Raw genomic sequence first — 96,306 nt, 5'->3', positions numbered from 1 at the left:
AGACCTGCCGGCCCAAACTTCCGGTAGCGTTCAAGCCATTTGTAGCCAGTCTTGCGAGAGATACCGAACGTCGCACACAGCTGCGTCATCGTCTCCTCGCCGGTCAGGCATCCCACCACAAACCGAAGCCGCTCATCCATGATGCCAGTCTCTCGCCAAACCATCGCCGGTCCTCCCGGCGAGGGAGAAAACTGTCACCCATCTAATCGGTCCATTCTGTTACCCATCTATCCGGTTCGGACAGCAGCGCCACCTCTCCCCCCTCCGGAGGGAGAGGAAGGGCGCCAAACTTGGAAAGCCTCACATCGCGGTGAAGCCATTATCCACAAACAGATGCGCGCCGTTGACGAAGCTGGACTCGTCGCTCGCCAGATACAGCGCTGCCTTGGCAACTTCTTCCGGCTCACCAATCCGCCCCTGTTGAGCTGCCAGTGCGGCATCCGAAACGTCGACGCCGAGTTTGCCGAGATCGGCCACCTCGCGCAGGCCGTGCGGTGTCCTGATAAAGCCGGGGCAGACGGCGTTGCAGCGGATGTTGCGGTCGCGGAACTCGACCGCAATGGCGCGCGCAAACATATGGCAGGCGCCTTTGGTGGTGTCGTAGAGCACCTCCATCGGTGTGGCCGCCACCGCCGAGATCGACGAGGTGCAGACGATCGAGCCGCCGCCGGCGGCGATCATGCCGGGCAGCACGGCGCGGGTCATCAGGAACATGGAGCGGACATTGACGGCATGCAGCCAGTCCCATTCCTGCACCGTCGTCTCCAGGAACGGCTTTATCACGATGGTTCCGGCATGGTTGAACAGCACGGTCGCGGGGCCAAGCTTTCCGGTCGCGCCTCTCACCGCCGCCTCGACCTGCGCCTCGTCCGAGACGTCGGCGACGAAATGCTCGGCTATATGCCCGCGCGCCCGTATCGCCGCGGCGGTTTTCGCCGCCTCTTCGCCATTGCGGTCGATGATCGCCACATGAGCGCCTTCGGCGGCGAACAATTCCGACGCCGCTCCGCCCATGCCCGTCGCGCCGCCCGAGATGATGGCGACCTTGCCGGCCAATCTTGAACCCATATCTTCTGCTCCCCATACCCGGTTGAAATCGCCTGCCTTTACGCGGGAATGGCGATGCTATCCCCGATGTGAAGGCCGGCCAAGCTGGCTGGTGGCTTGCCGCGAATGGCGGCCTCCCAGCAATCTCAGACCAATTCACATCGAAGATTGAGAAAATTGTTCTGCGAATTCCCAAAAAATAGCAATCGACAAAGTCTACTGATTTTATAGATTAACCGGCGAGACGGAGGTTGATATGTCCTATATCCAGAACGCCGAGACGGATCGCAGCAGCCAGAGGCTGGCCAATGCCCAGGCTTTCCGCCCGGCCTACGCAGGCGCCTTCGCCTATCTCGTCTTTGCCCTTGCGTTCGCGTTCACCGGGGCAGTCGTGCTCGGCCTGATTCCCTGATCCGTTCAGGCCGAAAGGGTGGCGACCTAGCGCTTTCAGTGAGTGATCGGAGTTGATGAACCGAACGCGGACGCGCTTTTGCGTGGTGCGCTTTGTTTTATGCATGTCGTTGTCCCAAAACCGGGACCACTTTTGGGCGACATGCATCCAACGTGATGGAGGAGATGGCAATGCCGATCGAGTTCACGCATGTTCCCGGGAAAACACAGGCCGCCAACGCCGGTTCGGCCGTGCCTTTCTTCTATGATTTCGTCGAGACGGCGACAAAGCTGTCGCTGATCGAGGATTCCGGCTTCCAGAAGATCGTCGTCGACGACCAGGCCGGGCTGCTGACCAATATGGACATTGCCACCCAGGCGCTCGACCGCACCTCGTCGCTGGAAGTGGTTCTGACGCATTGGGCCGGCGTGATCGCGCCCGCGGTTGCTGCGCGGCAACTGGCGGCGCTCGACGCCAGGAGCGGTGGCCGGTTGTCGCTGAGAATGCTGAGCGAGCCGCTGGACGACGACGATGCCGAGACGCGTCCGGTCGGCCACACGGTGGTCTGGCAGCGCATCGACGAATATCTGGTGCTGTTGAAGCGGCTGTGGTCGAACGACAGGCCCTTCGACCATGAAGGCGCCTTCTATAGCATCAAGGGCGGCTACGTGCCGCGCAAGGGACCGCACGGCGCCGACATCACCATCCGCATGGGTGGCCAGTCCGGCACCGCGGTCCGGGTCGCCGGACGGCATGCCGACGTCTTCGAACTGGCTGCGGGTTCGCTCGACGAGATCCGCCAGCTGATGGAACGGGCGCGCAGCGCCGCTGCCGAACATGGCCGTGCCGGCAAGCTGCGTTTTGCACTTCCGATACGGATTCGTTCGGAAGGCGGTGCATCCGTCGCCGGCCACAAGGCGGTCGAGCTTTCCGGACCGCCGGCGCAGATCGCTTTGTCGCTACTGCCCTATGCAGCACTCGGCATCAGCGAATTCATGATCGTCGGCGTCGACAGGCCGCGCGAGATCGCGAGCATCGCCCGCGAGACGATCGCGCTCACGCGCAACTCGCTGGCGCGCCGCGAGGCCGAAGTGCCGCAGCCGGGTGCGTTTGCATCGCGGGGCGGGTCGGACATTCACGCAGGGTAGTTACGTGCCAAAACTGGCGCCTGCTGCGGATCGCGATCTGGAAACGCCGGCGGGACAGCACCCCCTCTGGGGTGCTGTCCCTCCAGCGTCTAACCATCACTCAGCCGCGCCAGCGCCTCCAGCACAGCGCCTGACTCCGCCAGCGCGCCGAAAACGCCGTCCTCCACCGTCACCATATGCAGCGCCGCGTCATGCGCGTACTGGTCACCGCTGGCGCAGGCGTCGGCGATGGTCAGGCACTGGAAATTGCGATCGCAGGCCTCGCGCAGCGTGGTGTGGACGCAGACATCGGTCGTGCAGCCGGAAAACATCAAATGGGTGATGCCGCGTGCGCGCAGCACTAACTCAAGATCAGTATAGGTGAAGGCACTGTTGCAGGTCTTGTCGACGATGATGTCGTCGGCCGCGACCTCTATGTCGGCGACAATCTGAAAGCCAGAACCCGAGCGCAGCAGCACGTCGGTGCCTTCGAGGCCCGCCCGCTTGCGGCGCCATTGCTCATAAGGCGTCATGTCGGCCATGTCGCCGCGATAGCCTTGTCTGGTGTGGATGACGGTGAGGCCGGCCGCGCGTGCCGTTGATATCAGCCGGTTGACCGTCGGCAGGATGGCGCGCAGCGGGGCGGGGTCATAGCCCTTCCTGGCAAAATAACCTGTCGGCGACAAGAAATCTTCCTGCAGGTCGATGACCAGCAGCGCGGTGTTTGCCGGCACCAGCCGGCCGTCATAGGGGAAATCGAACGGTGTCGCCTTGATCATCGCCGCATGCCTCCCGCTTGCCTCTCGTCATCGTGGCTCAGGACCGGCGCCGCCGTCCATCCCTTAGTGCGAAGACGCCAAGTGCTGAGATCGTGAAGGCGGCGATAGACGTAGCCGGCGCGATGGTGAGGCTGGCAAGGATGCTGCCTCCATCTTCCGGCTTTTCGATGCGACGCCAACACGCCTCGACAAATTGTTGTCTCAAAAAGTCATCTTATTTGTTGACTAGCAAAGTCATGTTTCATAGTCAAACGGACACGGCTTGCCGGAACCGGTCTCAAGAAGGGCTCGCCGCGCCTGAGAAAGGCCAAGATCCGTGGCTGGACTTCACCGGCTCGGGCAACTCGACGCTGATCAAGCTGCTGGCGCGCCGTCGGCCGGCGGCCAGCCGATCGGCTACGTGTGCAATGATGAAGCGAGGACGAAGCGTGTCCAGAAATGGTTTGTTGGCGGCGCTGGCCGCGGTCATGCTGTCGGCCGGTAGCGTTGCGGCGCAGGAGCAGCCGGCCACTCAACCTCGGGTGACGACGGAACCGGCAGCAACCGGCCAGCCGGCGGCAGTCGCGCCGACCGCACCGCAGCCTGCAGGCCAGCCCGGTGCAACCGCGCGGACCGAGCCTTCGGCGATATCGCTGGCCCTGCCGCACGATCTGTCGCCCTGGGGCATGTTCATGGCCGCCGACATCATCGTCAAGGCGGTGATGATCGGGCTCGCCTTCGCCTCCCTCGTCACCTGGACGGTGTGGCTGGCCAAGTCGCTTGAAATACTCTTCGGCAAGCTCAGTGCCCGCCGCGCCGCGCGCGCCATCGGCAATGCCGCCACGCTGCGGCAGGCCGGGCGCGCGCTTGGCAACAGCGGCGGCCCCGCTGCGCTGCTGGTTCAGGCAGCCGAAGAAGAGGCAGCGCTTTCGGCCGGCGCGCTCGACCACGTCACCGGTGACGGGTTGAAGGAACGCGTGACGTCGCGCCTGTCGCGGATCGAAGCGGCGGCGGCGCGGCGCATGTCGCGCGGCACCGGCGTGCTGGCGACGATCGGCTCGACGGCGCCCTTCGTCGGCCTGTTCGGCACCGTCTGGGGCATCATGAACGCTTTCATCGGCATTTCGCAGGCGCAGACCACCAATCTCGCCGTCGTCGCGCCCGGCATCGCCGAGGCGCTGCTGGCCACCGCGATGGGCCTGGTCGCGGCCATTCCCGCCGTCGTCATCTACAACGTCTTTGCGCGCTCCATATCCGGCTACAGGCAGATCCTTGCCGATGCGTCGGCCGGCGTCGAACGGCTGGTCAGCCGAGATCTCGATTTCCGCACGGTGCCGCAGGCGCCCGCGCTGGCGGCGGAGTGATGGAGCGGGAGCATGGCGTCTAGGATTCGCGAAAACATCGACGGCGATATCGAGGAAAACCACGAGATCAACGTGACGCCGTTCATCGATGTCATCCTGGTGCTGCTGATCATCTTCATGGTCGCTGCACCCTTGGCGACGGTCGACGTCAATGTCGACCTTCCGGGCTCGACGGCAACGCCGGCGCCCCGGCCGGAAACGCCGCTGTTCCTGACGCTGAAGGACGATCTGACGCTGGCGATCGGCAATGACAGCGTGCCGCGTGCGGCTTTCGCCGCCGTGCTTGACGGCAAGACCAAGGGCGACAAGCAGACCCGCATCTTCCTGCGTGCCGACAAGGCGGTCGGCTATGGCGAGCTGATGGAGGTGATGAACCTGCTGCGCGGTGCCGGCTACCTGAAGATCGCGCTGGTCGGGCTGGAGACGGCGCCGACGGATCCGGCGGCGCCATCACCGCAACCAGGCGCCGCCCCATGACGCATCTGGCTGCCGCCGTTCCCATGGCCGATCCGCCGCGCACTGGCGCGCGCGAGATCGGTTTGTGGGTGGCTGCGGCCATTCTCATTGTCGGCGCGCATGTCGTGATCGCCTATGCCGTGCAGAGCTTCAGCCTGGCCAACGAGATGGATGGCGGCCCGCCGCCGGCGGTGGCGATCGAGCTGTCGCCTATGATGGTCGCACCGGCAGTGCCGGAGGACGCGATAGCCGATGTGGTGACGCCGGAGCCGACGAACCAGGTCGAGGAGACGGTCGCCGACGCAGAACCTGTCGTGGAGCCGGACGTCGAAAAGCCGGAGCCGGTCACCGAGGAGGCTGAAGAGGTCCAGCTCGACGAGCCCGCACCAGTCGAGACGGCCGCGGCCGAACAACCCGACCAGCCGCCGCTCGACGAGGTCGTACCCGACATTGTCCCGGCCATTGCGCCGGACGTGGTCATTCCGCTGCCGCAGGCCAAGCCAGTGGAGGACAAGCCGGTCGAAAAGGCGAAGCAAGCGGTCGAAAAACCCAAGCCGAAACCAAAGAAAGAGAAGAAGGAAAAGGCTGTGCCGGCGAAAGCGGTCGTAACCGCCAGCGTCGATGCGAAGGCGGCTGCCAAAGCAGCCACGCCGAAGGCGTCGCAGTCGAGTGGGTCATCCGTCAGCCCGGCCAAGTGGAATTCGCAGTTGATTGGATGGATCAACCGGCACAAGCGTTACCCTTCCGCGGCGAGGTCCAGAAAGGCTGAGGGCACCGCCAATGTGACCTTCGTCGTCAGCAGCTCGGGCAAGGTGACCTCCGCCCGACTGACGCGATCTTCGGGTGACGCGGACCTCGACCGTGCAGCACTCAGCGTCCTGCAGGGCGCCACGGTGCCGGCGCCACCGCCCGAGAAGGCCGGTACGTCTGTCGTTGCCCCTTTCGCGTTCACCCTGCGCTAATCATCCGCGAGCCGATTCTGAGCTTGGCTGGTGGAACGGTCAAAGGATGCGGGCCTTGCAGCCCGCATCCCGGTTTTTGATCAGCGCCCCTGCTGCAGGCGCGCTTCCCGCTTCTTGCGCCACGGCGCGTTGGCCTCCCAGTCGCCGGCCATGATGCAGCCATAGGGCAGCACCTCGTCGACGATCTCCGCCAGGCCGAAATGTTCGATCTGGCGGCGCATCGAGGCCGCGTTCTTGTAGGCGCTCGGCAGCTCCGAAATATCGGTCACGCCGGAGAAGAAACGGGCGTCGATGCCCTTCGTCTCCTGCGCAAAGATATCGGCGTCGCTGCGCCCCGCCTGCATGCGCCGGTGCTGGGTGCGCGAGAAATTGCGCCCGGCGCCGTGCGGCGAGAAGCCAAACCCGTTCTCGGCGTTCTTGCCGCGCACGATCAGCACCGGCTCCGCCATGTTGAGCGGGATCAGCGTCAGATCGGTCGCGTCATCGGCCCAGTTGTCGAAGGCCGGCGTGGCCCCCTTGCCGTGGTAGAACAGCCCGTCCGAACGGCGGAAGACGAAGTTGTGCTCGTTCCAGAACCGGTCCGACACCTTTGTCGCCAGCTTCTCAGCCGTCAGGTCGTGGATGAGCATATGGTTGCCCTTGGTCCATTCGCGGATCGTCTGCAGGGCGTCCCAATAGTCATCGCCTTCCCGTGTGTCGGCCGGAATCCAGGCGTTCTGCGGCAAGGTTTCCGGCGACAGCGTCTTGCGCACAGCCTCAGCGATCTTCATCCCCTTGCTGTAGAGCCGAGCGCCCGGCGAGCGCGAGCCATGATGGGTGACCAGCGCCGTCTCGCCGCTCGACTTCAAAGTGCCGACATAAGCGAAATGGTTGCCGTCGCCCTGGGTACCGAAATGCTCGATCGCCGCACTCGTGATATCCCGCAGCAAAGGGTTGGCCTCGAAACGCTCGAAGACCTCCTTGGCCGGCCGGATCTGCTGGCCGCGCGGACGCCCGCCCGGCCCGAAATGAGTGACCGCGTGGACGGCATCGAGCAGGGCTGCAGGCGCCACGCCTGGAAATACCGAGATCGCCATCGAGCAGCAGATGTCGGCCGAATGCATGCCGGGGTGGATTGCCTCGGACACCGCGACGCCGCCAACCGGGATCGTGCCCGACGGACCGGTCGGGCAGGCATCCGGCATGATGGCGCCGGCACGGATCACCGGCGTGCGCATCAACTCGACCATGCTGCGCGTGACCGCTTCGACGTTGGCAGCCTCATCGGGCGTCTCGGCCTCGATGTTGAGATGCAGCGGCATGGAAGCGACCGCATGCAGCGGCAGCGCCGGCGGCGGCGCGAAAGCACGCGCGGCGTCCAGCGCATCGCTCGGCGATCCACCGCTTTCCAGCACCGCATTGGCCGCGGCAAGCGCCTTGCCGAACCATTTGCCCTGCGGCATGCCGGCGTCGATCAAATCCTGTCCACTCAAAATCTCGGTCATGTCTTTCACTTTCGGTCCGTATCAAGCACTGCGTATTGCGGGCGGACGACAAGGGAATGCGAGACATCTTTCCGCCACTTCGCGAAGATGCGAGGAGGGACACGAACCCTCACGCCTTTCGGCACCCGCCGTAACGGGCTGCGTCTACCTGTAGTCTTGCAGGCATTCGTCCTGCTCATTCGGTCTGGCGACAAGGGTCGGCAGGACAATTACTGAGCTACTTTCCATCCGGAGATGGGAGGGATGGTTTGAACATCCGACCTTCCGCGACTTTCGCCGCGGACGCTCTATCCCTGTAGTCCTGCCTGCATTCGCCATTCAGTTACGTCGCCGCGGCGACAAGGGATGATGAAACACCGGGAGTCCCCGCTCGTGCCAGAGAGCGCCGCCAAGGTGAGGAGTCGAACCTCACGGAGCATCCCATTCTTTGGAGCTGTAGTTCCATCCGGCATTTGCCGCGGTTTTGTCGAGGTGTGTGACGACAAGTATGTTGTGAAAACTGCCTTTCTGCTCTGAGCTACGGAGTCGATTGGCAACTCCGGCGGGACTCGAACCCGCGACCCGAAAGTTAGGATGTAGTTCCACAGGCATTCGTCACGCCGTTTGTTCAGTTCCTTTCTGTCCAATTGCGGCCGAAACCGCGTAAAGCCGTCAGGCATGACGACAAGGTTTGACGAAACGTCCCGCTCTATCCGCTGAGCTACGGGTCCATAGTGGCGGACCCGGCGGGACTCGAACCCGCGACCTGGAGGTGAATAGCCTGTAGTTCCATCGGCATTCGTCATGCCCAGATTCTTGGCCCTGATTTCTGGCCCTGAATTTGTTCCGGTGGTCCCGGCGGACGCGCCGCCGGGACCATTGTCTAGAGTTCCACTGCCTCGATCGTGCGCACCCAATGATCCGGGTCGCCGCTCGAAGACAGCATGGCGCCAACCACATCGAAGACGCGGTCGGAGAAGCCGCCGACATTCAGGATGTCGCCTTCAGGCTTCGCCTGCGTCGTCGCGTAGGGCTGGATGTCGACGCAGACCAGCTTGGCCTCCGGGTTCAATCCCTTGAGCTTCTGCCATTCCTGCATCGTCGCCGTGCCCTGATGCGCATGCGCTGATGCATCCACCCAGGACTGGTTGTCCGACACGAACACCACCAGGTCGACTTTTGCCTTCTCGCGTACCAGCCGCGCCAGCGGAGCCGAACAGTTGGTTCCGCCGCCACCGATGGCCGCCAGCTTGGCGGCGTTGGTCATCACCGTGTCGCGAGCGTTGAGGCTGACATCAACCACATCGTTCTCGAACGGCAACACCCTCGCCGTGGGGTTGCGCCGCAGCATCGCGGCGGCCACCAGGGCAGCCACATCGATGCAACGCACGGCCGAGGTCGCGCCCTTGCGGTAACCGGTCGCCGGCGATGCCATAGAGCCCGAAACATCCGGGCATACGACGACGTTGCCATTGAACCGCGGCACGTTGCCGAGCGCGATTTCCATCGCGTCCTGCAGCGCATCCCTGACCACGCCGGGCACATCAGCACCTGCCATGGTGAACGCCACCATGAGCTGGTACGGGAACACCCGGGCGCGCCGGACCGCTTCCGGATCGCGCAGACGCGCCGCCAGCTTCTCGGCGAACCCTTCCACTTCGAACACGCCGTTGCGGGCGAAAGTGTTCAGGTTCTGCCGCAGCATCTGCCAGCCGGCCGCTTCGGCGATCTGCACCCAATGCTCGCGCGACAGCGGCATCGAGGTCAGCATCTGGAACGGCACTTCCGGCACAGGCAGCGACGGATCGCGCTTGAACGCCTCGAAGGCCTTCACCGCGTCCGGCAGTGCCGACAAATCATGCGGCTTGCCGATCAGGTAGCCATAAAGCGCCTCACGCGAGGCCGATTTCGGCTTCGGGTGAACCATCTTGATGACGTCGGCCAACGACGGATCATTGCCGACCGCAGCCCGCATGATCTCGAAGTCGGCCGCCTGTTCGAGCCAGGCCTGGACGAGACGCTTCGGCCGCGTGCCGAGCGACTTGCGCCCGGTGGCGCCGGAGCGCATGACCTGCACGAAGTTGCGCAGCATCTTGCCGTTCCTGACGATCCGTCCGAAAGCACGGTCGAACTCGTCGCCCTGCATCGAGGACAGAACCGCCAGCAGCAAGGCCGGCATATCCTTCATGTAGCCCTGCTCGAAGGCGTGGACAGCGGTGCGCGCCAGGAAACCCGGCTCGACCTGCCAGGCGAGCTTCAACACCTCGTCCAGCTGCTCGCGCGGCTCGGCATAGAAGGTCGCGTTGAACGTGCCCGTTGCCGCCAGCTGCGCCAGGGCCTGATGGGGCGACAGGCGATAAGCCCGGGCTCCTTCATTGTTCCTGGCGCCAGCCGACGGGAGCAGCTTTCCTGCATACGTCGCAAACACGGATTTGTTCGCCATTGTTCCGATCCTTCATTTCACACCAGCAACATTGCAGAAGGCGTGCCAGTTTGAAGGATGTGCAGGCGGCGGCTCTTGATTTTTCTCATAAATTATTGATTTTATTACAAAATAAAAATCACCATCAAAACTTGTCGGCACTGGCTCTTCGCGAGGGAGTGCCTGTATAGTAATCCAAAAATCTCTGTTGTTATAACACAGGATAAAATGAAAAGACGCGTCGCGATAGGCATTCTGGGGACGACGCTCGATGCGGGGCGCACCGATGACCGCTGGAGGAAATGGCGGCCGACGGTTGCGTTGTGCCAACAGCAAGGGCTGTTCATCGACCGACTGGAACTCATTCACGGGTCTCAGTCCCGGCAGCTCGCCACGCAGGTCATCGCCGACATAGAACAGGTTTCGCCGGCGACCGAGGTCAGGACGCATCTGATCAGCATGCGCGACCCCTGGGATTTCTCCGAGGTCTATACCGGGCTGCGCGACTTCGCCCGCGCCTACACATTCGATCCCGAGAGGGAAGATTATCTCGTCAACATCACCACCGGCACGCATGTCGCGCAGATCTGCTGGTTCCTGCTCACCGAAGCCCACTTCATCCCGGCCCGGCTGCTGCAGCTTTCGCCGCGCAAGCAGGGCAGCGACGACGATGTTTCCGGCAGCCATTCGATCATCGATCTCGACCTGTCCCGCTACGACGCCATCGCCACCCGCTTCACGGCGGAGCGCGATGAGGCGACATCGTTCCTGAAATCAGGCATCGCCACCCGTAACCCTGCCTTCAACCAGATGATCGACCAGATCGAAAAGGTGACGATCCGCTCGCGGGCGCCGGTGCTGTTGACCGGCCCGACAGGCGCCGGCAAGTCGCAACTGGCCAGGCGCATCTATGAACTCAAGAAGGCGCAGCGCCAGGTCTCCGGCGCCTTCATCGAGGTCAATTGCGCGACGCTGCGCGGCGACCAGGCGATGTCGACGCTGTTCGGCCACGTCAAGGGCGCCTTCACCGGCGCTCAGAACGAGCGCGCCGGGCTGATGAAATCGGCCAACAAGGGTGTGCTGTTCCTCGACGAGATCGGCGAGCTTGGCCCCGACGAGCAGGCCATGTGCCTGAGGGCCATCGAGGAAAAGCGCTTCCTGCCGGTCGGCGCCGACCAGGATGTCATGTCGGACTTCCAGCTTCTTGCCGGCACCAATCGCGATCTGGCGATCGGCGTCAAGGAAGGCAAATTCCGCGAGGATCTGTTCGCGCGGCTGAACCTGTGGACCTTCCAGTTGCCGGCGTTGCGCGATCGTAAGGAAGACATCGAGCCGAACCTCGACTTCGAGCTGCGCCGCTTCAGCGAGCGCGAGGGCCAGAACGTTACCTTCAACAAGGAGGCGCGCGACCTCTATCTGAAATTCGCCATGGCGCCGGAGGCGATGTGGCGCGCGAACTTCCGCGATCTCTCGGCTTCGGTCACCCGCATGGCGACGCTGGCGCCGCTCGGACGTATCGACGAGGAGACCGTGCGCGACGAGATGGAGCGGCTCGGCGCCTTGTGGCGAAGCGGCGAGGTAGGTGACCGCGAGGCCATCTTGCTGGAAATCCTTGGTTCTGAGCTGCGGGACCAGATCGACATATTCGACCGGGCGCAGCTGGCCACCGTGCTCGAGGTTTGCCGCGACAGCAATTCGATCAGCGCCGCCGGCCGCAAACTCTTTGCCGTCTCCCGGCTGCAAAAGACCAGCGGCAACGACGCCGACCGGCTGCGCAAATATCTCATGCGCTTCGACCTCAGCTTCGAGGACATCGGCCGCAAATGATGGGCTTCGTGCGCGGTGCGATCGCTGTGGCACCCACTTTCCCGCTTGACTGACCAGCCGGAGCGAATACGCTAGCGCAAAATACCGGCTTTGGTCGCCGGGCGGCAAATATGCCTCGTATGCCTCGCCCTTGCGGCGCTGGCTGCGGGGCATTGTCATTTCTGGGGTTCTGTTTGAAACGGCGTATCGAGATCGGCATCCTCTATTCGCGCTCGGGCAGCTACCAGCTGGTCTCCGATGCGTGCCGGATGGGCGCCATGCGCGCCATTGCCGACATCAACGCGGACCGAGGCTCAGGCATCGAGCTGGTGCCGGTCGAGCGCGATCCGCAAAGCAATGCGGACCGCTACGCGACGCTGTGCGAGGACATTTTCAGGACCAGCAGCGCCCGTCACGTCGTCGGCTGCGTCACCTCGTGGAGCCGCAAGGAAACGATACCGGTGCTGGAGAAGGCAGGCGGCATGCTCTGGTACGCCTGCCCTTATGAAGGTTTTGAGGCCAACGAGCATGTCGTCTACATGCACGCCTGCCCCAACCAGCATCTGGTGCCGCTGATGGCGCATGTCGTGCCGCGCTTCGGCGCCAACGGCTTCCTGCTCGGATCGAACTATATCTGGGGCTGGGAGATGAACCGCGTGGCGCGCGACCTGATCGCGGATGCCGGCGGCAAGGTGCTGGGCGAGCGCTATCTGCGCATCGGCGAGACCGATGTGTCGCGCCTGATCGCGGAGATCCGGGCGACGCGGCCGAGCTTTATCCTCAACAATCTGATCGGGACTTCGTCCTACGCCTTCCTGGCGGCGTATCGCGATCTGGGAGACGAGGACCCGGCCTTCCGGCCGGAAAACTGCCCCGTTATTTCCTGTAATCTCACCGAGGGCGAACTGCCGGCGATCGGCGAGACAGGGAAGGGGCATTTGTCGGTCGGGCCGTATTTCGCGCCGCGTCCGGCCGCCTTCGCCTCGTCCTTCGAGGCCTCCGCCTATGCCTCGGTGCAGGTGATGGCCGACGTGCTGTCGCACGACGCAGACGCCGGCCCGGCGGAATTCTCCAAAGCCTTCGCCGAGCGGCGCTTTTCGACCCGGCTCGGGCCGATCGCCATCGACGCCCACTCCCAGCACGCGACGCTGCCGGTGATCATCGGACGGATCGCCGACGGTTTCTTCGAGGTCGTCAGCCGCGAGGACGAGGTCGCGCCGGATCCCTATCTGTCGCGCTACGACCCTGCCAAAACGTTCGGCCGTCCGCGTCTGAGGGTGGTGTCGTGACCAGGACACGCATCCCCAATCTCGGTGGCGCCAGGGCCTTCATCCTGCATCGCCCGCACCCGACGGTGCAGGCGATCACAAGGCAATTGTCGGCCATCGGCCTGATCACGGTCGACTGCTGGCCGGAACTGTCGCCGGAAGTGCTCGCTGCCGATTTCGTATTCTTCGACGCCGATCTCGGCTTTGACGAGCAATTTCCGTGGAAGGCCGGCGAAGCGCCGATGCCGCTTGTGGCGCTGATTGGCTCGGAGGCACCGGGCCGTATCGAATGGGCACTGTCGCACAAGGCCGATGCGCAGCTTTTGAAGCCGGTCGGCAATGCCGGCGTCTACAGCGCACTGCTGATCGCCAGGCAGAGTTTCGAGGCGCGAAAACATTTAGCCGGCGAGATCGCCTCGCTGCGCCAGCGCGTCGCCGAGCGCCAGACCATCGTGCGGGCGGTGGCAGCGCTGTCGAAAGGCTCGGATGACGAGCGCGCCTATGCGCAGCTGCGCTCGTTGGCGATGAGCTGGCAGATCAGCGTCGAGGATGCGGCGCGCCGGATCGTGGCAATGACGGATGAGGAAACAACGGGTGAGGAAGGCGGCGATGACCAGTCCCATCGCGCCTGATTTCCCTGTGCGCATGCCGGCCAAGCCACGCGCCGGCGTCTGGCGCCGGCTGGTCAAGCGCCGCCTGGCGCTGCTCGGCCTGGTCATCGTCGCCATCGTCGTCGCCGGCGCCATCCTGGCGCCATGGCTGACCGGCTACGATCCCAACGAGCAGATGTTCGACGGCCTGACCATAGAGGGCTCGCCGCTGCCGCCGAGCGCCCAGTATTGGCTCGGCACCGACCTGCTCGGCCGCGACCTGTTGACCCGCATCCTGTACGGCGCGCGCACCTCGCTGATCATCGGCATCGTCGCCAATGGCGTGGCGCTTCTGATCGGCACGCTGGTCGGCGTCACTGCCGGTTATTTCCGCGGCTGGGTCGGCAGCGCGCTGATGCGCTTCACCGATCTGATGATGGCCTTCCCGGCGCTACTGCTCGCCATCTGCCTGGCAGCAGTGTTCCAGCCGAGCCTGTGGATCGTCGCGATGGTCATCGCGCTGGTCAACTGGGTGCAGACCGCGCGCGTCATCTACACCGAGACCTCTTCGCTGGCCGAGCGCGAGTTCATCGATGCCGAACGCACCATCGGCGCCGGCGCGCCGCGCATCCTGTTTCGCCACATCCTGCCGCATCTGCTGCCGACCATCATCGTCTGGGGCACGCTCGGCATCTCCACCACGGTGCTGCTCGAGGCGACGTTGTCGTTTCTCGGCATTGGCGTGCAACCGCCGACGGCGTCGTGGGGTAACATCATCTTCGAGAACCAGACGTACTTCCAGGCCGCACCCTGGCTGGTGTTCTTCCCTGGAGCCGCGATCCTGGCGCTGGCGCTGGCCTTCAACCTGATCGGCGATGCGCTGCGCGACATCCTCGATCCGACGCAAAGGGGCCGGGCATGATCGCCTATCTCGGCCGCCGGCTGATCCAGTCGCTGCTCATCCTGCTCGGCGTCTCGCTGATCACCTTCGCGTTGCTCTATCTGCTGCCCGCTGATCCAGTGCGGCAGATCGCCGGCCGCAGCGCCACGCCGCAGACGGTGGAAAACATCCGCCAGCAACTCGGCCTCGACCAGCCTTTCGTCGTCCAGTACTGGCACTATCTGACGAAGCTCGTCAGCGGCGATCTCGGCCGCTCCTACATCCAGCGCTCGGAGGTCACGGAGCTTATCGTCTCGCGGCTGCCGGCCAGCCTGCTCCTTATGGTCGGCGCGATCTTGTGCGAGCTTCTGATCGGGCTCTCCATGGGCCTGATCGCCGCCGTCAAGCGCGGCACCGCCACCGAACAGACGCTGATGGTCGCCTCCTTCGTCGGCGTATCGGCGCCGCAATTCGTCGTCGGGCTTTTGCTGCTCTACGTCTTTGCGGTGCGGCTGAGCTGGTTTCCGATCGGCGGTTATGGCACCTGGCGCCATCTGGTGCTGCCATCGCTGACCATGGGCATACTCGGTGCTGGCTGGTATGCGCGCATGATGCGCTCGTCGATGATCGACGTGCTGCGCCAGGATTATGTCCGCACCGCGCGCGCCAAGGGGCTAGCGCGCAGCGCCATCATTTTCCGCCACGCTTTGCCCAACGCCATTTTGCCGGTCATCGCCATGATCGGCATCGACATCGGCATCTTCATGGGCGGCATTGTCGTCGTCGAAAGCGTGTTCGGCTGGCCCGGCATCGGCCAACTGGCCTGGCAGGCGATCCAGCGCGTCGACATTCCGATCATCATGGGCGTCACGCTGGTGTCGGCCTTCGCCATCGTGCTCGGCAATCTCCTCGCCGACATCATCGCGCCGTTCATCGACCCCCGTATCAAGCTCAGATGAAAATGAAAAACAAACAGAGAAAGGGAACATAACAATGAAAAAGTTTCTCACCTCAACAGTCGCGGCATCGGCATTGGCGCTGATGCTCGGCATGGCAAGCGCCCGCGCCGAGGACGCCGTCGACCCAAACGCCAAGCAGGGCGGCGAGATTGTCGCCACATACAAGGATGACGTCACGACGCTCGACCCGGCGATCGGCTATGATTGGCAGAACTGGTCGATGATCAAGAGCCTGTTCGACGGGCTGATGGATTACGAGCCGGGCACGACCAACCTCAAGCCCGACCTCGCGGAAAGCTACGAGATTTCGCCAGACGGGCAGACCTTCACCTTCAAGCTGCGCCATGGCGTGAAGTTCCACAATGGCCGCGAGATGACGGCCGACGATGTGAAATATTCGCTCGACCGCGTCACCAATCCGAAGACGCAGAGCCCGGGCGCCGGCTTCTTCGGCTCGATCAAGGGCTATGACGATGTCGCCGCCGGCAAGGCCGAAGGCCTGTCGGGCGTCACTGTCGTCGACCCCTTCACCGTCAAGTTCGAGCTGACTCGTCCCGACGCCACCTTCCTGCATGTCATGGCCATCAACTTCGCCCATGTCGTGCCGAAGGAGGAGGTCGAGAAATATGGCGCCGATTTCGGCAAGCATCCGGTGGGTACCGGCGCCTTCAAGCTGGCGGAATGGACGCTCGGACAGCGCATCGTCTTCGAGCGCAACCCGGATTACTGGCACAAGGGCCTGCCACATCTCGACAAGATCACTTTCGAGGTTGGCCAGGAGCCGATCGTGGCGCTGCTGCGCCTGCAGAAGGGCGAGATCGACCTGGCTCTCGACGGCATTCCGCCGGCCAAGTTCCAGGAGGTGATGTCCGATCCAGAGCAAAAGTCGCACGTCATCGAGGGCGGCCAGTTGCACACCGGCTACATCACCATGAACACCACAATGGCGCCGTTCGACAATGTGAAGGTGCGCCAGGCCGTCAACATGGCGATCAACAAGGCGCGCATCGTCCAGATTATCAACAATCGGGCGGTGCCGGCCAACCAGCCGCTGCCGCCGTCGATGCCCGGCTACGACAAGGAATTCAAGGGCTATCCCTATGACGTCGCCAAAGCCAAGGCGCTGCTGGCCGAGGCCGGCCATCCCGATGGCTTCGACACGCAATTGTTCGCCATGAACACCGATCCCAATCCGCGCATTGCCCAGGCGATCCAGCAGGATCTGGCGGCGATCGGAATCAAGGCTAGTATCCAGGCGCTGGCACAGGCCAATGTCATTGCCGCTGGCGGTGACAAGGCCGGCGCGCCGATGATCTGGTCCGGCGGCATGGGTTGGATCGCCGACTTCCCCGACCCGTCGAATTTCTACGGACCTATCCTAGGCTGTGCCGGTGCTGTGCCCGGCGGCTGGAACTGGTCGTGGTACTGCAACAAGGATCTCGACGCCAAGGCGGCGGAAGCCGACTCGATGACCGATCCGGCGAAGTCTGCAGAGCGCAACAAGATGTGGAGCGGGATCTACGACAAGATCATGGAGGACGCACCTTGGGCGCCGGTGTTCAATGAGCAGCGCTTCACCATTAGATCCGCGCGCATGGGCGGCGCCGACAATCTCTATGTCGATCCGGTCCATGTCTTCATCAACTACGACAATGTGTACGTAAAAGATGTGCAATAGCTGCGACTACACCATCCACGGGCGCCATCACCATTTCGGCTGGGACAATTCCTTTGCCCCGGCCGAGCGGGTGGCGCCCGGCTCGACCATCGAGTTCCAGTGCCTCGATGCCGCCGGCGGCCAGTTGAACGCCGACAGCACGGTTGCCGACGTCGCCAAGCTCGACTTCGAAAGGGTCAACCCGGTGACCGGGCCGATCTTCGTCGAGGGTGCGGAGCCTGGTGACGCGCTGAAGGTGACGATCGAAATGTTCAAACCGTCCGGCTTCGGCTGGACGGCGAACATTCCCGGTTTCGGCCTGCTTGCCGACGATTTTACAGAGCCGGCGCTGAACATCTGGAAATACGATGCCGCCACGCTCGACCCGGCGCTGTTCGGCAAAAATGCGCGCGTGCCGCTGAAGCCTTTCGCCGGCACCATCGGCAACGCCCCGGCCGAGATGGGGCTTCACTCGGTGGTGCCGCCACGGCGTGTCGGCGGCAATCTCGACATACGCGATCTCGCCGCCGGCACGACGCTCTATCTGCCGGTGGAAGTGGCCGGTGCGCTGTTTTCGGTTGGTGATACGCACGCCGCTCAAGGTGACGGCGAGGTCTGCGGCACGGCGATCGAAAGCCCGATGGACGTCGTGCTCAAGCTCGACCTGGTCAAGGACGCCAGGCTGAAGATGCCACGCTTCACCACATCGGGTCCGGTGACGCGCCATCTCGACGCCAAGGGCTATGAGGTGACGACCGGCATCGGACCGGATTTGATGACCGGGGCCAAGGAGGCGGTGGCGCAGATGGTCGATCTGTTGGCCGGGCGCTACAAGATCGACCCGGTCGAGGCGTATATGCTGGCTTCGGTGTGCGGCGACCTGCGCATCAGCGAGATCGTCGACATGCCGAACTGGGTGGTGTCGTTCTACTTCCCGCGTTGCGTGTTTGAATGAGGTTGGGTCAGCGCCAAGACACCCCCCTCTGCCCTGCCGGGCATCTCCCCCTCAAGGGGGGAGATTGGCAGTTTGGTCGTCCCGCCTTTTTTCAAACGGTGGCGATTGGCGAAGGCCGGGGTGAAATCCAATCTCCCCACTTGAGGGGGAGATGGCCGGCAGGCCAGAGGGGGGTGCGACGGAATAAATCCCTCGCAGGATCGCGCCTGCGATGACCAGCGAAACAAAACCCGTCCTCGACATCGCCAACCTCTCCGTCAGCGTGCGCGGCGATGAGGGTGAGCGCGAGGTCGTCTCCAACCTGTCGCTGGCGCTGGCGCGCGGCGAGACGCTGTGCATTGCCGGAGAATCCGGTTCCGGCAAATCGATGACCGCGCTGGCGATCATGCAACTCTTACCGCAGCCGGCCGCGCGCATATCCTCAGGCGCAATCCGTCTTGGTGACACCGACCTGGCGACACTCGACGAACGCCAGATGCGTCGCATCCGCGGCGACCGCATCGCCATGATCTTTCAGGAGCCGATGACCTCGCTCAATCCGGTCTTGTCGATCGGCCGTCAGCTCACCGAATCTATCGAGGCGCACACCAGCCTTTCGCAGGCCGAAGCCCGCCAGCGCGCGATCGAGGCGCTGAAGGCGGTGCGTATCTCAGAAGCCGAAAGCCGGCTAAGGCAGTTTCCGCACGAGCTCTCCGGCGGCATGCGCCAACGGGTGATGATCGCCATGGCGCTGGCGCTCGAGCCCGACGTGCTGATCGCCGACGAGCCGACGACGGCGCTCGACGTGACCGTGCAAGGCGAGGTGCTGGAGCTGTTGCGCGACCTGCAGCGCGAGCATGGCACCAGCGTCATCCTGATTACCCACGACATGGGCGTGGTCGCCGAAATGGCCGACCGCGTCATCATCATGCGGCATGGCCGCATGGTCGAGGAGGGAAAGACCGCCGATATCTTTGCCCGGCCGGAGGCCGATTATACGCGCGAACTGCTGGCCGCCGTGCCGCGCATCGGCAGCGGGGTCGGGCGCCAGAAATCAAGGGATACGGCCGAGCTTTCGAAGCCGGCCAACGTCGCCGAGGTAAACGACCTGCATGTCCGCTTCGATCTGCGCGGCGGTGTCTTTGGCCAGGTCACCCGCCGCGTTCATGCCGTCGAGGGCGTCAGCTTCTCGATCTCGCCCAACGAGACGCTGGCGCTGGTCGGCGAGTCCGGTTGCGGCAAGTCGACCACGGCAAAGGCGCTGGCAGGGCTGGTGCCGTACAGCGGCGACATCGTCATCGGTGGGCGCAATCTGTCGGGGCTCGGCCGAGACGAGCGCAAGGCGGTGCGCCGCGACGTGCAGATGATTTTTCAGGATCCGTTCGCCTCGCTCGATCCGCGCATGCGCGTCGGCGATCTCGTTGCCGAGCCGCTGGTGATCCATGGCATCGCCTCGAAGGACGAGCGCCGCGACCGCGTCGCGGTGCTGTTCGAGCGCGTTGGCCTGTCGGCCGACCAGATGGAGCTCTATCCGCACGAATTCTCCGGCGGCCAGCGCCAGCGCGTCTGCATTGCGCGGGCTCTCGCCTTGCGGCCAAAACTGATCATTGCCGATGAAAGCGTGTCGGCGCTCGATGTCTCGGTGCAGGCGCGCGTGCTCGACCTTTTGAAGGAATTGCAGCGCGAATTCGGCGTCGCCTATCTCTTCATCTCGCACGACATGGCAGTGGTCGAAAACATCTCCGACCGCGTCGCTGTCATGTATCTCGGCCAGATCGTCGAGATGGGCACGCGCGACCAGGTGTTCTCCAGCCCGCGGCATCCCTACACCAGGCGGCTGATCGACGCCGTGCCGGTGCCCGATCCGGCGCAGCGCAGGAGCCGGTTTGCTAGGCTCGACCAGGAGATACCGAGCGCCACGCGCAGGATCGGCGAGGCGCCGCTGAAGCTCGCCTTGAACGATGTCGGCGGCGGGCATCTCGTTGCTGCCGAGGGCTGAGGCCGGTTCGGCGGCTCAGCCGTGTTCGACGACCCTATGCCAGGGCGATGCGGCAGAATTTTCCGCTCCACCGGTTGTACCCGTTTGGTGGCGACTTCGCGTTTCATCAGCGCCGTGGGGGTCGACTGTTCGCCAGCAACATTGATCAGAAATCGGCCGACTGACCGGCAGCAAACGCGGGTGCCAAGCGCCGCAGTTCTTGCAGCGGCCGAAAGTATGCCGCCATCGGAATGCCGGCATTGCAGCTATTCTTTTACCTTGTTCAGATCAACCAGGCGTTGTCGTCTTCGGGTTTACCGCACCTTAGGCCGATGACGGCCATGGTACGCTAGGCGTTAGGGCCCAAGGGGACAATAAATCTTGCTCAAGGCGGTTCTGCAGCTGCTGCCGGGTCGGTTCATGGATGTGCGCATGCGCGTGTCCGACGGCTACGAGACGCGCGTCGTGGAGCGGCCCGGGCGCTGGATGAAGGCGGCCGAACTGGAGCAGCTGAGCAGCGATCTGCGGCTGGTGGCGTCGAAGACGCTGAAGGCCGGCAGCCTGACCTATGGCGTGTTTTCCGGCGATCGAAGCCGGCTGGAACATTCCATCATCACCATTGTCTACCGCCGCAGCGACGGGCGGCCGATCGCCTTCAACGCGCTGGCGCTGATGGACATCTCGCTGGCCGGCAAGCCCTATGAGGTATTGCATCTCGGGCTGGTCATGATCGATCCGGACGAGCGCAGCCGGGGTCTCAGCTGGGTCCTCTACGGCCTGACCTGCTTCCTGATGTTCCTGCGCAATCAGCTCAGGCCGATCTGGATCTCCAACGTCACCCAGGTTCCCGCCGTCGTCGGCATGGTCGCCGAAGCCTTCACCAATGTGTTTCCGGGACCGCATGCCGGCGCGCGGCGCTCGCTGACTCACGTGCTGCTTGCGCGACAGATCATGGCACGCCATCGCCATGTCTTCGGCGTCGGCCCCGAAGCCGGTTTCGACGAAGAGCGCTTCGTCATCACCAATGCCTATACGGGCGGCTCGGACGATCTGAAGAAAACGTTCGACGAGGCGGCCAAGCACCGCGACGAGGCCTTTAACGAGTTCTGTCAGAAAGAGCTCGATTACGGGCGCGGCGATGACGTGCTGCAGATCGGCCAGATGAGTTTCCAGGCGGCTCGCACCTATCTTGCCGACGCGGTGCCGCGCGGTTCGCTTGCCGCCCTTGCCGTGGCGGGCGCCGCCGCCACGCTGCAGCGGCTCATCCTGCCGGTGGTTCACTGGGCGGACTCCAGCCGCCAATGGAATGTGCTGAGACCATGGACACGCTGATGCCGCCGTTCACCTATGAGGAGTTCACGACCCGCAACATCGGGTTCGTGACGCAAGCCCAGCAGGCCAGGCTGCGGGACGCGACGGTGTTTGTCTGCGGCACCGGCGGCATGGGCGGCGCCTGCATCATGGCGCTGGCGCGCGCCGGCGTCGGCCGGCTGATCATCGCCGATCTCGACACGTTCGCCATCTCCAATCTCAACCGCCAGGTCTTCGCCTTCACGGGCACGGTCGGCCGTGAGAAGGCGGAGGCGACGCGCGACCTCTGCCTGACCATCAACCCGCAAATGCAGATCGAGGTGCACGGCAAGGATTGGCCTGAACATGCCACGTCAGCGATCCGCGACAGCGCCGTCGTCGTCAACGGCACCGACGATCTCGGGGCGTCGCTGCTGCTGTACCGAACAGCGCGGGAGCTCGGCCGCACTGTTATTGACGCCTATGCCTCACCGCTGCCCTCGGTCTATGTGACCAAGGCCGGTGATCCGATGCCGGAGGAGCGCCTGGGTTACCCCACGCCCGGCACGGCCTGGAATGCGATCACGCCGGAGCAGCGCGCCACCGCCTTCCTGCGCGAGGCCGAATATGTCGTGCTCAACTCCTCGTCGCGCCACCATGTCGACCTCGCCATGGCCGGCGAGGTGGCGGCAGGCAAGCGCAGCCGCATGTCGTTTGCGCCGATGGTCGTCACAACCGGCATGCTGATGGCCTATGAGGTCGTTGCCGGCATCCTCGGCAACCCGCACGGGGCCGACTGCCGTGGCTGGTTCTTCAATCCTTACAAGGGCCGAGTCGAGCGGCCGCGCAACGCGCTGGTCGCGGCCCTCCTGCGCCCGCTGGTGCGTCGTTTCATGCTCAAGCTGATGGCAGCGGAGCCATGAGTTTCGACGACACGCTCGTCGCCGACACCATCACCTCGCTGGCGGCGCTGGCCGGGCTGCTGATCGTGATCTCGATCGTCGGCGGCCGCGACACTGGCGATCCGCTGTCGCGGCGCTTCCTGTTTGGGCTGCGGGTCTTGGCGGTGCTGCTCGCCTGCCGCATCCTCGACTGGATCACCAGTCTCGCCCTCTTCCGCTTCGTCACCATCGCCGCGGCGGGCCTGCTGCCGCTGGCAGCACTTCTGCTGACCGAAGGCCTGCTGCGCCGGCATGCGCCGTTTGCGCTCAAATTCTTCGCCGCCGGCGGTGCCGTGCTGTTCGTCCTGCTGGCGCTGATCCCGGAACGCTTTGCCGAGCCATGGCGGATGGCGATCCTTCTGGCCTTCCAGTTCGGTGGTTTTCTCGCCATCGGCTGGCTGGTGATGACGCGCGACCGTGACAGCCTGTCGGCGGCCGAAAACCGCACGGTCGAGCGCATGGCGCTGTCGCTGCTGCTGATCCTTCCGTTCATGGTCACCGACTACCGGCCCGGCCTGTTCGAAGTGCCGGTGCGGCTCGGCGGCATCGCCATCCTGTTCCTGTGCTGGCTGACGATCGGGCTTGGGCGCGCCAGCCTCGGCCATCGCGATACGATCGGCGCCTTCGCCGTTGTCGCGCTGAGCTCGGTGTTTGCCGGGCTGGCGCTGGGCGGCATCGACGATCTCGGCTGGCGCGGCAGCGTACAGGGCGTGGTGATCGTGCTTTCGGCGACGCTGCTCGCCGTCATTTACAATGACAGCGTCAGCCTGACCGCAGAGAAGCGCCGCGACTCGTTGCTGAAGCATATGGCGGAGGGCGATCTGACCGATTCGGCGCGTTTTTTGCGCGGCCTGCAGCACCATATCCTAGTCGACGGCGCCCTGATCCTGCCGGCGGCCGACCTCGGCGATTTCGACCTCAAGGTGCTGGCGCGGGCCCTGGAACAGGAGCCGGTGCGCTCGGTCGCCGATGTGAAGCTGGATGCGCCGGTCGACCAGGACATACGCGAGCAACTGGCCTGGCTGTTCGAGAAATACGAGGCGACGCACGTGCTTCTGGCGACGCTCGAGCCCCTGACGGTGGTGGCGCTCAACATGCCGGCGCTGGCTTCGTCGCCGGGACTGGAGATGGAGCTGCGCGCCGTCCAGCGGATGGCGATGCTGATCTCGCAGCGGGAGGCGAAGCTGTAGGATGGACAATGCCTTGCTTTCCCGCATCGTCGCCACCGCCAATCTGGCGCCCTCGGTGCACAACACGCAGCCGGCGCGTTGGCATGCGGCGAGCGACGGTTCCGTTCTCGTCATGGCGGAACTGGCGCGGCATCTGTCAGCCGGCGATCCTTCCCGCCGCGATATGGGCGTCTCCTGCGGCGCTGCCGTCGAAGGCACGGTGATGGCGCTCAATGACGCCGGCATCGGTGTGGCGACGGTCGAGGATCTCTGGGCGGTGAACGACACGGTGGCCTTTCCCGGCTTCCGGCTGGCCGCGCGGATCGTTCCCGGCAAAGCGGCGCAATCGTCGCCGCTGAACAGCCACGCCAGCAATCGCTTCACCTGGCGGTCGCATTTCAAGCCGGCAGCTGCGGACGCCAGCCAGGCGCTGCAAGCCTGGGCTAAGGAGGCCGAGGATGTGACGCTGGCGCATGCGCCTCAAGACATCGCCATGCTGGCGGCGTTGGCCGACGATGCCGGCATGGTCTTCCTGCGCGACCGCGCCTTTCGCCGCGAGCTGGTCGGCTGGATGCGGCTGGCGCGTTCGCATCCGCGCTATGACACGGACGGCCTCAATCTCGATGCGCTGCGCATGAGTGCGCTGGAAGGGTTCGGCGCAAAGGTCGTTCTCGGCACCGGCCTGTTCGAGGCCATCGACACGCTGGGGCTGGGCAAGGCGCTGACCGGCGAAAAGGCTAAAACGCTGTCGTCGACGGCCATCGCCCTGTTCCACCGGCCGCGCGAGGAGTCGCCGGTCGAGTCAGGCCGCGCCTTCTATCGGTTTTGGCTGAACCTGACCCGGCTCGGTTTCGCGGCCTGGCCGATAGCGGCGGTGGCCGACCATGCGGACAGCGCCGAGATGTGCGGCCGGCATTTCGCCATTCCGCCGGAGCGGCGGCTGATCAACGTGCTGCGCGCCGGCGTTGCTGCAGCAGTTCCGAAACGGGCGCGGCTGCCGGTGAAACTGGTCATCGCTTAAATACAAAGACGTAATCAAAAAAGGCCGGCGTCGAGCGCCGGCCTTTTTGCGTCTATCGAGATGCCGATCAGGCGGCCTTGGTCTTCAAGGCTTCTTCGTCTCGGACCATCTTGGTGACGGCGGCGAAGTCGAGCTTGCCGGAGCCGAGCACCGGCACTTTTGAGACGACCCGCACCTCGGCCGGCACCATCAAATCCATGGCGCCATTGGCCTTGGCGAAAGCCAGGAAATCCGCGCGGGTCGCGCCGGGTGCCTCGGTGATGAGGATCAGCTTTTCGCCCTTGCGCGCGTCCGGCACGGTGGCGACCGCCGACAGCGCGCCTTTCCACAATTCGCCGGCCAGCGCTTCGACAGCGGCCAGCGAGATCATCTCACCGCCGATCTTGGCAAAGCGCTTGGCGCGGCCGCGAATGGTGATGAAGCCGCCCTCGTCGATGGCGACGACGTCGCCCGTATCATGCCAGCCGTCTTCGAGCGGCTCGAGCACGCCGGGCTTCTCGGCCCGGAGATAGCCGGCCATGACGTTCGGTCCGCGCACGAACAGCCGTCCGCCATCGTCGACGCCGGGCACGGGATCGAGGCGGTATTCCATGCCGGGCATGATCTTGCCGACGGTTCCGGAGCGGTTGTACATCGGCGTGTTTATGGAGATCACCGGCGCTGTTTCGGTGACGCCGTAGCCCTCAAGTATGCGCACGCCGAACTTCTCCATATAGGTCATGCGCGTCGCGGCCTTGACCGGTTCTGCGCCGGCAAAACAATAGCGGATCGAGCGGAAGTCGTAGGGGTGCGCGGTGCGCGCATAGCCTGAGAGGAACGTATCGGTGCCGAAGATGATCGTCGCGTTCGAGCCGTAGATCAGTTCGGGCACGAGGCGGTAGTGCAGCGGTGAGGGGTAGAAATAGACCGGCACGCCCGAGATCAGCGGCAGTACGGTGCCCGCCGTCATGCCGAAGGAATGGAAGATCGGCAGCACGTTGAAGACCTTGTCGCCCGAGTGGAAGTCGATGCGCGACGCCGCCTGGGCGGCATTGGCCAGGATGTTGCGGTGGGTCAGCACCACGCCCTTGGGCGTGCCTTCCGAACCCGAGGTGAACAGGATCACCGCAGGATCGTCGGGCTTGCGCTTGGCGCGCGGCGTCGACTTGCGCAGCAGGCCGAGCAGCTTTTCCCTAAGGCTGATGGTCTTCCTGAGATCGTCAAGCCAGACGATGTTGACCGAACGGCCGAGTTCCTCGACGACAGTGCCGAGCTTAGCCTGTTCGACGAAGGCGCGGGACGTGAGCACGGTCCGAACTTCGGCCGCCTTGCAGGCCGACAGGATGTTGGCCGCACCCGCGGTGAAGTTCATCATCGCCGGCACCTTGCCGGCCGACATGACGCCGAGCAGGGCGGCGCAGGCGCCGTTGGCGTTGGGCAGCATGACGCCCAGCGTCTGCTGGTCGGCATAGGTGTTCTGGAACTTCTCGCCGAGCACGGCGGCCGCCGTCAAAAGCTTGCCGTAGCTGAGCGAGCCGGTGACCGGATCCTCGACGGCGAGCTGTTTCATGCCGCGTTCGTTGGCTGTCTGGATGATCTTTTCCAGCACGGTCTTGTCGATGTCCTGGGTGCGGAAGACGAGATCCGACATCACCTGGTAGAGGGCAGACCCCGCCGCAGCGCGGCGTTTGCGGCCCTTCAGCTCCTGCGGCACTTCGAGCTTGACCGGCTCCAGAATGGTCACCTTGACCTTCGGGAACAGGCGGCGGCGCACATGCTGCGAGCTCAGCCGCGAAAAATAGGTCTTCTCCAGCCCGTCGATGCGCACCGGCACCACCATCGAGCCGGTCTTGTCGGCGACCATGGCGGCGCCGTCATAGACCTTCATCAGGCCGCCGGTGACAGTGATGCGGCCCTCGGGGAAGATGACCAGCGGGTCGCCACCCTGCACGACCTTGATCAGCGTGCGGGTGGACATCGGCTTGGCCGGATTGAGCGGCAAAGCGCGGGCAAGCTTCATGAACGGCTTCATCCACCAGGCCTGGGCGATAAAATAGTCGATGGCGAAGACCGGCTCTTCGTCGGTCAGCGTCAGCGCCAGCGGACCGTCGAGGAAGCTGACATGGTTGAGCGCGAGGATCGGCGCCTTGCCGGCGGCCTTGAGGTTGTCCATGCCCTCGACCTCCAGGCGCAGGAAGGCGCGAAACAGGATGGAGACGAAATCGCGGAAGGGATTGGTCGGCAGGGATTTCAGCATCAGCCAGGCGGCAATGGCGTTGGCCGCGGCGAGGCCGAACAGAATGCCGCCGGTGGAGACTTTCGTCTGGATCACGGCGACAACAACACCGCCGACCGTCATGAAGCCGGCATTGACGATGCTGACGGCGGCGACGACGCGGGCGCGGCGCGCCTCGGGCGACCAGGCCTGCACGGCGGCGAAGGTCGGCACCACCAGGAAGGCGGCTGCAATGGCCATGCCGGCAAGGTCGATGGCGACGCGGATCGTGTTCGGGCCGGCGAAGAATGCGCCAAGGGTTTCGGCCGCCGGCGAAGGCGTCATACTGGAGATGGTCCAGGCGAGATGCAGGCCGAACAGCGCCAGCAGCGCCGTGCCGACCGGCGCCGGCAGAAGCACGATGCGGCCCTGCGACATCCAGGCGGCGATGGCCGAACCGATGGCGATCGAGACGGCGAAGACGGCGAGATAGACGGTGACAGCCATCTCGTTGCCGCCGAGCGAATCCTTGATCAGCGTCGGCAGGATCGACAGCACGATGGCGCCGATCAGCCAGAACCACGAGGTCATCAGGCCGGCGCGCCAGATGCGCATGTCGGTGCGCAACTCGGCGACCTGGCGCCAGGTCGAGCGGAAGATGTTCTTGTCGATGACGAGGTCGGGCGCCGCCGAACCGGTGGATGGGATGTAGCGGCTGACGAGCCAGCAGCCGACGGCAAGCGCCATCATGATTGGTCCGAACACCGTGACACCGATGCCGTCGGCAGAAACGACGCCGCCGGCAATGGTGCCGCCGAGGATGGCGGCAAAGGTGGCGGATTCGATCCAGGCGTTGGCCTTGGGCAGTTCCTTGCGCTCGAGGTGATCGGGCAGGATGCCGTATTTGATCGGCCCGAACAGCGCCGAGATGATGCCGAACATCAACAGCGCCACCATCAGAACGGGAATGGACGACAGCGCGATGCCGACGACGGAGACGCCCGCGGCGGCGATCTCGGCGAATTTCAGTCGCTTGGCGATGAGGGCCTTGTCGAAGCGGTCGGCGATCTCGCCGCCAAGCGCGGACAGAAGCAGGAAGGGGGCCATGAAGACGGCGCCGGCGAGCGTGACCAGAGACGCCGCCTGGTCCGCCGCCAGCGTGAACAGAATAAGGAACACCAGGGTGTTCTTCAGGAAATTGTCGTTGAAGGCGGACAGAAACTGCGTCCAGAACAAAGGCGCAAAGCGCCGGGACGTCATCAGATGAGCTGTGGGACGATTGATCGGAGCGATTTCCATAGCGGCGACTTCCATTGGGCAAGACCGTTGAAAATCCTGGCTGGATTGATCAGCGGTCTTGCGCGGTTTGATCCTTGTTTAGCGGGAACCCGATTACACTTCGTTACTGCGGCTGACTTCCATCAGCAACTTCTCGGTCTTGGCGTCTTCCAGCCGGTTGATGAAGCGGCTTGCTTCTTCCGAGTCGCGCAGCGTCTTGGTGATGGTGATCGAGGTGTGCACGAGCATGATGGCGGCCATGGCATAAAACCCCTTGGCGGCGAAGCTCGCCTCCATGAAGTAGATGCCGCCGGCCATCATCGTGGCGGCAACGGCGAAACTGGCCATGGTGAAGGTCTTCCAGGCGCTTGAATCCTTGGGCGAATAGGTGTTCGGGGTCATCGGTATAATCCTTCCGTTTCAGGGTTAGGTTGGTTGGGCGGGGGTCTGTTTCAGGCTGGATACAATCAGGCCGGCTTGGTCATGGTCTTCGTAAGCCGTTCGAGCACGGCGTCGGCGCTGGTTCTGAGCGGCGCACCGCAGCCTGCGGCCGCAAGCTTTTCTGAGACCGCGGCCGGATCGCCCGACTGCTCCATCTCGGCCATGGCGGCTGCCGTGGCGTCGATCTGCTTTTGCCGTGTGCGCAGGCGCAGCAGCGTCTCCTCGGCGTCCTTGAGCGCCGACAGGCTGGAGCCCGGGGCGCTTTCGCGCAGGCGCTGGGTCGAGTCGACGGCGGCTACGATGCGCTGGCCGCGCTGCAATTCACGCAGGCGCATTTCAGAGACGCGAATAATCCGCTTCAGCCGCTCGATCTCGGTGCCGAAGCTTTTCTGCGCCTCGCTGGAGGCGTCGCGTTCGGCTTCCAGCATGGCGATGGTTTCGGCGGCTTCGCGGGCCAGTTCATTCTGGCCCTGCTCGATCGCAGCGATGGTGCGCTTCTCCAGGTCGTCGATGCGGACGACCAGCTTCTTGAACTGCACGACTTCCTGTTCGTTCTGGGCGATGGCAATGGCGACAGCCCGGCGGGCGGCGGCGATGGCATCGGCACAATCGCGGATTTGCTGGCGCAGGATCACCAGCGCGTTGCGGTCGACGACCGTCTCGGCGGCTTCGTAGCAGCGGCCACGGACGAGAGCAAAAAACTGTTTCAACATTCCCGTTTCTCCTCTATGAACGTTGTTCACGAATGCAACGTAACACATCGTGAACAGCGTTCAAGAGAAAAATGAACGGCGTTCATAAATTTCGGATAAGGAAGGTTAATGTCGGCAAAACGGGACGCCAAACGCGAGGATCTCAGGAGCAGGCTGATCGAGGCCGCGCAGGCGCGCATTCAATCCTCGGGGCTCGCCGGCCTGCGCGCACGCGACATCACGGCCGATGCCGGCTGCGCGCTGGGTGCGCTCTATACCGCCTTCGCCGACCTCGACGAGCTCATCCTGCACGTCAATTCGATCACGCTGGCGCGGCTGGGGGCGGCCCTGGAACAGGAGGAGACGGGCGCCGCCGAGCCGAGAGCCAGGCTGAAGGCGCTGGCCAAAGCCTATCTCGGCTTCGCGCGCGACAACCGCATGGCGTGGAAGGCGCTGTTCGAGCACCGCATGGCGCCTGGCGTGCCGGTGCCCGAATGGCATCTGGCCGAACATGCGGTGCTGATCCAGCATCTGGTCGAACCGCTTGCCCAGTTGCTGCCAACGTCGGGATCGCACGATCTGCTGGCCCGCGCACGCACCCTGTTCTCCGCTGTCCACGGCATCGTCGCCATCTCGCTCGAGGACCGGTTCATCGGCCTCGCGCCCACCGACCTCGAAAGCGAGCTGCTGGGTTTCGTCGACACGCTGGTGAGCGGGCTGAAGGCACAAAGAGAATGAGCTGCTGCGATCGGCTCTTGCCTCACTGCTCTCTGCCCTTATGAAGATCTCGGGCGGAACGGCCTGTTGATTCAGGCCGGCTGAAACGTGTTGGGGATATCAGGTGACAATCGATCAGCAACGTCGGCTTCGGCCCGAGATACAAGGGCTGCGCGGACTGGCCGTCACGCTGGTCGTCATCTATCATCTGTGGCCGGATGTGCTGCCTGGCGGATATGTCGGCGTCGACGTCTTTTTCGTCATCTCGGGTTATCTGATCACAGGCTTGCTGGCGCAGATGGCGCTGCGCGACGGTCGGATTTCACTGATCGAATTCTATTCGCGACGGGTGCGACGGTTGTTGCCGGCGGCGACCCTGGTGCTGTTGGTGGCGCTGCTCGGCACGGTGCTTTTCATCTCAAAGGCGCGCTGGGAGGAAATAGGCAACCAAATCCTGGCGAGCGCTCTCTATGTCGAGAACTGGCGGCTGGCGGCGGTCGCCGTCAGCTATCTCGAGGCTGACACCTTGCCAAGCCCGGTGCAACATTACTGGTCGCTCTCCATCGAGGAGCAGTTCTACATCGTCTGGCCGTTGGTCATGATCGGCGTGACCTGGCTGTCGCGTCGCCGTGACCTTCCGCTGAGGGCCTGCTTGATCGGAGCGTTGTCGCTCATTTTCGTCGCGTCGCTGATTGCCTCCGTCGTCTTGACGGCGACGGACCCTGCCCAGGCCTATTTCGTCAGCCACACCCGCCTGTGGGAATTGGCGCTGGGTGGTCTGCTGGTGCTCTGCGAACATCGGTTTCGACTGGTGGTATTCGTTAGACAGTGGCTGGCGATAGCCGGCATCGTGGGCATCCTTGCGTCCGCCTTGTTGTTTTCCGCAACAACGCCATTTCCCGGCGCCAGCGCGCTGCTGCCAACCCTGGCCACCGTGCTCGTCATCATGGCAGGCGAGGTCCAAGCCGGCTGGTTTCGCGGGCTTGATCCGTGGCCACTCCGTTTCATCGGCGATCGCTCGTACTCGATCTATCTCTGGCATTGGCCGCTGATCACTATCTTCCTGGCGCAGGGTTATTCGCTGACCCCTGCCAGTGGTTTCGGCCTGATCGCGGTGACCCTGGTCCTATCGGACCTGTCCTATCGGTATGTCGAACAGCGCTATCGGCAAGCCCGAACCGCTGTATGGTGGAAGCCGCTGGGATACGGCACCGCGGCGGTTCTCACATGCGTGATCGCATCGGGCAGTCTGCTGCTTTTTCTGAAGACAGAACGCATCGACACCGCGCTGATCGGTACGCCTTCCTACCCCGGACCCGCCTCTCTCGTCTCCGGCGCCGCGGTTCCGGACGGGGTGGACCTTCTCCCACCGCTGGCCCGGCTCAGACGAGACGTGCCGGTTGTGTACGTATCGAAGTGTCATCAGGAGGAAAGCTCGGAGCCCAAAGGGTGCACTCTCGGCGATCCGGCGGGTGCGAAAACCATTGTCCTGGTCGGAGATTCTCATGCGGCCCAGTGGGTGCCGGCCCTGGACAGGATCGCCAAGGACCGCAACTTCAAACTGGTTAGCTTTACAAAATCCGCCTGCCCGTTCAGCCGCGTAGCCATCATGGCGGATGGCAAACCCAACGTCTTATGCGCGCAGTGGCATGAAAAGGTGCTCGCCGAGATCCTCAAGCTGAAACCGGATGTGATCTTCACCAGCCAATCCAATTACGGATCGATTCCGCAAGACAAGATGATCGAGGGGCTGCGAAGTCTCTGGAGCAGGCTGACGGACGCTGGCTCTCAAGTCGTCGCCATCCGCAACACGCCCTATATGAAATTCGACCCAGGCGATTGCCTGAGTTCGACGCCAACGAAATGCGTCACCAAGCTGAGCGACGTTGAGCGGAGCAACGTGTTGACGCTGGCTGCGGAGGGACAGAAAAATGTACGCGCCATCGACATGGTCGACACCATTTGCGGACCGCAACTATGTCCGGCAGTTGTCGGCAACATCATTGTCTGGCGTGACAATCATCATCTGACGGCCGGCTATTCGCTTGCCCTGGCCCCATATCTCGCATCCAGGGCGGGGCTTTGACGAGATTGTCGACGTACCCAGAAGTGGGCCATATGGCCGGATTGCCCCTATGGGTTCAGGCCGGTGAAGCTATTTTTGGGGACATCCGGTGACAATCGATCAGGAACGTCGGTTTCGGCCCGAAATACAGGGGCTGCGCGGACTGGCCGTCACTCTGGTCGTCATCTTTCACCTGTGGCCCTATGTTCTTCCCGGCGGCTATGTCGGCGTCGACGTCTTTTTCGTCATTTCGGGTTATCTGATCACAGGCTTGCTGGCGCAGATGGCGCTGCGCGACGGCCGCGTCTCGCTGATCGAATTTTATTCGCGACGGATTCGCAGACTTCTGCCGGCCGCGATCCTCGTGCTTCTGCTGACGCTGCTCGGTACGCTGCTGTTCATTTCCAAGGCGCGCTGGGAGGAAACCGCCAAGCAGATTCTGGCCAGCGCGCTCTATGTCGAGAACTGGCGTCTGGCCCATCAGGCTGTCAGCTATCTCGACGCCGACAATCTGCCGACGCCGGTGCAGCATTACTGGTCGCTTTCCATAGAAGAGCAGTTCTACATCGTTTGGCCGGTGCTCATGATCGGTGTGATCTCGCTGGCGCGGCGATGGCAGCTTTCCCTAAGACGATGCCTGGCGACGACATTGTCGCTCGTTTTCGTGGCATCGCTGGTCGCCTCGATTGTCCTGACGAAAACAGACCCCGCCCAAGCCTATTTCGTCAGCCATACGCGCCTGTGGGAATTGGCGCTGGGTGGTCTTCTGGTGCTTGGCGAGCCCCGGCTTCGATGGGGCGCGGGTGCAAGGCGGCTGCTGGCGCTTGCCGGCATCACCGGCATCCTCGCCTCCGCTTTTCTGTTTTCCGCAGCGACACCGTTCCCTGGCCTCAGTGCGTTATTGCCAACCTTGGCCACCGTGCTCGTCATCCTGGCTGGCGAAGTCCAAGCCGGCCGGTTTCGGGGACTCGATTTGTGGCCGCTTCGCTTCATCGGCGATCGGTCGTACTCGATCTATCTCTGGCATTGGCCGCTGATCACATTCTTCCTGGGGCAGGGCTATTCGCCGACGTTTGCCAGTGGTGTCGGCCTGATTGCGGTGACCCTGGTCCTGTCGGACCTGTCTTATCGCTATGTCGAACAACCCTATCGGCAGTCCCGGGGCGGCGCGTGGTGGCAGCCGCTGGGATACGGCACCATCGCGGTCCTGGCATCCGTGGCGGCATCCGAGGGGCTGCTGCATTTCGTGACGACGCAACGCACCGACATTACGCTGATCGGCACGCCTGCCTACCCCGGGCCTGCCGCTTTGCTGACCGGCGCGGTGGTTCCGGACGGTGTGGACCTGTTGCCGCCGCTGGCCCGGCTAAGGCGGGACGTGTCGAGTTTGTTCGCAGCGGGCTGTCAGCAGAACCTGAAAGGCGCCAAACCGGTGGGATGCGTGCTGGGCGACCCCGCCGGCACGCAAACCATCGTCCTCGTGGGCGATTCTCACGCTGCCCAGTGGGGCCCAGCCCTGAACAAGATCGCCAAGGACCGCAAATTCAAACTGGTTTCCTTCTCGAAATCCGCCTGCGCATTCGCGCGTGCGCCCACCAAGTCGGGCGGCAAGCCGTATCCATCGTGCTACGAGTGGCGAGAGAAAGTGCTGGCTGAGATTCTAAAGCTCAGGCCGCTTGCTGTCATCACCAGCCAGTCCAATGCCGGATCGGTTCCCGACGACCTGATGATCGAGGGGTTGCGCGATGTCTGGAGCAGACTGACGGAGGCGGGCTCCCGGATCATCGTCATCCGCAACACGCCCTTGATGCGATTCGAGCCTGGCGATTGCCTGAGCGCCACGCCTGCAAAATGCTTCACCAAAAGAAACGATGCCGCGCTCAACGACGTGTTGGCGGTCGCCGCAGAGGGTCAGAAAAACGTCCGCGTCGTCGATATGACCGACGCCATATGCGGGCCGGAGCTATGCGCGGCGGTTGTCGGCAATATGATCGTCTGGCGCGACAATGGTCATTTGACTGCCACCTATTCGCTTGCGCTCGCGCCTTATCTCGCTCCCAGGCTGGGGCTTTGACACAGTTCCCAGGGGAAAGCGCAACGCGCCTTTCCGGATCCGTTGGGGCGAGCAAGGAATGGAAAAATTCCGCTGGTGGAGCTGAGGAGGATCGAACTCCTGACCTCGTCATTGCGAACGACGCGCTCTCCCAGCTGAGCTACAGCCCCGTCCAGCGGATGGCGCATTTATCGAAGGCTGCGCTTTCCTGTCAAGGCGCGGTTTTGCCGAAACGCAGTGCAGGCGGCCATCGCCTGCCGGCATGCGGCAGAAGGCGGCCCTTGCCGGTTCGGCATGCAATGGCTACATGTCGCGCAATTCAACGGAGCCTCGAATGAACGCGCTTATCGATACGCTGATCTACGCGCTGAGCATTTATGGATGGATCGTCATCCTGTCGGCGATCTTTTCCTGGCTGTATGCCTTCAACGTCGTCAACACGCGCAACCAGTTTGTCGGCAGCGTCGGCAACATGCTGTACCGGCTGACCGAACCGGTCTACCGGCCGATCCGCCGCTACATGCCCGATCTCGGTGGCGTCGATATTTCGCCGATCATTGTGCTGGTGATCCTGTTCTTCCTGGAGCGCTTCCTCGACAGCACTGTCAGGTCGCTCTTCAATTAAACGTCCTGGGGTGGGCGACGCGCCGTACCGTCTACGCGACGACGGCATCGACCTGTTCGTGCGGCTGACGCCCAAGGCAGCGGTGAACAGGCTCGAAGGCGTGGAGACAGCGGCCGACGGGCGCTGTCATCTCAAAGCCCGCGTGCGCGCCGTGCCTGAGAATGGCGCCGCCAATCAGGCATTGCAAAGACTTGTCGCCAAGGCGCTGGGCGTTCCGGTATCGGCGGTGTCGGTCGTTGCTGGTGCTACCGCTCGCTTGAAGACGCTACGGGTGCTTGGCGACCCCGCGGCGCTGGTGACGAGCCTCAAGGCGCTCGCCAGCTAAGTCCTCAATCCCCCAGCGGCAATTTGGGATCGTCGACCTTCAGCGTGTTCACGCTCTGCTTGATGCGGCGCAGGTTTTCGAGAACTCTGGGTCCGCGCGTCTCGGCGACCGAGGTGACGATCATGTCGACGATCGACAGCAGCGCATAGCGCGACGAGGTCGGTTTGTAGATGTTGCCGTCTTCCAGCGACTGGAACTGGATGGCGGTGTCGGCGGCCTTGGCGAGTGCCGAGTCCGGCGGGGTGATGGCGATTGTGGTGGCGCCATATTGCTGGGCGACCTGCACCGCATCGATGACCGAACGCGCATAGCCGGAGACGGAAAAGGCGATCAGCGTCGTCTCCGATGTGGCGACCGCGGCATACATGCGCTGCAATTGTCCGTCGATCTGCGCCAGTACCGGCACGCCCAGCCGAAACAACCGGTTCTGCATTTCCGTCGCCATCATCGAGGAAATGCCGCCAGAGCCGATGCACAGCACATTGCCCGAATTGACGATGCGTGCGGCCACACCCACCAGCGTCCTCATATCAAGGTTTTCGCTGGCGCGCTGGATGGCGGCTATCGCCGCTTCGGTGATGGCGGTCGCGATTCGCTGCTCGCGGGCGTCGCGGCTGAGCGGTTCGGGCGACAGATACTGACCGCCAATGGCGATCGCCTGCGCCAGATAGAATTTGAAATCGCGCAGGCCCTCGCAGCCGAGATTGCGGCAGAAGCGGGTGACCGTCGGTTCGCTCACGCCGACACGCGCGGCAATCTCCGAGATTGCCGCCTTGGAAGCGAAGTCGAGATCGGTCAGCACGAGGCCGGCCAGGCGCCGATCCGATTTGGTGCCGTCCTGTGACATCAATTGCAGGCGAGTGATGATGTCGGCCGGTGTCTTCATCTCAGAGTTTTCGTTTTCATGGCGCTGCCTTCATAGCGGCAGGCCCGTGGCCTTGTCGAACAGATGGATGTTGCCCGGCGCGACGGAGACCGGCAGCATTTCGCCCGGTTTGACCTGAACCCGGTCGCGGAACACGGCACGCACCGTATCAGTGCCGATGGCGCCATAGACATGGGTTTCCGAGCCGGTCGGCTCGACGACATCGACCTTGATCGCCATGGCGTCGACAGCCTCGCCGATGACGAAGTGTTCGGGCCTTATGCCGGCCTCGACGGTGCTGCCCGCCGGCGCCGTCTTGCCGCCGAGCGCCAGTCGCCCCCCGCCGGCCGACTCGAACCAGCTCTTCTCGGGCGTCGTCTTCAGCGCTCCGGATACAAAGCTCATTGACGGTGAGCCAATGAAGGACGCGACGAATTTGTTGGCGGGACGGTCGTAAAGCTCCAGCGGCGCGCCGACCTGCTGGATCCTGCCGCGGTCCATCACCACGATGCGGTCGGCCATGGTCATGGCTTCGATCTGGTCGTGGGTGACGTAGACGATGGTCGATTTCAGCCGCTGGTGCAGCGCCTTGATCTCGGTGCGCATCTGCACGCGCAACTGCGCGTCGAGATTGCTGAGCGGCTCGTCAAACAGGAACACCGAGGGTTCGCGCACGATGGCGCGGCCCATGGCGACGCGCTGGCGCTGGCCGCCCGACAGCTCCCGGGGGTAGCGGTCGAGATAAGAGAACAGGTTGAGGATGCCCGACGCCTTCTTGACCTTCTCATCGATGGCCGGGCGCGCCTCGCCGCGGATCTTTGGGCCGAAGCCGATATTGTCTGCCGCCTTCAGATGCGGAAACAGCGCATAGGACTGGAACACCATGGCGATGTTGCGCTGCTGCGGCGGCAGCGCGTTGGCGCGCACGCCGCCGATCAGCAGATCGCCTGAGGTGATCGGCTCCAGCCCGGCCAGCATGCGCAGCAAGGTCGACTTGCCGCAGCCGGACGGGCCGACCAGCACGACGAACTCGCCGCTTTTGATGTCGAGGCTGATGTTCTCGAGAATCTTGTGCCGTCCGAACGATTTCGACAGGTCGCGGAACTCGACGTCGGTCATGGTCAGGCTCCCAATATATCGTCGATGAAAGGCAAGAAGCCGGCGGTCAGCCCGGCGTCGACCGGCACCACCGCGCCGGTTATGCCCGATGCGCGTTCCGAGGCAAGGAAGGCCACCGCTTCGGCCACTTCCGCGGCGTCGACGATGCGGCCGAGCGGATAGAGCCGCTGCAGCTTGCCGAGAATATCCGGGTTCTTGGCCAGGCGATGGTCCCAGGCCGCGGTGCGGATCGAACCGGGGCAGACGACATTGGCGCGCAGGCCGCTGCGGCCGAGTTCGACTGCGACCGATTTCGCATAGGCGTTGATGCCGGCCTTGGCTGCGGCATAGGCCGGGTTGCCGAAATGGGCGATGGCGTTGACCGAGGAGATGAAGACGACGCTGCCCGAGCCGCGGGCCGCCATCGCCTTGATCAGCGGATCGGCGAACAGCATCACCCCGGTCAGATTGAGGTCGAGTTCATGCTCGATCTTATCGGGGGTTAGTGCTGCAAGCGTCTCGGCGCGGGTCCAGCCGGCATTGTTGATCAGGATGTCGGGGACGCCGTCTTTCTCAAAGATCGCCGGTATCGCCGCTTCGATGGAAGTCCGGTCGAGGAGGTCGAACACGTGGCGCGAGGCCAGATGCGGGCTGCCGAGCTGGTCTTGCGACTGGTCGCAGCCGACGACGCGCGCACCACGCTCAGCCAGCAACGCAACGATGGCCGAGCCGAGGCCGCCGCCGGCGCCTGTCACCAGCACAGTCTTGCCTGCAAATTCGGCCTTTGAAACCACCCTGCGCGTCTCCCTGGGTCTACGATAGTCGCAAAACGCTATTTTAAGAAATGTAATTAAGCAACAGAATAATCCGCTTGCGCAGCGCGAAATGATGGATAATGTAGGAAAGTCACATAAAGCTTATGCCGCCTGAAAGCCGCAAGAGCGCAGGCGCGCACCAAATGGGAGAGATCATATGACGCTTGCAAAATGGACCATAGGCCTGATGGCCGGAATGAGCATGCTGGCGCTGACGGCGCAGGCGGATGCCGGCGAAGTGCGCGTCACTGTTGCCGAATACAGCGCCAAGACCGGACCGTATTTCGAAGCGGTGAAAAAGGAATTCGAGGCCGCCAATCCGGGCATCACCGTCAAGTTCGAAGTGGTGCCATGGGATGTGCTGCTGCAGAAACTGACCACCGACATCACCGCCGGCACCAATGCGGATCTGTCGATCATCGGCACGCGCTGGCTGATCGATTTCGTCCAGCAGGATGTCGCCGAGCCGCTCGATGGCTACATCAAGCCTGACTTCAAGAATCGCTTCATCGACACCTTCCTGTCGCCCTCGATCATGGACGGCAAGACCTACGGCCTGCCGATTGCCGCTTCGGCGCGGGCGATGTACTACAACAAGGAACTGTTCGAGAAGGCCGGCATCGCCAACCCGCCGGCAACCTGGACAGAGCTGCAGGAAGATGCACGCAAGATCAAGGCGCTGGGCACCGGCACATTCGGCTTCGGCCTGCAGGGCAAGGAGATCGAGACCGACGTCTATTACTACTACGCGATGTGGTCACAAGGCACCGAGATCCTCAACAAGGATGGCACGTCTGGCCTCGGCACGCTGGGCGCGCTCGAAGCCGCCAAGCTCTACAAGTCGATGATCGACGAAGGCCTGACCGAGCCGGGCGTCACCTCCAACAACCGCGAGGACGTGCAGAACCTGTTCAAGCAGGGGAAGGTCGGCATGATGATCACGGCACCCTTCCTGTCCAACCAGATCAAGGACGAGGCGCCGAACCTGAAATACGGCGTGGCTGCCATTCCGGCCGGCCCGACCGGCGCGCGCGGCACGTACGGCGTCACCGATTCCATCATCATGTTCAAGAATTCCAAGAACAAGGATGAGGCGTGGAAGCTGCTCGATTTCCTGTTCACCACCGAACAGCGCGCAAAGTTCACGCAAGGCGAAGGCTTCCTGCCGGTGAACAAGGAAGAGGCCAAGATGGACTATTACGTCAACAACGCCGACCTGGCCGCGTTCACAGCACTTCTGCCCGACGCCCGCTTCGCGCCGGTTATCCCGGGCTGGGAAGAAGTCGCCCAGATCACGTCGGATGCCATGCAGAAGATCTATCTCGGCGGCGACCCCGAGGCAGGCTTGAAGGAAGCGGCTGACAAGGCCAATGCGGTGCTGAAGAAATAGGGCGTATCTCCCTGCGCCCGGCGCGCCCCTAGAGATCGGGGCGCGCCACCCTTTCCTCTCCCTCCGGAGGGGGGAGAGGTGGCTCGGCGCAGCCGAGACGGAGTGGGGAACCACCTGGCAACCGCGGCGAACGGACATAGGAATTGCACTAGGCGCAAACATCTCCTCGCCCTGCGCCCAAGGGTCGACCCCCACTCCGTCGAGCTTCGCTCGACACCTCTCCCCCGATCGACGGGGGAGAGGAAAGGCCTTCTTCCGCAGCGCTGCTCCAGACCGATATGCAAGATTGACCCCAGCTGGCGTGCCAGCGCCACTGAACCACGGTACAAAACCGGCCGATGCAAAATCGCTTCTTGCCCTATCTGCTGACCTTGCCCAGCCTGTTGCTGGCGGCGGTCGTCATCTTCTGGCCGGTCTGGGACCTGATCCAGATCTCGACGCATGATGTCAGCCGCTTCGGCCAGTTGCGCGACTTCAACAATTTCGCCAATTACGCCGCCTTCCTCGCCGATCCCGACTTCCTGGCAGCGCTGTGGCGCACCGGCCTGTGGACAGTGCTCGTGGTCGGCGGCGCGCTGCTGTTGTCGGTGCCGGTGGCGATGATCCTCAACACCGATTTCTACGGCCGCGGCATTGCCCGCGTCATCATCATGCTGCCCTGGGCGGTGTCGCTGACGATGACGGCGGTGGTCTGGCGCTGGGCGCTCAACGGCGAAAGCGGCATGCTGAATTCGGCGCTGATCGGGCTCGGCCTGATCCATGAGAACATCCAGTGGCTGGCGCGCGCCGAGACGGCCTTTCCGATGCAGGTGCTGATCGGCATTCTGGTGACGGTGCCGTTCACGACGACAATCTTCCTCGGCGGCCTGTCGTCGATCCCGGACGACCTCTATGAGGCTGCGGCGCTCGAAGGGGCGACGCCGCTGCAGCAGTTCCGCGAGATCACCTTTCCGCTCTTAAAACCGTTCATCAACATCGCCATCGTGCTCAACACCATCTACGTCTTCAATTCGTTCCCGATCATCTGGGTGATGACGCAGGGCGGGCCGGCCAATTCCACCGACATTCTGGTGACACATCTCTACAAACTGGCTTTCCGCATCGGCAAACTGGGGGAAGCGTCGGCGGTGTCGCTGCTGATGTTCGCCATCCTTTTGATCTTCACCATGATCTATGTGCGCCTCGCCATGCGGGAGCAACGCGCATGACGCCTAAGCTCAAGCGCACCATCATTGCCTGGCTGCTGCTTTCGCCGCTGCTGGTGGTGACGATCTTTCCCTTCGCGGTGATGTTTTTGACCGCGGTCAAGCCGAGGCAGGAAGTGCTGTCGCCGACCTGGTGGCCGAGCGAGTTCCACTGGTCGAATTTTGCCGACATGTGGGTGGCGACAGGCTTTGGCCAGGCGCTGGCCAATTCGCTCTATGTCTCGGTCATCGCCACCGTCGGCGCCATCCTGATCTCGGTGCCGGCTGCCTACGCCATGTCGCGGTTTCGCTTTGCCGGCTACGGCGCCTTCCGCCAGTTCCTGCTGATTTCGCAGATGATCTCGCCGATCGTGCTGGTGCTCGGCCTGTTCCGACTGATGGCCGCCTGGGGGCTGATCGAATCGACCACCGCGCTCGGCGTCATCTACATGGCCTTCAACGTCGCCTTCACCGTGTGGATGCTGCAGAGCTATTTCGACACCATCCCGCGCGATCTCGAAGAGGCCGCCTGGATGGAAGGCGCCGGCCGCTGGCTGACCTTGCGCAAAGTGTTCCTGCCGCTCTGCCTGCCGGCGATCGCTGTCACCGCCATCTTCACTTTCATCAACGCCTGGAACGAGTTCGTCGTCGCGCTCACCATGCTGCGCAGCCAGGAAAGCTACACACTGCCGATCCAGGTGTTCTCGCTGGTCGCCGGCCGCTACACGATCGAATGGCACCATGTGATGGCGGCGACGCTGCTGGCGACCTTGCCGGTGGCGATCCTGTTCATCTGGCTGCAGCGCTATCTCGTCAGGGGGCTGGCGCTCGGGGCCGTAAAATAGCTGCCGCACGGAGTTTTCATGCGTATCTTCACCGCCTCGCTGGCGACGGAAACCAACACTTTCTCGCCGGTGCCGACCGACCGGGCCTCGTTCGAGATGGCCTTCTATGCCGGCCCGGGAAAACACCCGGACACGCCGACACTGTGCTCGTCGCCGATGGTCGTGCTGCGCCGCCGTGCGGCGGCCGAAGGGCTGATCGTCATTGAAGGCACCGCCACCTGGGCAGAGCCGGGTGGCCTGGTTCAGCGCCAGACTTTTGAGGCGCTGCGCGATGAGATCCTCGGTCAGCTAAAGGCAGCGCTGCCCGTCGATGCCGTCATTCTCGGCCTGCATGGTGCCATGGTGGCGCAAGGCTACGACGATTGCGAAGGCGACCTGCTTGAACGAGCACGCGCCATGGTCGGGCCGGATGTGGTGATCGCGGTGGAACTCGATCCGCACAGCCATCTGACGCCGAAGCGCGTGGCGGCGTCCAACGTCATGGCCTATTTCCTCGAATTCCCGCACACCGATTTCTACGAGCGCGGCGAGCATGTGGTCGAGCTTGGCCTGGCTGCCGCGCGTGGAGAAATCAGGCCTGTGATCTCGACCTTCGACTGCCGCATGATCCAGGTGCTGCCGACCAGCCGTGAGCCGATGCGCTCCTTCGTCGACCGCATCAAGGCGTTGCATGGCAAGGACGGCGTGCTGTCGGTCTCGGTCATCCATGGCTTCATGGCGGCCGATGTGCCGGAAATGGGCACGCGCATCCTCGTCGTCACCGACAATGACAAGGCCAAGGGCGATGCACTGGCGGAAAGGCTGGGGCGTGAGCTCTACGCCATGCGCGAGAAGACGGCGATGACGATGCTGAACACCGAGGACGGCATTGCGCGGGCGCTGGCCGTACGCAAGGAAAACCCGGACAGACCGGTGGTCATCGCCGACATCTGGGACAATCCCGGCGGCGGCGTCGCCGGCGACGGCACTGTCGTGCTGCGCGCCTTTCTGGAGCGCGGCGTCGACAAAATTGGCGTGGCGACGATCTGGGACCCGATCGCCGTCACCTTCTGCCAGGCTGCCGGCGAAGGTGCCGTCATCGACCTGCGCTTCGGCGGCAAGGCAGGTCCGCTGGCCGGCGAGCCGATCGATGCGAAAGTGCGGGTGCTGAAGGCGGTTTCGGAGGGATGGCAAAGCTTCGGGCCAAGCCGGGTGACGCTCGGGCCGACGGCGCTGGTGCGCATCGAAGGCACCGAGGTCGACATCATCCTCAACACCAACCGCACGCAGACCTTCGAGCCGGATATTTTCTCCAACATCGGGGTCAATCCGATGCGCAAGGATATCTTGCTGATCAAGTCGACCAACCATTTCTACGCAGGCTTCGAACCGATCGCGGCGGAGATAATCTATGTCTCGGCGCCGAGCTCATATCCGAGTAATCCGGTGGTGACGGATTACAGGAAGCTGACGCGGCCGGTTTGGCCTAGGGTGAAGGATCCGTGGAAGGATGAGGCTGGTAAAATCCCCCCTTGAGGGGGAGATGGCCGCAAAGCGGCCAGAGGGGGTCGGTCCGACCGGGCTCGACCCTCATCTTCGGCGCGGAAGGCTAGTGCTTCACGCGCAGCGACCCCTCTGTCGCCTTCGGCGACATCTCCCCCTCAAGGGGGGAGATCAGCGGCGCTACACCAACCCTCTTTTCACCATCATGGCTTCCGGCGAAGGCATCTTGCCGCGGAACGCGGTGTACAGCTCTTCCGGATCCTTCGAGCCGCCGGCGGCATAGATATTCTTGCGCAGCCTTTCGGCCAGCGCCGGGTTGAAGGGGTCGCCGGTTTCCTCGAACGCGGCGAAGGCGTCGGCGTCGAGCACTTCGGACCACATGTAGGAATAGTAGCCGGCTGAATAACCATCGCCGGAGAACACATGGCCGAAATGCGGAGTGCGATGGCGCATGGCGATGGTGTCGGGCATGTGCAGCTTGTCAAGCGTATCGGCTTCGAACTGAAGCGGCTCAGCCGGCGCATCGGAGCGCGCGTGATAAGCCATGTCGATGAGCGCTGACGCCGTGAACTCGACCGTGGCGAAGCCGGCGCCGAAGGTCCGGGCGGCCAGCATCTTGTCGAGCAGCGCCTTGGGCATCGGCTTGCCGGTCTTGACATGCAGCGCATGCTTTTCCAGCACCGACGGCACCGTCAGCCAGTGCTCGTAGAGCTGCGAGGGCAGTTCGACGAAATCGCGGCTGACCGAAGTGCCCGCCACCGACGGCCAGGTGACGTCGGTCAGCATGCCGTGCAGCGCGTGGCCAAATTCGTGGAACAATGTCTTGGCCTCGTCGACCGACAGCAGGGCGGCCTCGCCCGCCGGCGGCTTGGCGAAGTTCATAATGTTGTAGATCACCGGCTTTGAGCCGTGCCCTAGACGATAGCCGGACTTCAGCGCGCTCATCCAGGCGCCCGAGCGCTTCGAGGAGCGGGCGAAATAGTCGGCGAGGAACAGGCCGCGCTCGCCACCGTCGGCGTTTCTGACCACGAAGACGCGCGCATCGGGATGCCAGGCGGCGATGCCCTTCTTCTCCTCGAAGGTGATGCCGAACAGCTTTGTCGCAACGTCGAAGCAGGCGTCGATGACGCGGTCGAGCTGCAGGTATGGCTTCAGCTCCGCCTCGTCGAAAGCGAACCTCTCCGTGCGCAACTTCTCCTGGTAAAAGCGCCAGTCCCAGGCAGCGAATTTCTCGTTGCTGCCGGCCTCTGTTGCCAGCCGCTCCAGCTCTTTCTGGTCGGCGGCGGCCTTCTCCAGCGCCTTCTCCCAGACGGGGTCGAGCAAATCGTGCACGGCCTTCGGCGTCTTGGCCATGGTGTCGTCGAGCTTCAGCGCGGCGAAGGAGCCGTAGCCGAGCAGCTTGGCCTTTTCGGCGCGCAGCTTCAGCATGTCGCGCACGACTGCGGTGTTGTCGCTGGCGCCGCCATTCTGCCCGCGCATGGTGAAGGCGCGGAAAGCGGCTTCGCGCAGGTCGCGGCGTTCGGAGAAGGTGGTGAACGGCTCATAGATCGAGCGCGACAAAGTGACGGCGTAACGGCCCTTCTGGCCGCGCGTCTCGGCGGCCTCGGCCATCGAGCTCTTCACGAAGTCGGGCAGGCCGGCAAGGTCTGCCTCATCGAGGAACAGCGCCCAGTCGCGCTCGTCGGCCAGCACGTTCTGACCGAAGGTGGTGCCGAGCGAGGACAGCTCCTCGCTGATGTTGGCCAGCCGCTTCTTGCCGTCGGCATCGAGCTTGGCGCCGGAACGGACAAAGCCTTTCCAGGTCTTTTCCAGCACCCGTAGCGTTTCGGCATCGAGCTTCAAGCTCTCGCGGCGCTGGTAAAGATCGTCGATGCGGGCAAACAGTTTCTCGTTCATCGAGATCGCCGAGAAGTGCCTCGACATTTTTGGCGAAATCTCGCGCTCCAGCGCCTGGATCGCATCGTTGGTGTAGGCGCCGGCCCGGCACCAGAAGATCGACGAGACATGGTCGAGCGGCTCGCCGGCAAGTTCAAGTGCTGCCAGCGTGTTCTCGATGGTCGGCGCATCCTTGTTGCCGGCGATCGTGTCGATCTCGGCTTCATGCGCCTTGAGCGTCGCGTCGAACACCGGTGAAAAATCGCCGTCGCCGATGTTTGCGAAATCGGGCAGGCCGAGCGGTCCTTGCCATTTGGTCAGCGGATGGGCGGCGAGGTCGACGGTTTTCGTGGACGGCATAGGGGATCTTTCGATGATTGGCGAGCGGGTGGGCTGGTGACCGATGTAGGGCGATGCCTGACGCGGCGCAACAGCGCGGCCGTTCAAGCCGGCGTCAGAAGCCGTCGCAATTTTCCGCGATCGCTGCTTGCGAACTGGCGGTGATGCGGTTGCCGGCGACGGCAAACGTTTCCTGCATCAGCATGTCGTTGTTGGGAAAATCATAGCAGGCGATGACAGTGGTGACGCCGGCCTCGCTCTTTTCGATGCGATGGCGGATTGCGGCGCCGGCGACCGCGCCCTTCCATTCGTCGATCGAGGCGATGAATTCCTGCCTCGACTGCACGACGCCGAGGTCGTCGAGCTTGATGCGGACATCGTCGGCGAGTAGGTCCGACAATTCGGTGCGGTCGGCAACCAGCAGCGCCGAATACCAGCGGTCGATAAGGGCGCCATCATCGGCGCGGGCAGGGGTGAGCGAGAAGAGCAGCGCCGCCACGGCGAAAACGATCGAATGGCGATCCCGCATGACTGCCTCCTAATGCTTGACCATAATCTTATCCGAAAACCGGTGCCCACTTTTCGGGATCATGGTCTAAGTCAAATCCGGCCGCTCGAAGTCGCCAGTGTCCTTGTTCATCACCCAGAGTTCGCCGGTCGAAATGTCGAACCAGGCGCCGTGCAGCGCCAGCCGCCCCTTGCCTTCGAGGATCGAGACGCATGGGAAGGTCCTGAGATTGGCAATCGAATAGCGGATGGAGATGCGCTCCAGCGCCGTCTGCCGTTCCGTCGCCGTCATGAAGGTGCTGGACGACACGGTTTCGGCCGCCGGCGCGATCAGGCTCATCCACTTGCCGATGAAGTCGCCGGGCGAGAGCGGCGCCGAATTGGGGTCGAGCGCGGCGCGGATGCCGCCGCAACGGCCATGGCCCATCACCACGATGTTCTTTACCTTCAGGCTCTGCACGGCGAATTCGAGCGCGGCCGAGGTCGAATGGAATTCGCCATCCGGCGCATAGGGCGGCACCAGATTGCCGACATTGCGCAGCACGAAGAGTTCGCCGGGGCCGGCGTCGAAGATCGCCTCGGGGGCGGAGCGGGAATCGCAGCAGGCAACGATCATGGTTTCGGGCGCCTGCCCTTCACGGGCGAGCTCGCGATAGCGTCCGCTCTCGGTGAGATAGCGGCCATTCATGAAGTTGCGATAGCCGGCGAGGAGGTGGTCGGGGAGGTGGGGCATGGGCGGCGGACGGAGCCTTTCCGGGTTGGAGACGGCAGCTCGTTTTCAGTTGAGAAAGCCTCTAACGGCAAAAGTCGGTCGTGGGCAATGCCGAATTGCGGATGGCTCCGTCGCAAATGGCCATGCTGCACGCATGGCTCAAGGCGTGCCTCACGCCCAGATGGCGACGGGAATGCCGAAGCGGTCGGCGAGTGGCGGGTCGGGAAACAGCTTCGCTTCGCTGCGGGCAATGCGTGCGGCAATCAGCATCATCACGGCGGCGTCGAGGAAATCGTCTGATGCAGCACCTTTCGGCGGCGTCTGGTCGAGAAAGGTTTTCTCATAGCCATGTCGGTACAACAGCGCCTTGCGCTCTTCCATGCCGGCCGGATTGACGGCGCCCTTGATCTTCTTCGGCAGCGTCATCGGTTCTCCGCCGTTCAGCCGGCAGAAGGCGACTTCCGGATGCGATTCGAAGACGCGGCCGCGCAGTTCGGGGCGCGCGATCAGCAGCGCGTCGATCTCGCGGATCTTGGAAAAGATGCCGAAGGCCTGGATCGAGACGCCGCGCGGCGGATCGGAGGTCGCCTTGGCCACCTCGCTGGCGCGGCGATGCGCTGCATACCAGGCTTCGATCGTGGTGAAGTCGTTGGTGTCGGCGTAAAGGGCCGCGCGGGACGGGATAGCGAAAACACTGGATTGGCGCTGTCCGAGCAGCGGCCGCACCAGCGCTTCCGGCCCGCGCCCGCCTTTCTGCGAAAAGTCCGGCAAGCCGATCGGCATGTCGACGGCTATTGTCGCATCGGCTGGCAACGCGTCGAGCAGGGTTGCAAAGCTCGCGAAGACGGAGACTGACGGCGAAGCTTCAGTTGTTCGCTCGACGGCTATCCAGCCTGCCTGGCAGCCGTCGACGCCGGCCAGGGATGTCACGCCCGGCGGTCCCGCCCTGGGTGTGTGAGATGGCGCAACTGCACCATCGCCATCGGGTGCGACAGGCTCTGGGCATCGGTTTCGAGCTGCAGTTCGTCGCCACCGCGTTTCGCCGTGCGTGCCAGGATCTCGTAGACCGCCGCCGTGGTCGACTGCAGGGCCTTGATTGGCGGCTGTCCCGACAGGATGCGGGCGAGGTAGACGGCAGCGGTCAGGTCGCCCAGCCCGTTCGGCGGCTTGTCGATCAGGCGGTGTTCGGCCAGCAGCGCCTGGCTGGCGTCGAGCAGCAGATTGCCGGTGCCGCCGGTCATCATCGACGGCGCCGATGTCACCAGCATGGTGCGGGGTCCGGCGTGAAGCGCGGCTGCGATGACCGATTTCAGGTCGGGCAGAGGCGCGCCCGCCATCCATTCCAACTCGAAGCGGTTGGGGGTGGCGATGTCGGCGATCGGCATCAGCCGGTCGCGCATGGCCGCCGCCGTCGGCTCGGGCACGTACAGCCCGCCGGAATCGCCCATCACCGGGTCGCATATATAGATCGCGTCCGGCGTCTTCGCCTTGACCGCGGCAACCAGCGAGGCAACGGCCTCGGCCTGGCCGGCTTCGCCGAGATAGCCCGACAGCACGGCGCCGACCTCGCCCAACCATGGCGCGCGTTCGAGATCGGCCATCAGCGCCTTGAACTGGTCGAGCGGCGGCACGATGCGCGTCGCCCTGCCGTGGCCGGGATGCCAGGGCAGGGTGACCGTCGGCACTGCCCACACCGGAAAGCCCAGCGTCTCCAGCGCAAACACGGCGGCGCGGTTGCCGACCGAGCCGCGGGCGACATGGCTGGAAATGACGATGACCGCGCGCGGCGCGTCGGCTTTTTCGCTGTTCATGGAATTCCTAGCTGCCCCGGGAGACGTAGTAGACGAGCCAGATCAACAGGCCGAGGGCGATGATGAGGCCAAGTGCGCGGCCGATGCGGGTGCCCCACACCTCGATAGGGTCGGAGCGGTCGGCCTCGGCGGCGGTAACGTGATCGCGCGCGCTTTTCCCGACCCGCGACACCAACGACGCGCCGCCCGGGCTGCTCTCGTTCGCCACGCGCTCGAGAATGCGGCGCGATTCGCTGTCGTCGTCGTGGCGTTCCGCCATGATCCTGTCCTGTTTCACGGCGACCATATCGCGTTCGCGCGGTCAATCACAGGGCCTGGCGAGCGCATGAGTGGGCGCCAGCCGCAGACATTTTCTTGAGCGCGGATTGTGCTAATGGTTCGCATGCAACTTTCTGTCGAGGGACCACACCATGTTTGCCCAGCGCCTTGCCTCACCGTTCCCCTTCCGCAGCCTGCCGGCCGTATTGATGATGGCCATCGTGCTGCCGCTGCTTGCCGGCTGCGGCTACAACACCATCCCGACGGCGGAGGAAAATGCAAAGGCGGCGTGGAGCGAGGTGCTGAACCAGTATCAGCGCCGCTCCGACCTCATCCCCAACCTGGTCGAGACGGTCAAGGGCTATGCGGCGCATGAAAAGGACACGCTCGACGCGGTGGTCGAGGCGCGCGCCAAGGCGACGCAGATCACGGTGACGCCGGAAACGCTGAAGGATCCCGAAGCCCTCAAGAAGTTCCAGGATGCCCAGGCCGGGCTGACCAGCGCACTGTCGCGGTTGATCGCGGTGTCCGAGGCCTATCCCGACTTGAAGGCCAACCAGAATTTCCTGGCGCTGCAGGCGCAACTCGAAGGCACCGAAAACCGCATCGCGGTGGCGCGGCGCGACTACATCCTTGCGGTCAAGGACTACAATCTGACGCTGAAGACCTTCCCCTCGGTGCTGTGGGCAACCTTCTGGTTCCGCAGCAACGAGCCCTACGCCAACTTCACCGTCGATGAAGACAAGATGCAGCCGCCGAAGGTCGATTTCGGCACGAAGCAGGGCGGGTGATAGGACGGTTGGTGGGCCTGGTCCTTGCCAGCCTTGCGCTCCTTCACACCCCCCTCTGTCCTGCCGGACATCTCCCCCGCAAGGGGGGAGATCAGCAGTTTTGCTACTTTCGCCAATTTTCGACGGGGCAGAAGGGTAGCTGCCGGTGATGACAGCCAATCTCCCCCCTTGCGGGGGAGATGGCCGGCAGGCCAGAGGGGGGTGTGCCGGAGCGCCTTCGTCGGCGTCTTGCTCGCCTTCTTCTTCCTCCCTCTCACCGCCTTCGCCGCCGATCTCCCGGCCCTCACCGGCCGCGTCGTCGACAATGCCGGCATCATCGATGCAGGTACCAGAGCCGCGCTCACCCAAAAACTTGCCGACTTCGAGGCCAAAGGCTCCGATCAGATCGTCGTCGCCACCATCCCAAGTCTCGATGGCGAGGAGATTGAGCCTTACGCGAACCGGCTGTTCCGCTTCTGGAAACTCGGCCAGGCCAAGGAAAACAATGGCGTGCTGCTTTTGGTGGCGCCGAACGACCGCAAGATGCGCATCGAGGTCGGCTATGGGCTGGAAGGCACGCTCACCGACCTGCACACCAAGCTGATCATCGAAAACGACATGGTGCCGGCCTTCCGCGTCGGCGATTTCTCCGGCGGCATTTCCAAAGCCGTCGACGACATGGTGATGGTGCTGGAGGGCAACCCGGAAGAACTGGAGGCGCGCGGAAAGCGCAACGAGCAACCGCCCATCGACATGGACAATCTGTTCTTTGGCGTCTTCATAACCATCTGGGCGGTCATCTTCTTCGGCAGCATGGCGGCCTCCATCCTGCCGCCGATCTTCGGCAAGAAACTCGGTCCCGGCCGCTACCGCTGGCTGGGCATGACATTCGAGCCGAGCCGGCGGTCATCCAGCAGCGGCTGGTCTTCGGGTGGTGGCGGCTGGTCGTCGGGCTCAAGCGGTGGTGGCGGCTTTTCCGGCGGTGGCGGATCATCCGGCGGCGGCGGCTCCTCGGGAAGCTGGTGACGAGATGACCGCACGCATCATCAATTCCTGGCATGGCCGCCTCGTCACGATGACCGGCGCTGTTTTGCTGGGCTTAACGGTGTTGGTTGTCGGCTTTGCCGCGCTGGCAGCGGACCTACCTGCACTCACCGGGCGCGTCGTCGACAATGCCGACATGATCGATGCCGCGACCGAGGCAGTGCTGACGCAGAAGCTGGCGGATTTCGAGACCAAAGGCTCCGACCAGATCGTCGTCGCGACGATTCCAAGTCTCGATGGCGAAGAAATCGAACCCTACGCCACCCGGCTGTTCAATTTCTGGAAACTCGGCCAGGCATCCAAGAACAATGGCGTGCTTCTGCTGGTGGCCAGGGGCGACCGCAAGATGCGCATCGAGGTCGGCTACGGTCTGGAAGGCGCGCTTACCAATTTGCACGCCACACGGATCATTGAAGATGACATGGTGCCGGCCTTCCGTGCCGGCGATTTCTCCGGCGGCATTTCCAAAGCCGTCGACGACATGATCACGGTGATCGAGGACAGTCATGGCACGTGAGGGGAGCTGGTGACCGCATGACCGGACGCGTCTTCAGTCCGCCAGAACCCGGCCGCGCAGCAGCGACCATCGGCATCGCCTTGTTGGCGATGATCGCAATGCTGTTCGCCGTCTTTGCCGGGGAGTTGCCGGCACTCACCGGCCGCGTCGTCGACAATGCCGATATCATCGACGCGGCGACCGAAGCAGCGCTTACCCAGAAACTGGCGGATTTCGAGACAAAAGGGTCCGACCAGATCGTCGTCGCCACCATCGACAGCCTCGATGGCGAGGAGATCGAGCCTTACGCCAACCGGCTGTTCCGCTTCTGGAAGCTCGGGCAGGCGGGCGAGAACAATGGCGTGCTTCTGCTGGTGGCCAAGAACGACCACAAGATGCGCATCGAGGTCGGCTATGGGCTGGAAGGCACGCTGACCGACCTTCACACAAAGCTGATCATCGAAAACGACATGGTGCCGGCCTTCCGCGCCGGCGATTTCTCCGGCGGTATTTCCAAAGCCGTGGATGACATGGTCATGGTGCTGGAAGGCAATCCGGAAGAGCTGGAAGCGCGCGGCAAGCGCAACCCGGCCGACCACAGCGCGCCGATCGATCCCATCGTCGCGATCTTCCTGATCCTGTGGGGGACGATGTTCTTCGGCGGCCTGGCGATGGCGTTCCTGCCGCCGATCTTCGGCACCAAGCTGTCGCCGGGCGTGTATAAATGGCTGGGTATGACCTTTCGCTATGGCCAGGGGCCGAGCGGGTCGTCCTCAGGCAGCAGCTGGACAACGAATTCGTCCTCGGGCTGGTCCTCGGGCAGTGGTTGGTCATCAGGAAGTTCGGGCAGCAGCTGGTCGTCGGGTTCGAGCAGCGGCGGCGGGTTTTCAGGCGGCGGCGGTTCGTCCGGCGGCGGCGGATCTTCAGGGAGCTGGTGAGAGACATGGCAACACGACCGATCAGCCCGCAGGACCATGAGCGCATCGCCGGCGCGATCCGCGCCGCCGAATCGAAAACCGACGGTGAAATCTACTGCGTCGTCGCGCATGCCAGCGACGGCTATTTCTTTACCGCCGCCTTCATGGCGATGATCGGAATGCTGATCGTCAGCCTCGCCGCCGCCTATGGGCTGGAAGCCTGGTGGCTGTCGATCCGGCTGCCGCATTTCGTCATTGTCCAACTGCTGGCGATGGCGTCGGTGCTCATTCTGTTGTGGGCGCTTCCCGCCTTGCGCATCCATCTGGTGCCGCGCCGGCAGCGTTACCAGGCAGCGCATGACAATGCGCTCCGGCAGTTCCTCGCCCGCAACGTCCACCGTACCACGGCGCGCACCGGCGTGCTGGTGTTCGTGTCGATCGCAGAGCGCTATGCCGAGGTGGTCGCCGACGCGGGCATCAACAGCAAGGTCGGCCAGCATGTCTGGGACGGCGTTATCCGCGACCTTACCCAGCATGCCGGCGACGACCGGCTCGCTGACGGCTTCGTCAAGGCGATCGAGCAGGTCGGTGCGGTGCTGGCCGAGCATTTTCCGGTTACATCCGGCGATACCAATGAGCTGGACGACCATCTGGTCGAGATTTGAAGCCGCAAGCACTATCTAGGCGGACGGCTGACCGCCTCAGCTGAGCGCGTTTTCAGGCAGGTTTTGCCGGATGTCAGCAGCTGTCGTGATCGGCTGTGAGAAAGCGGTTGGCAGGCCGGCCTCGACTCTTGCAAATGGCCGATGCGGGTTTATGGTTAACAAATCATGAATACGCTGAGCATTGACATCAGGAAAGCAGAACCGCGCGACGCTGGCGCCATTGCCGACGTGCATCAGCAGGCCTGGGAGGGCGCCTATTCCGGCATCATCCCGCATCGCTCGCTGACCTCGATGATCAACCGCCGCGGCGCCGACTGGTGGGCGAATGCGATTCGCCGCGCCGCCACCGTGCTGGTGGTCGAGATCGGCGGCACCATTGCCGGCTACGCCACGATCGGCAAGAACCGCGCCCGCGAGCTTCGCCAGCAGGGCGAGATCTACGAGCTTTATTTGCGCCCGGAATATCAGGGCATCGGGCTTGGCAGCCGGCTGTTCAAGGCGGCGCGGGCACGGCTTGCCGACCACGGGCTGAAAGGCATGGTGGTGTGGGCGCTGGAAGACAACCAGAACGCGCTCGCCTTCTATGCCGGCGCCGGCGGTCGCGATGTTGCCGAGGGCGTCGAGATTTTCGAGCAAAGGGCGCTGAAGAAGGTCGCCTTCGTCTGGGAATAGCAGGCGGAGCCTCGGTTACAGCCCATTCACAAACTGTGCGCTTCCACGAGCGCTGCGTACCAATCGCCGCATTGCGCGCTTGCGCTTCGCCCGCTATCGATCTTGGAAATCGAGAGAGGGATTTGAGCCATGCGCATTGAAGCCATTGCCAGCGGAAAGAACCCGCCTGACGACGTCAACGTTATCATCGAGGTGCCGATCGGCGGCGAGCCGATCAAATACGAGATGGACAAGGAGGCCGGCACGCTGTTCGTCGACCGCTTCCTGCACACTTCGATGCGTTACCCCGGCAATTACGGCTTCGTGCCGCACACGCTGTCGGGCGATGGCGACCCGATCGACGTGCTGGTCTGCAACACCCGCGCGCTGGTGCCGGGCTGCGTCATCAATGTGCGGCCGATCGGCGTCCTGATCATGGAAGACAATGCCGGCCAGGACGAGAAGATCATCGCCGTGCCGTCGCCGAAGCTGACGCTGCGCTATGAAAACGTCACCGAATACACGCAGCTGCCCGACATCACGCGCCAGCAGGTGCAGCACTTCTTCGAGCACTACAAGGATCTCGAACCCGGCAAATGGGTCAAGATCGAAGGCTGGCACGATTCCAAATACGCCAAGAAGATGATCGTCGACGCGATCGCGCGGGCGAAGGCGGCGAAGTAGCAGCTGCGCCTTGCTTCCTTCGGGCGAAGCGGTGGTATCTTTCAAAACACTGGCGCGAGGCACCCCCTCTGGCCTGCCGGCCATCTCCCCCTCAAGGAGGGAGATTGGCAGCTCCACTGCCGGCGCGTTTTTCTTTCAGCGCTGAAAATTGGCGAAAGCCACGGCACCATCTGATCTCCCCCCTTGAGGGGGAGATGGCCGGCAGGCCAGAGGGGGGTGCCTCGCGCCGACCTGCCTAATTGTCCACCCTACCAAAGGCCGGCACGTTGCCGATGACGATGTGCGTGTCCTTGCCGCAGGCGAAGGTTTTTGCCTTTTCATCGGCCAGCTTGCGTGCCTGGTCGTTGGCCTGCGGGTTGCCGGTGGCCAGCACCAGGCCGATCGTGCAGCCGTCGCGGGCATCCATCTGGGCGACCTTGGCGACCAGCAGCACTTCGGTCGGCTTGTTCTCGTCCTCGGGGTTGCTGATCGAGCGGCGGTGGATGACGGCGAAGGGAACGACGACGTCGCCCTTGGTGTCGATGCGCCATTCGACCTTGGCGCCGGACGAGTTGAAGCCGGAAAAGCTCTCCCAGGCCGAGGTCATCTCGCCGCCGGGCGGAAACCCGTAAAACAGCGATTCACGGGCATCGTCATAGGCGATCAGCACGGGGTAGCCGCGATAGCCGGAGCAGGCGAGTTCGGCCCAATCGCCGTCGCCTTCCTCGGCCTGCGCATAGGTCACGCAATCCTTTTGCGAGTCGAGGTCGGTGTAGGCGCTGGATATGCCGTCGGCATGGGCGACCTGGCAGAGACCGGCGAGAGCAAGCGAGAGCAGAAGAGCGCGCATGGCGGACAACCCCGTTTCGAGCTGCCGCAGCGTATCGTCAAATGTTATTTCTTCAAGCTCGCCTCGATCAGCAGGTCCGCGTTGCGGGCGACCGATGCCGCCGGGCCGCCGAGGCCGAAGAGCTGGCCGCTGATGTAGGCGCCTTCGATCAAAAGCAGCAGGCCGTCGCCCAGCGTGTCGGGGTCTTGCGCACCCATCGCGGCCGCCATGGCACGCAGGCGGCGGCGCAGTTCCTGCTTGTTGGCTTCGCTGACGACGCGCGCCGGATGGCTATGCTCGGGATATTCCACCGCCGCGTTGGTCATGCCGCAGCCGCGATAGTCCGGCGTCTGCGTGCGCTTTCCGATGCGGGTAAAGAATGCCTTGAGCTGCGCGCGCGGGTCGCCGGGATGGGCGGCCACGGCTTCGTCGAAACGCTCCCAATATTCGCGATCATATTGCCTGAGATACGAAGCGGCGAGCTCGTCCTTGGAGGGAAAGCTGCGGTAGAGGCTGGGCTTGGTGACGCCGGCGCGCTTGACGATCTCGTCGACGCCGATCGCTCGGATGCCGCGCCGGTAGAACAGGTCGTAGGCGACGTCGAGGATCTTCTCGGCAGCCTTCGGCGGCGACGCCGCATGACCGTCGTTGATGGTCAGTTCAATATTTTTGTCCGCTGGCATCATGTGACTCGATTGACAATGTTACCGATCGGTACGTATACATACCTCCATCCTGCAACGTACCGGTCAGTAACATGATAGCTCAATCCCGTCCTTTTGGCCAGCGCTACGCATTCGTCGTGGTCGGCGTCATCTTCCTCTGCCTGCTGATCGCAGCCGGTCTGCGTTCGGCTCCCTCCGTGATGATGCTGCCACTGGATAAGAGCTTTGGCTGGGGCCGCGACACCGTTTCGATTGCCGCCGCCATCGGCATTTTCCTCTACGGTCTGACCGGGCCGTTCGCCGCAGCACTGATGGAGCGGATCGGTCTGCGCCGCACACTGCTTGCCTCGCTGATGATCATGTCGGCTTCGACCGCGCTCAGCCTGCTGATGACCGAGCCGTGGCATCTATTCCTCACCTGGGGCGTGTTTTCCGGCATCGGCTCGGGCGCCGTCGCCACCGTGCTCGGCGCCACCATCGTCAACCGTTGGTTCAAGACCAATCGCGGCCTGGTCATGGGGCTGATGTCGGCCTCCAGCGCCACCGGCCTGCTGGTGTTCCTGCCGCTGCTTGCCTCGCTCGCCCAGTCCGGCGGCTGGCAGCCGGTCGCCATCGCTGTCTCTGTCGCCACCGCCTGTCTGCTGCCGCTGGTCTGGCTGCTGGTGCCGGAGCGTCCGGCTTCAATCGGCATGGTGCGCTATGGCGCCGAGGTCGACGACGTGCCGCCCGTGTCGCCGGCCTCGCAAGGCAATTTCCTGGCGCATACGCTGAACACGCTGCGCCGCGCCGCGGGCACCCGCGTCTTCTGGTATCTATTCGCCACCTTCTTCATCTGCGGCTTCACCACCAACGGGCTGGTCGGCACGCATCTGATCTCCTTTTGCGGCGATATGGGCATCGGCGAAGTGCAGGCCGCCGGCCTGCTGTCCCTGATGGGCATATTCGACCTGATCGGCACGACTTTGTCGGGCTGGCTTACCGACCGTTTCGACCCGCGCAAGCTGCTCGGCGTTTATTACGGCATACGCGGCCTGGCGCTGATCTATCTGCCCTATTCCGGCTTCTCGGCGACCAGCCTGATCATCTTTGCCGTGCTCTACGGTCTCGACTGGATCGCCACCGTGCCGCCGACGCTCAGGCTCGCCAACGAAGCCTTCGGCGACCGCAGCGGACCGATCGTATTCGGCTGGATCGTCGCCGGCCACCAAGTCGGCGCCGCCGCCGCCGCTGCCTTCGGCGGCACCATGCGCGAACTGCAGGGCAATTACGAACTGGCCTTCCTGATCGCCGGCATGACGGCCATCATCGCAGCCTGTATCTCGTTGCTGATCAATACCAGCAAGCCGGCGTTCGAACCGGAGCCGCAGGCGGCTTGAAGTGCTCTTCCCTTCCCCCCCTTGTGGGGGAAGGTGGCCGAGCGAAGCTCGGACGGATGAGGGGTGTTCCAGGGAATGCCGACGTCTCACTCCGCTGGAACACCCCTCATCCGTCTCGGCGCTATCGCGCCGATCCACCTTCTCCCACAAGGGGAGAAGGAAGAGGTTGGTTGTTATCAAAACTTCATCTTTCCGAGATGCGGCTGAAACATTGAGGCTGGACGCTGGTGGCGGACGTTCAAGCCATCAGGAGACAGCCATGAACAAGATCTCGTTGACCCGCCGCGCTTTTGTCACCTCAGCGAGTGCGGCCGGTCTGCTCGGCGCATCGGGCCTCGCTTTGCCCTATTATTCGCGCGCCAGCCAGCGCCCGGCCTTTACCCATGGCGTCCAGTCCGGCGATGTCGATGCCTCAAGCGGCATGGTGTGGACGCGCACCGATCGTCCCTCGCGCGTCCTATTCGAAGTGTCGTCGACTGAGAATTTCGCCAACGCCACCCGGCTGGCGCCGCTCGATACCTCGCCGGCCAGCGATTTTACGGTCAAGCGGCTGCTCACCGATCTCGCTTCGGACCAGGACATCTTCTACCGCATGACGGCCGCCGATCTCGCCGACATCAACGTCGTTTCCGAGCCGATCGTCGGGCGCTTCCGCACCGCACCCGCCTCGAAGCGCGATATCAAATTCGCCTGGTCGGGCGACACCGCCGGCCAGGGCTGGGGCATCGACGAGACCGGCATGAAGACCTACGCCACCATTGCCAAGCACACGCCCGACTTCTTCCTGCATTCCGGCGACACCATCTATGCCGATGGCGCCATGAAGGATGAGGTCGACCTGCCTGGCGGCGGCAAATGGAAGAACGTCGTCCTCATCGACGGCAAGCGCAAGGTCGCCGAGACGCTGGACGAGTACCGCGACCAGTGGAAGTACAACATGATGGACAGACATGTGCTCGCCCTGAGCGCCATCTGCCCGACCTTCTACCAGTGGGACGACCACGAGGTGCTGAACAACTGGTCGGATTCGAAGAATTTGAGCGCTGACAGCCGCTACACCGAAAAGTCCATCCATGTGCTGGCGGCGCGTGCGGCGCGCGCCTTCCTTGAGATGACCACGATCCGCTACGAGCCGTCGGAACCCGGCCGCGTCTATCGCAAGATATCCCACGGGCCGCTGCTCGACGTGTTCTTCCTCGACATGCGCTCCTATCGCGGCGCCAACGGCCCGGACATGCAGGACACGATGACGCCGGAGTCGCGCATGCTCGGCGAACAGCAGACGAAATGGCTGAAGCGCGAGCTGGCGAATTCCAAGGCGACCTGGAAGATCATCGCCGCCGACATGCCGCTCGGCCTCGTCGTCTGGGATGACGGCACCAAGAAGGTCGGCGCGGAAGCCGTCAGCAATGGCGACAACGGCCTGCCGAAGGGTCGCGAGCTCGAGATCGCCGACCTGTTGCGCTACATCAAGAACGCCGGTATCACCAACACGGTGTGGCTGACGGCCGACGTGCACTACACGGCCGCGCACTATTACAACCCCGACAAGGCGCAGTTCCAGGACTTCAACCCGTTCTGGGAATTCGTCTCCGGCCCGATCCATGCCGGTACGTTCGGCCCCAACGATTTCGACATGACTTTTGGACCTGAACTGAAATTCATCAAGGCGCCGACCGCTGAACAGGGCCAGAACCTGCCGCCGTCGGCCGGGCTGCAGTTCTTCGGGTTGGTGGATATTTCAGGGGCTACAGAGCAGCTGACGGTGCGGCTGATGGATCGCGACGACAACGAGCTTTACAAGGTGACGTTGGATCCGGTGCGGTCGGCGTAAGCTGGCCTGACGGGGTGGGGGTGAAGCGCCGGCGTCGGTGGGAGCACCCTCACCCCGATCCGCTTCGCGGATCGACCCTCCCCACAAGGGGGAGGGTAAAGCGCACCGTCAATCCGGATAGCAAACCGTTGGAATCTTCGGCCAAACCGCGCTGTCGCAGCCGGCGGCCTGCTGCTTCTGCCTGAACGACGCGCTGACCGGGCCGGTGACCACGGGGTCGACGCCATCAGGGGCGTCGGCGAACATCTGCTCGGCCGTCTGGTCAGAGGACGAGACTGGATTGGCTTCCTTCAGCGTCGCGGCCGATTGGGCGGCATTGGCCGCCAGCAGGGCAGCGAATGCGACCGAAGCGATGAGTGGCCAAAATCGGTTGAGTTTGTCGGTCATGAATTTCGAACTGCCCAGGCCCCGAAAGGTTCCCGCCTTGGTTAACAAAACCATCTCACACCGAGATGCTTAAGATTTGATGAGTATTTGGTGATGCGCCTCCTCTTTCGCAATTGCGAAAAACCCTGTATGAGCCGCGCAACCGAAAGAGGCGGCGCCTTTTGGCCTGCTGCCTGCAACGCTCCCGAGACCACAACATGAAAATTCGTAATATCGCGATCATCGCGCACGTCGACCATGGAAAAACCACCCTCGTCGACCAGTTGCTCCGGCAATCCGGCTCCTTCCGCGACAATCAGCGCGTCGCCGAGCGCGCCATGGATTCCAACGACCTGGAAAAGGAACGCGGCATCACCATCCTGGCCAAGGCGACCTCGGTCGACTGGAAGGATACCCGCATCAATATCGTCGACACCCCCGGCCACGCCGATTTCGGTGGTGAGGTCGAGCGCATCCTGTCGATGGTGGATTCGGCCATCGTGCTGGTCGACGCCGCCGAAGGCCCGATGCCGCAGACCAAGTTCGTCGTCGGCAAGGCGCTCAAGGTCGGCCTGAAGCCGATCGTCGTCATCAACAAGATCGATCGTCCGGATGCCCGACACGTCGAGGTAGTCAACGAGGTGTTCGACCTGTTTGCCGCGCTCGACGCCACTGACGAACAGCTCGACTTCCCGATCCTCTACGGTTCGGGCCGCGATGGCTGGGTCTCCGAAAACCCGGAAGGCCCGAAGGACCAGGGCCTGGCGCCGCTGTTCGACCTCGTCATCAAGCATGTGCCGGCGCCGACCGTTCACCCCGGTCCGTTCCGCATGATCGGCACCATTCTGGAAGCCAATCCCTTCCTCGGCCGCATCATCACCGGCCGCATCGAGAGCGGCACGTTGAAGTCCAACCAGCCGGTCAAGGTGCTGCACCATGACGGCACGCTGGTCGAAACCGGCCGTATTTCCAAGATCCTCGCTTTCCGTGGCCTCGAGCGCCAGCCGATCGAAGAGGCGCAGGCGGGCGACATCGTCGCCATTGCCGGCCTGTCGAAAGGCACCGTTGCCGACACCTTCTGCGACCCGGCGGTGACCGAACCGCTGCATGCGCAGCCGATCGATCCGCCGACCGTGACCATGTCCTTCCTGGTCAATGACTCGCCGCTCGCCGGCACCGAAGGCGACAAGGTGACCAGCCGCGTCATCCGCGACCGCCTGCTGCGCGAAGCCGAAGGCAATGTCGCGCTGAAGATCGAGGAATCGCCGGACAAGGATTCGTTCTTCGTCTCCGGCCGCGGCGAATTGCAGCTGGCCGTGCTGATCGAGACGATGCGCCGCGAAGGCTTTGAGATCGCCGTGTCGCGTCCCCGCGTCGTCATGCAGAACGGCGAGAACGGCGAATTGCTGGAGCCGGTCGAGGAAGTCGTCATCGACGTCGACGAGGAGCATGCCGGCATCGTCGTGCAGAAAATGTCCGAGCGCAAAGCCGAGATGGTCGAACTGCGCCCCTCCGGCGGCAACCGCCAGCGCATCGTCTTCCACGCGCCGACGCGCGGCCTGATCGGCTACCAGTCGGAACTCTTGACCGACACGCGCGGCACCGCCGTGATGAACCGGCTGTTCCATGCCTACCAGCCCTATAAGGGCGAACTGCCGGGCCGCACCAACGGCGTGCTGATCTCCAACGAGCAGGGCGAGGCGGTGGCCTACGCCATGTGGAACCTGGAAGACCGCGGCCCGATGGTCATCGATCCGGGCGTCAAGGTCTATCAGGGCATGATCATCGGCATCCATAGCCGTGACAACGACCTCGAAGTGAATGTGCTGAAGGGCAAGAAGCTGACCAACATCCGCGCCGCCGGCAAGGATGAGGCGGTCAAGCTGACGCCGCCGATCCGCATGACTCTGGAGCGCGCGCTGGCCTGGATCCAGGACGACGAGCTGGTCGAGGTGACGCCGAAGACCATCCGCCTGCGCAAGCTCTATCTCGACCCGAACGAGCGCAAGCGCTTCGAGAAGTCGGCGAAAGTGGTCGGCGCGGCTTAATCGTCTGATTTTACCGGATATGGGACGGGGCGAAGCACCAACATGCTTCGCCCCTTTCGTCTATCCGCTGGCCGCTGAGATAATGGCTTTGCGGTCGGCTTCGCTGGCGAGATCAATCCGCACGGTGGTGCCGTTGCGGGCCGGCTTGCGCAAAGCCTTGGCCCCTTCCGGATCAACCACCAGCAATCGCTTCTCCTCCAGCGCCTGAAGCCTCGACCGTGAGATGCCGAGCTCGCCGGCAAGCAAACGGTCGAGTCGCAGCGATGTCGGCATTTCCAGCGCGAGCCTGAGTTCGAGTGTGCTTGCGCGTTCGCCCTCGTCGCCGAGCCTCTGTTTGTGAACGGCGACGTCGGAAAACTCCTCGACGCGGCCAACCCGGCTTCGCAACGTCACGACATCGAAGGCGTGGCGGCGGGCGAGGGCCGGGTCGTTGCTTTCAAGGGCGGCCAGCAGCGCCGGTTCGATGTCGCGGCGGTTGCAGCGTTCGAAAATGCCGAAATTCCACGAATTGTCGCAGTCGATACAGCGATAGATCAGCCAGACGTCGATGCGCTTGCCATTGGCGTTGACGCGGAATTTGTCGCTGCAGCAATAGGCTTTCACGGCGCCGCAGCGGTTGCAGTTGATGAGAGGTCGAGGTGCGATTTCGGGCGCAATCGCCCAGTGGATGCGCAAAGTGCCGGACATGCTGATAAGCCCTTCCCGTCGGGGAAGTTCATCAGGCCGGCGATGTCGAGATGCCCATGCGGGCACGGCGTGGCGAGAGCTAGCTATGGTCGGAAGTCAGGTGCCACGGGCGACAGCCACGCGACAGCGGTTCAGCAGTGCCAAACCGGTCTCGAACCGCCGCCTGAGGAACACATGAAAATGGAGCAGACACCGCTCAATGCGGCGCCCTGCCAGTGTGATCAGGGGAGTTGGCGAGACCGGCGGTTACTGAGGCAAAATCAAGCTCGAAATGGATGTCGGGAGGGCTCTTCTAGCGACAAGATGCCACGTGGGCAAGGCCTATAGCCGGTCTTCCGCCATGCTCACGCGAAGGCGATCTGCACCTTCATCGATTGGGTGCGGTCGCCGGCGATCTCGAAGGCCGCCACCGCCTCGTCCATCGGATAGATGCCGGTCAGCAGCGGCTTGACGTCGACACGGCGGTTGTTGATCAGGTCGACGGCCAGTGCGAATTCGTCGTGAAAACGGAAGGAGCCGCGCATCTCGATCTCCTTGGCGACGATCTGATTCTGTGGCAACGACATGTCGCCGCCAAGGCCGAGCTGGACCAGCACGCCGCGCGGCTTCAGCACGTCCAGGCCGGCCCGCACCGCACGCTCATTGCCGGAACATTCGAACATCACGTCGAAACTGCCCTTTTCGACATTGTAGGCGGCGAGCTTGTCGGCATCGGTGGCGACATTGATGGTGCGGTCGGCGCCGATCTCGCGGGCCTTTGTCAGCACGGCATCCATGACATCGGTGGCGACGATCTCGCGCGCGCCGTGGACGCGTGCGGCCAGGATGCAGAGGGCGCCGATCGGCCCGCTGCCGGTGACCAGCACCTGCTTGCCGAGCAACGAGCCGGCGCGGCTCACGGCGTGCAGCGTTACCGCAAAAGGCTCGGCGAAGGCGGCTTCGTTGATGGAGACATGGTCGGCTATTCTGTGGCACTGCCAGGCTTCGGCGACGAGCCGCTGGCGGAAGGCGCCCTGTATGTGCGGCATCGGCATGGCGCTGCCATAGAAGCGCATGTTGAGGCATTGGTTCTGCATGCCTTGCAGGCAGTAGCGGCAGGCATTGCAGGGCCGGCTGGGCGAAATCGCGACACGGTCGCCGACGGCGAGGGTTGAGACGCCCGCGCCAAGCGCCCTCACCGTGCCGGCAACCTCATGTCCCAGGATCATCGGCTCGCGCAGGCGGACGACGCCAAAGCCGCCATGATTGTAATAGTGCAGGTCCGAGCCGCAAATGCCGCCGGCCTCGACTGAAATCTCGACCTGTCCGGCGCCGGGCGCACCCGGATCGCTCTCTTCGATGCGGAGGTCTTTTGCAGCGTGGATGACGATCGATTTCATGGCCGCGATCCTTTCTGAAACCACCGATGCGGGCAAGGTCGCCTGCTGAAATTTGTCGCGTGCGCTGGGCCATCAGCCCGCAGGGTTCCAAATTGCGGCTGATCGGCTATCCTTCGCGCTCCAACGCTCGAAGGCTCCACCATGCACCTCACCTCGCTCCTGATTTTCGCCGCAGCTCTGTTCGTCGCCGCCGGGTCGCCCGGCCCATCGATCGCAGCCCTTGTGGCGCGCGTCATCTCAAAGGGCTTTCGCGACGTGTTTCCGTTTCCTGCTTGCCATGTGGATCGGCGAGGGTATCTGGCTGTCGCTGGCGGTGTTCGGACTGGCTGTCGTGGCGCAGACTTTTCACTTCGCCTTCGTGGTCGTGAAATGGGTCGGTGTTGCCTACCTCGCCTACCTCGCCTGGAAAATGTGGACGGCGCCGGTCGATGCAAAAGAAGGCGAGATGCCGCGTGAAGATTCGGCGGTAAAACTGTTCTTTGCCGGCATGGCGGTGACGCTCGGCAATCCCAAGATCATGATGTTCTACCTGGCGCTGCTGCCAACGATCATCGACCTCGCGTCGGTCAGTGTCATCGGCTGGGTCGAGCTGACTGCGACCATGGCGGTTGTCCTCATCGCCATCGATCTCGCTTGGGTGCTCGCGGCCTCGCAGGCGCGCAAGCTCCCAAGCGCGCCATGAAGATCGCCAACCGCGTCAGCGCCACGACGATGGCCGGTGCTGCCGCGGCCATCGCGGCGCGATCCTGATCATGCTATCGCCGGTGCCCACTTTCCAGCCGGCGAAGCATCCCAAGACGCCACAAGCTGAGCATCGAGTCCCGACCATGAGCCAGCGAACGCCGCCACGTCGCGGGTAGATGGAAAACCCGACGCCGATGTTTGCAGCTTCGGAGCCGCATCCACATACCCACCGTTCCGGCTGGGCTTCGTCCCAAAACTCTTCGCTATCGCAGAGAAGATGCTCGGATCCACAGGCTGTGCACGTTCGTCGCGCCACGCCCTCGTCATCATCGGCGTCGAGGAGAAACGAGATGGAGCCGCATTTGCATCGGGCGAGCCTGAAGTCGTGAACCTCATAGCCTTCGGTGGCATACCCCTCCAGGTATTCCGCAATGTCGTTGGGCTCGCTGCCAACCACCATTTGCCTGACGTGTCTATCGTCATGCTATGACCTTGCCATGGCGTGGTATTCGTCGTTCGGCCGCATGTCGATGGCTGCCGCCACCCGGTTGGACATGTTGAAGAAGGCGGCGGTCGAGGCTATGTCCCAGATGTCGCGGTTGGTGAATCCGGCGTTGCGCAAAGCGGCCCTGTCGGCTTCGACGATCTTTGCTGGCTCTTCGGTCAGCTTGACGGTGAATTCCAGCATCGCCGTCTGCTTCGGGGAAAGATTCGCGGCGCGGAAATTCATCACCATCATCTCGCCGAAGGCCGGATCGCCGGAGAGCTGGCGCACCGCCGCGCCATGCGCGGTCAGGCAGTAATAGCAATGGTTGATGGAGGAGACGACGACCGCGATCATCTCGCGCTCCAGCTTCGACAGGCCGGATTCACCCAGCATCAGATCATTGTAGGTGTCGGTGAAGGCGCGCAGCTTCTTCTCGTCGAAGGCATAGGCAAGAAGCACGTTGGGAACCAGGCCGAGCTTTTCCTCGCATTTGGCGAAATAGGCTTTTGTCGCCTCGCTGAGCTCCGCGATGCCGAGGTCAAGGGCGCTGATTTTGCCGGACATGGGGGTCTCCTCCTCGTTCATTGCCGCCTGACCGCCGAATTCGGATAATTCTTAGCGAGCCGTCAAACCTTTGTCGCCAAACGGCGGTCATCTGCTACCATAGTCGTAAAAGCATGTGACGGGAGGACATCATGGCGAGCGTGAAATCCGCAGCGAGATCGAAGAAAAAAGCCACCGCTGCGGCAAAACCCGAGGACAGGCCGGGCAGGCTTGCCGACTATCTGCTGGCCCGCGCGCCGGCTGAAGACATTGCAACCTATGACGCCGCCGATCTTGAGCGCGCCGCCGATCTGGCCGGCCGTGCCGTAGCCGTCCACAAGAAGGGCCACAGCGTCGTTGCCGTCGATGCCGATTCCGGCGTCTCCCGCGAGGGCCGGCCGATGACGGTTATCACCGTCGTCAACGATAATATGCCGTTCCTGTTCGATTCGATCCTCGGCGAGATCACCGAGACATCAGGCGAACCGACTTTGGTCACCCATCCGGTCATCGTGGTGCGCCATGGCAAGGCCGGCGTCGATGAGATCCTCGGCGACGGCGGCATCCTCAAGGACGACGGCAATCACGATCGGCTGAGCGTGGTCCATGTCCACATCCCGCGCCTGACGGCGGGGCAGGCGAACGCGTTGGCCGAGCGGCTGCGCAAGATGCTGAACCAGGTGCGCGCCGCGGTCAGCGACTGGAAGCCGATGCTCGCCCGTCTCGACCAGGCTATTTCGGAGTTTCGCTATTCCGCCGTGCCGTTGGACAAGAAGAGCGTCGCCGAGGCGATCGCCTTCCTGGAATGGCTGCGCGACGACAATTTCACCTTCCTCGGCATGCGCGAATTCAAATACACCGGCGGCGCGGAGAGCGGCAATCTGGAGCGCGCCGACAAGCCCGGCCTCGGCATCCTCTCCGACCCGGATGTGCTGGTGCTCAGGCGCGGCACCGAGGCGGTCACGACGACGCCCGAGATCCGCGCCTTCCTGCACGGGCCGGAGCCGCTGATCGTCACCAAGGCCAACGCCAAGTCGCTGGTGCACCGCCGCATCTATCTCGATTACATCGGCGTCAAGACCTACACCGCCAAGGGCACGCTTGCCGGCGAATTGCGTATCGTCGGCCTGTTCACCTCGACCGCCTACACGCGCTCGGTGATGAAGATCCCTTATCTCAGGTCAAAGGCCGAAACCATCATCGCCAAGTCCGGCTTCGACCGGCACGACCACTCCGGCAAGGCGCTGATCAACGTGTTGGAGAGCTACCCGCGCGACGAACTGTTCCAGGTGCCGGTGCCGATCCTGAAGAAGCACGCCGCCGCCATTCTCGGCCTGGTCGAGCGGCCGCGGGTGCGGGCGCTGGTGCGCGTCGACCAGTTCGACCGCTTCGTCTCCATCCTCGTCTTCGTGCCGCGCGACCGTTATGACAGCGTCGTGCGCGAGAAGGTCGGCGCCTATCTCAAGACCGCCTTCGAAGGCCGTTTGTCGGCTTACTATCCGGCCTTCCCCGAAGGCGGCCTGGCGCGCGTCCACTTCATCATCGGCCGCTCCGGCGGCAAGACGCCGAAGGTCGAGCAGGCGGCCATCGAGGCGGCCATCCGCGACATCGTGCGCACCTGGGATGACGCGCTGGCCGAGGCGGCGGAGGCCGGCGGCGGCGATCCGTCGCTGAAGGCGATCGCTGCGCGGCTTCCCGAAAGCTATCGCGACTCCTTCAGCGCCGCCGTGGCGCTGGCCGATGCCGGGCGCATCGCCAAAATCAGCGCCGGCAATCCGATCGCCATCGACTACTATCGCCACTCCGACCAGAAGCCGCATCAGGCGGCGCTGAAGATCTACCACTACGGCAGCCCGGTGGCGCTGTCGCGGCGTGTGCCGGTACTGGAAAACATCGGTTTCCGCGTCATCAGCGAGCGTACCTTCGAAGTCGACGAGGACAGTGGCGACACCGTCTTCGTCCACGACATGGAACTGGAGAACAGCTACGGCAAGCCGATCGACCTCGCCGATGGCGGCGCGCTGTTCGAAGACGCCTTCCTGTCGGTGTGGCGCGGCGATATCGACAATGACAGCTACAACGGCCTTGCCCAGACCGCCGGCCTGTGGTCGGGCGAAGTCACCATCCTGCGCGCCTATGGCCGCTATCTGCAGCAGGCCGGCATTCCGCAGAGCCAGGATTTCATCGCCGCAGCGCTCAATCGCTATCCCGACATTGCGCGTGGCCTGCATGCGCTGTTCGTCGCCCGCCTCGGGCCGGCGGCCGAGACGGAAGGCGTGGTCGCCGCCAAGCACCTCAAGGCCAAGATCAAGGACGCCTTGGAAGAGGTGCCCAACATCGATGACGACACCATCATCCGCCGCTATCTCAATTTGATCGAAGCGTCGCTGCGAACAAACCATTTCGTTGCCGAAACGAAAGCGAGAGGGCAGTCGCTGGCGATCAAGCTCGACTCGCAGGCGGTCGAAGGCCTGCCGGCGCCGCGCCCATGGCGCGAGATCTTCGTCTACGGTTCCGAGGTCGAAGGTGTGCATCTGCGCTTCGGTCCGGTGGCGCGCGGCGGCCTGCGCTGGTCGGACCGCGCCCAGGACTACCGCACCGAGGTGCTCGGCCTGGTCAAGGCGCAGCAGGTCAAGAACGCCGTCATCGTGCCGGTCGGCGCCAAGGGCGGCTTCTTCCCCAAGCGGCTCCCCGCGGGCGGCAGCCGGGACGCGATCTTCGAGGCCGGCACGTCGGCCTACAAGAACTTCGTCTCCAGCCTGTTGTCGATCACCGACAATATCGGCCTCGATGGTGTCATCCCGCCGGCCGGTGTCGTGCGCCGCGACCCGGACGATCCCTATTTCGTCGTCGCCGCCGACAAGGGCACGGCGACCTTCTCCGACACCGCCAACGCCATTTCGGAAAAGCACGGCTTCTGGCTCGACGACGCCTTCGCCAGCGGCGGCTCGGCCGGCTACGATCACAAGAAGATGGGCATCACCGCCAAGGGCGCCTGGGAAGCGGTCAAGCGGCATTTCCGTGAGATGAACCGCGACATCCAGACCTCGCCCTTCACCGTCGTCGGCGTCGGCGACATGTCGGGCGACGTGTTCGGCAACGGCATGCTGCTGTCGCCGCAGACCAGGCTGATCGCCGCCTTCGACCATCGCGACATTTTCATCGATCCCGATCCCGACAGGGTGGCCTCGATGGCCGAGCGCGTGCGCATGTTCGCATTGCCGCGTTCGAGCTGGCAGGATTACGACAAAACCAAACTGTCGGAAGGCGGCGTCATCGTCTCGCGCAGCCAGAAGTCGATCACACTGCCGGCGGCAGCGGCGGCAGCGATCGGCCTCACCAAGACGACTGCGACACCGGCCGAGATCATGACCGCCATTCTCAAGGCGAATGTCGATCTCTTGTGGTTCGGCGGCATTGGTACGTACTTGCGAGCATCTGGCGAGACCAACGCCGAAGTCGGCGACCGCGCCAATGACGCCATCCGCATCACCGCGCTCGATGTCCGGGCGAAAGTGATCGGCGAAGGCGCCAATCTTGGCGTGACGCAGCGCGCTCGCATCGAGTTCGGGCTTGCCGGCGGCCGCTGCAATTCCGACGCCATCGACAATTCCGGCGGCGTCAACTGCTCCGACGTCGAGGTCAACATCAAGATCGCGCTGGCGTCCGCCATGCGCAAGGGATCGCTGACCCGACCGGCGCGCAACAAGCTGCTCGCCGAGATGACCGACGAGGTCAGCGGACTGGTGCTGTCCAACAATTACGAACAGACGCTGGCGCTTTCGATCGCGCGCAAGCGTGGCCTCGCCGACATCGCCCATCAGAGCCGCTTCATGACCGCGCTGGAGGCGCGCGGCCTGCTCGACCGCGCCGTCGAGACACTGCCGTCGCCGGCTGCCCTTGCCGAGCGCGAGGCACGCGGCGAGCCGCTGACCCGGGCTGAGCTCGGTGTGCTGCTCGCCTATGCCAAGATCGTGCTGTTTTCCGACATCGTCGCCAGCGACGTGCCCGACGATGCGCATTTCGACCGCGACCTGATGGGCTATTTCCCCGACCGGATGGCGAAGAAATACGCCACCGAGATCCACGGTCATCGGCTGCGCCGCGAGATCATCGCCCGCGTCGTCGCCAACGACCTCGTCAATCGCGGGGGTCCGTCCTTCGTCAACCGGCTGCAGGAAGCCACAGGCCGCACCGCCGCTGACGTGGTGCGCACCTTTGCCGTGGTGCGCGACGGCTTTGCCTTGCCGGCGCTCTACCGCGAGATCGACGCGCTCGACAGCCAGATCGACGGCCAGGCGCAACTCGACCTCTACCAGTCCGTCAGCCGGCTTATCTACGTGACCAGCGGCTGGTACCTGAAGAACGATGCCGGCACCGCCCCGCTCGGCCAGCGCATCGCCGAATTGCAGGAGGCGCGCAAGGCGCTGGAGCCGAAGCTCGTCTCGCTGTTGCCGGCCTTCTCGCGGGAGCGGATCGAGGAGCGGCGGCACGGCCTGTTCAAGGTCGGCGCGCCAGAAAAGCTGGCCGAAAAGCTGGCGCTAGCCGATCTGGCGGAACTGATTCCCGATATCGCGCTGACGTCGCGCATGGCCAATGCCGACATCGTCGTGGCGGCCAAGGCGTTCTTCGCCGTCAGCGATGCCTTCCGCATTCCGCGCGTCGAGGACGCGGCGCGCTCGATCACGCCGTCGGACTATTACGACCAGCTGGCGCTGTCGCGCGCCACCGACACGATCGGCGCCGCCCGGCGCGGCATCGCGGTGGCCGCACTGACCGGCCATGCCGGCACGGCGGACCCGGTGGCGGCGTGGCTGGAGGCCGGCGGCGAGCGCGTGGCGCGCATCCGCGAGCGGCTGCAGGCGCTGACCGAAGGCGGCGACATCACCGTGTCGCGGCTGTCGGTGGCATCGGGGCTGATCAGTGATTTGACGGGGATGTGAGTCCTGAAAGCTTGGGTTCCTCGCCCCCGCCACAGGCGGGGGAGAGGTGGCCGCGAAGCGGTCGGAGAGGGGGCTTCGTAGGGCGAGGCCTGTATAATCAACCCGAGCGTAGGGCGGCGCTTTTCCCCCTCTCCGTCTCGGCTTCGCCGAGCCACCTCTCCCCCACTCCGTGGGGGCGAGGAACCCAAGGCCAATGGCCGGCGGCGTGACGCTTGTTTGTTTGCAAGACAATGCGAAACATGCAGACATGGCGCCCGATACGGGCGGAGCAGGGATCTTCAGCATGGCGGCGGTGGAAACAGTGCAGCGGGCATCGGGACGCGGCATCTGGGGATGGATGTTGTTCGACTGGGCGGCGCAGCCATTTTTCACCGTCGTCACCACCTTCATCTTCGGCCCGTATTTCGTTTCGCGCATGGCCAGCAATCCCGAAAGCGGCCAGGCGGCCTGGGGCTATGGTATCGCCGCCGCGGGTCTGGTCATCGCCGTTCTGTCGCCGATCCTCGGCTCGATCGCCGACCAGACCGGCCCGCGCAAGCCATGGATCGCCTTCTTCGCCTCGATCAAGATCATCAGTCTTTGCCTGCTGTGGTTCGCCGCACCCGGCTCAAGCCTTTTCCTGGTGGTGCTATTCTTCTCGCTCGCTTCGGTGGCAGCGGAATTCTCGACCGTGTTCAACGATTCGATGATGCCGCGCCTGGTGCCGAAGAGCGAGATCGGCCACATCTCGAATATGGCCTGGGGCCTCGGCTATCTCGGCGGCATGATCGCGCTGATCTTTGTCGTCACCTGTCTGGCGGGCTCGGCGGAGACCGGCAAGACGATCATTGGCATAGACCCACTGTTCGGGCTTGATCCGAAACTCGGCGAGGACGCGCGCGCCACCGGGCCGCTGTCGGCAGGCTGGTATTTGCTGTTTATCCTGCCGATGTTCTTTTTCACGCCGGACGCCATCAAAGGCATTCCGATTGGGCCGGCGGTACGCGAAGGCCTGTCGGAGCTTAAGTCGACCCTGACCGAAGTGCGCCAGCGCAGAGGGATCTTCCGTTTCCTTGTCGCCCGCATGATCTATCAGGACGGCGTCAACGCGCTGCTCGCTTTGGGCGGCACCTTTGCTGCGGCGATGTTCCACTGGTCGATCACCGAGATCGGCATGTTCGGCATCATCCTCAATGTCGTCGCCATTGTCGGCTGCCTGGTTGCCGCTTGGCTGGACACCGCGCTCGGCTCCAAGACCATCGTGATGATTTCGCTCGTCATGCTCAGCCTAGCCACCATCGGCATCGTCTCGACCGGACCTGGCTACACGCTGTTCGGCGCCTGGATGATGCCGGGAGCCGATAGCGGAGGCCTGTTCGGCACGGCGGCGGAAAAGGCCTACATCTTCTATGGCCTGCTGATCGGGCTGGCCTTCGGGCCGGTGCAGGCATCGTCGCGCTCCTACATGGCGCGTAGCGTCACAGCCGCAGAATCCGGCCGCTATTTCGGCATTTATGCGCTGGCCGGTAGGGCGACGAGTTTCCTGGCACCGTTCATGGTGGCGTCGATCACGCTCGCCAGCGGCTCAGCGCGACTGGGCATGGCTGCCATCGTGCTATTCCTGGGCGTAGGCATAGCGATCTTGATCAAGACGCCATATCCGGCGGATCAGCCGGTGGAATAGCTCCACTTTCCCTTCCCCCCTTGTGGGGGAAGGTGGCCGAGCGAAGCTCGGACGGATGAGGGGTGTTCCAGGGAATGCCGACGTCTCACTCCGCTGGAACACCCCTCATCCGTCTCGGCGCTATCGCGCCGATCCACCTTCTCCCACAGGGGGAGAAGGAAGAGGCGCTAGTGCCTGAAATGCCTCACGCCCGTAAACACCATCGCAATGCCATGCGCATCGGCGGCAGCGATGACGTCGTCGTCGCGCATCGAGCCGCCCGGCTGGATCACCGCCGTGGCGCCGGCTTCGATGGCTGAGATCAGCCCGTCGGCAAAGGGGAAGAAGGCGTCGGAAGCGACCACCGAGCCTTTGGTCAGCGGTTCGGCGAGGCCTGCCGCTTCCGCCGCATCGAGCGCCTTGCGGGCGGCGATGCGCGAGGAATCGACGCGGCTCATCTGGCCGGCGCCGATGCCGACGGTGGCGCCGTCCTTGGCGTAGACGATGGCGTTCGACTTGACGTGCTTGGCGATGCGGAAGGCGAATTTCAGGTCGGCCAGTTCAGCTGCCGTCGGCGCGCGCTTGGTCACCACCTTGAGTTCGAGATCATCGACCACCGCATTGTCGCGACCCTGGACGAGCATGCCGCCGGCGACGGACTTGACCGTGGTGCCGGCAGAACGTGGATCGGGCAGGCCGCCGGTGACCAGCAGGCGCAAATTCTTCTTGGCGGCAACGATGCGGACGGCGTCTTCCGAGGCATTCGGCGCGATGATTACTTCGGTAAAGGTTTTCACAATCTCCTCGGCCGCTTCGGCGTCGAGGATGCGGTTCATGGCGACAATGCCGCCAAAGGCAGAGACCGGGTCGCAAGCCAGCGCCCTGGCATAGGCCGCCGTCAGCGAAGCGCCTTCGGCGACGCCGCACGGGTTGGCGTGCTTGATGATGGCCACCGCTGCGCAGCGGTTGGGATCGAACTCGCCGACCAGTTCGAAGGCGGCGTCGGTGTCGTTGATGTTGTTGTAGGATAGCTGCTTGCCCTGCAGTTGGCGGGCCGTGGCGACGCCCGGACGCTTGTCGCCATTGAGGTAGAAACCGGCGCTCTGATGCGGGTTCTCGCCATAGCGCATGACGCTCTCCAGCCGGCCGCCCAAGGCACGCCAGGTCGGATGCTCGATCTCCAGCGTCTCGGCGAACCAGCCGGAGATCGCCGCATCGTAGCTGGCGGTGCGGGCAAAGGCCTTGGCCGCGAGCTTCTTGCGGAAATCCAGTGACAGCGAGCCGATGTTCATCTCCAGCGCATTCAGCACCGCGGCATAGTCGCCGGGATCGGTGACGATGGCGACATAGGCGTGGTTCTTGGCCGAGGCGCGGATCATTGCCGGGCCGCCAATGTCGATGTTCTCGACAATCGCGGCATAGTCGGCGCCGGAGCGGCGAACCTCCTCGAACGGGTAGAGGTTGGAGACGAGGAGATCGATCGGCTCGATGCCGTGATCGTGCATCGCCTTGGTATGCTCCGGATCGTCGCGCACGCCGAGCAGCGCGCCATGCACGGACGGATGCAGCGTCTTGACGCGGCCGTCCATGATCTCGGGAAAGCCGGTCAGTTCGGAGACATCGCGCACGGCGAGCCCTGCCTCGGCGATCGCTTTTGCCGTGCCGCCGGTCGAGACCAGCTCGACGCCGGCCGCGGCCAGGCCCCTGGCGAAGTCGATCAGGCCGGTCTTGTCGAAAACCGAAAGCAGCGCGCGGCGGACCGGAACGAGGTCGGGTGCCGGAATGTTCTTGGCGGCGACGGCCATGGGCTGGCGGCCTTTCAGGGCTGATTGGAGAGCGTTGCCGGGCCGTAGCACATGAGGTCAGGAAATCAAGCAGGAAGGTCGGGCCGGAAGCTCGATCAAGCCGGCGCCGGCAATGACGCTCAGTTGTTTTCGGGGTAGCCGGCGATGCGGGTGCGCGTCAGCTGCCAATGGACCTCGGCAATCTCGGACGCCTTGAACGCCAGCATGATCTGGCGGCAGCGGCGCGGGCCGCCAAGGCCGGCGAAATAGATCGATTCCTCCACTTCCGGCGCCACTTCGGTGCAGGTGAACACCCAAGTGTCGGCCTGGTCGGCGGTCAGCACCAGACGGTCATGCTCGTCCTGCAAAAGGTTGATGTCGGGATGAATGTGGAAGCGCACCACGACGAAGTCGCGGCCATTGTTGCGGATGGCGGCGCCGCCGGGACGCAGAAAGCGGTCCCTGCCGGCAAGCACATTGCCCTCGCTCGACAGTTTCATCTCGCGCTCATGCAGGAAGCCGAAGCGCTGGATATAGCCGTCATGGCGGGCGATGAAGCCTTGCGTGCCCTTCTGGTCGATGCGCTTGCACGGCACCTGCTGAGGGCCACCCAGCAGCGGTGTACCGAGCAGGTCGTTGACGCGCAGCGAATGGGAAAACCGCGCCGACGAGGTGTCGTTGATGGTGGCGGTCGAATGCGCCGCGGTGGCGCGCGCCAGCGGCCGGAATTCGGCGGCGCCATAGGTATCGATACCGGCATTGACGACATAGTGCTGGCGGCCGGAAGACAGCTCGAAGGCCAGGCACCCGGCATGCGCGGCGTTGGACACGTCGACGGGCGGCGACGCGCCTGTGTCGGCAATGACCGTCACGCCACCCATCGACAGCCGCTCATAGCCGGAATGCGGCGCGTGCAGCAGCGGCGCGCCGGCGGTGTCGTCATGGCGCAATATGGTGGCGATGCGGTCGTGGATGGTGGCGCCCATGCCGTTGAAGCGGGCGAGGCTGCCGTCCTGGTGGCGGAAGAAGCGCAGCGCCGGCAGCATGCGGTCGATGGCGCCCATAAGGGCTGCCGGCGGCGTTTCGGCCTGGTTGGCATAGGTCTGGCGCAGCGGCAGAAGGTCGGCGAGCAGTTCGAGCACGGCCATCGGGTTGCGCGAAATATGGCCGCCGTCGGGAAGGATCTGGCGGTCGAGTTCTTCCGCCAGATTGCGGGTGGCGCCGCGCAGCGCCGAGGCAGGCGCCGGCAGCGACAAGGCGGCGAAAGCCAGCGCAATGCGGGCGCGCAGCCTGTCCTTGCCGTCCGGCATTTCGCGCGCCATCGAGCGGAGGTAGCGGATCTGCACGGCGAGCGATTTCAGGAAGGCGCGATAGAACGGAAATTCGGCCCCTTGTAGGACAACCGAGGAATGTTGCAGCCAGGCGATGACTCGCTTTGCCGTGGTTCCCGGTTCCCAGGCGATGCCGGAAATCTGGTTGCCGTGCATGGCGATCCAGTCGGAAACCAGCGCACGGGCATTGGCGGCGGCAAGCTCGGTGCCGGCGGCGCGCATGTGGCGCAGCCAGCGGAAACCGTGCAGCGTCTTTACCCAGCCGCGATTGGGCACGTCGATCTGGAACGGCGATTTGCCGCCGGTTTCGACCAGATGGCCCGACAAAGGATAGCGGCCATAATAGATTTCGAGCGCGATCTGCGGGTCGGCGAGCCTGAGGTCCGGCGGCGCAATCAGGACGCGCTCCGGCGTGCGTCCGGAATAGCGCCAGCGATAGACTGGCCCTGCGCGCAGGCGCCTGCGCGTCTTGCGCCAAAACTCCTTGGCGACAAGCGTCCACAGACGTGTCGTACTGCCGGCAGCCAGTGCCAAAACCCCTCCTCGTCACCTAGTGATAGAGCACGATGTTGTCCGAAAACCGCGTCACATTTTTCGGCATCATGCTCCAGTACCCCAGCACAAGCTTATATGATTCAAGAACTTATGCGAAGTCGAATTCGGCCGACGTGAAGGGCTTCACGCTCCCCGCGGCCGACCCACCCCGAAAAAAGTCGAGCGATTTCCGGGGCTAAGCCCGACAATCCAGCGCTCACTTGCGGTTGTGGCGAGATCGAAACTCGCTCGGCGAACAGTTCTCGCGATCGCGAAACAGGCGGGAGAAGTAGAAGGCGTCGTGGATGCCGACGGCGGCGGCGATGGATTCAATCGACGAATCGGAAGCGGCCAGCATCTGCTTGGCGCGGTCGAGCCGAATGCGCAGTTGAAAGGCCTTGGGTGACATGCCAGCAGCCAGCGCGAACCTGCGGCGCAAGGTTGCCGGCGACATCCCGAATTTCGCGGCAAAGGCGTCGAGATCGACCGAATCGCAGGCACAGCGGCGCAATTCGTTGATGATGGGCTCGATGTCGGCGGCACCGTTAAGCTCCGGATCCCGTTGGCGGTTGATCCGATCCGCCGCCTGCCGGGCGGCGCGCACGACGATGCGATGCATCGTGGCAACGGCTTCCGCCTGGCTAAGCACCGTATCGATCGACAGCTCGCTGTGCAGCGTGTCAAACAGACGCTGCATCTCGCTGAGATCGCTTAGCCGAACGACAGGGGTGTCCTCGGTGATCAGCCGCAACCGGGTGAAGTCGCGCGTCAGGGCGCCGTCGAAGAGCGCCCAGCGTTCCAGCCAGCCCGATGCGTCCGGTCCATAGGAATGCGTTTTGCCGGGAAACAGCCAGAACAGGGCAGGTGCCTCGACCGCCTGCCTGCCGCCGGCTTTGGTTTCCAGCCAGCCTTGCCCGCCCTCGACCAGCACCACGGCAAAATCCGGCAGTTTGCGCGCGGTGATTGCCTGCGCGACCCGATGTCGGCCACTCCCGGTTACCGACAGGCCGCCGGCGGCGGCCGGCGCCGATCTGTAGAGCGCGAAATCACGATCGGTCATGAGCGAAAAGTCCAGCTCTTTGTTCTGTCCATGGTGAGGGTGATGGCAGGCATGGCACTGCTAGCCGAGATCACAGACCATGGGTGACTGAAATGTCAAGATCGACAAGCGGAGCGCAGCTCGAGGACACTGTTCCTCCGATCACTTTAATCGCCAACGGCAAGACATTGTCGACGGCGCCGAACCGGTTGGGCTATCTCTCGCCAACCGACCCCAAGGTCGGCATCGAGACGATCCACAAGCTCTTTGCCGAGCAGGGCTACGTCTGGCTGAAAGGCCTGCTGCCGCGCCGTGACGTGATCGATTTTCGCGGCTGGGTGTTTTCGCATCTGGCCGATACCGGGCTGCTGCAACCCGGCTGCGATCCCGCGCTCGGCATAGCAGCCAGCGGTGTATTCGACCGCCAGCTCGCCGACCGCCGGTTGATGGCGCTGGTTCGCTCCACCGCCTATGAAGGCTTTTGCGCACAGCCGCAGATGGCGCGGCTCATGGATGCGTTTGTCGGCGGGCTGTCCTACTTGCACAAGCGCAAGCTCATGCGCTTCACCCAGCCCGGCACGACTGTCGCGACGCCGGCGCATTACGACCTCGTCTATCTGCGCGGCGGCACCAGCCGCATCGTCACGGCCTGGATTCCGATCGGCGACGTTTCCGTCGACATGGGCGGTCTGGTCTATCTCGAGGGCTCGCACGCGATCGGCCTCGACATGGAGGCCCGGTTCAATAGGGACAATGCCGGGCTCAGCCCGGAAGAGCGCATCAGCGCCTTTAACAAAAACATGAGCGAGGGTGGCTGGGTGTCAAAGGATCTGCCCGATATGGCGGAGCGGTTCGACACGCGCTGGCTGATCGCGGATTTCGAGGCGGGCGATGTCGTTCTGCACTCGCCCTACATGATCCACGCTTCGACGACCAACCAGAGCTTGGAGGGGCGAATCCGGCTCTCCACCGATATCCGCTACCAGAATGTCGACGATGAAATCGATGCGCGATGGGCCAACCACTGGAGTCTGGACGACATGCTTTAGGGCGTGTCGTCGCGTCGGAGGTGTCAGGCCAAACGCCGCATGCGGGCGGCGAAGAAACCGTCCAGGCCGGAAATGCCGGGCGAGCCGAGATCGAGATCGGCTGGTGTGGTGCGCAGCGTGCCCTGGCTGGTCAGGAAAGAATCGAGGCCAGCGATCTCGCCCGGCCGCAGCGGATCGTCGGCGATCGTTTTGTTGCCGGCGAGGAAGGCGCGGTGCAGCTCTTCGCCTTCGATCGGGTCGAGCGAGCAGTTGGAAAAAACAATCCGACCGCCCGGTTTGACCAGGGTGACGGCGCGCGCGAGCAGCCTTGCCTGCAGGTCGGCGAGCTTTTCGACGTCGGCCATGGTCTTCGTCCACGGCACATCGGGGTGGCGCCGCACCGTGCCGGTGGAGGAGCATGGTGCGTCGAGCAGGACGGCGTCGAACAGTTCCGCCGGCTGGTATTTCAGCAGATCGGCCTGGACGATTTCCGCCGACAGGCCGAGACGTTCGAGGTTCTGTGTCAGCCGCGCCAGCCGGTTTTTCGATGTGTCGACGGCGGTGACTTTTGCGCCGGCAAGGATCAGCTGGGCGGTCTTGCCGCCGGGGGCGGCGCAGAGGTCGGCGACGCGCAGGCCACTGACATCGCCGAACAGCCGCGCCGGAAAACTGGCGGCGGCGTCCTGGACCCACCAGGCGCCTTCCTCAAACCCGGGCAATTCGGTGACGGAGGCACTCAGCTTCTCCACCCGGATCGTGCCGGTCGGCAGCACGATGCCACCGAGCTTTTCGGCCCACAGTTCGGGATCGGCCTTGACCGTGAAGTCGACTGGCGCCTCGACGCGGTGCGCGGCGAGAATCTGCTTCGTCTTCTCGGCGCCATAGGCGGCCATCAGCCGGTCGGAAAACCATTTTGGCGCTTCGTCGGTGGCGGCGAGCGCGGCAGGCAATTCCGTGTCCTTGGCCCGCGCCAACGTGCGCAGCACGCCGTTGACGAGGCCGGAGAAACGCTGCGTGCGCGGATCGGATTTGGCGTGGGTCACGGCCAAATCGACGGCGGCGCTGTCGGGAATGTCGAGGAACAGGATCTGCGCCGCCGCTACATGGAGGATATGCGAAAGCGCCGTGGCGTTGGGTGGCAGCGGCTTTTGAAGGCGGCGGGCGAGGAGCCCGGCAATGGTCATGCGGTAGCGCAGCGCGGTCACCAGTATGGCGCGCACCAGGCCGCGGTCGCGCAGGTCGAGCGCCTTGTATTGCGGATGGCCGTTCTCATGATCGGTCAGCCCGTCCAGCGGCGTGCGCGCATCGATGACGGCGGCGAGCAGCCGCGCCGCCGCCTTGCGCGCGGCAAGGCCGGCGACGGATTCGTCCGAGCTGTCTTCGCGATTGCCTGAATGTACGGGCCGGCTTCCGGCGCCGCTCACGACCACGGACCTTTGGGTCCGGTCGGGTTGCGGCCCCACGGATTGGACTTTGGCTTTGTCGGCTCGGGCTGCGCTGCCTTGCCCCATGGGCCTTGCTGGGTATCCGCCTGCAAGTCTTCCGCCGGCTCGGGCGTCGGCGCCTGGCGCGGCGCGGGCTGGCTGCCGGCCATGTCGCGCGCCATCGCCTGCAGCGCGGCGATGCGGTTGTCGGTATTCGGGTGGGTCGAAAACAGGCTGTCCATGCGCTCGCCGTGAAGGGGATTGATGATGAAGAGATGCGCGGTCGCGGGGTTGCGTTCGGCATCCGGGTTGCGGATGCGTTCGGCGCCGCGGGCGATCTTGTCAAGGGCAGACGCCAGCCAAAGCGGATTTCCAACGATTTCGGCGCCGCGCCGGTCGGCTTCGTATTCGCGCGTGCGGCTGACCGCCATCTGCACGATCATGGCGGCAAAGGGCGCCACCAGCATCGCCACCAGCACGCCGACAAAGCCGAACGGGTTGTTGTTGCGGTTGCCACCGAAGAAGAAGGCGAAATTGCCGAGCATCGAGATCGCGCCGGCGAGCGTCGCGACAATGGTCATGGTCAGCGTGTCGCGGTGCTGGATGTGGGCGAGCTCATGCGCCATGACGGCTGCCACTTCCTCATGCGAAAGGCGTTCCAGCAGCCCGGTCGAGGCTGCGACGGCAGCATTTTCGGGATTGCGGCCGGTGGCGAAGGCATTGGGCTGCGGGTTGTCGATCAGATAGGTTTTCGGCATCGGCAGGCCGGCCTGCTTGGCCAGCGCCTCGACGATGGCATAGAATTCGGGCGCATTCTTCGCGTCGACCTCGACGGCGTTGTTCATCCTCAGCACCATCTTGTCGGCGTTCCAGTAGCTGAACAGATTCATACCGGCGGCGAGCAGGAAGGCGATCATCATGCCGCCGGTGCCGCCGATCAGAAAGCCGACGCCCATGAACAGCGCCGTCATCGCGGCCAGAAGCATGGCGGTGCGTAGCGTGCTCATCGTCTGCTCCGTTTGCGGCCGTGGCAAAAAGGGGTCGATCCGGGTGTCATCATCGCTATATGATGGGAAACGCCGCCTCTCGTTTCAATCCGCCGGAAATATCGCATGACCGACGAACCCAGCAAAGCCGACGCCGATCCGGATGGTGTTGCGCCTCCGAAGGACCTGACACCCGCCGCCCGTCGCGCGCTGGCCGAAGCCAAGGCGCGCCATGAAGCGTATCGCCAGAAGGAAACCTCGATGCCGAAGGAACTCGGCGGCCGTGGCGGCAAGGAGCCTGGCCGCTACGGCGACTGGGAGGTGAAAGGTCTGGCTACGGACTTTTAGGCGCTGTGCTAAGCCGCGCTGCGTTGCGCCTCCAGCGACATCCAGCCGCTGTCGTCGATGGCAATGGAAACGGCGTCGTAGCCTGCAATCGCATTATGCTGCGTCGCCATTGGGTGCTGGTGTGTGGCGCTGATCACCATCACTGACGCGCCCGCGGCTTCCGCCGCGGCGATGCCGGCTGGCGCATCCTCGAAGACCAGGCAGTCGGCGATATCGACGCCGAGCCGTTTTGCCGCCAGCAGAAAACAGTCGGGTGCCGGCTTGCCATGGGAAACATCCTCGCCCGCGACCATCAGGGCGGGAACCCGGATGCCGGCGGCCTGCATGCGCAGTAGCGCCAGCGGGCGCGGCGCCGAGGTCACGATCGCCCAGCGCTCGGCCGGCAACGCGTTGAGAAACGGCACGGCGCCAGCGATCGGCAGCACGCCTTCGACATCGTCCGATTCGGCCTGCAACAGCACCAGCGCCTCGTGGACCGGATCGACGCCGGGAAGCGCCAGCCTGGTAATGGTCTCGACCGCGCGTACGCCATGGATCGTCGGCAGGAAGGCTTCGACGTCGAGGCCGTGCTTACGCGCCCACGCCGCCCAGACGCGCTCGGCCGAAGCAATCGAATTGAGCACCGTGCCGTCCATATCGAAGAGGAAGGCGGCGAATTTTCTGCCTGCAAACATCAAATTTTTCCAAAGGGTTTTCGGGAGCGTTTCGGGGAGGGTCAAAACCTGTCGTTCGACGGTAACGCCATGGCGCCTGCCTGGGAAGGCGCGGGGCAGTCTTTTCGATCGCTCCAGGGAACCATGATCCCGCTTCTGGCGTTTGAACCAAACTGTCTTCCACGACGAAATGACGGGGGAATCGCCATGCTGATCCGGCTCGGCTACGAAATCGCCATTGAATGCACCGATGCCACGCCGGTCATCTCGCTGCTCGAAATCCACAGGGAACGGCAAGCCGACATCAAGCGGCAGACGCGCGTGCTGACCTCGCCTTCGGTGCCGAGCAAGGTCTATCACGACCTGTTCGGCAATGCCTGCCGCCGCTTTGTCGCGCCTGCCGGCAATTTCCGCATCCTCTACGACGCTGCCGTCGAGGACAGCGGCGAGCCCGATGCGGTCAACGCGCTGGCCAGGGAAGTGCCGGTGGCGGAACTGCCGGACGATGTGCTCGGCTATCTCCTTGGCAGCCGCTATTGCGAGACTGATCACCTGAGCGGTCTGGCCTGGCAGCTTTTCGGCCATCTGCCGTCCGGTTGGACGCGGGTGCAGGCGATCGTCGACTATGTCCATAACCGGCTGTCCTTCGGCTATGGCTATGCCCGTCCGACGCGCACCGCCGCACAGGCGCATGAGGAGCGCGTCGGCGTCTGCCGCGACTTCGCCCATCTGGCGATTACGCTGTGCCGTTGCATGAACATCCCGGCCCGCTATGTGAACGGCTATCTCGGCGATATCGGCGTGCCGGTCGATCCGGCACCGATGGATTTTTCGGCCTGGATGGAAGTCTACCTCGACGGCAAGTGGTACACGTTCGACCCCCGCCACAACACGCCCAGGATCGGCCGCGTCGTCATTGCGCGCGGCCGCGACGCGACAGACGTGCCGCTGCTGCACAGTTTCGGTCCGCATCGGCTCAGCCTGTTCAAGGTCTGGACCTATGAGCAGGAAGGCAAGCTGTTCAATCCGCCCTATCACGGCGTCGACAAGACTGTCAGCGCGCACATGCTCGCGTAGAGCGGTTCGCGATGGGGATTCTGATCCGCTTCGACACACGGCATCGTACGGACATCTGTGCCGGATCGGGACCGGGATTCGGCACGCGGCGGATCATGGTAAGCACTTCGTAAACGAAGTCGCTTCGGTGAATTTCTGTTTACCGGTTGTTCACCTTGCGGCGATGCCGAACTCAGCAAAAACAACAGTTTGACCGATGGCTGGCTGCTTTAGCGGAGGCAACCGCGCGATCGGGCCGGAATCCTGCATTGGCCCCCACACGGCGACGAGGCCGAGGGGAGCTAACAGATGCGGAATTACGAAGGTCTGGTTCATGCGGCTGGCACTTTCACCAGGGATCGCGGCGGAAGTTTTGCGGTGCTGTTCGGCCTTGCCGCTTCGGTCCTGGCGCTCGGCGTCGGCTTTTCCGTCAACATCTCCCAGATCTACAACGCCAAATCGAGCCTGCAGGGCGTGGTCGATGCCGCTGTCACCTCGACCGCACGCGACCTGACAACCGGGGTGATCAGGGAAGCCGACGCCAACAAGTCGGTGCAGGCCTTTCTCGACGCCAACAGCATGGCCGGCATACTGCAGGCCAACCAGATCGTTCTCGACAAGCTGACTGTCGACAGGACCGCCAATACGGTCACGGCCGACGCACACGCTGATGTCGCGCTCTACTTTCCGCTGTTCAGCATCGGCGACATGCAACGTGTCGGCGCTTCGACCACGGCGCTCTATTCCGACAAGACCATCGAAGTTTCGATGATGCTCGACGTCACCGGCTCGATGGCCGGCCAGAAGATCAAGGATTTGAAGGCAGCGGCAAGCAATGCCATCGATGCGTTCCTCGCCGGCCAGGACATGTCGAAGCCGCGGGTGCGCGTCGCCATCGTGCCCTACGCCAATTCGGTCAATGCCGGCACGCTTGCCGCCAGCAGCGTATTTGTCGAAACCAAGGCCAGCCAGCGCAAACAGGCTCCGGCCAATGACGACCCGCAGGCCGTCTCGTCATCGGCGCGGCCCGACAACTGTGCCACCGAGCGCAAGGGCGCCAACCAATATACGGATGCCGGCCCCGATGTCGGCATGGTCAATCGCGATTATTTGCTGTCGTCATTCGCGCTGAACACCGGAACGGCGGCCTGCCCGGCCGCCGCGCTGATGCCGCTGACGGCCGACGCCAACGCGCTCAAGAGCGTGATCAAGAATTTCGCCGCTTCGGGCGGCACCGCCGGCCATATCGGCGTGCAATGGGCCTGGTACATGCTGTCGGAAAACTGGGGCAGCGTGATGAAGGCATCGCAGCGGCCAGCCAAGATGGATCCGAAGAAGGTCGCCAAATTCGCGATCCTGATGACCGACGGCGAGTTCAACCTGTCCTATTTCGACGCCAACACGGTCAATGACGTCTACAACGACGCCGGCAAGGAACCGACCCGGACGGCAGCCAAGACCTTGTGCGGCGCGATGCGCAACAAGGGCATCGAGATCTTCACCATCGGCTTCGATCTCACCGAGAAGAACGCCAAGGCGACCTTGCAGGATTGCGCCAGCCCAGACACCGGCAACATCAAGCATTTCTACCAGGTTGCCAGCGGCACCGAACTCAATGATGCCTTCCAGGCCATTGCCCGCAACATCGAGAATCTGGCGGTGACCAAGTAGCGCGTCGGTTGGCTGCAAAGGAAAAGGCCGCCGCTTCTTGACGAAGCCGGCGGCCTTCCGTGTTTCCGTCCATGGCGCGGCCGATGGCGGCGACCGAAGTCACCCACCGCGCTTCTCGCGCCTTAACGGGAAGACTGCTTCCCGAAAGTGCAATCCGCTGAGGCCACGTTCTGGAAAACGAAATCACTCGACATCGGATCACCTCCTTTCGATTTGTTGAACACGACAGAGATGATGGGGTGCGTCGCAGCAAAAGACAAGATGCCGGTTTGAAATAGCCGGCGGGCTGGCTTTCCCGCGCCGGGTTGCGAACGGACGCCGGGGCGGGCAAACTCCCGCTGGGGGACCAGCATTCGGAGGAATGGCATGGAGGCAGCGGAAAAGGCCGCGCGCATCGTGCGAACGGTGATCGAAACGCTGAAGCCGGGTTTTGCGGTCAGGCTGTGGACCGGCGAGCGCATCGGCCCCGCCACCGGGCCGGTGCTCACCATCAACGACCAGGACATTGTCTGGCGGGTGGTGAAGCGGCCGTCCTTGTCGACGCTGATCGAGATGTGGATTTCCAAGACGATCGACATCGAAGACGGGACGATTTTCGATTTCTACGCCCTGCCGTCGCAAGGCAAGCTCAGAACCAAGATCAAGTCACTGCCCAAGTTGGCGATCCTGCGCGACCTGCCGGCGGTGCTTTTGTCACGCAAGCAGATGAGTGCGCGAACCGATCTGTCGGGGCGCAATCCCTATGTCAGCGGATCGAGCCAGGAAGCGATCCAGCATCACTACGACATTTCGAATGCCTTCTACCGGCTGTTCCTCGACGAGCGCATGGTCTACAGCTGCGGCTATTTCACGGATTTCGCCAACGGCATCGACCAGGCGCAGGCCGACAAGCTCGACCACATCTGCCGCAAGCTGCGGCTAAAGCCTGGCGAAAAGCTGCTCGACATCGGCTGCGGCTGGGGCGCCATGCTGATCCATGCGGCGAAGCATTACGGCGTCGTCGGCCATGGCGTCTCGCTGTCGCAGGCCCAGACCGACCTTGCCCGCGAGCGCATCCGCGCCGAAGGGCTGGAAGATCGCATCACCATAGAGATCAAATCCTATGCCGATCTCACCGGCTCCTTCGACAAGATATCGTCGATCGGCATGTTCGAGCATCTCGGGCTTGCCAACCACGCCACCTATTTCAAGACCGTCCATCGCCTGCTGAAACCGGGCGGCATCTATCTGCACCACGCCATCACAAGGCGCAGCAAGGGCGACTTGAAGAAAACCCTGCGCAAGGGGCCGGAGTTCAAAGCGCTGCTCAAATACATCTTCCCCGGCGGCGAACTCGACACGATCGGCATGACGCTCGGCAATTTCGAGGCGCATGGCTTCCTGGTCTACGACGTCGAGAATTTGCGCGAGCACTATGCGCGCACCTGCCGGCTGTGGGCCGAGCGGCTGCAGGCTCGCTTCGACGAGGCGGTCGCCGAGGTCGGCGAGGCCAAGGCGCGGCTGTGGCTGCTCTATCTCACCGGCTGTTCGATCACCTTCGAGCGCGCCTCGGCGCAGATTTTTCAGACTGTCGTCACCAAACGCGCGCGCGGCCCGAGCGGCCTGCCGCCGACACGGGCGGATTTGTATCGTTAGTGATGTGTCTGATCCGGGGCTGGCCCGGCGCTAATCCTGAACGAGCCGCATCGGCGCGCCGATCTCGACGCTGGCTGGCCTGTCCACCGTGCAATAGACGCCGAGATTATGGGCGTTGTGGCGGACCAGATTGCGCAGGATGCCGGGATCGTGGTCGAAGCCGTCCTGGCTGATGATGGTGAAGCCGCAGCGGCGGCATGGCGCGGAAATGGTCAGCAGCAGGTCGCCGATGGCAAGCTTGCGGCCGATGCATTCGGTCTCGGGAAACGAGCCTTCGACCGCCGCCATGTCGACGACGATGTTGGGGCGGAAGCGGCGCGGGTCGGGTGTGCCTTCCGGATGCAGCGCCTTCAGCCGCGCCAGCGATGCAGTGGTCAAGAGATGGATCGGCGCCTTGTGGTAGCGCTCGGCGGTCAGCGGGCCGGTGTAGCCGGGCGCGTTATCCTGGCTGAACGGCCGGATCGAGGCGGCGAAGCCGAGATAGGCCGAGATGGCGCGGTCGCATTCGGCACCTGGTGCTGTCAGCCAGTCGCCATCGGGAACGGCGATTTCCAGCTGCGGGTCGTTGCTCAGCCTTGTGCGGATGCGCGGCACCTTGTGCCATTTCGCATCGCGATCGGGCCGCGCGATCTCGTTGTCCGAGACATCGACGAGGCCGAACAGTCGGTCACCGCCGATGGTCTCAAGGCCGACCGAAATGACGTCCCGGCGCTCGCCGGCAAGCGAGCTTGCCGGGTAACGCCAGAGCTCCGTAACCGCCCCCAGTGCAGTCATCAAACGGGTCAGCTCTTCTTGTTCTGGCGGTTGGCGATGAGGTCGTCGACCACCGCCGGATCGGCGAGTGTCGACGTGTCGCCGAGCGCGGAAAAATCATCCTCGGCGATCTTGCGCAGGATGCGGCGCATGATCTTGCCGGAACGGGTTTTCGGCAGGCCGGGAGCGAACTGGAGCTTGTCGGGCGACGCGATGGCGCCGATCTCCTTGCGGACATGGGCGACGAGCTCCTTGCGCAGCTCCTCGCTCGGTTCCACCCCTTTCATCAAGGTGACGTAGCTGTAGATGCCCTGGCCCTTGATGTCGTGGGGATAGCCGACGACTGCGGCCTCCGAAACCTTGTCATGGCTGACCAGTGCCGATTCGACTTCCGCCGTACCCATGCGGTGGCCGGAGACGTTGATGACGTCGTCGACGCGGCCGGTGATCCAGTAATAGCCATCGGCGTCGCGCCGGCAGCCGTCGCCGGTAAAGTATTTGCCCTTGTAGGTGGAGAAATAGGTCTGCACGAAGCGGTCGTGGTCGCCATAGACGGTGCGCATCATGCCCGGCCAGGAATCGGTGATGCAGAGATTGCCGTCGGCGGCACCCTCGAGCACCTTGCCCTCGCCGTCGACCAGCTGCGGCTTGACGCCGAAGAAGGGCCGCGTCGCCGAGCCGGCCTTGAGGTCGGTGGCGCCGGGCAGCGGTGTGATCAGAATGCCGCCGGTTTCGGTCTGCCACCAGGTGTCGACGATCGGCACCTTGCCGTTGCCGACGACGTTGAAATACCACTGCCAGGCTTCCGGGTTGATCGGCTCGCCGACCGAGCCCAGCACGCGCAGCGATTTGCGCGATGTCTTCTTCACCGGTTCGTCGCCGGCGCCCATCAGCGCGCGCAGCGCCGTCGGCGCGGTGTAGAAGATGTTGACCTTGTGCTTGTCGATGACTTCCCAGAAGCGCGACTGCGAAGGGTAGTTCGGCACACCCTCGAACATCAGCGTGGTGGCGCCGTTGGCGAGCGGGCCATAGACGATGTAGCTGTGGCCGGTGACCCAGCCGACATCGGCGGTGCACCAGTAGATGTCGCCGTCATGGTAGTCGAAGACATACTGGTGCGTCATCGAGGCATAGACGAGATAGCCGGCGGTGGTGTGCAGCACGCCCTTCGGCTTGCCGGTCGAGCCCGAGGTGTAGAGGATGAACAGCGGATCCTCGGCCTTCATCTTCTCCGGCTTGCAGTCGCCCTTCACCGTGGCGATCTCGTCATGATACCAGACGTCGCGGCCCTGGACCCAGCCGGTCTTGCCGCCGGTGCGGCGCACGACAACCACTTTTTCGACCTTGGTGCCGGCCTTGGCCGCGATCTCGACCGCCTTGTCGGTGTTTTCCTTCAGCGGGATCGTCTTGCCGCCGCGCAGGCCCTCATCGGCGGTGATGACGAAGGTCGACTTGCAGTCGTCGATGCGGCCGGCCAGCGCGTCCGGCGAAAAGCCGCCGAAGACGATCGAGTGGATGGCGCCGATACGCGTGCAGGCCAGCATCGCATAGGCCGCTTCCGGGATCATCGGCATGTAGATGGTGACGCGGTCGCCCTTCTTGACGCCGTGCTTCTTCATCACGTTGGCCAGCCGGCAGACGTGCTCGTAAAGCTCGTTGTAGGTGACCTTCTTGTCGTCGTAGGGATTATCGCCTTCCCAGATGATGGCAGTCTGGTTGCCCCGCTTCTTCAGATGGCGGTCGATGCAGTTGTAGGAGACGTTGGTCTCGCCGTCCTCGAACCATTTGATCGAGACCTTGCCATCGAAGGAGGTGTTCTTGACCTTGCTGAACGGCTTGAACCAGTCGATGCGCTTGCCGTGCTTGCCCCAGAACTTGTCCGGATTCTTCACGCTGTCGGCGTACCACTTGAGGTAAGTGTCGTTGTCGATCAGCGCGTTCTTCTTCCACGCCGGCTGGACGCGGTGGACATGAACCTCGGACATTTCTGGCATTCCTCCCGAACCGTTCCGTCGGCTTGGCGCCAACGGTTTCACGGCGACGCAGCCGCGAATTCGGCGGCATTATTAACAGTTCCGCGCTGACGGCAACATTAGACGTTGGATTCGCGCGGCGGGATGCCGCAGCCGTGGATTTGGCGGCTGTCAGCACTCTGCCAAGGTCGCTGCTAACTGCATGTTTTAGCGTAGAAAATGCCCGCGACGATCAAAAAAAATCAATAGACAGTTAAGCAAGTGAGCGCAGAATCCAACATTGGGAGGAAAGGAGATCGACGCAGGGGGCTGCAATGCGTGACCATGCCGAAATGGACTTGATGCTCAAAGGCTATGGGCTGACCACGGCCAAGATTCTCTATCACTTCCCCGATCACCCGCACCTGCTGCAGAGCTTCATCTGGCAGGACTACGACCTCGCACCGAAATTTCCGGTGCTGATCCGCTTCATCGAATTCTGGAAGGCCGAGCTCGACGGCCCGCTGCATTCGGTGACCTACACGCACCAGAAGCTGATCGCACCGAACGAATGGCGCAAGGTCGATGGGGAGTTCGTGCTGCATTGAGCGGCGGCAAAGCCGTTCAATGAAGAGCGAGGTTCACACCACCGGCGGATTGAGCCGGGCGAACCCTTCCTGGCGGCGGTAGGGGAAGTACGGGTAGGGTGCGGTGACTTCGCTTGCCGCGTCGAGTTTCTTCACCTGCTCCGGCGTCAGCGCCCAGCCGACAGCGCCAAGGTTCTGGCGCAGCTGTTCCTCGTTGCGGGCGCCGATGATAACCGACGAAACCGTCGGGCGCTGCAGCAGCCAGTTGATGGCGATCTGTGGAACGGTCTTGCCGGTCTCTTGCGACACCGCGTCGAGTGCATCCATGACCCGATAGAGATGCTCGTCGGCGACCGGCGGGCCGAAATCGGCGGTGTCGTGCAGCCGGCTCTTTTCCGGCAGGGGCTGGCCGCGGCGGATCTTGCCGGTCAGGCGGCCCCAGCCGAGCGGGCTCCACACCAGCGCGCCGACGCCCTGGTCGAGGCCGAGCGGCATCAATTCCCATTCATAGTCGCGGCCGACCAGCGAATAGTAGACCTGGTGCGCGGCGTAGCGCGGGTAGCCATGCCTGTCGGCTTCAGCCAGCGACTTCATCACTTGCCAGCCGGAGAAGTTGGAGACGCCGACATAGCGCAGCTTGCCTGAGCGCACGAGGTCGTCCAGCGTCGACAGCACTTCCTCGATCGGCGTGCCGGCATCGAAGGCGTGCAACTGCAACAGGTCGATGTAATCGGTGCCCATGCGCTTCAAGGAGGCGTCCACGGCCTTGATCAGGCGCGAGCGCGACGAACCGCAATCGGCCGGCCCGTCGCCCATCGGCAAAGACGTCTTGGTCGAGATAAGCACCGCGTCGCGGCGGCCTTTGATGGCCTCGCCCAGCACTTCCTCGGAGGCACCGTTCGAATAGACATCGGCCGTGTCGAACAGATTGACGCCGGCCTCGAGGCAGATGTCGATCAGCCGCCGTGCCTCCTTGGCGTCGCTGTTGCCCCAAGCGCCGAACAGCGGGCCGGAGCCGCCGAAGGTGCCGGCGCCGAAGGAGAGTGCCGGGACCTTGAGGCCCGATGCGCCGAGACGTCGGTAATCCATTTATTTGTCCTTTCAAGTGCGAGCCGAAGCAGTGGATGCGTCGCTCAGTTTTTGACCAGTGTGGCAAGGTCGATGGCGTCGGCCATGGCCTGGTTTCCCTTGTCGCCTGGATGCAGGTGGTCGCCGGAATCGAATTCGGGCAGCAGGCGTGTCGGATGCGCCGGATCGCGCAGAAGGAGGTCGAAGTCGACCACGGCATCGAAGGCGCCGCTGGTGCGGATCCAGTCGTTGACTTTCTGGCGCAGCGCATCCTTTTCCGGAGTGTAGTAGGCATCAAGCGGCGTTCCGCTCAGCGCGCCTTCGAAGGGCGTCAATGTGGCGCCGACAATGCTGAGATTGTGGGCGTGGGCCTGGGCGGCGAGCTGCAGATAGCCGCTTGTCAAGGTTTCGAAGGTGGGCAGGGATTTTTCCTGCACGAAGGGCGTACCTGGCCAGCTGATGTCGTTGATGCCGATGAGCAGGATCACCGCCTTGGCGCCGGGCTGGGCCAGGACATCGCGGTCGAAGCGGGCGGATGCCTTCACGCCCATGGCGTCGTCCAGCAGCCTGGCGCCGGATATGCCGGCGTTGAGCACCGCCACCTGTTTCGGGGCGAGGCGCGCGGCCAGGAAATCGGGCCAGCGGTTGTCGGCATCCAAAGTGGCGCCATTGCCGTCGGTTATCGAATCGCCGATGGCGATGACGGCGCCGTCATTTGCCGGTGCGTCGACCAGGATTTCGCTGAGCAGGATGCGTGCGTCGGTGGTCTGTGCGGCTGCGAACGCGCCCGAAGCCGTCTGATTGCCGTCGCCGACATAGGCGGTCTGCTTGCCGTCCCAATGGAAGGTGGCGAGCGGCGTTTCCTGCGGCAGATAGACCGACACCGAAAGCCGGCTCAAGGCATCGAGCGGCAGGTCCACCGGGTCGCTGATCAGAGACGTGCCCGGCGCGATTGCGGCCTTGGCCTGTCCGCCAAATGTCAGTACGCGATCCGTGCCGGCGATGATTTTCGACCCTTCACCGGCGACCGCCAAGCGGGCCTCGCCGATCTGGACCGGCGTGGCGGCATACTCGTTCGACAGGACGACACGGACTTTCTCGCCACCAAGGCTGATCCGGACGGTCTGGCGAATGGTCTGGTTCTCAAGCTGCGGCGGTATCTTCACCGGCAAGGCAAAATCGGCGCCCCATGTCGATTGCGGACTGGCCAGCCAGGTGCCAACCCACGCCTGCCTTTCGCCGGCTATCGCCGAATCGACCATCAGCGACGCCGCCAAAGCGAGCGGCACGAGCTTCAAGTGTCTGACCGCATTGGCAAGGATGGCGTAGCGAACCGGATCTCTGCTGTTGGGCACAACGGTCTCTCCTGTTGGTTTCCTGTCTAGGCTTTTGTCGGGGCGGGAGGTTTCGAAGCCGCGGTCACTCCGCAGCGCTTGGGCAGACTGCGACCGGCGCGGATCGCTCGCCGTTTCTGTCGAGACGCAGCGCCAGGGCGGCGACGCCGAGTGCCGCGACTGGCAGCAAAGCGGCGACCCAGGTGAGCGAGCCGAGACCGAGGCCATGGGCAATCACCGCACCGCCAAGCCAGGCGCCGGCGGCATTGCCGAGGTTGAAGGCGGCGATGTTGAAGGACGAGGCGAGGCTCTGGCCCGCACCTTGCGCCTTCTCCAGCACCCACATTTGCAGCGGCGCCACAGTGGCGAAGGCGGCAGCACCGAGCAGGCCGACATAGATGACGGCCAGGACCTGGCTGTGGACGGCGAAGGTCATGGTAGCCAGCACCAGTGCCAGCACGACGAGGCTGCCGACCACAGCCGGCACCAGCCAGCGATCGGCAACCTTGCCGCCAACCAGATTGCCGGCGATCAGACCTCCGCCGAAGACGAGCAGGATCGGCGACACGGCGGCTTCCTTGAAGCCGGTGATCTCGGTCAGCAGCGGGGCAATGTAGGTGAAGACGGCGAAGACGCCGGCATAGCCGAGCACGGTTGTGGCAAGGCCGAGCAGCACCGGCGTGCGGCGCAGCACGGCGAGGTCGGCGCGCAAATTGGTCTTTTCGGGCGCTTCCTTGCTGCGCGGAACCAGAAGAAGGATGACGGCGAAAGCTGCCAGGCCGACCAGGGTTACGGCCCAGAAGCTGGCGCGCCAGCCGAAGGCCTGGCCGAGCCAGGTGCCGAAGGGCACGCCGAGAATGTTGGCGATGGTCAGGCCAGTGAACATCAGCGCGATCGCCGAGGCCTTCTTGTTGGGCGCAACCAGGCCGGTGGCGACCACCGAGCCGACGCCGAAGAAGGTGCCATGGGCAAAGGCGGTGATGATGCGGGCGCCCATCAGCTTCCAGTAATCAGGGGCGATCGCACAGGCGAGATTGCCAAGCGTGAAGATCGCCATCAGCGCCAAAAGCACGGTTTTGCGCGGCCAGTTGCCGGTGGCGATGGTCAAAAGCGGCGCGCCGATGACGACGCCAAGCGCATAGCCGGAAATCAGCTTGCCGGCAGCCGAGATCGAGACGTGGAGATCTTTGCTGACATCGATCAGCAGGCCCATGATGACGAATTCGGTGACACCGATGCCGAAGGCGCCGGCGGCGAGGGCATAGAGAGCAAGAGGCATGGCGGTTTCCACTTCGAAGGCGATAGGCGCCCTGTCCAAACCCGCGCCCCGACCCAAGAGATCGTGTTGCCATGCCTTGTGAACCAGACTTGCCTTAGGCATATTTCCTGTGAAATAGATTCACAGATGGCCAGACCCGACATCAACCGCTCCGGCGAGATCGAAGTGTTCGTGCGCGTCGTCGAGGCGGGCAGCTTTTCGGCGGCCGCTCGTGCCCTGCGCATGACGCCGTCGGCGGTCAGCAAGCTGATCGCGCGGCTGGAGGCCCGGCTTGGTGCGCGGCTGGTCAGCCGCTCGACGCGCAAGCTGCAGCTGACGCCGGAAGGGACGGCCTTCTATGACAGCGGGGTGCGCATCCTGGCCGACATGGCGGCGGCCGAGCGCGAGGCCGCCGTGGGTGCGGCGCCGCGAGGGCGGCTGCGCGTCAACAGCTACGTCCCCTTCGGGGTGCATAGGCTGATCCCGCTGCTGCCACGCTTCCTCGAACGCTATCCCGAGATTTCGGTCGATCTGGTGCTGACCGACAGCGTCATCGACCTGATGGCTGAACGGGCCGATGTCGCGATCCGTGCCGGGCCGCTCGGCGAGTCACGGCTGGTGGCGCGCAAGCTCGGGCAAAGCCGGATGGCGGTCGTTGCCGCACCGTCCTACCTCACCGTTCATGGGACGCCGCAGATACCGGCCGATCTCGACAAGCACAATTGCATGGCTTTCGGCTTTGTCCGGCATGTCGACGGCTGGCAGTTTGTCGACGCAGCCGGCAACGCCATCATGGTGCCCATCACCGGAAACACAGTGGTCAGCGATGGCGAGTCGATGCGGCTGATGGCGGTTGGCGGCGCCGGCATCGCCCGGCTGGCGCATTGGCATGTGGCCGATGACATTGCAGCGGGGCGGCTGGTGGCGCTGCTGAAGGATTTCAATCCCGGTGACGAAGAGCCGACCCACGCCGTCTATGTCGGCCAGGGCCGGCATTTGCCAGCCAGGGTGCGGGCCTTTCTCGACTTTCTGGTCGAGAGCGTGCGGATGAGCTGAAAAGACATTGGGGAGCCGAATGGCTCCCCAAGCATCAGATCGACAGTGGTCGAATTACTTCTTCGGCGTGAACGGCGCCGGGCGGCGGCCGGCGCCCTGGCGTTCCAGCATCCAGCCGGGATATTCGGCCGGCAGCGCGCTGACCTCGTCCAGCTTGGCGAGATCGTCGGCGTCGAGCTTCACCTCGGCGGCGGCAAGGTTCTGTTCCAACTGCTCCATGCGGCTGGCGCCGATGATGACGCTCATGACGAAGGGTTTGGCCAGGACATAGCCGAGCGCGACGGTGGCGACGCTGACGTCGTGCTTTTTGGCGATGTCGCGCATGACGGCGACGGCCGCCCAGGCGCGGTCCTCATTGACCGGCGGGAAGTTGAAGGCGGCACGGCGGCCTTCGCCATTGCCCGGCGCGCCGGGGCCGTATTTGCCCGACAGCAGGCCGCCGGCCATCGGCGACCAGACCATCAGGCCGAGTTTTTCCTCATTGATCAGCGGCACGATCTCGCGCTCGAGGTCGCGGCCGGCGATCGAATAATAGGACTGGATGGTCTCGAAACGGGAGAAGCCCTTGCGCTCGGCAATGCCCAGCGCCTTGGCGATGCGCCAGGCCTGCCAATTGGAAACGCCGACATAACGCACCTTGCAGCTGGCAACGAGATCGTCCAGCGCCCGCAGCGTCTCGTCGATCGGCGTCACCGTGTCGGTGCCGTGCAACTGGTAGAGATCGATATGGTCGAGCTGCAGCCGCTCCAGACTGCCTTCGGCCGAATCCATGATGTGGCCGCGCGACGAGCCGCGCTCGTTCGGACCCTGACCCATGGCGCCATGCACCTTGGTGGCGATGATGACGTCCGAGCGCTTGACGCCGAGATCCTTGAGCGACTGGCCGAGCAGGCGCTCGGACTGGCCGAAGGAATAGACGTCGGCTGTGTCAAAGAAATTGACACCCGCCGCGATGGACCGGGCAACGATGTCGTTGACGCCCTTCTGGTCGAGACTGGCGATCAGGCCCCATTGGGCATTCTCGCCGGCGGCGCCGAAGGTCATGGTGCCGAGGCAAAGTTCGGAGACGAACATCCCCGTATTTCCGAGTTGATTGTAGCGCATGGGTAGCGGCTCCAGCAGATGTGTGATGACGCCAATCAAATAGGAACGGTACGTTTCGTTTCCAGCCGTGGCACAATGATGGGCCCGTGCTGACCCAAAACGCTCGCCGATCTCAACAGCGGCCCTCAGGCGTCGAGTTTCAGCCCCGCGGCATGGTTTTCAGACCAGCGAATAATCTCGTCGAAAACGGGTCGAAGGGCGAGTGCAACAGAGGTGAGCTCATATTCCACCCGCGGCGGCACTTCGGCGTAGCAGGTGCGACTCAAGAGACCGTTTTGCTCGAGATCGCGCAACTGCGTGGTGAGCATATGTTGCGTAATGCCTGGGATCGCGCGGCGCAACTCGCCGAAGCGCCGCCTGCCGTGAACGAGCTGCCAGAGGATCTCGCCTTTCCACTTCCCTGTCAGGATCCGCATCGCAGCGTGGAAGCGTTCCATAGGCTGTCCACGACACTCTTCGGCAGGCGCTGAAGCCTTCATTTCCTCAATGGTCTGCATTTTCATCCTATACCACAAAAAGCATCCTACTTGCCAATTCGATATTAGATCACAAAATTTGCCGAGGTAAAGGGACTGGCCCTGCCGACCCTAATCAACGAGCGAACAGGTGAAGAAGTGAGCGTGGAAGTTGCAGACGAAAAGAATGTCGCGGTTCTGGAACGAAAGGTCGGCGACGTCGTCATTTACGGCGGCGGCATTGCCGGCGCTCTCCTTGCGCGGCAATTGTCCACCACTGCCAAGGTGATCCTGGTCGATCCCCTCGATTATTTCGAGGTGTCGATGGCGGCACCGCGCAATCTGGTGAAGCCCGACTTCTCCAGGCAGTCCATCATGCCCTTTGCCAAGGCTCTACCTCTAGTCGATCATGTCGCTGCGCGCCTGATCGAACTTACCAGCGAGGGCGGTATCGTCGAAGGCGCTTCCGGCCGGAGGTTTCTTGTGACCGGGAAGGCGGCCGTCCTTGCCACGGGAAACCGCTTCGCCAACGAACTGGTGCGCGGCCAGGAAGGCAGCGGCGCTGACCGCCAGGCGTTCTATCGGCGGTTCCATGATCGCCTTGCAGGCGCCGAGCGCATTCTTCTTGTCGGCGGCGGGCCTATCGGCGTCGAAGTTGCCGGTGAGATTACCGAAAATTGGCCAAACAAGCATGTCACGCTGGTCGAGTCCCAGCCACGCCTCTTGCGAGGCACGTCCGAAGCTGCCGCGGCCCGCGCAACTGCCATTCTGGAAGAACGGGGTGTGACGATCCTGACGGGGCAGCGCATCGAAGGCCTTTCGTCCTATTTGCAAGACGTGTTTGCCGGCAGTGGCGAGGTGACCACCAATACCGGTCGGGTCATCGCTTACGACCTCGCAATATTGTGCGTTGGAGGGCGGCCGAACACCGGCTTCATGAAGCAAAACTTTGCCAGCCGGCTGACGCCAGATGGCCACGCCATGGTGGGAGCGGACCTCAGGGTGAAAGGAGAAACAAGCGTTTTTGCGCTCGGCGACATTACCGATCTTGCTGAAAACAAGATGGCGTTTCACATCAGGGGGCATGTCAAGGTCGCGGCGGCCAACGTTCGCGCCATACTTTCAGGCAAGGCGCCTTCGCTGTCCTACAAGCCACGGACCGGTGATCCGACGATGTTGGTGACGCTTGGCAGCCGCACCGGCGTTGCGCACCTTCCGCTGTTTGGCCACACGCGGTGGTCATGGCTTATCCGCAAGATAAAAGCCGAGCACATGCTGGTGCCAAATTACACCAAAATATTCTCGCTCTGACGCGGCCGCCCGCCGAAGATCGACGTCACGAACTACCGGCTCCCGAAGATCGCCGAGCCGACGCGGACGCTGGTGGCGCCGAAGGCGATGGCGGTCTCATAGTCGCCGGACATGCCCATCGACAGTTTTGTGACACCGGCCTCCTTGCTGAGCTTTTCCAGCAGGGCGAAATGCGGGCCGGGGTTTTCGTCGGCCGGTGGGATGCACATCAGGCCCTCGATGGCGAGGCCATGGACATCCCTGCAGCGGGCGACGAAGGCGACGGCGTCGCGCGGCTCGATGCCGGCCTTTTGCGGCTCCGAGCCGGTGTTGACCTGAACGTAGAGCTTTGGTGCACGGCCTTGCCTGGCAATCTCCTTGGCGAGTTCGGCTGCGATCTTCTCGCGGTCGACGGTCTCGATGACGTCGGCCAGCGCAACGGCTTCCTTCGCCTTGTTCGACTGCAACGGGCCGATCAGATGCAGCTCGATGTCGGGGAATTCCTGTTTCAGAGCCGGCCATTTGGCCTGCGCTTCCTGCACCCGGTTTTCGCCGAAGACGCGCTGGCCGGCTTCGATGACCGGGCGGATGGCGTCGGCTTCAAAAGTCTTCGACACGGCAACCAGCGTCACCGAACCGGCGTCGCGGCCGGCCTCGCGCTCGGCAGCGGCGATCCTCGTCTTGACGGCGAAAAACTGTTCGACGGCGCTCGTCATGCCTATATCCTGCCTGTCTTTAATCGTCCTGGCCGGCTCGCCGCAGTTGACGGGTCCGGCAATCCATGGTGAACACCGCGACGACATTTACCTTGGCCACCGGGCCTTGTCCGGCGGTCTGCGCCTGCTTTTAAGTGAAAATCATCCGATGGCAACCGAACGATATAATCCGCGCGCGTCTGAGCCCAAATGGCAGAAAGCCTGGGCTGAAAAGAAGCTGTTCGAAGCGCACAACAACGACCCGAAGCCGAAATACTACGTGCTGGAGATGTTCCCCTATCCGTCGGGGAAGATCCATATCGGCCATACCCGAAACTACACGATGGGCGACGTGGTGGCGCGCTACAAGCGGGCCAAGGGTTTCAACGTGCTGCACCCGATGGGCTGGGACGCCTTCGGCATGCCCGCCGAAAATGCTGCCATGCAGAACAAGGTCCATCCCAAGGAATGGACCTACGCCAACATCGCCGCCATGCGCGAGCAGCTCACGATGATGGGCCT

The 96,306-nt window shown here is 63.7% G+C and carries 84 protein-coding genes, 1 tRNA gene and 2 pseudogenes (1 of these 87 only partly in view); 48 read left to right on the top strand and 39 right to left on the bottom strand.

The window, feature by feature from the left end; genetic code table 11:
- Positions 1 to 164, bottom strand: a 164-nt coding sequence (locus AC1DYC_RS27625; RefSeq protein ID WP_477408980.1) for a helix-turn-helix domain-containing protein, incomplete at its 3' end; no start/stop codon positions are given.
- A 136-nt stretch (positions 165 to 300) separates the two neighbouring features.
- Positions 301 to 1,068, bottom strand: a complete 768-nt coding sequence (locus AC1DYC_RS27620; RefSeq protein ID WP_477410862.1) for an SDR family NAD(P)-dependent oxidoreductase — start codon at positions 1,066 to 1,068, stop codon at positions 301 to 303.
- A gap of 235 nt (positions 1,069 to 1,303) precedes the next feature.
- Here AC1DYC_RS27620 and AC1DYC_RS27615 point away from each other — a divergent pair, with 235 nt between their 5' ends.
- Both AC1DYC_RS27615 and AC1DYC_RS27610 read left to right on the top strand, forming a co-directional pair.
- Positions 1,304 to 1,459 (top strand): hypothetical protein, encoded by a 156-nt coding sequence (locus AC1DYC_RS27615; protein WP_112561314.1) that lies wholly within the window; start codon positions 1,304 to 1,306, stop codon positions 1,457 to 1,459.
- A gap of 170 nt (positions 1,460 to 1,629) precedes the next feature.
- Positions 1,630 to 2,586 carry an LLM class flavin-dependent oxidoreductase gene (locus AC1DYC_RS27610; protein ID WP_477410861.1) on the top strand — a complete coding sequence of 319 codons (957 nt, stop codon included), beginning with the start codon at positions 1,630 to 1,632 and terminating at the stop codon, positions 2,584 to 2,586.
- 89 nt (positions 2,587 to 2,675) lie between these two features.
- Here the strand turns inward: AC1DYC_RS27610 and AC1DYC_RS27605 are convergent, their stop codons facing one another.
- Complete coding sequence (locus tag AC1DYC_RS27605; protein WP_477410860.1) at positions 2,676 to 3,344, bottom strand: cysteine hydrolase family protein; 669 nt, start codon at positions 3,342 to 3,344, stop codon at positions 2,676 to 2,678.
- Positions 3,345 to 3,772: 428 nt separating this feature from the next.
- Here AC1DYC_RS27605 and exbB point away from each other — a divergent pair, with 428 nt between their 5' ends.
- From exbB to AC1DYC_RS27590, 3 genes are read left to right on the top strand one after another with little or no spacing between them, the layout of a single operon-like run.
- Positions 3,773 to 4,687, top strand: a complete 915-nt coding sequence (gene exbB, locus AC1DYC_RS27600; RefSeq protein WP_477410859.1) for a tonB-system energizer ExbB — start codon at positions 3,773 to 3,775, stop codon at positions 4,685 to 4,687.
- A gap of 12 nt (positions 4,688 to 4,699) precedes the next feature.
- On the top strand, positions 4,700 to 5,164 hold the full coding sequence (exbD, locus tag AC1DYC_RS27595) for a TonB system transport protein ExbD (RefSeq protein ID WP_477410858.1): 465 nt from the start codon (positions 4,700 to 4,702) through the stop codon (positions 5,162 to 5,164).
- Positions 5,161 to 6,105 (top strand): energy transducer TonB family protein, encoded by a 945-nt coding sequence (locus AC1DYC_RS27590; protein ID WP_477410857.1) that lies wholly within the window; start codon positions 5,161 to 5,163, stop codon positions 6,103 to 6,105. Before exbD ends, AC1DYC_RS27590 begins: the two co-directional genes overlap by 4 nt.
- Positions 6,106 to 6,185: 80 nt before the next feature.
- On the opposite strand, the gene AC1DYC_RS27585 is transcribed toward AC1DYC_RS27590, so the two are convergent.
- Positions 6,186 to 7,589 (bottom strand): RtcB family protein, encoded by a 1,404-nt coding sequence (locus AC1DYC_RS27585; RefSeq protein ID WP_477410856.1) that lies wholly within the window; start codon positions 7,587 to 7,589, stop codon positions 6,186 to 6,188.
- A gap of 862 nt (positions 7,590 to 8,451) precedes the next feature.
- Positions 8,452 to 10,011: a vWA domain-containing protein gene (locus AC1DYC_RS27580; RefSeq protein ID WP_477410855.1), complete on the bottom strand. Its 1,560-nt coding sequence runs from the start codon at positions 10,009 to 10,011 to the stop codon at positions 8,452 to 8,454.
- A gap of 207 nt (positions 10,012 to 10,218) precedes the next feature.
- Between AC1DYC_RS27580 and rtcR the strand changes: the two genes are divergently transcribed.
- The 12 genes from rtcR (at position 10,219) to AC1DYC_RS27520 (ending at position 24,483) form a co-directional block, all read left to right on the top strand.
- Complete coding sequence (rtcR, locus tag AC1DYC_RS27575; RefSeq protein ID WP_477410854.1) at positions 10,219 to 11,817, top strand: RNA repair transcriptional activator RtcR; 1,599 nt, start codon at positions 10,219 to 10,221, stop codon at positions 11,815 to 11,817.
- A gap of 173 nt (positions 11,818 to 11,990) precedes the next feature.
- On the top strand, positions 11,991 to 13,085 hold the full coding sequence (locus AC1DYC_RS27570; RefSeq protein ID WP_477410853.1) for a transporter substrate-binding protein: 1,095 nt from the start codon (positions 11,991 to 11,993) through the stop codon (positions 13,083 to 13,085).
- Positions 13,082 to 13,696: an ANTAR domain-containing response regulator gene (locus AC1DYC_RS27565; RefSeq protein ID WP_477308031.1), complete on the top strand. Its 615-nt coding sequence runs from the start codon at positions 13,082 to 13,084 to the stop codon at positions 13,694 to 13,696. Before AC1DYC_RS27570 ends, AC1DYC_RS27565 begins: the two co-directional genes overlap by 4 nt.
- A complete protein-coding gene (locus AC1DYC_RS27560; RefSeq protein WP_477410852.1) occupies positions 13,674 to 14,576 on the top strand; it encodes an ABC transporter permease in 903 nt (300 codons plus the stop codon). Before AC1DYC_RS27565 ends, AC1DYC_RS27560 begins: the two co-directional genes overlap by 23 nt.
- Complete coding sequence (locus AC1DYC_RS27555; protein ID WP_477410851.1) at positions 14,573 to 15,493, top strand: ABC transporter permease; 921 nt, start codon at positions 14,573 to 14,575, stop codon at positions 15,491 to 15,493. Before AC1DYC_RS27560 ends, AC1DYC_RS27555 begins: the two co-directional genes overlap by 4 nt.
- Positions 15,494 to 15,527: 34 nt before the next feature.
- Positions 15,528 to 17,171 (top strand): ABC transporter substrate-binding protein, encoded by a 1,644-nt coding sequence (locus AC1DYC_RS27550; RefSeq protein WP_477410850.1) that lies wholly within the window; start codon positions 15,528 to 15,530, stop codon positions 17,169 to 17,171.
- Positions 17,161 to 18,105 (top strand): acetamidase/formamidase family protein, encoded by a 945-nt coding sequence (locus AC1DYC_RS27545; protein ID WP_477410849.1) that lies wholly within the window; start codon positions 17,161 to 17,163, stop codon positions 18,103 to 18,105. The genes AC1DYC_RS27550 and AC1DYC_RS27545 overlap by 11 nt, the downstream gene beginning before the upstream one ends.
- A gap of 211 nt (positions 18,106 to 18,316) precedes the next feature.
- Positions 18,317 to 20,083: an ABC transporter ATP-binding protein gene (locus AC1DYC_RS27540; RefSeq protein ID WP_477410848.1), complete on the top strand. Its 1,767-nt coding sequence runs from the start codon at positions 18,317 to 18,319 to the stop codon at positions 20,081 to 20,083.
- Between the two features lie 360 nt (positions 20,084 to 20,443).
- Complete coding sequence (locus AC1DYC_RS27535) at positions 20,444 to 21,394, top strand: hypothetical protein (RefSeq protein ID WP_477410847.1); 951 nt, start codon at positions 20,444 to 20,446, stop codon at positions 21,392 to 21,394.
- Positions 21,382 to 22,275: a ThiF family adenylyltransferase gene (locus tag AC1DYC_RS27530; protein WP_477410846.1), complete on the top strand. Its 894-nt coding sequence runs from the start codon at positions 21,382 to 21,384 to the stop codon at positions 22,273 to 22,275. Before AC1DYC_RS27535 ends, AC1DYC_RS27530 begins: the two co-directional genes overlap by 13 nt.
- On the top strand, positions 22,272 to 23,483 hold the full coding sequence (locus tag AC1DYC_RS27525; protein ID WP_477410845.1) for a hypothetical protein: 1,212 nt from the start codon (positions 22,272 to 22,274) through the stop codon (positions 23,481 to 23,483). The genes AC1DYC_RS27530 and AC1DYC_RS27525 overlap by 4 nt, the downstream gene beginning before the upstream one ends.
- 1 nt (position 23,484) lies before the next feature.
- On the top strand, positions 23,485 to 24,483 hold the full coding sequence (locus tag AC1DYC_RS27520; RefSeq protein WP_477410844.1) for a nitroreductase family protein: 999 nt from the start codon (positions 23,485 to 23,487) through the stop codon (positions 24,481 to 24,483).
- Positions 24,484 to 24,550: 67 nt separating this feature from the next.
- Here the strand turns inward: AC1DYC_RS27520 and AC1DYC_RS27515 are convergent, their stop codons facing one another.
- The 3 genes from AC1DYC_RS27515 to AC1DYC_RS27505 all read right to left on the bottom strand — a co-directional run bounded on the left by AC1DYC_RS27515 (position 24,551) and on the right by AC1DYC_RS27505 (position 29,109).
- A complete protein-coding gene (locus AC1DYC_RS27515) occupies positions 24,551 to 27,976 on the bottom strand; it encodes an acyl-[ACP]--phospholipid O-acyltransferase (protein WP_477410843.1) in 3,426 nt (1,141 codons plus the stop codon).
- Between the two features lie 93 nt (positions 27,977 to 28,069).
- Positions 28,070 to 28,357: a YiaA/YiaB family inner membrane protein gene (locus AC1DYC_RS27510; protein WP_023668598.1), complete on the bottom strand. Its 288-nt coding sequence runs from the start codon at positions 28,355 to 28,357 to the stop codon at positions 28,070 to 28,072.
- A 65-nt stretch (positions 28,358 to 28,422) separates the two neighbouring features.
- On the bottom strand, positions 28,423 to 29,109 hold the full coding sequence (locus AC1DYC_RS27505; RefSeq protein WP_477410842.1) for a PspA/IM30 family protein: 687 nt from the start codon (positions 29,107 to 29,109) through the stop codon (positions 28,423 to 28,425).
- A 108-nt stretch (positions 29,110 to 29,217) separates the two neighbouring features.
- On the opposite strand from AC1DYC_RS27505, the gene AC1DYC_RS27500 reads away from it, so the two are divergent.
- The 3 genes from AC1DYC_RS27500 to AC1DYC_RS27490 all read left to right on the top strand — a co-directional run bounded on the left by AC1DYC_RS27500 (position 29,218) and on the right by AC1DYC_RS27490 (position 33,944).
- Positions 29,218 to 29,826, top strand: a complete 609-nt coding sequence (locus AC1DYC_RS27500) for a TetR/AcrR family transcriptional regulator (RefSeq protein ID WP_477410841.1) — start codon at positions 29,218 to 29,220, stop codon at positions 29,824 to 29,826.
- 103 nt (positions 29,827 to 29,929) lie between these two features.
- The gene (locus tag AC1DYC_RS27495; protein WP_477410840.1) at positions 29,930 to 31,891 is read left to right on the top strand and encodes an acyltransferase family protein; all 1,962 of its coding nucleotides are present in this window, start codon (positions 29,930 to 29,932) and stop codon (positions 31,889 to 31,891) included.
- A gap of 88 nt (positions 31,892 to 31,979) precedes the next feature.
- The gene (locus AC1DYC_RS27490; RefSeq protein WP_477410839.1) at positions 31,980 to 33,944 is read left to right on the top strand and encodes an acyltransferase family protein; all 1,965 of its coding nucleotides are present in this window, start codon (positions 31,980 to 31,982) and stop codon (positions 33,942 to 33,944) included.
- Positions 33,945 to 34,017: 73 nt separating this feature from the next.
- Here AC1DYC_RS27490 and AC1DYC_RS27485 read toward each other — a convergent pair.
- Positions 34,018 to 34,093: transfer RNA gene (locus AC1DYC_RS27485), tRNA-Ala, on the bottom strand.
- Positions 34,094 to 34,257: 164 nt separating this feature from the next.
- On the opposite strand from AC1DYC_RS27485, the gene AC1DYC_RS27480 reads away from it, so the two are divergent.
- Positions 34,258 to 34,548: a YggT family protein gene (locus AC1DYC_RS27480; RefSeq protein WP_477410838.1), complete on the top strand. Its 291-nt coding sequence runs from the start codon at positions 34,258 to 34,260 to the stop codon at positions 34,546 to 34,548.
- Positions 34,549 to 34,558: 10 nt separating this feature from the next.
- Entirely contained in the window at positions 34,559 to 34,873 is a 315-nt protein-coding gene (locus AC1DYC_RS27475; protein ID WP_477410837.1) for a DUF167 family protein, read from the top strand.
- A gap of 4 nt (positions 34,874 to 34,877) precedes the next feature.
- Here AC1DYC_RS27475 and AC1DYC_RS27470 read toward each other — a convergent pair whose 3' ends face one another.
- Genes AC1DYC_RS27470 through AC1DYC_RS27460 form a run of 3 tightly spaced genes read right to left on the bottom strand, consistent with a single transcriptional unit; the run spans position 34,878 to position 37,630 of the window.
- Complete coding sequence (locus AC1DYC_RS27470; protein WP_477410836.1) at positions 34,878 to 35,759, bottom strand: MurR/RpiR family transcriptional regulator; 882 nt, start codon at positions 35,757 to 35,759, stop codon at positions 34,878 to 34,880.
- A gap of 30 nt (positions 35,760 to 35,789) precedes the next feature.
- A complete protein-coding gene (locus AC1DYC_RS27465; protein ID WP_477410835.1) occupies positions 35,790 to 36,857 on the bottom strand; it encodes an ABC transporter ATP-binding protein in 1,068 nt (355 codons plus the stop codon).
- 2 nt (positions 36,858 to 36,859) lie between these two features.
- Positions 36,860 to 37,630 (bottom strand): SDR family oxidoreductase, encoded by a 771-nt coding sequence (locus AC1DYC_RS27460; RefSeq protein WP_477410834.1) that lies wholly within the window; start codon positions 37,628 to 37,630, stop codon positions 36,860 to 36,862.
- 178 nt (positions 37,631 to 37,808) lie between these two features.
- Here AC1DYC_RS27460 and AC1DYC_RS27455 point away from each other — a divergent pair, with 178 nt between their 5' ends.
- The 4 genes from AC1DYC_RS27455 (at position 37,809) to AC1DYC_RS27440 (ending at position 42,585) form a co-directional block, all read left to right on the top strand.
- Positions 37,809 to 39,041 carry an ABC transporter substrate-binding protein gene (locus tag AC1DYC_RS27455; RefSeq protein ID WP_477410833.1) on the top strand — a complete coding sequence of 411 codons (1,233 nt, stop codon included), beginning with the start codon at positions 37,809 to 37,811 and terminating at the stop codon, positions 39,039 to 39,041.
- A 338-nt stretch (positions 39,042 to 39,379) separates the two neighbouring features.
- A complete protein-coding gene (locus AC1DYC_RS27450; RefSeq protein WP_181062098.1) occupies positions 39,380 to 40,249 on the top strand; it encodes a carbohydrate ABC transporter permease in 870 nt (289 codons plus the stop codon).
- Positions 40,246 to 41,070 carry a carbohydrate ABC transporter permease gene (locus tag AC1DYC_RS27445; protein WP_023668609.1) on the top strand — a complete coding sequence of 275 codons (825 nt, stop codon included), beginning with the start codon at positions 40,246 to 40,248 and terminating at the stop codon, positions 41,068 to 41,070. The genes AC1DYC_RS27450 and AC1DYC_RS27445 overlap by 4 nt, the downstream gene beginning before the upstream one ends.
- Positions 41,071 to 41,088: 18 nt before the next feature.
- The gene (locus tag AC1DYC_RS27440) at positions 41,089 to 42,585 is read left to right on the top strand and encodes a M81 family metallopeptidase (RefSeq protein WP_477410832.1); all 1,497 of its coding nucleotides are present in this window, start codon (positions 41,089 to 41,091) and stop codon (positions 42,583 to 42,585) included.
- A gap of 147 nt (positions 42,586 to 42,732) precedes the next feature.
- Here the strand turns inward: AC1DYC_RS27440 and AC1DYC_RS27435 are convergent, their stop codons facing one another.
- The 6 genes from AC1DYC_RS27435 to AC1DYC_RS27410 all read right to left on the bottom strand — a co-directional run bounded on the left by AC1DYC_RS27435 (position 42,733) and on the right by AC1DYC_RS27410 (position 48,055).
- On the bottom strand, positions 42,733 to 44,787 hold the full coding sequence (locus AC1DYC_RS27435; protein WP_477410831.1) for a M3 family metallopeptidase: 2,055 nt from the start codon (positions 44,785 to 44,787) through the stop codon (positions 42,733 to 42,735).
- A 94-nt stretch (positions 44,788 to 44,881) separates the two neighbouring features.
- Positions 44,882 to 45,295 (bottom strand): nuclear transport factor 2 family protein, encoded by a 414-nt coding sequence (locus AC1DYC_RS27430; RefSeq protein WP_477410830.1) that lies wholly within the window; start codon positions 45,293 to 45,295, stop codon positions 44,882 to 44,884.
- Positions 45,296 to 45,361: 66 nt separating this feature from the next.
- Positions 45,362 to 46,006 carry a carbonic anhydrase gene (locus tag AC1DYC_RS27425; RefSeq protein WP_477410829.1) on the bottom strand — a complete coding sequence of 215 codons (645 nt, stop codon included), beginning with the start codon at positions 46,004 to 46,006 and terminating at the stop codon, positions 45,362 to 45,364.
- A gap of 150 nt (positions 46,007 to 46,156) precedes the next feature.
- Positions 46,157 to 46,906: a DUF429 domain-containing protein gene (locus AC1DYC_RS27420; protein ID WP_477410870.1), complete on the bottom strand. Its 750-nt coding sequence runs from the start codon at positions 46,904 to 46,906 to the stop codon at positions 46,157 to 46,159.
- Positions 46,907 to 46,911: 5 nt separating this feature from the next.
- On the bottom strand, positions 46,912 to 47,796 hold the full coding sequence (pdxY, locus tag AC1DYC_RS27415; protein WP_477410828.1) for a pyridoxal kinase PdxY: 885 nt from the start codon (positions 47,794 to 47,796) through the stop codon (positions 46,912 to 46,914).
- Between the two features lie 7 nt (positions 47,797 to 47,803).
- The gene (locus AC1DYC_RS27410; protein WP_477410827.1) at positions 47,804 to 48,055 is read right to left on the bottom strand and encodes a hypothetical protein; all 252 of its coding nucleotides are present in this window, start codon (positions 48,053 to 48,055) and stop codon (positions 47,804 to 47,806) included.
- A 151-nt stretch (positions 48,056 to 48,206) separates the two neighbouring features.
- Here AC1DYC_RS27410 and AC1DYC_RS27405 point away from each other — a divergent pair, with 151 nt between their 5' ends.
- From AC1DYC_RS27405 to ppa, 7 genes and pseudogenes are all read left to right on the top strand, one after another.
- Positions 48,207 to 48,845 carry a LemA family protein gene (locus AC1DYC_RS27405; RefSeq protein WP_477410826.1) on the top strand — a complete coding sequence of 213 codons (639 nt, stop codon included), beginning with the start codon at positions 48,207 to 48,209 and terminating at the stop codon, positions 48,843 to 48,845.
- 201 nt (positions 48,846 to 49,046) lie between these two features.
- Positions 49,047 to 49,850, top strand: a complete 804-nt coding sequence (locus tag AC1DYC_RS27400; protein WP_477410825.1) for a TPM domain-containing protein — start codon at positions 49,047 to 49,049, stop codon at positions 49,848 to 49,850.
- A gap of 49 nt (positions 49,851 to 49,899) precedes the next feature.
- Positions 49,900 to 50,367: pseudogene (locus AC1DYC_RS27395) on the top strand (TPM domain-containing protein); the annotation flags it as partial.
- 35 nt (positions 50,368 to 50,402) lie between these two features.
- Positions 50,403 to 51,302, top strand: coding sequence for a TPM domain-containing protein (locus AC1DYC_RS27390; RefSeq protein WP_477410824.1), 900 nt, complete (start codon positions 50,403 to 50,405; stop codon positions 51,300 to 51,302).
- Positions 51,303 to 51,307: 5 nt separating this feature from the next.
- Positions 51,308 to 51,946, top strand: coding sequence for a TPM domain-containing protein (locus tag AC1DYC_RS27385; protein ID WP_477410823.1), 639 nt, complete (start codon positions 51,308 to 51,310; stop codon positions 51,944 to 51,946).
- A 165-nt stretch (positions 51,947 to 52,111) separates the two neighbouring features.
- Positions 52,112 to 52,618, top strand: a complete 507-nt coding sequence (locus AC1DYC_RS27380; protein ID WP_142869081.1) for a GNAT family N-acetyltransferase — start codon at positions 52,112 to 52,114, stop codon at positions 52,616 to 52,618.
- A 129-nt stretch (positions 52,619 to 52,747) separates the two neighbouring features.
- Positions 52,748 to 53,281, top strand: coding sequence for an inorganic diphosphatase (ppa, locus tag AC1DYC_RS27375; RefSeq protein ID WP_477310419.1), 534 nt, complete (start codon positions 52,748 to 52,750; stop codon positions 53,279 to 53,281).
- A gap of 235 nt (positions 53,282 to 53,516) precedes the next feature.
- Here ppa and AC1DYC_RS27370 read toward each other — a convergent pair whose 3' ends face one another.
- On the bottom strand, positions 53,517 to 54,110 hold the full coding sequence (locus AC1DYC_RS27370) for a hypothetical protein (protein WP_477410822.1): 594 nt from the start codon (positions 54,108 to 54,110) through the stop codon (positions 53,517 to 53,519).
- A 44-nt stretch (positions 54,111 to 54,154) separates the two neighbouring features.
- Positions 54,155 to 54,772 carry a TetR/AcrR family transcriptional regulator gene (locus AC1DYC_RS27365; RefSeq protein WP_477410821.1) on the bottom strand — a complete coding sequence of 206 codons (618 nt, stop codon included), beginning with the start codon at positions 54,770 to 54,772 and terminating at the stop codon, positions 54,155 to 54,157.
- Between the two features lie 74 nt (positions 54,773 to 54,846).
- Between AC1DYC_RS27365 and AC1DYC_RS27360 the strand changes: the two genes are divergently transcribed.
- Positions 54,847 to 56,130, top strand: coding sequence for an MFS transporter (locus AC1DYC_RS27360; protein WP_477410820.1), 1,284 nt, complete (start codon positions 54,847 to 54,849; stop codon positions 56,128 to 56,130).
- A 259-nt stretch (positions 56,131 to 56,389) separates the two neighbouring features.
- A complete protein-coding gene (locus tag AC1DYC_RS27355) occupies positions 56,390 to 57,964 on the top strand; it encodes an alkaline phosphatase D family protein (protein ID WP_477410819.1) in 1,575 nt (524 codons plus the stop codon).
- 108 nt (positions 57,965 to 58,072) lie between these two features.
- Here the strand turns inward: AC1DYC_RS27355 and AC1DYC_RS27350 are convergent, their stop codons facing one another.
- Complete coding sequence (locus tag AC1DYC_RS27350; protein ID WP_477410818.1) at positions 58,073 to 58,351, bottom strand: hypothetical protein; 279 nt, start codon at positions 58,349 to 58,351, stop codon at positions 58,073 to 58,075.
- A 197-nt stretch (positions 58,352 to 58,548) separates the two neighbouring features.
- Between AC1DYC_RS27350 and typA the strand changes: the two genes are divergently transcribed.
- Positions 58,549 to 60,378: a translational GTPase TypA gene (gene typA, locus AC1DYC_RS27345; protein WP_112561307.1), complete on the top strand. Its 1,830-nt coding sequence runs from the start codon at positions 58,549 to 58,551 to the stop codon at positions 60,376 to 60,378.
- 60 nt (positions 60,379 to 60,438) lie between these two features.
- Here the strand turns inward: typA and AC1DYC_RS27340 are convergent, their stop codons facing one another.
- The gene (locus AC1DYC_RS27340; protein ID WP_477410817.1) at positions 60,439 to 61,065 is read right to left on the bottom strand and encodes a DUF1062 domain-containing protein; all 627 of its coding nucleotides are present in this window, start codon (positions 61,063 to 61,065) and stop codon (positions 60,439 to 60,441) included.
- Positions 61,066 to 61,409: 344 nt separating this feature from the next.
- On the bottom strand, positions 61,410 to 62,444 hold the full coding sequence (locus tag AC1DYC_RS27335; protein ID WP_477410816.1) for an L-idonate 5-dehydrogenase: 1,035 nt from the start codon (positions 62,442 to 62,444) through the stop codon (positions 61,410 to 61,412).
- 141 nt (positions 62,445 to 62,585) lie between these two features.
- Here AC1DYC_RS27335 and AC1DYC_RS27330 point away from each other — a divergent pair.
- Positions 62,586 to 63,194 (top strand): annotated as a pseudogene (locus AC1DYC_RS27330) (LysE family translocator).
- Between the two features lie 418 nt (positions 63,195 to 63,612).
- Here the strand turns inward: AC1DYC_RS27330 and AC1DYC_RS27325 are convergent.
- A complete protein-coding gene (locus AC1DYC_RS27325) occupies positions 63,613 to 64,179 on the bottom strand; it encodes a peroxidase-related enzyme (RefSeq protein ID WP_477410815.1) in 567 nt (188 codons plus the stop codon).
- Positions 64,180 to 64,310: 131 nt separating this feature from the next.
- Between AC1DYC_RS27325 and AC1DYC_RS27320 the strand changes: the two genes are divergently transcribed.
- Entirely contained in the window at positions 64,311 to 69,101 is a 4,791-nt protein-coding gene (locus AC1DYC_RS27320; RefSeq protein ID WP_477410814.1) for an NAD-glutamate dehydrogenase, read from the top strand.
- 283 nt (positions 69,102 to 69,384) lie between these two features.
- Complete coding sequence (locus tag AC1DYC_RS27315; RefSeq protein WP_477410813.1) at positions 69,385 to 70,764, top strand: MFS transporter; 1,380 nt, start codon at positions 69,385 to 69,387, stop codon at positions 70,762 to 70,764.
- Between the two features lie 167 nt (positions 70,765 to 70,931).
- Here the strand turns inward: AC1DYC_RS27315 and purH are convergent, their stop codons facing one another.
- The 3 genes from purH to AC1DYC_RS27300 form a co-directional block, all read right to left on the bottom strand.
- Positions 70,932 to 72,548, bottom strand: coding sequence for a bifunctional phosphoribosylaminoimidazolecarboxamide formyltransferase/IMP cyclohydrolase (gene purH, locus AC1DYC_RS27310; protein ID WP_477410812.1), 1,617 nt, complete (start codon positions 72,546 to 72,548; stop codon positions 70,932 to 70,934).
- Between the two features lie 119 nt (positions 72,549 to 72,667).
- Positions 72,668 to 74,392, bottom strand: coding sequence for a heparinase II/III family protein (locus AC1DYC_RS27305; RefSeq protein ID WP_477410811.1), 1,725 nt, complete (start codon positions 74,390 to 74,392; stop codon positions 72,668 to 72,670).
- 217 nt (positions 74,393 to 74,609) lie between these two features.
- Entirely contained in the window at positions 74,610 to 75,452 is an 843-nt protein-coding gene (locus AC1DYC_RS27300; protein ID WP_477410810.1) for a helix-turn-helix transcriptional regulator, read from the bottom strand.
- Between the two features lie 92 nt (positions 75,453 to 75,544).
- On the opposite strand from AC1DYC_RS27300, the gene AC1DYC_RS27295 reads away from it, so the two are divergent.
- The gene (locus AC1DYC_RS27295; protein WP_477410809.1) at positions 75,545 to 76,480 is read left to right on the top strand and encodes a phytanoyl-CoA dioxygenase family protein; all 936 of its coding nucleotides are present in this window, start codon (positions 75,545 to 75,547) and stop codon (positions 76,478 to 76,480) included.
- Between the two features lie 23 nt (positions 76,481 to 76,503).
- Here the strand turns inward: AC1DYC_RS27295 and AC1DYC_RS27290 are convergent, their stop codons facing one another.
- Both AC1DYC_RS27290 and htpX read right to left on the bottom strand, forming a co-directional pair.
- The gene (locus AC1DYC_RS27290; RefSeq protein ID WP_477410808.1) at positions 76,504 to 77,889 is read right to left on the bottom strand and encodes an RsmB/NOP family class I SAM-dependent RNA methyltransferase; all 1,386 of its coding nucleotides are present in this window, start codon (positions 77,887 to 77,889) and stop codon (positions 76,504 to 76,506) included.
- Complete coding sequence (gene htpX, locus AC1DYC_RS27285; RefSeq protein ID WP_477410807.1) at positions 77,880 to 78,890, bottom strand: zinc metalloprotease HtpX; 1,011 nt, start codon at positions 78,888 to 78,890, stop codon at positions 77,880 to 77,882. The genes AC1DYC_RS27290 and htpX overlap by 10 nt, the downstream gene beginning before the upstream one ends.
- A gap of 105 nt (positions 78,891 to 78,995) precedes the next feature.
- Between htpX and AC1DYC_RS27280 the strand changes: the two genes are divergently transcribed.
- On the top strand, positions 78,996 to 79,217 hold the full coding sequence (locus AC1DYC_RS27280; protein WP_477410806.1) for a DUF1674 domain-containing protein: 222 nt from the start codon (positions 78,996 to 78,998) through the stop codon (positions 79,215 to 79,217).
- A gap of 8 nt (positions 79,218 to 79,225) precedes the next feature.
- Here AC1DYC_RS27280 and AC1DYC_RS27275 read toward each other — a convergent pair whose 3' ends face one another.
- On the bottom strand, positions 79,226 to 79,891 hold the full coding sequence (locus tag AC1DYC_RS27275; RefSeq protein ID WP_477410805.1) for an HAD-IA family hydrolase: 666 nt from the start codon (positions 79,889 to 79,891) through the stop codon (positions 79,226 to 79,228).
- A 186-nt stretch (positions 79,892 to 80,077) separates the two neighbouring features.
- On the opposite strand from AC1DYC_RS27275, the gene AC1DYC_RS27270 reads away from it, so the two are divergent.
- From AC1DYC_RS27270 to AC1DYC_RS27260, 3 genes are all read left to right on the top strand, one after another.
- Positions 80,078 to 80,947: a transglutaminase-like domain-containing protein gene (locus tag AC1DYC_RS27270; RefSeq protein ID WP_477410804.1), complete on the top strand. Its 870-nt coding sequence runs from the start codon at positions 80,078 to 80,080 to the stop codon at positions 80,945 to 80,947.
- A gap of 288 nt (positions 80,948 to 81,235) precedes the next feature.
- The gene (locus tag AC1DYC_RS27265) at positions 81,236 to 82,597 is read left to right on the top strand and encodes a TadE/TadG family type IV pilus assembly protein (RefSeq protein WP_477410803.1); all 1,362 of its coding nucleotides are present in this window, start codon (positions 81,236 to 81,238) and stop codon (positions 82,595 to 82,597) included.
- 366 nt (positions 82,598 to 82,963) lie between these two features.
- The gene (locus AC1DYC_RS27260; protein ID WP_477410802.1) at positions 82,964 to 84,232 is read left to right on the top strand and encodes a class I SAM-dependent methyltransferase; all 1,269 of its coding nucleotides are present in this window, start codon (positions 82,964 to 82,966) and stop codon (positions 84,230 to 84,232) included.
- Between the two features lie 30 nt (positions 84,233 to 84,262).
- Here the strand turns inward: AC1DYC_RS27260 and AC1DYC_RS27255 are convergent, their stop codons facing one another.
- Both AC1DYC_RS27255 and acs read right to left on the bottom strand, forming a co-directional pair.
- On the bottom strand, positions 84,263 to 85,006 hold the full coding sequence (locus tag AC1DYC_RS27255) for an MOSC domain-containing protein (RefSeq protein ID WP_477410801.1): 744 nt from the start codon (positions 85,004 to 85,006) through the stop codon (positions 84,263 to 84,265).
- 8 nt (positions 85,007 to 85,014) lie between these two features.
- Entirely contained in the window at positions 85,015 to 86,970 is a 1,956-nt protein-coding gene (gene acs, locus AC1DYC_RS27250) for an acetate--CoA ligase (RefSeq protein ID WP_477410800.1), read from the bottom strand.
- A 302-nt stretch (positions 86,971 to 87,272) separates the two neighbouring features.
- Between acs and AC1DYC_RS27245 the strand changes: the two genes are divergently transcribed.
- Entirely contained in the window at positions 87,273 to 87,545 is a 273-nt protein-coding gene (locus AC1DYC_RS27245) for an usg protein (protein WP_192254962.1), read from the top strand.
- Positions 87,546 to 87,578: 33 nt separating this feature from the next.
- On the opposite strand, the gene AC1DYC_RS27240 is transcribed toward AC1DYC_RS27245, so the two are convergent.
- From AC1DYC_RS27240 to AC1DYC_RS27230, 3 genes are all read right to left on the bottom strand, one after another.
- Positions 87,579 to 88,613 (bottom strand): aldo/keto reductase, encoded by a 1,035-nt coding sequence (locus tag AC1DYC_RS27240; protein WP_477410799.1) that lies wholly within the window; start codon positions 88,611 to 88,613, stop codon positions 87,579 to 87,581.
- Positions 88,614 to 88,657: 44 nt separating this feature from the next.
- On the bottom strand, positions 88,658 to 89,947 hold the full coding sequence (locus AC1DYC_RS27235) for an SGNH/GDSL hydrolase family protein (RefSeq protein WP_477410798.1): 1,290 nt from the start codon (positions 89,945 to 89,947) through the stop codon (positions 88,658 to 88,660).
- A gap of 64 nt (positions 89,948 to 90,011) precedes the next feature.
- Entirely contained in the window at positions 90,012 to 91,205 is a 1,194-nt protein-coding gene (locus AC1DYC_RS27230) for an MFS transporter (RefSeq protein WP_477410797.1), read from the bottom strand.
- A 126-nt stretch (positions 91,206 to 91,331) separates the two neighbouring features.
- On the opposite strand from AC1DYC_RS27230, the gene AC1DYC_RS27225 reads away from it, so the two are divergent.
- Entirely contained in the window at positions 91,332 to 92,240 is a 909-nt protein-coding gene (locus AC1DYC_RS27225) for a LysR family transcriptional regulator (protein WP_477410796.1), read from the top strand.
- Between the two features lie 54 nt (positions 92,241 to 92,294).
- On the opposite strand, the gene AC1DYC_RS27220 is transcribed toward AC1DYC_RS27225, so the two are convergent.
- The 3 genes from AC1DYC_RS27220 to AC1DYC_RS27210 all read right to left on the bottom strand — a co-directional run bounded on the left by AC1DYC_RS27220 (position 92,295) and on the right by AC1DYC_RS27210 (position 94,066).
- On the bottom strand, positions 92,295 to 93,344 hold the full coding sequence (locus tag AC1DYC_RS27220) for an aldo/keto reductase (protein WP_477410795.1): 1,050 nt from the start codon (positions 93,342 to 93,344) through the stop codon (positions 92,295 to 92,297).
- A gap of 125 nt (positions 93,345 to 93,469) precedes the next feature.
- A complete protein-coding gene (locus tag AC1DYC_RS27215; protein WP_477410869.1) occupies positions 93,470 to 93,781 on the bottom strand; it encodes a winged helix-turn-helix transcriptional regulator in 312 nt (103 codons plus the stop codon).
- A 150-nt stretch (positions 93,782 to 93,931) separates the two neighbouring features.
- Positions 93,932 to 94,066 carry a hypothetical protein gene (locus AC1DYC_RS27210; protein WP_477410871.1) on the bottom strand — a complete coding sequence of 45 codons (135 nt, stop codon included), beginning with the start codon at positions 94,064 to 94,066 and terminating at the stop codon, positions 93,932 to 93,934.
- Between AC1DYC_RS27210 and AC1DYC_RS27205 the strand changes: the two genes are divergently transcribed.
- Positions 94,067 to 95,110 (top strand): FAD-dependent oxidoreductase, encoded by a 1,044-nt coding sequence (locus tag AC1DYC_RS27205; RefSeq protein WP_477410868.1) that lies wholly within the window; start codon positions 94,067 to 94,069, stop codon positions 95,108 to 95,110.
- A gap of 32 nt (positions 95,111 to 95,142) precedes the next feature.
- Here AC1DYC_RS27205 and AC1DYC_RS27200 read toward each other — a convergent pair whose 3' ends face one another.
- Positions 95,143 to 95,805 carry a YggS family pyridoxal phosphate-dependent enzyme gene (locus tag AC1DYC_RS27200; RefSeq protein WP_477410794.1) on the bottom strand — a complete coding sequence of 221 codons (663 nt, stop codon included), beginning with the start codon at positions 95,803 to 95,805 and terminating at the stop codon, positions 95,143 to 95,145.
- A gap of 148 nt (positions 95,806 to 95,953) precedes the next feature.
- Between AC1DYC_RS27200 and leuS the strand changes: the two genes are divergently transcribed.
- On the top strand, positions 95,954 to 96,306 hold the beginning of the coding sequence (gene leuS / locus AC1DYC_RS27195; protein WP_477410793.1) for a leucine--tRNA ligase. 2,275 nt of this gene lie beyond the right edge of the window; 353 of the gene's 2,628 nt are visible here — the first part of the coding sequence; it begins with the start codon at positions 95,954 to 95,956; its stop codon lies off the right edge, out of view.

This window comes from Mesorhizobium sp. P2_E7 (assembly GCF_056403855.1).
Note: the sequence above shows the minus strand (reverse complement) of the source record. Positions and strands in the feature narration are given on the sequence as shown.

Coding starts and splice junctions, on each gene's coding strand:
- AC1DYC_RS27560 (WP_477410852.1), top strand. CDS start 13,674: ATGACCAGTCCCATCGCGCCTGATTTCCCTGTGCGCATGCCGGCCAAG.
- AC1DYC_RS27545 (WP_477410849.1), top strand. CDS start 17,161: ATGTGCAATAGCTGCGACTACACCATCCACGGGCGCCATCACCATTTC.
- AC1DYC_RS27335 (WP_477410816.1), bottom strand. CDS start 62,444: ATGAAATCGATCGTCATCCACGCTGCAAAAGACCTCCGCATCGAAGAG.
- AC1DYC_RS27220 (WP_477410795.1), bottom strand. CDS start 93,344: ATGCGCTACAATCAACTCGGAAATACGGGGATGTTCGTCTCCGAACTT.
- AC1DYC_RS27215 (WP_477410869.1), bottom strand. CDS start 93,781: ATGGAACGCTTCCACGCTGCGATGCGGATCCTGACAGGGAAGTGGAAA.
- AC1DYC_RS27465 (WP_477410835.1), bottom strand. CDS start 36,857: ATGACCGACGTCGAGTTCCGCGACCTGTCGAAATCGTTCGGACGGCAC.
- AC1DYC_RS27505 (WP_477410842.1), bottom strand. CDS start 29,109: ATGTTGAAACAGTTTTTTGCTCTCGTCCGTGGCCGCTGCTACGAAGCC.
- AC1DYC_RS27360 (WP_477410820.1), top strand. CDS start 54,847: ATGATAGCTCAATCCCGTCCTTTTGGCCAGCGCTACGCATTCGTCGTG.
- AC1DYC_RS27480 (WP_477410838.1), top strand. CDS start 34,258: ATGAACGCGCTTATCGATACGCTGATCTACGCGCTGAGCATTTATGGA.
- AC1DYC_RS27440 (WP_477410832.1), top strand. CDS start 41,089: ATGCGTATCTTCACCGCCTCGCTGGCGACGGAAACCAACACTTTCTCG.
- AC1DYC_RS27315 (WP_477410813.1), top strand. CDS start 69,385: ATGGCGGCGGTGGAAACAGTGCAGCGGGCATCGGGACGCGGCATCTGG.
- AC1DYC_RS27325 (WP_477410815.1), bottom strand. CDS start 64,179: ATGTCCGGCAAAATCAGCGCCCTTGACCTCGGCATCGCGGAGCTCAGC.
- AC1DYC_RS27610 (WP_477410861.1), top strand. CDS start 1,630: ATGCCGATCGAGTTCACGCATGTTCCCGGGAAAACACAGGCCGCCAAC.
- AC1DYC_RS27550 (WP_477410850.1), top strand. CDS start 15,528: ATGAAAAAGTTTCTCACCTCAACAGTCGCGGCATCGGCATTGGCGCTG.
- AC1DYC_RS27260 (WP_477410802.1), top strand. CDS start 82,964: ATGGAGGCAGCGGAAAAGGCCGCGCGCATCGTGCGAACGGTGATCGAA.
- AC1DYC_RS27445 (WP_023668609.1), top strand. CDS start 40,246: ATGACGCCTAAGCTCAAGCGCACCATCATTGCCTGGCTGCTGCTTTCG.
- AC1DYC_RS27605 (WP_477410860.1), bottom strand. CDS start 3,344: ATGATCAAGGCGACACCGTTCGATTTCCCCTATGACGGCCGGCTGGTG.
- AC1DYC_RS27230 (WP_477410797.1), bottom strand. CDS start 91,205: ATGCCTCTTGCTCTCTATGCCCTCGCCGCCGGCGCCTTCGGCATCGGT.
- AC1DYC_RS27320 (WP_477410814.1), top strand. CDS start 64,311: ATGGCGAGCGTGAAATCCGCAGCGAGATCGAAGAAAAAAGCCACCGCT.
- AC1DYC_RS27555 (WP_477410851.1), top strand. CDS start 14,573: ATGATCGCCTATCTCGGCCGCCGGCTGATCCAGTCGCTGCTCATCCTG.
- AC1DYC_RS27370 (WP_477410822.1), bottom strand. CDS start 54,110: ATGCGCGCTCTTCTGCTCTCGCTTGCTCTCGCCGGTCTCTGCCAGGTC.
- AC1DYC_RS27405 (WP_477410826.1), top strand. CDS start 48,207: ATGTTTGCCCAGCGCCTTGCCTCACCGTTCCCCTTCCGCAGCCTGCCG.
- acs (WP_477410800.1), bottom strand. CDS start 86,970: ATGTCCGAGGTTCATGTCCACCGCGTCCAGCCGGCGTGGAAGAAGAAC.
- AC1DYC_RS27580 (WP_477410855.1), bottom strand. CDS start 10,011: ATGGCGAACAAATCCGTGTTTGCGACGTATGCAGGAAAGCTGCTCCCG.
- AC1DYC_RS27455 (WP_477410833.1), top strand. CDS start 37,809: ATGACGCTTGCAAAATGGACCATAGGCCTGATGGCCGGAATGAGCATG.
- AC1DYC_RS27275 (WP_477410805.1), bottom strand. CDS start 79,891: ATGTTTGCAGGCAGAAAATTCGCCGCCTTCCTCTTCGATATGGACGGC.
- AC1DYC_RS27365 (WP_477410821.1), bottom strand. CDS start 54,772: ATGCCAGCGGACAAAAATATTGAACTGACCATCAACGACGGTCATGCG.
- AC1DYC_RS27510 (WP_023668598.1), bottom strand. CDS start 28,357: ATGACCCCGAACACCTATTCGCCCAAGGATTCAAGCGCCTGGAAGACC.
- AC1DYC_RS27520 (WP_477410844.1), top strand. CDS start 23,485: ATGGACAATGCCTTGCTTTCCCGCATCGTCGCCACCGCCAATCTGGCG.
- AC1DYC_RS27200 (WP_477410794.1), bottom strand. CDS start 95,805: ATGACGAGCGCCGTCGAACAGTTTTTCGCCGTCAAGACGAGGATCGCC.
- AC1DYC_RS27225 (WP_477410796.1), top strand. CDS start 91,332: ATGGCCAGACCCGACATCAACCGCTCCGGCGAGATCGAAGTGTTCGTG.
- AC1DYC_RS27450 (WP_181062098.1), top strand. CDS start 39,380: ATGCAAAATCGCTTCTTGCCCTATCTGCTGACCTTGCCCAGCCTGTTG.
- AC1DYC_RS27295 (WP_477410809.1), top strand. CDS start 75,545: ATGTCAAGATCGACAAGCGGAGCGCAGCTCGAGGACACTGTTCCTCCG.
- AC1DYC_RS27435 (WP_477410831.1), bottom strand. CDS start 44,787: ATGCCGTCCACGAAAACCGTCGACCTCGCCGCCCATCCGCTGACCAAA.
- AC1DYC_RS27240 (WP_477410799.1), bottom strand. CDS start 88,613: ATGGATTACCGACGTCTCGGCGCATCGGGCCTCAAGGTCCCGGCACTC.
- AC1DYC_RS27615 (WP_112561314.1), top strand. CDS start 1,304: ATGTCCTATATCCAGAACGCCGAGACGGATCGCAGCAGCCAGAGGCTG.
- AC1DYC_RS27410 (WP_477410827.1), bottom strand. CDS start 48,055: ATGGCGGAACGCCACGACGACGACAGCGAATCGCGCCGCATTCTCGAG.
- AC1DYC_RS27300 (WP_477410810.1), bottom strand. CDS start 75,452: ATGACCGATCGTGATTTCGCGCTCTACAGATCGGCGCCGGCCGCCGCC.
- AC1DYC_RS27430 (WP_477410830.1), bottom strand. CDS start 45,295: ATGCGGGATCGCCATTCGATCGTTTTCGCCGTGGCGGCGCTGCTCTTC.
- AC1DYC_RS27425 (WP_477410829.1), bottom strand. CDS start 46,006: ATGCCCCACCTCCCCGACCACCTCCTCGCCGGCTATCGCAACTTCATG.
- exbD (WP_477410858.1), top strand. CDS start 4,700: ATGGCGTCTAGGATTCGCGAAAACATCGACGGCGATATCGAGGAAAAC.
- AC1DYC_RS27530 (WP_477410846.1), top strand. CDS start 21,382: ATGGACACGCTGATGCCGCCGTTCACCTATGAGGAGTTCACGACCCGC.
- AC1DYC_RS27380 (WP_142869081.1), top strand. CDS start 52,112: ATGAATACGCTGAGCATTGACATCAGGAAAGCAGAACCGCGCGACGCT.
- AC1DYC_RS27620 (WP_477410862.1), bottom strand. CDS start 1,068: ATGGGTTCAAGATTGGCCGGCAAGGTCGCCATCATCTCGGGCGGCGCG.
- AC1DYC_RS27265 (WP_477410803.1), top strand. CDS start 81,236: ATGCGGAATTACGAAGGTCTGGTTCATGCGGCTGGCACTTTCACCAGG.
- htpX (WP_477410807.1), bottom strand. CDS start 78,890: ATGAGCACGCTACGCACCGCCATGCTTCTGGCCGCGATGACGGCGCTG.
- AC1DYC_RS27525 (WP_477410845.1), top strand. CDS start 22,272: ATGAGTTTCGACGACACGCTCGTCGCCGACACCATCACCTCGCTGGCG.
- ppa (WP_477310419.1), top strand. CDS start 52,748: ATGCGCATTGAAGCCATTGCCAGCGGAAAGAACCCGCCTGACGACGTC.
- AC1DYC_RS27280 (WP_477410806.1), top strand. CDS start 78,996: ATGACCGACGAACCCAGCAAAGCCGACGCCGATCCGGATGGTGTTGCG.
- AC1DYC_RS27355 (WP_477410819.1), top strand. CDS start 56,390: ATGAACAAGATCTCGTTGACCCGCCGCGCTTTTGTCACCTCAGCGAGT.
- AC1DYC_RS27500 (WP_477410841.1), top strand. CDS start 29,218: ATGTCGGCAAAACGGGACGCCAAACGCGAGGATCTCAGGAGCAGGCTG.
- rtcR (WP_477410854.1), top strand. CDS start 10,219: ATGAAAAGACGCGTCGCGATAGGCATTCTGGGGACGACGCTCGATGCG.
- AC1DYC_RS27350 (WP_477410818.1), bottom strand. CDS start 58,351: ATGACCGACAAACTCAACCGATTTTGGCCACTCATCGCTTCGGTCGCA.
- pdxY (WP_477410828.1), bottom strand. CDS start 47,796: ATGAACAGCGAAAAAGCCGACGCGCCGCGCGCGGTCATCGTCATTTCC.
- AC1DYC_RS27245 (WP_192254962.1), top strand. CDS start 87,273: ATGCGTGACCATGCCGAAATGGACTTGATGCTCAAAGGCTATGGGCTG.
- AC1DYC_RS27385 (WP_477410823.1), top strand. CDS start 51,308: ATGGCAACACGACCGATCAGCCCGCAGGACCATGAGCGCATCGCCGGC.
- AC1DYC_RS27255 (WP_477410801.1), bottom strand. CDS start 85,006: ATGACTGCACTGGGGGCGGTTACGGAGCTCTGGCGTTACCCGGCAAGC.
- AC1DYC_RS27390 (WP_477410824.1), top strand. CDS start 50,403: ATGACCGGACGCGTCTTCAGTCCGCCAGAACCCGGCCGCGCAGCAGCG.
- purH (WP_477410812.1), bottom strand. CDS start 72,548: ATGGCCGTCGCCGCCAAGAACATTCCGGCACCCGACCTCGTTCCGGTC.
- AC1DYC_RS27270 (WP_477410804.1), top strand. CDS start 80,078: ATGCTGATCCGGCTCGGCTACGAAATCGCCATTGAATGCACCGATGCC.
- AC1DYC_RS27585 (WP_477410856.1), bottom strand. CDS start 7,589: ATGACCGAGATTTTGAGTGGACAGGATTTGATCGACGCCGGCATGCCG.
- AC1DYC_RS27340 (WP_477410817.1), bottom strand. CDS start 61,065: ATGTCCGGCACTTTGCGCATCCACTGGGCGATTGCGCCCGAAATCGCA.
- AC1DYC_RS27590 (WP_477410857.1), top strand. CDS start 5,161: ATGACGCATCTGGCTGCCGCCGTTCCCATGGCCGATCCGCCGCGCACT.
- AC1DYC_RS27470 (WP_477410836.1), bottom strand. CDS start 35,759: ATGAAGACACCGGCCGACATCATCACTCGCCTGCAATTGATGTCACAG.
- AC1DYC_RS27515 (WP_477410843.1), bottom strand. CDS start 27,976: ATGGAAATCGCTCCGATCAATCGTCCCACAGCTCATCTGATGACGTCC.
- AC1DYC_RS27540 (WP_477410848.1), top strand. CDS start 18,317: ATGACCAGCGAAACAAAACCCGTCCTCGACATCGCCAACCTCTCCGTC.
- typA (WP_112561307.1), top strand. CDS start 58,549: ATGAAAATTCGTAATATCGCGATCATCGCGCACGTCGACCATGGAAAA.